The sequence below is a fragment of the Cellulomonas shaoxiangyii genome (assembly GCF_004798685.1).
In the GTDB taxonomy this organism is placed as follows: Bacteria; Actinomycetota; Actinomycetes; order Actinomycetales; family Cellulomonadaceae; genus Cellulomonas; species Cellulomonas shaoxiangyii.
Genome location: NZ_CP039291.1, coordinates 516,892 through 632,234 on the forward strand (window position 1 = coordinate 516,892; position 115,343 = coordinate 632,234).

Genomic DNA, 115,343 nt, shown 5'->3' on the forward strand with positions numbered 1-115,343 from the left:
TCGAGCTCGCGGTCCGGGACGACGGCGTCGGGGCCGCGGCCACGCGGCCCCCCGGGTCGGGGCCTGCGGGCGACGGGCAGGGCCTGCGCGGCATGGCCGAGCGCGTCGCGCTGCTCGGCGGGTCCCTCACGTCCGGCGCGGGCGACGGCGGCGGGTTCGCGGTGCACGCGCGCCTGCCGGCGAGGCTCACGTCGTGATCCGCGTCGTGCTGGTCGACGACCAGGAGCTGCTGCGCACCGGGCTGCGCGCGCTCGTCGAGCGCGACGGCGACGTCACGGTCGTCGGGGAGGCCGGCACGGGCCGGCAGGGGCTCGCCCGGGTGCGCGAGCTGCGTCCCGACGTCGTGCTCATGGACGTGCGCATGCCCGACCTGGACGGCCTCGAGGCGACCCGCCTGATCGTGTCCGACGCCGCGCTCGCGGGCGTCGCCGTCGTCGTGCTGACGACGTTCGACGAGGACGAGCTCGTGTTCGGGGCGATCCGTGCCGGCGCCGCCGGGTTCCTCCTCAAGGACGTCGCACCGGACGAGCTGCGGCAGGCCGTGCGCACCGTCGCGGCGGGGGAGTCGCTGCTCGACCCGACGGTGACGGGGCGCGTCCTGGCGGCCGTCGCGGCGACGCCACCCGCCGTCGACGACTCCCGCCTGGCCGCCCTGACCCTGCGCGAGCGGGATGTGCTGCGCGAGGTGGGCCGCGGCCGCTCGAACGACGAGGTCGCCGCGGTCCTGCACCTGAGCCCGGCGACGGCGCGCACGTACGTCAGCCGCCTGCTCACCCGCCTGCACGCGCGCGACCGCTCCCAGCTCGTGGTCCTCGCGTACGAGACGGGGCTCGTGCGACCGGGGGACCCGGGGTGACACCGCGTGCGGAGGGGGGGCGCCTCGTGTGACGGCGGACCGGTGCGACCGGCGGACGGGCGGCGTGCCCGGCGGGGGCGGTGTCCTCTGGCCGACGCGAGGGACTCAGAGCGTCATGCCGGTGCGTAGCGACCTGGTGTGCTCGGCGAGGCCCGGATGTCCGCGCCGTGGCCATCCGGGCAGGAGGGGGTTGTCGGAGTAGGTCGCGAGCAGGTTGTCGTCGACGCCCTCCCAGCGCGCGAGCAGCTCGGCACGGTGCGAAGGCGTGAGGACTGTCATCGCGTCGTCGGCGAGCAGCACCGTCGAAGCGACGACGGCGGTCGTGCGGTCCTGGTTCCACGCGTCGGTCAGGATGCGCTGGCCGCGCTCCCCGCCGTACAAGCGGTCCTCCACCGTCGACGAGGTGAGGTACCAGTAGGACGCGCAGGCCAGGTCGCCGGCGTCCTTGTACTCCCCGTACCTGCTCCGGGCGGCCCAGGAGGCCAGCTTGAGCGCCGTGTAGCCGGGGACGGTCGGCAGACGGATCGCCAGGTGGCCCTCCTGCCGGTGCAGCACGTCGCGGCACAGCGCGCCCACGAGCATGAGGTGGCCGGCGACCTGAGGGGCGCGCTCGATCACGTCGGCCACGACGGGGGTGACGACGTCACGCAGGGTCGGGTCAGCGGGCGTGGCGGTCAAGGATCTCCTCGCGGACGGGGCGGGCTGCGAAGCGGTGCCGCGGATCGTCCGTCACGAGGAGGTCTGCGAGGCGCAGAGGCAGCAGTGCGTCGTACACGTCGGGCGCCCGGGGCGGCTCGGACCAGAACTTCCGGCGCACGACGATGTTGGGCCGGTCGCCGCGCGGGCTCCAGCGCGAGGCGACGACCGCGTGCATGTCGAGATGCTCGACGTAGAGGGTCGCGTCGCTGCCCCGGAGCTCGTCGGACGCCGCCTCCCCGGACCGGTACACCGACTGGCCCCTGGTGAGCCACGCCCCCAGCTCGGGCTCACCGCTGAAGCGGCCCAGCTCGAGCCTCGGGCCGAGCCCGTTGCCGAAGGTGCCTGCCCACTGGTCGAGCAGCTCGTCCACCCGGTTCAGGCCCTCCCTGCCGTGGCGCAGAAATCGGCGCGCCTCCAGGTCCGAGAGCACCTGCTGCGCGATGCCGACGGAGACGCCCGACCTCTCGGCCAGGGTCCGCACGCTCGCGGAGACGAGACCCGGCTGGTCGAGCAGGAGGCAGACGACCTGCGCGCGGCGGGGGCTCATCGGGTTCTGGACGACGAGATGGCCCGCCGTGGCGGAACGGCGGACCGGCCCCGGGGTCTGCGTGGTGCGGTCGCGGACGTCGACGAGCACGCCCGGTGCACGGACGTAGATGCGGCCGCTCGGGTCCGCGTACCAGTCGCCGCGCGTGCGTGCGACCGTGGCGCGCGCCGGAGACATGCGGTCGGCGAGCAGGAGTCGACCGCCCTGCGGCGAGTCGTCCCGCGGTCCGCGACGCTCGGTCAGCTGCCAGGGGCGCTCGAGGCGTATGTCGTCGATGCTCAGGACAGCGACGTCGCCCTCGAGCTCCAGCCCGATGCCGTGCCTGCGAAGGGCGGCACGGATGGCCGCCAGTCGCTCGTCCACGCCGTCGCGCTCGTCGCCCGACCCGGTTCCCGGCACGTGATGAACGTACATCAATGATGTACGTTCATCAATGCTGAACACGCTGATCAGCCCAGCGTCGCGGCCACCACGAGCAGGACCGGCACGCACAGCAGCGTCGTGACGAGCCCCGCGTCGCGCGCGAGCGCCTCGCCGTGGCGGTACTGCATCGCGTAGACGAGCACGTTCTGGGCGGTCGGCAGCGCCGCCATCGCCGTCACGGCGAGCAGCGCGCTGCCCGACAGCCCGAGCGCGGTGCCGAGGGCCCAGGCGAGCGCGGGCTGCACGACGCTGCGCAGCGCGACGGCGAGGGCCAGGTCGGCGCGCGGCGCGCTCGCGCCGGACGTGCGGGGGACGGCCAGCTGCATGCCGAAGGTCAGCAGCGCGAGCGGGGCCGCGGCCGCGCCGACCAGGCGGAACGGCTCGAAGACGACCTCGGGCAGGTCCCACGGGAGGGCCGCGAGGACGACCCCGGCGAGCGTGCCCAGGATGATCGGGTTGGTCAGCGTGCGGCGCACGACCGCGCGCACGCGCACGGCCCACGGCACGACCGCGGCGACGTCGGCCGCCCCGCGCCCGTCTGCCGCGGCCGGCCCGCCGGCCACGGCCTCGTCCGCGCGGCGCCGGGCCGCCGCGGCGCCGTCGAGGACGGTGAAGGCGGCGGGCGCGAGGACGAGGAGCTGGAAGAGCAGCGTCGGCACGACGACCACCGGGTCGTCGAGCAGGTACACCGCGAGCGGCAGGCCGATGTTCCCGGCGTTGACGTAGGAGGAGGCGAGCGTGCCGACCGTGACGTCGGCGGCGCCGCGGCGCAGCACGAGCCGCAGCACGAGCGCGGCGGCGAGGGCGACGAGCGCGGTGGACGCCCACGTGACCGCGGCGGTGCGGGACAGCAGCAGGCGCAGGTCGGCGTGGGCGAGGGTGCCGAGCAGCAGGGCGGGGGTCGCGACGGCGAAGACCACCCGCGCGAGCACGGGTGCGGCGCGCTCGCCCAGCACGCGGTACCGGCCGAGCAGCCAGCCGACCGCGACGACCGCGCCCATCGTGCCGAGGGCGGTGAGGACGGCGCCCATCAGCGCGCGCTCCCGGCCGGTCGTCCCACGGGGAGGATCCTGCCACGGCCTCCGCAGGACGGAAAGCGCTTGCCTCGCCCGCGTGCGGCATGGCACGATCGCCGTGCCGCCGACGACGGCGGGCCCGGCCGTGCGCCCCGCGCACCCGGGGCGCGTGCTCGCACGAGGGAAGGCAACGATGCCCGCAGTCGCACTGGTCACCGGAGGCAACCGCGGGATCGGCCTCGGCATCAGCCGCCGGCTCGTCGCCGACGGGTTCGCCGTCTCGATCCTCGCGACGCGCGAGGAGCCCACCGACGTCCTCGACGAGCTCCGCGAGACCGCGGGCGACCCGGCGCTCGTCCGGTACGTGCGCGGGTCCGTCGCCGACCTCGACGACCACCGCCGCTACGTCGGCGACGCCGTCGACGCGTGGGGCCGCCTCGACCTGCTCGTCAACAACGCCGGCGTCGCGCCCAGCGTGCGTGCCGACCTGCTCGACGCGACGGCCGAGTCGTTCGACCGCGTCCTCGGCATCAACCTGCGGGGCCTGTACTTCCTCACCCAGGAGTTCGCGCGCCGCGTCATCGAGCTGCGCGGCCCGCTCGACGCGCTGCCCGAGCCCCCGGCCGGTCCGGTCGCGACGGTCGTCAACGTCTCGTCCATCTCCGCGACGACCGTCTCGACCAACCGCGGCGACTACTGCATCTCCAAGGCCGGCGTCGGCATGGCCACCCAGCTGTGGGCGGCCCGGCTCGGTCCCGAGGGCGTCGTCGTGTACGAGGTGCGCCCGGGGGTCATCGCCACCGACATGACCGCCGGCGTGACCGGGAAGTACGACGCCCTCATCGCCGAGGGCCTCGCGCCCGTCAACCGCTGGGGCCGCCCGGCCGACGTCGCGGGGGCCGTGGCGATCCTCGCGTCGGGCCAGACGCCGTACTCGACGGGCGAGGTCTTCCACGTCGACGGTGGCATGCACATCCCGGTCCTCTGACCGCCCGACCCGAGACGAGAGCACCGATGAGCACCCCCGGCACCGGGCCCGCGCGCCCCGCCCCCCGGCACCACGAGCCCGAGACCCTCCGCATCGCCGGCCACGACGTCCCGGTCGTCACCGCGACGACCGTGGTCGTCGGCACCGGGTCGGCCGGGTACTGCGCCGCCGCGCGCCTGGTCCAGTTCGGCCACGACGACGTCGTGATGGTCGCGGACAAGATCGGCGCCGGCGCCTCGCGCAACGCCGGGTCCGACAAGCAGACGTACTACAAGCTCACGCTCTCCGGCGGCGACGGCGACTCGGTGCGCGAGATGGCCGAGACGCTGTTCAGCGGCGGCGCGATGGACGGCGACAACGCGCTCGCCGAGGCCGCGCTGTCCGCGCGCGGGTTCCTGCACCTGGTCGATCTCGGCGTGCCGTTCCCGCAGAACCGGTACGGCGAGTTCATCGGCTACAAGACCGACCACGACCCCCGCCGCCGGGCCACGTCCGTCGGCCCGTACACGAGCCGGTCGATGGTCGAGCACCTCGAGGCGAAGGTGCAGCGCGACGGCACGCGCGTGCTCGACGAGTGCCGCGTCGTGGACGTCGTCACGACCACCGGCCCCGACGGCACGCGCCGGGTCGCCGGCCTGCTCGTGCTGCGCACCGACGTCCCGCACGACGGTGACGCCAGCCCGTGGCTGCTGTTCCGCTGCTCGAACCTCGTCTACGCCACCGGCGGCCCGGCCGGCATGTACGCCACGCGCGTCTTCCCCCACGGCCAGTGGGGCGCGTCGGGCGCCGCCTACCGGGCGGGCGTGCACGGCAAGAACCTCACCGAGTGGCAGTTCGGGCTCGCGTCCACGAAGCCCCGGTGGAACGTGTCGGGCACGTACATGCAGGTCGTCCCGCGGTTCGTCTCGACCGACCAGGACGGCGGCGACGAGCGCGAGTTCCTCACCGAGGCGATCGGCGACTACGGGCGCCTCATGTCCCTGGTCTTCCTCAAGGGCTACCAGTGGCCGTTCGACATCCGGAAGGCGCGCGACGGGTCGTCGCTGGTCGACCTGCTCGTCTACCGCGAGACCGTGCTGCGCGGGCGACGGGTGTTCCTGGACTTCCGCCGCAACCCGGTGCAGGAGGAGTTCGACCCGTCGGCCCTCAGCCCGGAGGCGTACGCCTACCTCGAGCAGGCGGGCGTGCTGTTCGGCACCCCGATCGAGCGGCTGCGCCGCATGAACGAGCCCGCCTACCAGTTCTACCTGGACAAGAACCCGTACGTGGACCTCGAGAAGGACCTGCTCGAGGTCGACGTGTGCGCGCAGCACAACAACGGCGGCCTCGTCGTCGACGCGTGGTGGCAGTCGAACGTCACCGGGTTCTTCCCCGTCGGCGAGGCCGGCGGCGCGCACGGCGTGTACCGGCCGGGCGGGGCGGCGCTCAACAGCGGGCAGGTCGGCGCGACGCGGGCCGCCCAGTTCATCGCCGCGCGCCGCGACGAGGAGCCGCTGCCCGTGGCGGAGTTCGCGCAGGCCGCCGCGCCGGTGCTGGGCGCGGCGCTCGACCTGACGGCCGCCGCGACCGCCCGGGCGGCGTCCGGCGTCCCGGACAACACCGGCGACCTGCTGACCGACGTCCAGGAGCTGATGAGCGCGAAGGCGGGGCCGGTGCGCTCCGCGGCGTCGATCCAGGAGGCCCTCGCACAGGTGCACGACTGGCTGACCCGCTACGACGACCTCGTGACCGCGGACGGCACGTCGCGCCGCTCGGTCAACCGCACGTTCCTGGTCCGCGACATCCTCACCAGCGCCTACGTGTACCTGTCCGCGATGGCGGACTACGTCGCGCACGGCGGGCGCTCACGCGGGTCGGTGCTCTACTCCGACGCGTCCGGCGGGCTGCCGCGCGCCGGGTACGGGCCCGGTGCCGAGACCGAGCTCGACCTGCCCGACGTCTTCCGGTTCGCCCTCGACGGCGGCGTGCTCGACGACGTGGTGCAGGAGACGGCGTGGCTCGCGCCCGGCGAGGCTCCTCCCGGCGAGGCCCCGCCCGGCGACGACGACGGACCCGGGTGGGCCCCGGTCGTCGTCCGCGACGTGGCCGACCCCGCCGGCACGCCCGTCTTCCGGTGGCGCCCGCGCCGCCCGATCCCCGCGGACGACGACTTCTTCGAGAACGTGTGGCGCGAGTTCCGTGCGCACGGCAACGTCCACTGAGGCCGTCGTCCCGCTGCCCGACGCACGCGTCGAGGTGCGCGGGGCGGCGTGGTTCGAGCCGACGGCCGACGGCGTCCTGCCGCACCGGCTGCCGGCGTGGACGCGCGCGCAGTTCCCCGACGCGTTCGTCGCGATGTGCGACGAGCAGCCCGCGGGCGTCCGGCTGCGGCTGCGGACCGCCGCGCGCCGGCTCACGCTGCACGTGCGGACGTGGCGCGTCGCGACGCTCCCGCACGCCGAGCCCGCCCCTCCCGAGCGGTTCGAGGTGGTCGTCGACGGGCGCGTCGCCGGGTCCGCGGTGTGCACCGCCGCCGGCGTCCTGACGTTCGACCCCGGCACGGCGACCACGGCGGCCGGGCCGGCGCCGGTGGGCGCGGTGGCGTTCACGCTGCCCGACGGCGCGGGCACCCCCGCCGACGTCGAGGTGTGGCTGCCCTACCGCGAGCGGGTCGCGCTCGTCGCCGTCGTGGCCGACGCGCCCGTCCTGCCGCCCGCCGCCGTCGACGCCCCCCGCTGGGTGCACCACGGGTCCTCGATCAGCCAGGGCGCGAACGCCGACGTGCCGACCGGGACGTGGCCCGTCGTCGCCGCCCGCACGGCGGGGCTCGACCTGGTCAACCTCGGCCTGTCCGGCAACGCGGTGCTCGACCCGTTCGTCGCGCGTGCGATCCGGGACCAGCCCGCCGACGTGGTCTCCGTGAAGCTGGGCATCAACGTGGTGAACCACGACGCGATGCGCCGGCGCGCGTTCGGGCCCGCCGTGCACGGGTTCCTCGACACGGTCCGCGAGGGGCACCCGACGACGCCGCTGGTCGTGGTCTCGCCGGTGCTGTGCCCGCTGGTCGAGGACGTGCCCGGGCCGACGTCCATCGACCCGGACGCGCCCGACGTGCGGTTCCGGACCGCGGGCCGGGCGTCCGAGGTCGCCGAGGGCAAGCTGTCGCTGCGGGTGGTGCGCGAGGTGCTGGCGGCCGTCGTGGCCGCGCGGCGGGACGCGGGCGACGCCGCCCTCGCCTACGTCGACGGACGCACCCTGTACGGCGACGCCGACGCAGCCGAGCTCCCGACGGCGGACCTGCTGCACCCCGACGCGGCCGCGCAGCGCCGCATGGGCGAGCGCTTCGCGGCGGTCCTGCGCGCGCTCTGAGGCCCCGGCGCGCGGCGCGGCCGGCCCCGCACGCGGGCCCCGGACGCGACCGAGCGCGGGCGACGTGGTCGCCCGCGCTCGGTCGGGTGGGTCAGATGCCGGCGCCCTCGAGCGACGCGGTCAGGCCGCCCTCCTGCTGCACGACGAGGCACTGCACCACGTCGTCGCCCTGCTCGAAGCTCAGCTCGGTGGGCACGAGGTAGGAGTAGTACAGCGACGACTCCTCGAAGCTCTTGCCGATGAAGGTGGTGAACTGCTCCAGGCAGTACGCCTCGGCGATCTCCTCGACCGTGGGGAGCTGGTCCTCGGTGATGGTCGTCTCCGCGTAGATCTCGGAGTCGTGCGGCTCGTCGCACGGGACCGTCGGCAGGGAGGTGATCTCGGTGGAGCCCTCGTCCTGCATGTAGTTCAGGCAGTCGCCGATCTGGAGCGTGAAGACGTCCGCCTGCGCGGATGCCGTCACCTCACCACCCGGCTCGGCGCGCGGGGCGGGGGGCGGGGTCTCGGAGCAGCCGGCCAGGGCGGCGGCGGCGGCGAGGAGGGCGACGGGGAGCAGGGCACTGCGGCGGTTCGGGTTCACCAGTGAAGTCAACCCGACGCCGGCCGGTTCCGTCGGACGCGGGATTCGTGCGCCGCGGGCAAACCTGGACGTTTCCTGTGTGCCGTCGGTCACAGCCCGGACGCGCGCCCCGGCCGTGGCCGCCCGCGCCCCTCAGAGGTGCGGCAGGACGTGCCGGACGTGCCGCTCGGCCATCGTCGCGAGGGTGCGGTCGGCGGGCGTCGCCCACACGTCCTCGTGGAAGATCTCGACCTCCACGTCGCCCGTGTAGCCCGCGTCCCGCACCCACCGCGTGACCGTCGCGAAGTCGACGTACCCGTCGCCCACGTGGCCGCGGGAGTTCAGCGGCTCGGCCGCCAGCGGCAGCACCCAGTCGCACACCTGGTAGGACGCGATGCGGCCCTCGGCGCCCGCGCGGGCGACCTGCCGCGCCAGGTCCGGGTCCCACCACACGTGGTAGGTGTCGACGACGACGCCGACGACGTCCGGGTCGAACGGCGCCGCCAGGTCGAGGGCCTGGCCGAGCGTGGAGAGGACCGCGCGGTCGGCGGCGAACATGGGGTGCAGCGGCTCGAGCGCGAGCCGCACGCCGTGCTCGGCCGCGTAGGGCGCGAGCTCGGCGATGCGGTCCGCGACGCGCCGGCGCGTCGCGACGAGGTCGCGCGCGGGGTCCGCGGCGCCGGGGTCGGCCGACGGGTACGGACGCGCGCCCGCACCCGGAGCCGGGCACGCCGGCAGCCCGCCGACGACCATGATCAGCTCGTGCGTCCCGAGGGCCGCCGCCTCGCGGACCGCGAGCCGGTTGTCCTCGAGCGCGGCGCCCGCCGCGTCCGGGTCGGGCGTCGTGAGGAACCCGCCCCGGCACAGCGACGACACGCGCAGCCCGTGGTCCGCGACGACGCGGGCGGCCTGGTCGGCGCCGACCTCCTGCACGCGGTCGCGCCACACGCCGATCGCGGACAGTCCGGCCGCCGCGGCCGCGGCGGCCGCCTCGGCGAGCGTCAGGTGCTTGGTCGTCGCGGTGTTCAGCGACAGCCGCGCGAGGTCCGCGCGCCGCCCGTGCGCGGCCTGCGCGACGGGGGCCACCGCGACGGCGCGCGTGCTCACAGGGCGATCTCGGGCACGTCGAGGCGCCGGCCCTCGGCGGACGAGCGCAGGCCCAGCTCGGCGAGCTGCACGCCGCGCGCCGCCGACAGCAGGTCGAAGCGGTGGGGGCGGCCCAGCGCGACGTCGGCGAGGAACTCCTCCCACTGCGCCTTGAACCCGTTGTCGAGCTCGGCGTTCGCGGGGATGTCGATCCACTGGTCCCGGAACCGCTCGGTGGTCGGCAGGTCGGGGTTCCACACCGGCTTCGGCGTGGCCGAGCGGGGCTGCGCGACGCAGTGGAACAGGCCGGCCACGGCCGAGCCCTCCGTGCCGTCGACCTGGAACTCGACGAGCTCGTCCCGGTGCACCCGCACGGCCCACGACGAGTTGATCTGCGCGACCACGGGGTCGCCGCCCGGCGTCTCGAGCTGGAAGATCCCGTACGCCGCGTCGTCGGCGGTCGCCTCGTAGGCGTTGCCCTGCTCGTCCCAGCGCGTCGGGATGTGCGTCGCGGTCTGCGACGAGACCGTGCGCACGGTGCCGACGACACCCTCGAGCACGTAGTTCCAGTGGCAGTACATGTCGACGGTCATCCCGCCGCCGTCGGCCGTCCGGTAGTTCCAGGACGGGCGCTGCGCGCTCTGCACGTCGCCCTCCCACACCCAGTACCCGAACTCGCCGCGCAGCGACAGGATCCGGCCGAAGAAGCCCTCGTCCACGAGCCGGCGCAGCTTCACGAGCCCGGGCAGGTAGAGCTTGTCGTGCACGACGCCCGCCGTGACGCCGGTCGTCTCGCGCAGGCGGGCGAGCTCGACCGCCTCGGCCAGCGTCTCGGCCGTCGGCTTCTCGGTGTAGACGTGCTTGCCGGCCTTCATCGCCTCGGTGAGCGTGGCCGCGCGCAGGCTGGTCATCGACGCGTCGAAGACGATGTCGGTCGCCGGGTCGTGGATCGCGGCCTGCAGGTCGGTGGTCCAGTGCTCGACGCCGTGCTTCTCCGCGAGCTCGCGGACCTTGTCGGCGTTGCGGCCGACGAGGACGGGCTCGACCTGCACGCGCGTGCCGTCCGGCAGGGTGATGCCGCCCTGGTCGCGGATCGGCAGGATCGAGCGGACGAGGTGCTGGCGGTAGCCCATGCGGCCGGTGACGCCGTTCATGGCGATGCGCAGCGTGCGGGTGGTCATCGGGTCTCCCTGTGGTCGGGGCCGGCACCGTCGCCCGCCCGAGGAATGCGCTTTCCGGATGGTACCGGAGCGATGCCGCCCCGCGTCAAGGCCGGGCGGCTCCCGGAGGGCCCTGGCGTCAGCGGCGCAGGGTGCGCAGGGCCGCGACGGCGGCGGCCCGGAACCCGGGCGACGCGGCCACGTCCGCCGGCACCACCTGCCGCAGGGCCAGCACGCCGTCCACCGCCTCCTGCGGCGACCCGGCCGCGGCCCGCGCCAGCACCGGCGCGAGCGGGTCGTCGAGCGCGACCGTCCGGCCCGCGACCACGAGGTCGCCCGCCGCCGCCGCGCGCACGTACGCGACCCAGGCGGCGAACGCCGTCGCCGCGGCGTGCGGCACCGCCCCCGCCGCGAGCCGGTCCGCGACCGTGCCCAGCAGGCGCACGGGCAGCTTCTGCGACCCGTCCATCGCGACCTGCACCGTCGTGTGCCCGGTGGCGGGGTTGGCGAACCGGTGCAGCACCTCGTCGCGGTACGCCGCGAGGTCCGCGCCGTCCGGCGCGACCAGCGTCGGCAGGACGTCCTCGTCGATGAGCGCCCGGGCGACGGCCGCCAGGTCGGGGTCCGCGACGGCCTCGGCGATCGTCGCGTGCCCGCGCAGCGCGCCGAGGTACGCGAGGGTCGAGTGCGTCGCGTTGAGCACGCGCAGCTTGGCGCGCTCGTACGGCGCGACGTCGCCCGTGAGCGTCGCCCCCGCGCGCTCCCACGCCGGGCGCGGCCCCGCGAAGTCGTCCTCGACGACCCACTGGAAGAACGGCTCCCCGACGACGAGCCCCTCGTCGCGCAGCCCGAGCAGCCGCTCCACCTCGGCGTGGTGCGCGTCGGTCGTCGCGGGCACGATCCGGTCGACCATCGTCGACGGGAACCGCACGTCCTGCTCGACCCACGCGCGCACGGCGTCCGACCCCGGGACGGCGGCCAGCGCGTCCGCGACGAGCCCGGCGAGCACGGTCCCGTTGTCGGTCAGGTTGTCGCAGCACACCACCGTGAGCGGCGCGCCCGACGACGCGTGCCGCCGCACGAGCCCGCGCACGAGCATCCCCACGGGCGTCCGCGCGGGCCCGTCGACGGGTGCCGACAGCTCCCGGGCCGCGTCGGCGAGGTCCGCCGCCACCTCGTCCGCCGTCACGTCGAGGCCGCCGCCCGCCGCCCGGCGGTAGCCTTTCTCGGTCACGGTCAGCGTGACGACGTGCGTGGTCGGCGCCGCGAGCGCGGCGAGCACGCGGGCGGTGTCGCGGCCGGGGAACGCGACGTCCCGCACGGACCCCACGAGCCGCAGCGACGTCGCGTCGGCGCCCGCGGTCAGCACGCCGTACAGGCCGTCCTGCGGCACGAGCTGCTCGGCGACGCGCGGGCTGCGCTGCGTCACGCCGAGGACGCCCCAGCCCGTCTCGCCGGTCGCCGCCGCGGCGTCCTCCGTGCAGACCACCTGGTGCGCGCGCGTGAACGCGCCGAGCCCCAGGTGCACCTGCCCGACCGTGAGCGCGGCGGGGTCGACGGCCGGGCCGCGCACCGCGTCGGGGAGGGGGTGGGCGGCGCGCTCGCGCCAGGCCGGCAGGGACAGCCGGGGGTTCGTCATCGAAGGGCTCCGGTGGTGGGGGGGTGGTCTGTCGGGTCAGGCGGGTGCGGCGGGCGGTGGTGCGGTGGGCGGCGGCGCGGTGGACGCGCGCACGACCAGCTCGACGGGCAGCGCCACGCGTGCCGGCTCGTCGCCGCGCGGCGGGTCGAGGAGCAGGTCGACGGCCGTGCGCCCGAGCCGGGCGAGCGGCGCGGCCACGGTCGTGAGCGCGGGCGTCACCAGGGTCGCGACGGGCGCGTCGTCGAACCCGACGACCGAGACGTCGTCCGGGACGCGCACCCCGCGCGTGCGCAGGCGGTCGAGCAGCCCGAGCGCCATGAGGTCGTTGTGCGCGAGCACGGCCGTGGCCCCCGCGGCGAGCGCGAGGTCGGCCGCGGCGACGCCGCCGGCGAACACGGGTGCGTGCGCGCCGAGGTCGACGACGTCGAGCCCCGGCAGCCGCGGGCCCGGGTCGTCGGCGAGCCCCTCGCGCCGGCGCGCGTCGGACCACGACCCCGGCGGCCCGCCGGCGTACGCGATGCGGCGGTGCCCGAGCGCGTGCAGGTGGCGCACCGCCTGCCGCACGCCGTCGCGGTTGTCGATGACGACGGACGGCAGCCCGGCGGCCTCGCGGTTGACGAGCAGCAGGGGCCCGCCGTCGGCGGCGACGTCCGCGAGGTCGTCGGGCGACATGCGGGGCGAGCACAGCAGGACGCCGTCGGCCTGCGCGCCGAGGTGGGAGACCAGCTCCGCCTCGAGCAGGGGGTCCTCCTCGGCGTCGGCGACGACCACGGCGTGCCCGGCCGCGCGGGCGCGCGCCTGCACGGCCTTCGCCACGGCCGAGAAGAACGGGTTCTCGAGGTCCGGCACGACCAGGCAGAGGTGCCCGGAGCGGCCGGTGATGAGCTCGCGCGCGGCGCGGTTGGGCCGGTACCCGAGCTCGCGGGCGACGCGCCGGACGAGCTCGCGACGCTCGGGCGCGACGAGGTCGGGTGCGCTGAGCGCCCGGGACGCGGTCGCGGGGGAGACGCCGGCGGCGCGCGCGACGTCGCGCAAGGTGACGGCCATCCGTCCTCCTCGTCCGACGGGCCGGGTGGTGCCGGGCGGACGGGCGTCCGCGATGAAAGCGATTTCAGCACGCCCTACCGACCCTCCGCAACGACGTGGTCAGCGCTTGCGCCGATCCGGCGACCCCTGGCATGGTCGGACTGCAAACGCATTCATCGTCGGATGCGCCGCCCGCCGGGTGTGCCGTGGCACGCGGCCGGGCCAGCGGCGGCGGGCGCGCAGGGGCGCCCGCCGCCCACGACGTCCGGGAGGACCCATGAGCGACACCGCAGCACGCTGGACGCTGCACCCCGACCGAGCGCTGCCGGCCGACCCCGTGACCCGGGGCCTCGCCCGGCAGGTGCTCGAGGCGACGCGGGACCTGCCGATCGTGTCCATGCACGGCCACGTCGACGCGGGCGTGCTCGCGCGCGACGAGCCGTTCGGCGACCCGGCGTCGCTGCTCGTCGTCCCGGACCACTACCTCGTGCGCATGCTCGTCTCGCAGGGCGTCCCGCACGACGCGCTCGGCGTCCCGCGCCGGGACGGGCAGCCGGTCGAGACCGACCCGCGCGCGATCTGGCGGACGTTCGCCGCGCACTGGCACCTGTTCCGCGGCACGCCGACGCGGTTCTGGCTCGAGCACCAGCTGGTGGAGGTCCTCGGCGTCACGCAGAAGCTCTCCGCGGAGACGGCCGACGCGGCGTACGACACGATCGCCGAGCGCCTCGCCGACCCGGCGTTCCGCCCGCTGGCGCTGCTGGACGGCCTCGGCATCGAGATCATCGCCACGACCGACGCCGCCACCGCGACGCTCGCGGACCACGCGGACCTCGCCGCGCGCGGCTGGGGCGAGCGGGTCGTGCCGACGTTCCGTCCCGACGCCCTGCTGCACGTGGACCGGCCGGGCTGGCGGGACGACGTCGCGCTCCTCGGCGAGCGTGCCGGCGTCGAGATCGGGTCGTACGGCGACTACGTGCGGGCGCTGGAGGCCCGCCGGTGGGCGTTCGTCGAGGCGGGGGCCCGCGCCACGGACCACGGCCACCTGCGCGCCGACACGACGCCGCTCGACCCCGCCGACGCGCAGGCCGTGTTCGCGGCGGCGCTGCGCGGCGAGGTCACGGCCGGCGAGGCCCAGGCGTTCAGCGCGCACATGCTCTTCGAGATGGCCCGCATGTCGACGCAGGACGGGCTCGTCATGCAGCTGCACCCGGGTGCGCTGCGCGACCACGACCCGCGCGTGGCGCTCGAGCGCGGCCCGGACGTCGGCTACGACATCCCCGTCGCGACGGAGTACGTGCGCTCGCTCGCGCCGCTGCTGGAGGCCTTCGGGCACCACCCGGACCTGCGCCTGATCCTGTTCACGCTCGACGAGGACACGTTCAGCCGCGAGCTCGCGCCGCTCGCGGGCGTGTACCCGGCCGTGCGCCTCGGTGCGCCGTGGTGGTTCCTCGACAGCCCGGACGGCATGCGCCGGTACCGGGAGGCCGTCACGGACACGGCCGGCTTCTACAACACCACCGGGTTCGTCGACGACACCCGCGCGTTCCTGTCGATCCCGGCGCGACACGACCTGGCTCGCCGGATCGACGCGGGCTACCTGGCGCGACTCGTCGCGGAGCACCGGCTGGACCTCGACGAGGCCGTGCAGACGGCCGTGGACCTCGCGTACCGCCTGCCGCGGGCGGCGTACCCTCCCGTCGCAGCAAGCGTTTTCCCCAGCAGTTCCGACCCCGCCGCAGCCCCTCAGGAGGTCCACCCGTGACCGGCACCGTCAGCGCCCCCGCCACCGACGCGGGCCCCACCGTCCTGGAGCGCCTCGCCGCGCACCGCCTCGTCCCCGTCGTCGTCCTGGACGACGCGAAGGACGCGGACGGCCTCGGCAGCGCCCTCGTCGCCGGCGGCCTGCCCGTCGCCGAGGTCACGTTCCGCACCGCCGCGGCCGCGGACGCGATCCGCGCGCTGCGCGACCGCGGCGACGTGCTCGTCGGGGCCGGCACGGTCCTGACGCCCGACCAGGTCGACGCGGCCGTCGCGGCCGGCGCCGACTACGTCGTCTCGCCCGGCACCAGCCGCGCGGTCGTCGAGCGCTGCGCCGAGCACGGTGTCCTCGCGCTGCCCGGCGCCGTCACCGCGACGGAGGTGCAGGCCGCGCTCGAGCTCGGCGTGACCACGGTGAAGTTCTTCCCCGCCGGCACGTCCGGCGGGTCGAAGGCGATCGCCGCGCTCGCCGCGCCCTTCGGCGGCGTGCGCTTCGTCCCGACCGGCGGCATCGGCCCGGCGAACCTCGACGAGTACCTCGCGCTGGGGTGCGTCGCGGCCGTCGGCGGCTCGTGGATGGTCCCGCGCGACCTCGTCCGCGCCGGCGACCTGGAAGCGGTGCGCAACCTCGTCGCCGACGCCGTCGCGCTGGCCACCGACCTGCGCCCCGCCGTCTGACCGGCGTCCCGCGCCGCCCCCCGTTCCCCCCGACGCCTCAGGAGCCGACCATGCCCGACGTGACGATCCGCCCCGCCGCCGAGACCCGCTACGACGCGGTGAGCCTCGGCGAGGTCATGCTGCGCCTCGACCCGGGGGAGGGGCGCATCCGCACGACGCGCACCTTCCGCGCGTGGGAGGGCGGCGGCGAGTACAACGTGGCGCGTGGTCTGCGCCGCGCGTTCGGGCTGCGCGCCGCGATCGTGACCGCGCTCGCGGACAACGAGGTCGGGCGGCTGGTCGAGGACCTCGTGCTCCAGGGCGGGCTCGACACGTCGTTCGTCCGGTGGGTGCCGTACGACGGCGTGGGCCGCGCGGTGCGCAACGGCCTCAACTTCACCGAGCGCGGCTTCGGTGTGCGCGGCGCCGTGGGCGTGTCCGACCGCGGGCACACCGCGGCGTCGCAGCTCGCGCCCGGCGACGTCGACTGGGAGCACCTGTTCGGCGAGCTCGGGGTGCGCTGGTTCCACACGGGCGGCATCTTCGCGGCGCTGTCGGACTCCGCGGCGGAGACCGTCATCGAGGCCGTCACGGTCGCGCACCGGCACGGCACGGTCGTCTCCTACGACCTCAACTACCGGCCGTCGCTGTGGAAGGCCGTGGGCGGGCAGGCGCGCGCGCAGGAGGTCAACCGGGAGATCGCCCCGCACATCGACGTAATGATCGGCAACGAGGAGGACTTCACCGCCTCGCTCGGGTTCGAGGTCGAGGGCGTCGACGAGAACCTGTCCGACCTCGAGGTGGACCAGTTCGCCGCGATGATCGAGAAGGTCGCCGCGGCGTACCCGAACTTCCAGGTCATCGCGACGACCATGCGCACGGTCCGCAGCGCGACGGTCAACGACTGGGGCGCCCTGGCGTGGTCGCGCGCGTCGGGACTGGTGCAGGCCACGCACCGCCCGGGCCTGGAGATCCTCGACCGCGTCGGCGGCGGCGACTCGTTCGCGTCCGGCCTCGCCTTCGGCCTGCTCGACGGCCAGGACCTGCAGACCGCCGTCGAGTACGGCGCGGCGCACGGCGCGCTGGCCATGACGACGCCGGGGGACACGACCATGGCGACGAAGGCGGAGGTGCTCAAGCTCGCCGGTGGCGGCAGCGCCCGCGTCGACCGCTGAGCCGTCCGCTGGGCCGTCCGCGGTGCGGGGCCGTCCGGGTGCAGGCCGTCTCGCCGTCGCGCGCGTCCCGGCGCGTCGGGGTCACGCTGCCCTAGCCTGACGCCCATGGCCTCGAGCGTGACCCTCAGCGACGTGGCGCGTGAGGCCGGCGTCTCGCTGGCCACCGCGTCGCGCGCGATCAACGGCAGCGCCAACCGCACGGTCCGTCCGGACCTGCGCGAGCGCGTGCTCGAGGCGGCCGAGCGGCTCCGCTACACCCCGGACGCGAACGCGCAGGCGATGGCCCGCGGGCGGACGACGTCGCTGGGCCTCGTGGTGCACGACATCGCCGACCCGTTCTTCTCCTCGATCGCCGCCGGGGTCACGCAGGCGGCGGACCGCGCGGCGCTGCAGGTCACGCTCGCGAGCACGCAGCACCAGCCGGCCCGCGAGGTCGAGCTCGTCCGGCTGCTGCAGCGTCAGCGGGCCCGCGCGATCGTGATCGCGGGCGGCCGGCACGACGACGACGCGGGGAACGCCGCCATGCGCGACGCCCTCGCGGACTTCCGCGGCGCCGGCGGCGCCGTCGCCCTCGTCGGGCAGCCGGTGCTCGGCGTCGACACGGTCGCGGTCGACAACGCGGCCGGCGCCGACGCGCTCGCGCGGGCCCTGCACGCACGCGGCTACCGGCACGCGGGCGTGCTCGGCGGCCCCGAGGACCACCTCACGGCACGCGAGCGGCGCGAGGCGTTCACCGCGGCGTTCGCCGAGCTCGGCGCTCCCGTGCAGCCCGCGCACGTGGTCACGGGCGAGTTCACGCACGAGGGCGGCGAGGCCGCGATGCGCGAGCTGCTGAGCGCGGGAGGCGACGTCGACGTGGTGTTCGCCGTGAACGACGTGATGGCGCTCGGTGCCCTCGCGGCCGCCCGCGACCTCGGGGTCCGGGTGCCCGAGGACGTCGCGCTCGCCGGGTTCGACGACATCCTCACGCTGCGTGACGTCGTGCCGCCGCTGACCACGGTGCGCGTGCCCCTCGTCGACGTCGGCGTCCTCGCGACCGAGCTGGCCCTCGAGGAGCACACGGGCGCGGCCCGCGTGCGGACGGTCGCCACCGAGGTCGTGCTGCGCGCGTCCACCCCCGACCGCACGGTCTGACGCGACACCGCCGCGCGACCCGGCCGCCGGGCGGTGGCCGACGCGGGGGCACGTGGGCCACCTGCCGCGCGCCGGGCGGCTGCGCACCCCGCCGATACCGCTCCTGCCGCGGCGGCGGGTCGCCCGGGGGTAGGGGCCCTTCTGACGGGCGTACGCACGGTGTGCGTACGCCCGTGGACGTGATGCCCGCACCGGGCGGACACGCCGCCGCAGCACGCTGGTGCGGCACACCTCGTACGTGCAGCGGGGCATGCGCCGGTCGCCTACGGGCGCCCGGCACGGCGCCCGGCGTCGGGCGCGCTGTCGGACGGGGCGAGCACCCTCGCGTCGGCCGGTCCGCTGCGGGACGATGCCCGGATGCCTCTCGTCGTCGCCCGCGCCGGCCGGGCACGCCGGCGTCCCGCTCCGGCGGCCGCGGTCGCGGCCGCGGTCCTGGCCGGGACGCTGACGGCGTGCGGGCCGCCCGCACCGACGCCGTCGACCACCACCCCCGCACCCACCGCCACCGACGCCGGGCCGCTGCCCGACGACGTCGCCCGCGCGCTCGCGGTCGAGGTCGCGCAGGCGCGCACGGACCGCGTGGCGCGCGTCGTCGAGCTGCGGGTGCGCAACGCCGGTCCGGTGGACGTCACCGTCGTGGAGGGCCGGCTCACGACCGCCACGACCGCCGCCCCGGCCGTCACGGAGAAGGAGCGCGAGATCCGTGGCGGGTCCACGCGAGCGATGCGGGCAGCGCTGGCCGCGCCCACCTGCCCGGCCGTCGCGACGGGCACCGCCGGGCCGGACCCGGCGCCCGTGGTCGAGCTCGACGTCGTCGACGCCGAGGGCCGCGCGGGCACCGTGCGGGTGGTGCCGACCGACGAGACGGACGACCTGCGGCGCGTGCACGGGGAGGACTGCGCCGCGGCGGCCGTCGCGGCGGGGCTGCGGCTGGGTCTCGACGACGCGCTCGTCACCCGCGAGGAGGACGGGCGGCCCGTCGCGGACCTCGTGCTGCGGGTCGAGCCCGTGGCCGGCGGCCCGCACGTGCGGCTGGTGCAGGTCGGCGGGACGACGCTGCTGCGCCCGGCCGCCGCGCTCGGGCCCTGGGTCGTCGACGTCGACTCGGCGCACCCGCCCGCCGACGGGCGCGTCGTCCTGCCCGTCGTCCCCGCCCGCTGCGACGTGCACGCGATCGCGGAGGACAAGCGCGGCACCGTGCTGGGGGTGCGGGCCGTGGTGGACGGCGTGGAGCAGCCCGAGCTCTACGTCGCCGCCTCCGCGCAGCTGCGCGGTGCCCTGCACGAGTTCGTGCGTGCGGCGTGCGGCGTGCCCGACGACGCCCGCACGTGAGGGGTGGCGGTCAGCGCGCGCCGACGGCCGCCCGGACCGCGCGCCCCGCCAGCAGGTCCTCGACGCCGAGCAGGTGCGTGGCCATCCGCAGCCGGGCCCGGTCCGGGTCGCGGGCGGTGACGGCGGCGAGGATCGCCTCGTGCTCCGCGGCGACGCGCTCGCCCGCCACGTCGTGCAGCTCCTCCCACGCGCGGCGGCGCGCGTGCGTGCCGGCCAGGCCGTCGATGAGGGCGGCGAGCACCGAGTTCCCCGACCCGTCGGCCACGGCCCGGTGGAACGTGAGGTCGGCGCGCACGAGCGCCTGGGGGTCGGGGGCCGCGTCGACCAGCGTCCGCGTCGTGTCGTCGAGCGCCGCGCGCGCCCGCGCGATCTGCGGGTCCGTCATCCGCAGGGCCGCGAGCCCGGCGGCCTCGGTCTCGAGCATGCGCCGTACCGCCTGCAGCTCGGTGCGGTCGCCGGGGACGTCGGCCACGAACTGGAGCGGGGTCAGCAGCGTCGCGGGGTTGAGGTCGGTGACGTAGGTGCCGTCGCCGTGCCGCGCCTCGAGGATGCCGAGCACGACGAGCGCCCGGACCCCCTCCCGCAACGAGCCGCGGCTGACGCCGAGCTCGACGGCGAGCTCCTTCTCGGCCGGCAGCCGGTCGCCCGGGCGCAGACCGCCGTCGAGGATCAGCCGCTGGATGTCCTCGACGACACCCTGGGTGCGTGACACGTGCCCGTCCTCGTCCGCTGTGACGCGCCGACCTGGAGGGTCGGCCCGGTCGATGCTAGCCCGCGACCAGCACGGGGATGCCGTAGACCTCGACGGCGGTCCGCCCCAGGACGCGTGCGCGTCCCACGTCGTCGAGCCCGTCGAGCGTGGCGCGGACGGCCCGCCAGGCGTCCTCCCAGGACGCCTGACCGCGCAGCGCGCTCGGCCAGTCGCTGCCGGCCATGAGGCGGTCGGGGCCGAACGCGGCCAGGGCGTGGTCGACGGCCGGTCGCACGTCGTCCGCGGTCCAGCCGGGCCCGGCGACGCGGCCGAGGCCCGCGAGCTTCGCGACGACGTTCGGCACCTGCGCGACCTCGTCGAGCGCGGCAGTCCACCGGCTCCACGTCGCGGTGTCGCCCGCGCGGAGCGCCCCGAGGGGTGGCCCCCCGAGGTGGTCGACGACCACCGTCAGCTTGGGGTGCCGCTCGGCGACCGTGGCCACGTGGCGGAGGAGCTCGGGCGTCGTCGCGGGCAGGTCGAGGACGAGGCGGCGCTCGGTGAGCATGTGCAGGCCGTCGTCGACGACGTCCCGGACCAGCCACCGGGCGTCGGGCTCGCGGTCGATGTGGTGGCTCACGCCCACGAGGGGCTCGGCGCGCCAGTGGTCGAGCTGGGTCGCGGCCTCGTCGGGGCGGTCGAGGGGGACCCACCCGACGACGCCCACGACGTCCGGGGACGACAGCGCCTGGAAGAGGAGGTTCTCCGAGTCGGCCCGGTTGTCGGCGGACTGCACGAGCACCACGCCGTCCACGTGGTGCTCGTGCAGCGCTCCGCCCACGTCGGCGACGCGGTACGCCCGGTGCAGGAGGGAGGGGTCCTGCGCCATCCACGGGTAGTGGACCGTCTCGGGGTCCCACACCTGCAGATGTGCGTCCACGACGTCGTAGGGCATGGTCCGACCGTAGCCGGTGCTCCGATGTCTGGAACGTCCCGGGTGCCCGATCCTCATCCAATCCTCATCCGCGAGGCGTCAGGTGGACGAGACATCCGATGACTCAGGACGTGGTCAGCGTCCGACGGCGTACCCCTGCATCCCGCGCGGGTTCGCCGCCGCCTCGAGCAGGCCGTCCGCCCGGACCCCCGCGGCGCTGATGCGCCCGAGCGACCACGCGCCCGCGTCCTGCAGCGCGTGCCCGCGGGCCGCGAGCGCGGCGAGGACCGGGGCGCCCAGCCGCGACTCCGCGGAGAGCCCGCGCGGCGTGTGCGTGCGCGGGTGGAACGAGCCGTGCACGTGCGTGGAGTGCCACGACGCGCCGTCGATCGCCGCCTGCAGGTCCGCCCCGCCGACGAGGTGGCGCAGCAGGAACGGGACCGTCCACTGGTCCTGCTGGTCGCCGCCCGGGGTCCCGAACGCGAAGCCGCTCCCGTCGCCGCCCAGCACGAGGGCCGGGCTCAGCGTGGTACGGGGGCGCGTGCCCGGGACCAGGCTCGACGCGAGCCCCTGCTGGAGCCAGAACATCTGCGCGCGCGTCGGCAGCGCGAACCCCAGGCCGGGCACGACGGGGCTGGACTGCAGCCACCCGCCCGAGGGCGTCGCCGACACGCGGTTGCCCCACCGGTCCACGACGTCGACGTGGCACGTGTCGCCGGGGGACAGGCCCAGGGCCGACACCGTCGGCTCGCCCAGCCCGCCCGCGGCCGCGCCGCCCGCACCCCGGCCGGCCTCGACCTCGGCGCGCGCCTCGACGAGCGCGCGGGGCAGGACGGGCTCGCGCCCGTCGGGGCTGCCCGGCCGGTAGCCGCCGTCGGCGTCGGCGCCCACGAGCCGGGCCCGCTCGGCCGCGTACGCCGCGGACAGCAACGCGTCGAGCGGCACGTCGGCCGAGTCCCCGTACCAGGCGTCCCGGTCGGCGAACGCGAGCTTCGCGGCCTCGGTGGCGAGGTGCACGAGCTCGGTGGCCGCCTCGACGGCGACCTCGCCGCGCGCCTCGGCGGCCACGACGTCGCGCACCAGCCCGTCGACGCCGAGCGCGTCGAGCAGCCGCAGCTGCTGCAGCAGCACGGGGCCCTGACCCCACGCGGCCGTCTTGTGCACCTCGACCCCCGCGAACGGCACGGACACCGTCGGCTCCTCGGTGGCCCGCCACGCGGCGAGGTCGTCGCCGCGCAGGAGCCCCGTGTGGGAGGAGCCGGTGGCGTCCATGACGGGCGTGCCCGCCACGAACGTGTCGACGGCCTCGGCGACGAAGCCCTCGTAGAACGCCCGCCGCGCCGCCTCGACCTGCGCCTCACGGTCGGGGCCGGCGGACTCCGCCTCCGCGACCAGCCGCTCGAACGTCGCGGCGAGCGCGGGGTTGGCGAACCGGCTGCCCGCCGCGGGCGCGTGCCCGCCGGCCAGGTACACCTCGGCGCTCGTCGGCCAGTGCGCCGCGAACATGTCCGCGACCGTCGCGACCGTCCGGGCCGCGGCCGGGACGAGCGGGTAGCCGTCGCGCGCGTACCCGATCGCGGGGGCGAGCACCTCCGCGAGCGTCATCGTCCCGTAGCGCGCCAGCAGGTCCAGCCACGCGCCGAACGCGCCGGGCACGACCGCGGCGAGGTGCCCGGTGCCCGGGACGACGTCCACCCCGAGCGCCGCGAACGCCAGCGGCGTCGCCAGGGCGGGTGCGGTGCCCTGCCCGACGACCACGAACGTGCCTCCGTCCGCGGCCCGGTGGCCGATGATCGGCACGTCCCCGCCGGGGCCGTTCAGGTGCGGCTCGACGACCGAGAGCGTGAAGCCGGCCGCCACCGCGGCGTCGAACGCGTTGCCGCCCGCCTCGAGCGTGCGCATCCCGACCGCGCTGGCGAGCCAGTGCGTCGAGCCGACCATGCCGAAGGTGCCCGTCAGGACGGGTCGCGTGGTGAACACCGGACGATCCTGCGCCGTCCCGGTGGCCTGGACAACACGCGGCGCCCCGCGGGTCGCCGAGGACGCGCCGGGAGCCCGGCGTCAGACGCCGTCGAGCGGCTTCTGCAGGAGGGTGGCGCTGAACAGCGGGAAGTCACGCCGCCCGACGACCGCGAAGCCGTACCGCTCGTAGTACCGGCGCAGCACCGGGTTCGTGTCGCGGCAGTCGAGCCGGAACAGGCCGACGCCCGCCGCGCGCCCGCGCTCGGCCGCCCAGTCCAGCAGCGTGCGCCCGAGCCCGGTGCCGCGCCGGGACCGGGCGGTCATGAGCCCGTGCACGTACACCGCCGGGGTGTCGTCGGCGCCCCAGAACTCGGGGTCCGCCCACAGCAGCCGCAGCGTCCCGACGACCTCGCCCGGCGCGCCACGCACGACGTGCCACTCGCCCGCGGCCAGCTGCGCCTCGACGCGGGCGCGGGGCAGCGACCCGCGCGGCCACTGCACGACGCCGGCCGTCTCCATCCACTCCTCGAGCGAGGTGCGCAGGGCGAGGATCGCGCCGACGTCGTCGGGCCGTGCGGGCTCGACGACGACCCCGGCGCCCGGGCCCCTCACGTGCGCCCCGCTCATGCCCCGCCCGGGAACCCGAGCACCCGCCAGGCCTCGTACGTCGCGACGGCGGCGGCGTTCGACAGGTTCATCGACCGGCGGCCGGGCAGCATCGGGATGCGCACGCGGTCGGTGACGCGGGGGTGGTCGACGACCTCGTCCGGCAGGCCGTCGGGCTCGGGGCCGAAGAGCAGCACGTCGCCGTCGCGCCAGTCGACGTCGGTGTACCAGCGGTCCGACCGCGTGGTGAACGCCAGCACGCGGGCGTCCGGCAACGCGTCGAGCAGGGCGGCCAGGTCCGGGTGGACGACCACGTGCGCGAGGTCGTGGTAGTCCAGCCCGGCCCGGCGCAGGCGCGCCTCCGACAGGTCGAAGCCGAGCGGCTCGACCAGGTGGAGGGTCGCGCCCGTGCCGGCGCACATGCGGATCGCGTTGCCCGTGTTGCCGGGGATCCGGGGCTCGAAGAGGGCGACGTGCAGCACGTCCCGCATCCTCCCACCGCGGCGGGGCGCCGACGCCGTGCGTGCGTCAGGCGGGCGGGTAGCCCTGCTGCTTGAGCAGCCGCGCGAGGTGGGCGGTGTTCGCGGCGAGCGTGCGCGTGGTCGTCGTGACCTTCTCCGGCGTCTCGTCGAGGTCCTGGTAGTCGGTCGAGCCCATCGCCTCGCCGACCCAGTACGTGATCGCGGCCGCGGGGATCGTGAAGCCCACGTCGTTCAGCGCCTGGAACACCTCGGCGCTCACGTGGTGCGCACCGTCCTCGTTGCCGACGACCGCGACCGCCGCCACCTTGCCGTACGTCAGCAGGCGGCCCTCGTCGTCCTCCTCGGACAGCTCGGCGTCGAGCCGCTCGAGCGCCCGCTTCGTCACGCTCGACGGCTGGCCCATCCAGATCGGCGTCGCGATCACGAGGATGTCGGCGGCCAGCATCTTCTCCCGGATCGCGGGCCACGCGTCGCCCTCGCCCATGTCCTTCTGCACGCCCGGACGCACGTCGTGGTCCACGACCCGGACGACCTCGCCCGTGACGCCGTGCGCGCCGAGCGCGGCGAGCACCTGGCGGCCCAGCAGCTCGGAGCTCGACGGGGCCGGGGACGGGGTCAGCGTGCCGACGAGGACGAGTGCGGTCAGGTCGGGCGTCGTGGTCTCGGTCGTCATGCCCCCACCTTGCGACGGCCGGGTGCGCCGCGCGACCGCGGACCCGGACCCGCCCCGCCGGTACCGACGCCGGCGCCGGGTGCGCTGCTAGCGTGCCCGGCGGCCGGGGGGCGTGACGGGGCGTGCGACGGGGGACGGATGAACGACGCGGTGGGCCGGGCGGGCGACGACGCGACGGGGCTGGACGAGACGGGGCTGGACGAGACGGGGCTGGACGGGAGCGAGGGCGACGCCCGTCCCGGCGGGCTGGAGCTGCGCCTGGACGCGCCGGCACGCACGTGGACCGACGCGTTCCCGGTCGGCAACGGGCGCGTCGGGGCGATGGTCTTCGGCGGCACGTCGTCCGAGCGCGTCCAGGTGAACGACGACACCTGCTGGTCGGGAGCGCCGGTGGCGCACCCGATCGCTCCGCTCGCGGGGCCCGGCGGGCCGGCGAGCGAGCTGGCCGCTGCCCGCGGGGCGCTCGCGGACGGCGACGTGCGCGCGGCCGAGGGCCACGTCGCCCGGCTGCAGAGCGGGTACACGCAGGCGAACCAGCCGCTCGTCGACCTCCTGCTCACGCAGCGCTCCGCCGGCGAGCCGCGGGAGTACCGGCGCACGCTCGACCTCGCCGACGCGCGCGCGACGAGCGTGTGGACGGCCGCCGACGGCGCGGCCTGTCGGCAGGACGTGCTGGTCAGCCACCCCGACGGCGTGCTGCTGCTCGACCGCCGCACGGACGGGTCCACGGGCGACGTCGACGTCGCGCTGACGTCCCCGCACCCGTGGCTGCGGCCGCCGGCGGCGCTGCGCACGGCCGCACCGGCGGACGCACCCGGTGCCGCCACGCCCGACGCGGCCGCCGTGCCGGCCGGCGTCGCGGTCCTCACCGCGCTGGTGCGGATGCCCGCGCGCGTCCTCCCGGACTACCTGAACGACGCGCACGCGGTGTCCTACGACGGCCCCGGCGTGCTGGCGGCCGTCGCGGTCGCCGTCGTGCCGGACGGGCCGGCCGGCGCGTCCGCGGACGACGGCACCGTGCACGTGGCCGGGGCCTCCCGGGTCCGGGTGGTCCTCGCGACCGCCACGGACCACGTCGTCGGCGACGCCCACCTGCACGGCGACGCCGACCGCGTCGTCGCGGAGGCCGTCGCGGTGCTCACGTCCGCGCTCGCGGACCTCGACGGCGTGCCCGACAGGCACGTCACGGACCACCGGGCGCTCATGGGCCGCGTCGACCTCGGCCTCGCGGCCACGCCGCCCGACGCGCCCCTCGACGCGCGCCTCGTCGCGCACGCGCGCGGCGCCGCCGACCCGCACCTCGCGGTGCTCGCGTTCCAGCTGGGCCGGTACCTCACGGTCGCCGGCTCGCGCCCCGGCACGCTGCCGCTGCACCTGCAGGGCGTCTGGAACCCGCACGTGACGCCGCCGTGGAACGCGAACTACACGATCAACATCAACACCGAGATGAACTACTGGCCGACGCTCGTCGGCGACCTCGCGGAGTGCCACGAGCCGCTGCTCGCGTGGCTCGACCGCCTGGCCGCGGCGGGGGAGCGCACCGCGCGCGAGCTCTACGGTGCGCGCGGCTGGGTCGCGCACCACAACAGCGACCCCTGGTGCTTCACCGGCCCCGTCGGCGCGGGGCGGGACAGCGCGAGCTGGTCGACGTGGCCGTTCGGCGGGGTGTGGCTCGCACGGCACGTCGTCGACCACCACGACTGGACCGGCGACGACGACGCCCTGCGGCGGCACTGGCCGGTGGTGCGCGGCGCGGCGCTCTTCCTGCTCGACTGGCTCGTGCCGCAGCCCGACGGCTCGCTGGGCACCGCGCCCTCGACGAGCCCGGAGAACCAGTACCTGCTGCCCGACGGGTCCGTCGCGAGCGTCGGGACGTCCACGACCTCCGACCTCGCGATGGCGCGCGACCTGCTCGGGCACGTCCGCCGCCTCGCGCCCGCCGCGGGCGAGGACGAGGCGCTGGTCGCGGCCGTCGACGCGGCACTCGACCGCCTCCCCGCCGAGCGCGTCGCACCCGACGGCCGCCTCGCGGAGTGGTCCACCGACGTCCCCGACGCCGAGCCGGAGCACCGGCACCAGTCGCACCTGTACGGGGTCTTCCCCGGTACGTCGATCGACCCGGACCAGGCGCCGGACCTCGCGGCGGCGGCCCGCCGGACGCTCGACGCCCGCGGCCCCGACTCGACGGGCTGGTCGCTCGCGTGGCGGCTCGCGCTGCGGGCGCGGCTGCGCGACCCGGGCGGCGTGACCGACCTGGTGCACGCCTTCCTGCACCCGGTCGACGCCGACCTCGCCGCCGCGGTCACCACCGGCGGCACCGACGCCGACGGTGCGGCGCCCCGCCACGTCGGGGGCGTCTACCGGTCGCTGCTGTGCGCGCACCCGCCGTTCCAGATCGACGGCAACCTCGGGTTCACGGCCGGCGTCGCCGAGGCGCTCGTGCAGGCGCACCGCGTCGACGCGGACGGCGTCCGGGAGGTGCACCTGCTCCCCGCGCTGCCGGACGCGTGGCCCGACGGGCACGTGCGCGGCCTGCGCCTGCGCGGCGGCCTGCGCCTCGCGGAGCTGGTGTGGCGCGACGGCCGGGTCACCCGGGCGGTCCTGTCCGCCGCCCGCCCGGCCGTCGTGGTCGTCCGCGCGGGCGCGGACGCACCGGGCACGCGCCTCGACCTCCCGGCGGCAACCCCGGTCCGCGTCACCCCCTGACCACCCACCCGCCCCACCCACCCGCCCCCCACCCGGGTGACGGCCCCGCCGAGGGCAACCTCGTGCGCGCACCTCGGGCGCCAGGCGCACACCAGGTTGCCCTCGGCGGGGGCGTCGGGGGGGGGGTGCGGGTGCCCGGGTGCGGCCGGCGAGCGGCGGTCAGCCCGCCCGGTGCGGGGCGGTCGACTCGCGCACGACCAGCTCGGTCGCGAGGTCGATCCGCAGGTTCGCGGGGCGCTCGCCGGCGGCGAGGCTGAGCAGCATCTGGGTCGCGGTGGCCGCCATCTCGCGCAGCGGCTGGCGCACCGTCGTGAGCGACGGGCCGAGCCACTGGGCGAGCGGGAGGTCGTCGTAGCCGACCACGGAGAGGTCCTCGGGGATGCTCAGCCCGAGCTCGCGCGCGGCGCGCATGACGCCCAGGGACTGGTAGTCGGACCCGGCGAAGATCGCGGTCGGCCGGTCGGGGCGGGACAGCAGGTCGATGCCGTGCGTGTACCCGCCGAGCACGTGGAAGTCGCCCCACCGCACGAGCGCGGGGTCGGGCCGGATGCCGGCCTCCTCGAGCCCGCTGCGGTAGCCGTCGACGCGCGCGCGGCTGCACAGCACGTCGGCGGGCCCGGCGATGACGCCGATCCGCCGGTGCCCGAGCGAGAGCAGGTGCCGCGTGGCGATGAGCCCGCCGTTCCAGTTGTTGGACCCGACGGTCGGCACGCCGGCGGGCGGCTCGCCCCAGGTGTCGACGACGACGAACGGGATGGAGCGCGACTCGAGCTGGTGGCGCTGCGTGGCGTCGAGCGACGACAGCACGAGCAGCACGCCGAGGGGCCGGCGGGCGAGGACGTCGTCGATGAGGTCCTGCTGCGGCCGGTGCGAGCCGCCGAGCTCGGACAGCACGACGCCGACGCGGCGCGCGGACGCGGCGTCCTCGACGCCCTTGATGACCTCCTGCGCCCACGCGTTGTCCAGCTCGTGGAACACCAGGTCGATGAGCGAGGGGTCGGTCGACGTGCGGGCCCGCCGCCGCCGGTAGCTGTGCTCCTCGAGGATCGCCTCGACGCGGGCGCGGGTCGTGGGTGCGACGTCGGCGCGCCCGTTGAGGACCTTGGAGACGGTGGGGACGGAGACGCCGGCCAGGGCCGCGACGTCCGCGATGGTCACCGCGCGCACGTCGCCCGTCGGTCCGGTGGGTACCGTCACCGCGCCCCCTTGGGTCTGGGTCCCGCGCCGCCGTCGCGCAAGTTTCGGTTGCGACCGTAGCACCTGGGTGACGCGCCGGGGAGCGGTGTCCCGGCGGTCGCGTCAGGTCTCGGTTCGGTCACCGGGGTTGACGCGTGTGCAAACGCTTGCCTACGGTGGCGGACACAGCGTTTCGGGCAACATGCCGAAAGTTTCCGATACCACAAGGATGTGGGGACGCCGATGTCGGCACAGCAGGAGGACGTCCGTCCGGTCGCGCCGCGCGGCGCGACGACGGACCCGGCCGGGACGCTCGCGCCGACGCTCGCGCCCGGCGTGGCCGAGCGCCGGCAGGCCCGCGTGCAGGACCTCCTCACCTCGATGACGGCGGAGGAGAAGGTCGCCCAGCTCGTCGGCCTGTGGGTGGGCGCGGACGCGTCCGGCGGCGGCGTCGCACCGCACCAGGCCGACATGACGGGCACGGTCCCCGCCTTCGCCGACGTCGTGGCGCACGGCCTCGGCCAGCTCACCCGCCCGTACGGCACCGCCCCCGTCGACCCCACGGTGGCCGCCCGCTCGCTCGCCGCGAGCCAGCGCGAGGTCGTCGCCGCGAGCCGGTTCGGCATCCCGGCCCAGGTGCACGAGGAGTGCCTCACCGGCTTCGCCGCCTGGCAGGCCACGACGTACCCGACGCCGCTCGCCTGGGGGGCGTCGTTCGACCCCGACCTCGTCGAGGAGATGGCCGGCCGGATCGGTGCCACGATGCGCGCGGCGGGCGTCCACCAGGGCCTCGCCCCGGTCCTCGACGTCACGCGCGACTACCGCTGGGGCCGCACCGAGGAGACGATCGGCGAGGACCCGTACCTCGTCGGCGTCGTCGGCGCCGCGTACGTGCGGGGCCTGGAGCGCGCCGGGATCGTCGCGACGCTCAAGCACTTCGCGGGCTACTCCGCCTCGCGCGCCGGCCGCAACCTCGCACCGGTGTCGATGGGCCCCGCCGAGCTGGCCGACGTGATCCTGCCGCCGTTCGAGACGGCGCTGCGGCACGGCGGCGCGCGGTCCGTCATGCACTCCTACGCCGAGATCGACGGCGTCCCGTCCGCCGCCGACGAGTGGCTGCTCACCGACCTGCTGCGCGGGCGGTGGGGCTTCGACGGCGTCGTCGTCGCCGACTACTTCGGCATCGCGTTCCTGCAGTCGCTGCACGGGGTCGCGGGTTCGCGCGGCGAGGCCGCGCACCTGGCCCTGCGCGCCGGCGTGGACGTCGAGCTGCCGTCGGTCGACGCGTACGGCGCCCCGCTGCTCGCGGCGCTGCGCGACGGCACGGTCCCCGCCGAGCTCGTCGACCGCGCCCTGCGCCGGGTCCTGGAGCAGAAGGCCGAGCTCGGCCTGCTGGACGAGGACTGGGACCCGGAGCCCGCCGACGACGTGCTCACCCTTGACGACCCGGTCGGCCGCGACGTCGCGCTGCGCCTGGCGCGCGAGTCCGTGGTGCTCCTGGACAACGCCGGCGGCGTCCTGCCGCTGGCCCCCGACGCCCGCGTCGCCGTCGTCGGCCCGCTCGCCGACGACCCGATGGCGATGCTCGGCTGCTACACCTTCCCCGCGCACGTCGGCGCGCGGCACCCCGACGTGCCGATGGGCGTCGACGTGGCGAGCGTCGTCGCGTCGCTGCGCGGCCTGCGCGGGGACGTGCCGACCGCGCGCGGCTGCGACGTCGAGTCCGACGACCGCTCCGGGTTCGACGAGGCCGTCGCGGTCGCCCGGGCCGCCGACGTCGTCGTCGTGGCCGTCGGCGACCGGGCGGGCCTGTTCGGGCGCGGGACGTCCGGCGAGGGCTGCGACGCCACCGACCTGCACCTGCCCGGGCAGCAGGGCGACCTGGTCCGCGCCGTGCTGGCGACCGGCACGCCGGTCGTCCTGCTCCTGCTCACGGGCCGCCCGTACGCGGTCGGCGACCTCGCCGCGGGCGCGGCCGCCGTCGTGCAGGCGTTCTTCCCCGGTCAGCTCGGGGGGCAGGCCGTCGCGGAGGTCCTCACCGGCGAGGTCGCGCCCTCGGGACGCCTGCCGGTCAGCATGCCCCGCGACGCCTCCGGCCAGCCCGGCACGTACCTGTCGCAGCCGCTCGGCCGGCGCTCCGGCGTCTCCGACGTCGACCCGACGCCGCTGTACCCGTTCGGCCACGGCCTGACGTACACGACGTTCACGTGGTCGGACGCCCGCGCGCCCGACGGCGAGGTGTGGCCCGTGGACGGCGAGACCCGGGTGGCGGTCGACGTCGCGAACGACGGCGAGCGCGCCGGCACCGAGGTCGTCCAGCTCTACCTGCACGACCCGGTGGCGTCGATGGTGCGCCCCGTCGTCCGCCTCGTCGGGCACGCCCGGGTCGACCTGGCGCCGGGGGAGCGCGCGACCGTCGAGCTGACGGTGCACGCCGACCTCGCGTCGTTCACGCGTCGCGACGGCAGCCGGGTCGTGGAACCCGGGGACGTCGAGCTGCGGCTCGCCCGCTCGAGCGCCGACGCCGAGCACGCGGTCCGCCTGCGCATGGACGGCCCTGTCCGGACGGTCGGCGACGACCGTCACCTGCTGAGCACGGCACGCGTGCTCGTGTCCCCCGCAGAGAGGCGGTGAGCACATGACCGTCAACGACCCCCTCCCCGTGGGGAGCGCGTCGGCGGCCTCGTCCCTGGTGACGGGCGCGAGCCCGGCCGCCGCCGCGACCGGCGTCGCGGCGGCCACCGGTGCCACGACGCCCGGTGGCCCGAACGGCCGCGCCGAGCGAGCCGCACGGCGCCGGCTGGGCGGCAGCGTCCCGCTCGGCAAGGCGCTGCGCCGCGACTGGCAGCTGTACTCGCTGCTGATCCTGCCGCTGGTGTTCTTCGCGATCTTCCGGTACGGGCCGATGCTCGGCAACGTCATCGCGTTCCGCCGGTTCCGCCCGGGCGGGTCGATCTTCGGCGAGGAATGGGTGGGCCTGCACTACGTGCGGATGTTCATCCAGGACCCGACGTTCTGGAACGTCTTCCAGAACACCCTGATCCTGGGCGTCCTGAGCCTCGTGCTCATCTTCCCGCTGCCGATCGTGCTCGCGCTCATGCTCAACGAGCTGCGCTCGCGCCGGTTCAAGCGCATCATCCAGACGATCTCCTACCTGCCGCACTTCATGTCGGTCGTCATCGTCGCGGGGCTGGTGTTCCAGCTCACGGCGGTGCGCGGCACGATCAACCAGCTCATCACGGCGTTCGGCAGCGCCCCGATCAGCTTCATGCAGCTGCCGGAGTGGTTCCGGACCGTCTACGTGGGCTCGGAGATCTGGCAGACGGTCGGGTGGGGCACGATCCTCTACCTCGCCGCCCTGTCGACGATCGACCCCCAGCTGTACGAGGCCGCGCGCATCGACGGCGCGAACCGGTGGCGCCAGACCTGGCACGTCACCCTGCCCGGCATCCGCCCGACGATGGTCGTGCTGCTGATCCTCAACATCGGGTCGTTCATGGCGGTCGGGTTCGAGAAGATCCTGCTCCTGTACAACCCCTTGCTGTACCCGACGGCGGACGTCATCGCCACCTACCTGTACCGGGTCGGGATCGGGTCCAGCCAGTTCTCCTACGCGACGGCCATCGGCCTGTTCGAGGCGCTCATCGGCCTCACCCTCGTCCTGTCCGCCAACGCGATCTCGCGCCGAGTGGTGGGAGCGTCCCTGTGGTGACCGCCGACGACGTCACGCACCTCGACGAGCGGCTGTCGAAGCCGACCGTCCGCGCCGTGAAGGACACCCGCGGCTACCGGGCCTTCCGCGTCATCAACGCCACGCTCCTGGTGATCATCGCGGGCGTGACGCTGTACCCGTTCCTCAACCTGGTCGCGCAGGCGTTCAGCTCCGAGGCGTACATCAACGCCGGCCAGGTGAACCTGTGGCCCAAGGGGTTCAACCTCACGACGTTCGACCTGGTGATGAGCGACCGCATGTTCTGGCGCAACTACCAGAACACCGTGTACTACACGGTCGTCGCGACCCTCGTGGCGATGGTGCTGACGACGACGTTCGCGTACGCGATCTCCAAGCACCACATCAAGGGCCGCAAGTTCTTCATCGGCATCGCGGTGTTCACGATGTTCTTCAACGGCGGGCTCATCCCGAACTACGTGCTCGTCAACGAGCTCGGGCTGCGCAACTCCGTGTGGGCGATCGCGCTGCCCAACGCGATCAGCGTGTTCAACCTGCTCGTCATGAAGTCGTTCTTCGAGAGCTTCTCCACCGAGCTCGAGGAGGCCGCCGAGATCGACGGGCTGGGCACCTACGGAAAGCTGTGGCGCATCGTCCTGCCGCTGAGCAAGGCGGTGATCGCGACGATGGTGCTGTTCTACGCGGTCTCGTTCTGGAACTCGTGGTTCGCCGCGTTCCTCTACATGGACCACCGCGAGCTGTACCCGGTCACGGTCTACCTGCGCAACCTCATCGCCGGCGCGACCAGCGTCGACGGTGCCGCAGGGTCGGCGGAGGCCACGCAGATCGCCGCGAACGTCAAGGCCGTGACGATGCTGCTCACGGTCCTGCCGATCGTGTGCCTCTACCCCTTCGTGCAGAGGTACTTCGTGTCGGGCGTGATGCTCGGCTCGGTCAAGCAGTGAGGCATTCGTCAGGCACTTCCCCGCGGTCCGCCCGGCCCGCGGTGCACTTCGGATGCGAGACGACGACGTTCCATTCGGAAGGAGAACGATGAGGACCACGAAGAGGCGGCCGCTGGCGGCCGTCGCGACGGCGGCGACGCTGGCCCTGGCCCTGGCGGCCTGCTCGGGCGGCTCGGACGAGGGCGAGGGCGGGGGCGAGACGGCCGAGGCCAGCGAGCTCGGCCAGGTCGGCGCGATGGAGGACTACGGGGTCGGCACGACGTTCGCGGCCACCGAGCCGGTGTCGTTCGGGCTCATGTACCGCGACCACCCGAACTACCCGCTCAAGGACGACTGGGACATCCTCACCAAGCTCGAGGAGAACCAGAACGTCACGTTCGAGATCCAGACCGCCCCGCTGTCCGACTGGCAGCAGGCGCAGTCGATCGCGATCGGCGCGGGCAACGCCCCGGACATCGTCTCCGTGACGTACCCGGGCCAGGAGGTGTCCTTCGTCGCCGGCGGCGCGATCCTGCCGGTCAGCGACTACGTCGAGCACATGCCCAACTTCCAGGACAAGGTCGAGAAGTGGGGCCTGGAGGAGGACCTCGACGGGATGCGCCAGGAGGACGGGAAGTACTACGTCCTGCCGGGCCTGCGCGAGTCGGTGCGGCCGTCCTACACCTACGCGGTGCGCAAGGACGTCTGGGAGCAGCTCGGCCTCAGCCTGGAGCCCGAGACGTTCGAGGACTTCGCGGCCGACCTGGAGAAGGTCAAGGCCGCCTACCCCGGCACCTTCCCGCTGTCCGACCGCTGGTCCGCCAACGGCCCGCTCGAGGCCAGCCTCAACGTCGCGGCGCCGAACTTCGGCACGGCCGCCGGCTGGGGCTACGGCGAGGGCACCTGGTGGGACGAGGACGCCGAGGAGTTCGTGTACACGGGCGCCATGGACGAGTACCGCGACCTGCTCGAGTACTACCACGGGCTCGTGGCGGACGGCCTCATGGACCCGGAGAGCCTCACGCAGGAGGACGACCAGGCCGTCCAGAAGATGGCGTCGGGCCAGACGTTCGCGCAGCTGACGAACGACCAGGAGATCCTCAAGGTCCGCACCGCCATGGCCGAGGTCGGCACGGCGGGCGAGGTCGTCATGATCCGGGTGCCCGCAGGCCCGGCCGGTGACATCCAGGCCGGTGAGCGCCTGATCAGCGGGGTGATGCTGTCGTCGTCGGCGGCCGAGGAGGACGACTTCCTCGCGATGCTCCAGTTCCTCGACTGGCTGTTCTACTCCGACGAGGGCCTCGAGTTCGCCAAGTGGGGCGTCGAGGGCGAGACGTACACGAAGGACGGCGACACGCGGACGCTGAACCCGGAGATCGACCAGAACGGGCTCAACCCCGGTGCGCCGAAGGCGCTCAACGTGGACTTCGGCTACCACAACGGCGTGTGGATGCTCGAGCACGGCTCCAGCGACGAGCTGGACCGCTCGATGCTCCGCCCCGAGGTCGTCGACTTCGTCGAGGCGATGTCCGACAAGGAGCCCGCCCCGGTCCCGCCGCCGGCGCCGCTCGACGAGCTCGAGCGCGAGCAGGTCACGCTCTGGCAGACGGGTCTGCGCGACCACGTCCTGCAGAACACGGCCGCGTTCATCCTCGGCCAGCGCCCGCTGTCCGAGTGGGACGCGTACGTCGCCGAGCTCGAGGGCAAGAACATGCAGCAGTACCTGGACGTCGTGAACGGCGCCCAGCAGCGGTTCGCCGAGAAGAACGGCTGACCCGACCGGACGACACGGCGACCCGGTCCTGCGCACGCAGGGCCGGGTCGCCGCGTTCCCCCGGTACGTTCCACGAAGAACCCGCTCTCCAGCACCACCCCCGAGAAGAAGGACCGTCCCCCCGTGCGCACCGTCGTCCCCGCCCTGCCCTCCGGCCCGCTCCCCGACGCCTGGCGCGCCTGCGTCGGCACCGGACGCATGAACCTCGCCCTGCGTGCCGACTACCGCGACTCCCTGGCCCAGGTGCAGCGCGACATCGGCTTCCGCCACATCCGCGGCCACGGCCTGGTCTCGGACGACATGGGCCTGCTGCGCACCGACGAGGTCGACGGCCGCACGCACAGCCGCTACTCGTTCAGCTACGTGGACCAGGTGCACGACTTCTTCCTCTCGGTCGGCATCCGCCCGTTCCTCGAGCTCGGGTTCATGCCGTCGCAGCTCGCGTCGGGCGACCAGACCGTGTTCTGGTGGAAGGGCAACGTCACGCCGCCGCGCGACCACGGCGAGTGGGCCGCGCTGGTGCAGGCGCTGCTGCGCCACCAGATCGACCGGTACGGCATCGACGAGGTGCGCCGCTGGCCCATCGAGGTGTGGAACGAGCCGAACCTCGCGGGGTTCTGGAAGGACGCCGACCAGGAGGCGTACTTCCGCCTCTACGAGGAGACCGCGCGCGCGGTCAAGGACGTCGACGCGGAGCTGCAGGTCGGCGGCCCGGCCATCTGCGGCGGCTCCGACGACGAGTGGTGGGCGCCGTTCGCCGACTTCGTGACCCGGCGTGACGTGCCGATCGACTTCGTCAGCCGGCACGCGTACGCGACCGGGCCGGCGCAGCACGTCCCGTTCGGGACCTACCAGACGCTGATGCCGCCGCAGGACCTGCTCGAGCAGTTCGACGCGCCGCGGCGGTACCTGCAGGACACGCGCCTGGCGGGCCTGCCGGTGCACATCACCGAGTTCAACACCTCGTACCGCCCGGACAACCCGATCCACGACACGGCCTACAACGCGGCCTACCTGGCCCCCGTCCTCGCGGGCGGCGGCGACGTCGTCGACTCCTTCTCGTACTGGACGTTCTGCGACGTGTTCGAGGAGACGAACATCCCGACGTCGTTCTTCCACGGCGGGTTCGGCATGCTGACGCACCGGCAGGTCGCCAAGCCGACGTACCACCTGTACGCGTTCATGGCGCGGATGGGCCGCGACGTCCTCGCGCGCGGCGAGGACCACCTCGTGTGCGTCGACCCGGACGGCCGCGTGACGGTGCTCGCGTGGCAGCCGGTCGGCGGCACGGACGGCGCCGAGGCGCCGGCGTCGCACCGGCTCGAGCTGTCGGTGCCGGTGCCGGCCGGCACGCCCGCCGCGTTCGTGCGCCGCGAGCGCGTCAACGAGCACGACGGCAACGCGTTCGCCGCGTGGCGCGAGCTCGGCCGTCCGATGTACCCGACGGCGCGCGAGCTGGACCTGATGCGCGCGTGCGCGACGCCCGCGACCGAGCACGCGCACGCGTCCGTGCACGACGGCCGGGTCGACCTCGACCTGGACCTCGCCCGTCACGAGGTCACGTTCGTCGAGGTGCTGCCCGTGACGCCGACGCACCACGAGGGCCTCGACGACCGCCGCATCCTCGGCGTGGACGACGACCGGCTCGTGGCACGGCACGAGCGGCTGCGAGCATGACGGCCATGACCCACGACGGTGTGCGACGCGGTGCCCCCGACGACGAGATCGGTGCCGGCCCGCTGTCGCGGGGTGCGGCGGTGGTGTGGTGGGTGCTCGTGGTGAGCGCGCTCACCGTGCTCACGGGCGGGCTGCCGCTCGCCGTCGTCCCGCTGCTGGCGGTCGACGCGAGCAACGCGCCGCTCGTCGCGCTCGCGTTCGTCCCGCTGGGCCCGGCGCTCGCCGCCGCGGTGTTCACGTGGCGCCGGTTCGTCGCGGACCGGGACCTGAGCCCGGGCCGGCACTTCTGGCGCGGGTACCGGCTCAACGTCCTCGACGTGCTGCGCTGGTGGGTCCCGACGCTCGCGGCGCTCGCCGTGATCTCGATCGGCGCCGGCAACCTCGACTCCGCGGGCGTGCCCGCGGGGTACGGCGTCGTGCTGCTCGTCGTGGCCGTGGCGGTGGCGCTGTGGGCCGTCAACGCGCTGGTGCTGTCCGCGACGCTGAGCCTGCGCACGCGGGACGTCGCGCGCCTCGCCGCGTACTACCTGGCGGCGCGCCCGCTCGTGACGCTCGGCGCGCTCTCGCTGCTCGTGCTGTGCGCCGGTGTCGTCTGGCTCTGGTCCGACTGGGTGCTCGTCGGCCTGCTCGGGCTGCTCGCGCTCGCCCTCACGCGCAACGCCGGCCCCGTGCTGACCGACGCGGCGGCCCGCTTCACCCGTCCCGCCGACCACGCATGAGGTCCGCCGCATGACCCCGGACGGCCCCGGTCTGCCGCTCTCCGACCACCTGCGCTACGGCGGTGACTACAACCCCGAGCAGTGGCCGGAGCACGTGTGGGACGCGGACCACGCGGCGTTCACCGCGGCCCGCATCTCGACGCTGACCGTCGGGGTCTTCGCGTGGGCGCACCTGCAGCCGGCGGAGGACCGCTACGACTTCTCCCGGCTGGACGCGATCGTCTCGCGCGTGGCCGCGGAGGGCCGGCAGGTGGTCCTCGCGACGCCGAGCGGCGCGATGCCGCCGTGGCTCGCGCGGGCGTACCCGGAGGCGTGCCGCGTCGACTTCGAGGGACACGAGAAGCGGTACGGAGGGCGGCACAACCACTGCCCGTCCTCGCCCGCGTTCCGGCGGCTGTCGGTCGCGATGGCCGACCGGCTCGCGGAGCGGTACGCCGACCACCCCGCGGTCGTCGCGTGGCACGTCGGCAACGAGTACGGGGGTGCGTGCTACTGCGACCGCTGCGCGGCGGGGTTCCGGGTCTGGCTGCGCGGGCGCTACGGCACGCTGGACCGCCTGAACGCGGCGTGGAGCACGGTGTTCTGGTCGCACCTGTACGGCGACTGGGAGGAGGTCGTGCCGCCGAACGCGCTGTCCGAGCACTGGCGCGGCCCGAACCATACGGCCTTCCACGGCGCGACGCTCGACTACCGGCGCTTCATGTCCGACGCGCTGCTCGGCGGGTTCGTCGCGGAGAAGGCCGCGATCCGCGCGCACGACGCCGCGACGCCCGTCACGACGAACCTCATGGGCTTCTTCCAGCCCGTCGACTACCACCGCTGGGCGCCGCACCTCGACTTCGCGTCGTGGGACAACTACCCGCCCGCGGACGACCCGCTGCGCACGGCCGCCCGCATGGCCGCGACGCACGCCGCGATGCGCGGGCTCAAGGGGGGGCAGCCGTTCTGGGTCATGGAGCAGACGCCGTCGACGACCGCGTCGCGCGACGTCAACCCCGTGAAGCGCCCGGGCGTGCTGGCGCTGTGGACGTGGCAGTCGGTCGCGCACGGCGCCGACGCGACGCTGTACTTCCAGATGCGCCAGTCCCGCGGCGCGTGCGAGAAGTACCACGGCGCCGTGCTCGACCACTCGGGCCGCACGGACACGCGCGTGTTCCGGGAGGTCACGGAGCTGGGCGGCGCGCTCGCCGTCACGGGGGACGCGCTGCTCGGCGCCCGCACGCCGGCGCGCGTGGCACTGCTGCTCGACTGGGACTCGTGGTGGGCGGTCGAGATGACCGACGGCTACAACCGGCACGTCGGCTACCTCGCCACGTTCCTGCGCTACCACCGGGCGCTGTGGCACGCGAACGTCCCCGTCGACGTCGTGCCGGTGACCGCGGACCTGTCCGGGTACGACGTGGTGGTCGCGCCGCTGCTGCACATGCTCAAGGGCGACGTGGCCGACCGGCTCGGCGCGCACGTCGAACGCGGCGGGTCCCTCGTCACGACGTTCTACGGGGGCCGGGTCGACGAGGACACCAGCGCCTTCCTCGGTGAGCCGCCGCTGGACGCGCTGCTGGGCGTGCGCGTCGAGGAGACCGACTCGGCCGTGCCCGGCGCGGCGAACCCCGTGACGCTGCACCTGCCCGGCGGCGACGTCGTGCACGCCGCGGAGCTCGTCTTCGAGCTGCTCGTGCCGCACCCCGGCACCGAGGTGGTCGGCACGTACGGCGCCGACTTCTACGCCGGCACCCCCGCCGTCACGCGGGCGACGCGCGGCGAGGGGCAGGCGTGGCACGTCGGCACGGGTCTGGACGACGACGGCGTCGCGGCGGTGCTGCGCGCGGTGCTCGACCGGCACGGGCTGGTCGGCCCGCACGCCGCCGACGCGGGCGTCGAGGTCGCGGACCGGCTCGCGCCCGACGGCACCTGCTACCGCTTCCTGCTGCACCACGGCGACGGCCTGCGCACGATCACGCTCGAGGTGGGCGGCACCGACCTGCTCACGGGCCGCGAGGTCGCCGTGGGGGAGGAGCTGACCCTCGCGCCGGCGCAGGTGATGGTCCTGCGGCAGGGCACCGCCTGCTGAGCCGGTGCGCCGGTGCGCCGGTGCGCGGGACCTTCGTCCCGTAGCCTTTCCCGATCGAGGGGAGTACTTCCCCGCACCGACCCGGTCAGTACGGCGCACCATGCGACCTCGGGCGGTGGCCCGCCGCACGGCGGGTGAAGGAGACCTCGGAGCCACACCACACGTGTAGGAGACTCCGTTGACCCCACTTGTCGCCGCCGCCGACCCCGCGTCCGGCTCGGCCATCAGCACCGTCGCCACGCCCCTGATGTGGGGCCTGACCCTCGCGGGCGTCATCGCGCTGCTCGCGCTCGACTTCCTCGTCACGCGCAGGCCGCACGAGGTCTCGATGAAGGAGGCGGCCGGCTGGTCGGCCTTCTACATCGCGCTGCCGCTCGCGTTCGGCGGCTGGATCTGGTCGCAGTACGGCCAGCAGACCGGCGTCGAGTACCTCACCGGCTACCTCGTCGAGAAGTCGTTGTCGGTGGACAACCTGTTCGTCTTCATGCTGCTGCTCACCGCGTTCGCGGTGCCGGCGGTCCTGCAGCAGCGCGTCCTGCTGTGGGGGATCATCGGCGCGCTCGTGCTGCGCGGCATCTTCATCGCGCTCGGTGCGGCGTTCCTCGCGAACTTCGCGGTCGCGTTCCTCGTCTTCGGGATCATCCTGCTCGCCACGGGCGTGAAGATCCTGCGGGACCAGGTCACGGGCGCCGGCCACGACGTCGACGTCGCGACCATGCGCTCGGTCCGGCTCATCCGCCGCTTCATGCCGGTCACGGACGACTACCGCGGCACGCGCATGTCGGTCGTCGAGAACGGCCGGCGGATGCTCACGCCGTTCGCCGTCGTCGTGGTCGCGGTGTTCGCGACCGACATCGTCTTCGCCGTCGACTCCGTGCCGGCCGTCTACGGCATCACCGGCGACCCCTACCTCGTGTTCGCCACGAACGCCTTCGCCCTGCTCGGTCTGCGCGCCCTGTACTTCGTGCTGCAGGGGGCCCTGTCCAAGCTCGTGCACCTCGGCTACGGCCTCGCCGCGATCCTCGGGTTCATCGGCGTCAAGCTCGTCCTGCACTGGGCGCACGGCGTCTGGCCCGGCGTCCCGACCATCCCGACGGTCTGGTCGCTCGTCGTCATCGTCGCGATCCTCGGGGTCGTCACGGCGACGAGCCTGTACGCGACGCGCGGCGAGGACGGCGACGCCGAGGGCTCCGCCCACGTCGCCGAGCCGGGCGCGCAGCACCACCGCTGACGGCACCCAGCACCGGCCCGCCCGGCCCCGGCACCCGCCGGCGGCCGGGCGCGGTCGTCCCCGGCGCGCGCGGAGCCGCCGGGAACTCGACGCGCCTGCGTGTCGTTCACGCCTCGGAACGTCCCCCTGACCTGGAGAGAGATGGACGGCGACAGTCAGTACCCCCCGGACCGGTGCGAGACCGCGACGGGGGGTGAGTGGTGATGTGGGTGCTCTCGCTCCTGCTGGGTCTGCTGGTCGTGCTGGCGATCACGGCGGTGACGGGCTACTTCGTGGCCCAGGAGTTCGCGTACATGGCGGTGGACCGGTCCCGGCTGAACGCGCGGGCGGCCGACGGCGACGCGGGCGCCCGGCGCGCGCTGACGGTGACGCGCCGCACGTCGTTCATGCTGTCGGGCGCGCAGCTCGGCATCACGGTGACGGGCCTGCTCGTCGGCTACGTGGCCGAGCCGCTGATCGGTGAGTCCCTGGGCGAGGCCCTCGGCGGCGTCGGGGTCCCCACGGGTGTGGGCATCGCGGTGGGGACGGTCCTCGCCCTGCTGCTGTCGACGCTGATCCAGATGCTGTTCGGCGAGCTGTTCCCGAAGAACCTCGCGATCGCCCGGCCCGAGCCCGTGGCGGTGGCGCTCGCCACGTCGACCACGCTGTACCTGAAGGTGCTCGGCTGGCTGATCCGCGTGTTCGACTCGGCGTCCAACGCGCTGCTGCGCGTGCTGCGGATCGAGCCGGTGCACGACGTGGAGCACTCGGCGACCGCGCGCGACCTGGGCCACATCGTCGCGGAGTCGGCGGAGACGGGGGACCTGCCGCGCGAGCTGTCGATGCTGCTCGACCGGATCCTCGACTTCCCGGAGCAGGACGTCGAGCACGCGATGATCCCGCGGTCGCGTGTCGACGTGGTCCGCACGGGCGAGACCGTCGCGCAGGTGCGGACCCGGATGAGCGAGGGGCACTCCCGCTACCCCGTGCTCGGCGACGACGACGAGGTGCGCGGCGTCGTGCACCTGCAGGACGTGCTCGCCGCCGAAGGCCCGCAGGACGCCCTGGTCGACACCCTGATGCGCCCCGCCCAGCTCCTGCCGACGTCGATGAGCCTGCCCGACGCGCTGCGCCGGCTGGCCGGCGCCCGCAACCAGCTCGCGTGCGTGCTCGACGAGTACGGCGGCCTGGCCGGCGTGCTCACGTTCGAGGACCTCGCCGAGGAGCTGGTCGGGGAGATCACGGACGAGCACGACCCGTCCGACGCGTCCGCCGCGGTCGTGGAGGACGACGGGTCCTGGACCATGGCCGGCGACGTGCACGTCGACGAGGTCGAGCGGGCCGTGGGCCGCGACCTGCCCCGCGGGGACTACGAGACGATCGGCGGGCTCACGACCGCCGTGCACGGTGCGCTGCCGGACGCCGGCACGAGCGTCGTCGTGCTGCTGCCGGGCGACCCGGGCGACCTCGCGCACGCGGGCGCGCCGGACCCGGTGTGGATGCGGGTCGAGGTGCTCGGGCTCGAGCGGCACGTGCCCGCCCTGGTCCGCGTCACCGTGCCCGCCGCACCGCCGCCCACCGGGGCGGAGCGCGCGACCGCCATCGCCTACGAGCAGGAGGACCACCGATGAGCGACCCGCTGACGGTCGTCCTGACGACCGTGGCCCTGATCGCGCTGAGCGCGTTCTTCGTGGCGATCGAGTTCGCGGCGCTCGCCGCCAAGGGGTACCGGCTGGAGGAGCGGGCGCCGCACAGCCGGTCGGCGCGCGCCGCGCTGCGCAGCTCGCGGGAGCTGACCGTCCTGCTGGCCGGCTCGCAGCTGGGCATCACCGCCTGCACGCTGGCCCTCGGTGCCGTCACCAAGCCGGCCGTGCACCACTGGCTCACGCCGGTGTTCGAGGACTGGGGTGCGGCGCTGTGGCTGGCCGACGCGGCCGGCTTCGTGCTCGCGCTCGTGATCGTGACGTTCCTGCACCTGGTCGTCGGCGAGATGGCGCCGAAGTCGTGGGCCATCGCCCACCCGGAGACGTCGGCGATCATGCTGGCCACGCCCATGCGGGCGTTCATGTGGCTGACCCGCCCGCTGCTGCACGTGCTCAACGAGGCGGCGAACTGGTGCCTGCGCAGGGTGGGCGTCGAGCCGACCGACCAGCTCGCGACGGGCCAGAACCCGGACGACCTGCGGCACCTGGTGGAGCACTCCGCCAACGTGGGCGCACTGGACGAGTCGTACTCGCGCCAGATCCGCGGCGCCCTGGAGCTGCAGACGCTGACCGTGCGGGACCTGGTCACCGCCGAGCAACCGCCCACGGCCGTGCCGGCCGACGCCACGATGGCCGACGTGCGGGCGGTCAGCCGCACCTCGGGGCACCTGCGGGTGCTGGTCGGCCCGGCCGACCGGCCGGACGGGGTCGCGCACGTGCGCGACACGTTGTCCCACACCGACGACGCCCCCGTCGCGCCGCTCGTGCGGCCGGTGCTGCGCCTCGCGGCGGACGCACCGGTCGCGGCGGCGCTGACGGAGATGCGGGAGCGGCGCCAGCACCTCGCGGTGGTGCACGACGCGGCGGGCCAGGTGGTCGGCGTCGTCACGCTGGCCGACGTGCTGGCGCGGCTGTTCCCGGCGACGCCCGCCGACGCAGGCCTGCGCGGGACCGTCGGCGCGCCTGGGTAGCCTGACGGGCGCCGCCCCACCCCGGGCGGCGCCCGCCCCCACGTGAGGACGCCAGCGATGCCGAGCCTGCAGCCGTACCGTGCCGACGACGCCCGATACGACGCGATGACCTACCGCCGCACCGGCCGCTCCGGCCTCGACCTGCCCGCGCTGTCGCTGGGCCTGTGGCACAACTTCGGCGACCAGACGCCGTTCGAGACGCAGCGCGCGGTGCTGCGCCGGGCGTTCGACCTCGGCATCACGCACCTGGACCTCGCGAACAACTACGGCCCGCTGCCGGGCGCCGCCGAGGAGAACTTCGGCCGGCACCTCACGCGCGACCTGCGCCCGTACCGCGACGAGCTCGTCATCTCGACGAAGGCCGGCTACGACATGTGGTCGGGCCCGTACCAGGACGGCGGCTCCCGCAAGTACCTGCTGTCCTCGCTCGACGCGTCCCTCGCCCGCACGGGCCTGGAGTACGTCGACGTCTTCTACCACCACCGCCCGGACCCGACGACGCCCCTCGAGGAGACGATGGGCGCGCTGCACCACGCGGTGACCAGCGGCAAGGCGCTGTACGTCGGCGTCTCGAACTACACGCCGGCGCAGACGCGCGAGGCGCACGCGATCCTCGCGGGGATGGGCACGCGGCTGCTCATCCACCAGCCGAGCTACTCGATGTTCAACCGGCACGTCGAGCTGGTCGGCGAGGGGCAGACGGAGTCGCTGCTCGACGCGGTCGGCGACCTGGGCGTCGGCATGATCGTGTTCTCCCCGCTCGCGCAGGGGCTGCTCACGGGCAAGTACCTCGGCGGCGAGGCGCCCGCGGGGTCGCGCGCGGCGGGCGCCAGCCCGTTCCTGTCCTCGCGGTCGCTGTCCGAGACGTACCTGGCGCGGGCGCGCGCGCTGGACGAGATCGCGTCCGGGCGCGGGCAGTCGCTCGCGCAGCTCGCGCTGTCGTGGGTGCTGCGGGACGAGCGTGTGACGTCCGCGCTGATCGGCGCGAGCTCCGTCGCGCAGCTCGAGGACAACGTGCAGGCGCTGGCCGCCGCGCCGCTGACCGCGGACGAGATCGCGGCGATCGACGAGCACGCGGTCGACGGCACGGGTCGCTGACGCCCGGGTGGCCCCCCGCGTGCAGCGTTGCGGACCTCAGGTGTCCGCAACGCTGCACGCGGTGAGGGTGCGTCAGTAGATCGGCCGGCCCGACGCGTCCGGGACGCCGGACGTGCGGAACACGTACGTGCGCACCTGGTCGCGCCACTCCGTGGCCGACCGCAGCTGCTCGGCCAGGCGCTCGGTGACGCGCGCGTGCAGTCCGTCGTCGACGAGCCCGGCGACCTCGGCCCACGCGGCGACCGTCCGCTCGACCTCGTCGACGGCGTCGGCGCGCGAGTCGTACACGTGCTGCGCGACCGTCGTGCCCGAGCGCAGTCGGTGCTCCCACGGCACGTGGTGGAAGAACAGCAGCAGCTCGTCGGGGCAGGTGGCGGCGTCCTCGTAGACGTCCCGCCACGGCGCCTCGTACTGGCCCGTGTACCCGGTGCCGGTCGCGCGGGTGCGGTCGACGCCGATGCCGTCGCGGTCGGCGAAGTGGTAGGTGCCCCACGGGCTGTACTCGTACCCGTCGACGGACGGGCCGTAGTGGCTGCCGGGCGTCACCATGAAGCCGACGCCGAGCGGCGCCGTGTACGCCTCGTAGGTCCGCCACGAGCCGTCCATGAGCCGGTGCAGCGTCGTGCGCACGCGCGGATCGGCGTCGGGGAACGTGAGGCCGATCCACTCGTCGAGGACCTCGACCGGGTCCGCCTCCGGGTTCCACGCCAGGCGCGCGAACGCGTAGAGGTTCGCCTGCGCGAGCGGGTGGCCGGTCCAGAACGCGTCGTCGCCGACGTTGGAGACCGCGACGATGCCGCCGGCGCGCAGGTCGGCGACCTCCGGGCCGTGGACCGTGCCGTCCGGCCCGCCCGGCAGCCCCGTCACGATGTCCGCGACCGTCCGGCCGGCGTCCTCCGTGAGCGGGAAGCGCAGGATCTCGCTCCACCACGGCCCCAGGTAGCACACGTGCTTCTGGTGCCCGGTGTACTCCTGCGTCACCTGCAGCTCGACGGCCACGCGCGTGCGCGGGAGCGCACCGATGACCGGGGAGACGGCCTCGCGCGTCTGGAAGTCGATCGGCCCGTGCTTCACCTGCACGACGACGTTGTCGTCGAACCGCCCGTCGAGCGGGTGGAAGTGGTCGTACGCCGCACGGGCGCGGTCGGTCGACCGGTCGCGCCAGTCCTGCGTGTGGTTGTAGACGAACGCCCGCCAGAACACCGTGCCGCCGTGCGGGGCCACCGCGCGGGCCAGCAGGTTCGCGCCGTCGGCGTGGTCGCGCCCGTACGCGAACGGCCCCGGCTGCCCCTCGGAGTCCGCCTTGACGACGAACCCGCCGAAGTCGGGGACCGTCGCCCACACGCGCTCGGCCGCCTCGGCCCACCAGCGCTGCACGTCCGGGTCGAGCGGGTCGGCGGTCGGCAGCCCGCCGAGGCGCATGGGCGCGGCGAACGACACGGACAGGAAGGTGCGGATCCCGTGCGGCCGGAACAGGTCGGCCAGGCGCGCGACGTCCGCGAGCCCGTCCGTGAGCAGGCGCGCCTCGGTGCGGCCGACGTTGACGTTGTTGAGCGAGACCGCGTTGACGCCGACCGAGCCCAGCAGCCGCGCGTACGCACCGACGCGGGTGAGGTCGTCGCGCACGCGGCCCGCCTCGAACCACAGCGACCCGCCGGCGTAGCCGCGCTCGACCTGGCCCATGACGGGGTGGACGTCGACGTTGTCCCAGTGGTCGAGCATGCGCAGCGAGGAGACGGGCAGATCGAGCACGTGGTCCGTGCCCGGTGCCCACGCGCGCTCGCCCTCGCGGACGAGTGCGTGCAGGCCGTACAGCAGCCCGCGGTGCCCACCGGCCACGACCCAGGCCCGGCCGTCCCGGCGGCCCAGCACGAACGACTCCTCGCCGAGGGGCGCGCTCGCGTCCCCGTCCGGCGCGCCGCCGCTCGCCGGGCCGACGAGGTGCGCGTTCGGGTCGGCGGTGGGCTGCCCGGAGCGCGTCGAGGTCCCGCCGACGTGGGGCGCCCGCACGGCGACCACCAGCGTGACGTCGTGCTCCGCGACGGCGTCCGCCTCGACCGGTGCGCCCGCGGTGCTCACGGTGAGCGACCCGCCGAACAGCCCGGTCGCCCGCCGCAGCTCCGCGACGACCGTGTCGCCGACCGGCCCGGCGTCCGGACCGAGCGCGACGAGCACGCGCCGCGACCCGAGGGGCCGGAACGCGGCGTCGGGCAGCCAGGCGTCGTGCCAGCCGCGCTCCGGCCACGGGACGTCCTGCCACGGCACGCCCTGCCCTGCGAGGTCCTGCGTCGCGCCGCTCACCAGTCGTGCACCGTCCCGTCCTTGAGCCGGTTGAACGGCAGGTACGCCGTCTCGTACGGGAAGCGCGCGGCCGCGTCGTCGTCGTGCACGACGCCCAGGCCCGGCTCGTCCCCGGGGTGCAGGTACCCGTCGGTGAACGTGAACGACGTGCGGAACACCTCGTGCGTCGTCGCCGAGTGCTGCATGTACTCCTGGATCCCGAAGTTGTGGATCGCGAGCCCCAGGTGCAGCGCCGCGGCCATGCCGACGGGGGAGATGTCGGTCGGCCCGTGGAACCCGGACTTGATCTGGTACTGGGCGGCGAAGTCGACGATCCGGCGCAGCGACGTGATGCCGCCGGCGTGCGTGACCGACGAGCGCACGTAGTCGATGAGCTGCTCGCGGATGATCGTCTGGTAGTCCCACACGGTGTTGAAGATCTCGCCGATCGCGAGCGGAGTGACCGTGTGCTGGCGGACCAGCCGCAGCGCCTCCTGGTTCTCCGCCGGCGTGCAGTCCTCGAGCCAGAACAGGTCGTACGGCTCGAGGTCCTTGCCGAGGCGGGCGGCCTGGATGGGCGTCATGCGGTGGTGGCCGTCGTGCAGCAGCGGCAGGTCGGGGCCGAACTCGCCCCGCACGGCCTCGAAGACGCCGGGCAGGTGGCGCATGTACGCGCGGGTGTCCCAGTCCTCCTCGGCCGGCAGCGGCGCGCGCTGTGCGGGCTCGTAGTCGTACCGGCCGGACGTCGACGGCTGCGCGGCGACCCCGTACACGGCCGTGATGCCGGGCACGGACGTCTGCACGCGGATCGAGCGGAACCCCTCGTCGAGGTGCCGGCGGATCGAGTCGAACAGCTCGGGGACGTCGCGGCCGGACGCGTGCCCGTACGCCATCAGGCCGCTGCGGCTCGCGCCGCCGAGCAGCTGGTACAGCGGCATGCCGGCGATCCGCGCCTTGATGTCCCACAGGGCCATGTCGACGGCCGCGATCGCGGCCATGGTGACCGGGCCGCGGCGCCAGTACGCGCTGCGGTAGAGGAACTGCCACGTGTCCTCGATCCGGTGCGCGTCCCTGCCGATGAGCAGGGGGACCACGTGGTCCGTCAGGTAGCTCGCGACGGACAGCTCGCGGCCGTTGAGCGTGGCGTCGCCGAGGCCGACGACGCCGTCCTCGGTGACCACGCGCAGGGTCACGAAGTTGCGGCCGGGGCTGGAGACCAGCACCTCGGCGGTGCGGATCGCGGTGGACATCGGTGTCTCCCTTCGCCCGCACGTCGTCGGCGGGCCCGGGTGAGCGTAGGCAGGGCTGCCGTACCGTGGCAATCGTGTGCCATGATTTGCCAGCGGATGTGCCAGGTCAGGCCTCCGGGTGTCCACGACCCGCCGGCGAACGGAGAACCGCGTGAGCAGGCAGCCCACGTTGCGCGACGTCGCGGAGAAGGCCGGCGTCGCGGTCTCGACCGCCTCGCGCGCCCTCACCCGCCCCGGACGCATCAGCGCCCACACCACCGAGCGCGTGCGCGCGGCCGCCGACGCCCTCGGCTACACGCCGAGCGCCTCCGCGCGGGCCCTGTCCTCCGGCCGCACGACGACGGTCGCGCTCGTCGTGCCCGACGTGACCAACCCGTTCTACTTCGGCCTCGTCCGCGGCACGGGGGCCCGCCTGCGCGAGGGCGGGTACGTGCAGGTCCTCGTGGACACCGAGGAGTCCGCCGAGGCAGAGGCGCGCGCGCTCGTCGGCCTGCGCGGGACGGTCGACGGCGCGGTCCTCGCGGCCTCGCGCCTCACCGACGCCCGGCTCGCCGAGCTCGCGGCCGACCTGCCCATCGTCGCCGTGAACCGGACGAGCCCGTCGCTCGCCGCCCCGTCCGTCCTCATCGACACCCCGAGCGGCCTGGTGCAGGCGCTCGAGCACCTCGCGTCCCTCGGCCACCGCCGCGTCGCCTACGCGTCCGGGCCGCGGACGTCCTGGTCCGACCGGCGCCGGCAGGCGGCCCTGCACCCCGCGGCCGAACGGCTCGGGCTCGACGTCACCGTCCTCGGCCCGTACGCGCCCGTGCGCACGGCCGGGCCGGCGGCCGCCGACGCGGCCGTCCAGGCCGGGGTCACCGCGGTCGTCGCGTTCAACGACCTGCTCGCCTTCGGCATCCTCGAGCGGCTCGACGCGCGCGGGGTGGACGTGCCGGCCCAGCTGAGCGTCGTCGGGTGCGACGACGTGTTCGGCGCCGACCTCGTGCGCCCCGCCCTCACCACGGTCGCGTCCCCGATGGAGCGGGCCGGCCGGCTCGCCGCGGACCTGCTCATCTCGCGGCTGGAGGGCACCGGGCCGTCGACGGGCTTCGGCACCGAGCCGGCGGTCCTCCCCACGCACCTGGTCATCCGCGCCTCGACGGGCCCCGCGCCCGCCTGACGCGCGGACGGCCCGGGACGGCCGGGACGTCGCACCGGCACCGCCGCGGGGCGGGGGACGCCGGCCCCGCGGTCAGGCCGGGTCGCCGCCCAGCTCCGCGAGCGTCGCCAGCACCCCGTCCGCGTAGCGGTCGAGCTTCGCCGCGCCGACGCCGCCGATCGTGCCGAGCTCCGCCCGGGTCGTCGGCCGCCGGGTCGCGATCTCGCGCAGCGTCGCGTCGTGGAACACCACGTACGCGGGCACGCCCTGCTCCTTGGCCGCGGCCGCGCGCCACGTCCGCAGCGCCTCGAAGGCCGACGCGTCGCCGCCCGTCAGGTCCGCCGCGGCCGCCGACCGGCCGCCGCTGCGGCGCTCGCGGGTCGCCCGGCCCGTCCGCTCCGGCTCGCGCCGCAGCCGGACCTCGCGCTCGCCGCGCAGCACGTCCGCCGACGCCGGCGTGATCCGCAGCGTCCCGTAGCCCTGCGTGTCCACGGCCAGCAGCTCCGCCGCGAGCAGCTGACGCACGACCCCGCGCCACTCGCCGTCCGACAGGTCCGCGCCGAGGCCGAACGTCGACAGCTGCTCGTGCCCGAGCTGGCGCACGCGGGGCGTCTCCTTGCCGCGCAGGATGTCCACCACGTGCCCGACGCCGTACCGCTGCCCGCGCTGGTCGAGACGCACCACGGTCGACAGCAGCTTCTGCGCGGGCACCGTGCCGTCCCACGACTCCGGCGGCTCGAGGCACGTGTCGCAGTTGCCGCACGGCCCGTCCGACGGCTGCCCGAAGTACGCCAGGAGCTGCACGCGCCGGCAGTCGACCGTCTCGCACAGCGCGAGCATCGCGTCGAGGTGCTGCGTGAGGCGCCGGCGGTGCTCCGCGTCGCCCTCCGAGCCGTCGATCATCTTGCGCTGCTGCACCACGTCGGCCAGGCCGTAGGCCAGCCACGCCGTCGACGGCAGCCCGTCGCGGCCCGCACGCCCGGTCTCCTGGTAGTACCCCTCGACGGACTTCGGCAGGTCGAGGTGCGCGACGAACCGCACGTCCGGCTTGTCGATGCCCATGCCGAACGCGATGGTCGCGACCATCACGAGGCCGTCCTCGCGCAGGAACCGGGACTGGTTCTCCGCCCGCACCCGGCGGTCGAGCCCCGCGTGGTAGGGCAGCGCCGCGACACCGTTGCGGACCAGCCACTCGGCCGTCTGCTCCACGGACGCACGCGAGAGGCAGTACACGATGCCGGAGTCGCCGTCGTGCTCCGCGCGCAGCAGCTGCAGGAGCTGGCGGCGCGGGTCGTCCTTGCCGACGATCCGGTAGCGGATGTTCGGCCGGTCGAAGCTCGCGACGAACTGGCGCGCGTCCTCGAGCTGGAGGCGCTGGCAGATCTCGCGGTGCGTCGCCGGGGTGGCCGTCGCGGTGAGGGCCACGCGCGGCACGTCGGGCCAGCGCTCGTGCAGCACCGACAGCTGCAGGTAGTCCGGGCGGAAGTCGTGCCCCCACTGCGACACGCAGTGGGCCTCGTCGATCGCGAACAGCGCGACGTGCCCGCGCTCGAGCAGCGCGAGCGTCTCCGGCACGCGCAGCCGCTCGGGCGCGAGGTAGAGCAGGTCGAGCTCGCCCGCCAGGAAGGCGTCCTCGACGGCCCGCCGCTGGTCCCGCTCCTGCGTCGAGTTGAGGAACCCCGCGCGCACACCGAGCGCCGACAGCGCGTCCACCTGGTCCTGCATGAGCGCGATGAGCGGGGAGACGACGACGCCCGTGCCCTCCCGCACGAGTGCGGGCACCTGGTAGCACAGCGACTTGCCGCCGCCGGTCGGCATGAGGACGACCGCGTCCTCGCCCGCGACCACCGCGTCGACGATCTCGGCCTGGTCGCCGCGGAACGCGTCGTACCCCCACACGCGGTGCAGCACCTCGAGGGGCGTGCCGTGCGACGGTGCCGGCACGCCCGGCGCGCGAGCCGGTGCCGCCGTCGCGGTCCTCGCCGCGGTGCGGGTCGTGGTGCGCGTCGTGGTGCGCGCCGCGCCGGACGCCGCCGGCTCGGCCCAGGGGTCGGCGGGGGGCTCCCAGGCGTCGGCGGGCGGCTCGACGTCCCACCACGGCGGCTCGTCACCGCCGTCGGCCCAGGCCGGCGGCGCGTCGGGGGAGGTCGGGTCCGGCAGCACCCGACCACCCTACGAGGCGCCGCCGGCCCGCGGGGGCCCCCGCCCGCGCCTGTGGAGCGACCGGCCGGACGCCCGACGGCCCGCGCGGGCACCGGCCGGTTCCGTAGGGTGGCGCCCATGGGAACCGCACTGGTCACCGGAGCGAGCGCCGGCCTCGGCCTGGAGTTCGCGTGGCAGCTCGCGACCGCGCGTCACGACGTCGTGCTCGTCGCGCGGGACGAGGCTCGCCTGACGCGCCTCGCCCGCCAGCTCGAGGCGGCCGCCGGCGTGCGGACCGAGGTGCTCGTCGCCGACCTGACGGACCGGGCGGACGTCGAGCGCGTCGCCGACCGCCTGCGCGCGAGCGAGCACCCCGTGGGGCTGCTCGTGAACAACGCCGGGTTCGGCATCCACCAGCCGTTCGTCGGCGGGGACGTCCACCGCGAGGAGGAGGGCCTCGACGTGATGGTCCGCGCGGTCCTGGTGCTCTCGCACGCGGCCGCCGGTGCGATGGTCGCGCGGGGCCGCGGCGCGATCCTCAACGTCGGCTCGGTCGCGGCGCTGCTGGCCTCGGGCACGTACTCCGCGCACAAGGCGTGGGTGCGCAGCTTCACGGAGGGCCTCGCGGTCGAGCTGCGCGGCACGGGCGTGACCGCGACCGTCGTGTGCCCCGGCTTCACGCACACCGAGTTCCACGCTCGCGGGGAGATCGACACGGGCGCGTACCCCGAGGTCGCCTGGCTGGACCCCGAGGACGTGGTCGCGACCGCGCTGGCGGACGTGCGCCGCGGCGTCGTGATCTCCACTCCGAGCGTGCGCTACAAGGCGGCGTCGGCGCTCGCGCGGGCGCTGCCCCGGTCGGCCGTGCGCGCGTTCGGCCGGTACCGGCGGTCGGTCGAGGCGCCCGAGGCGCCGGCGCCCGCCGAGGCCGACGACCACGACTGAGCGGACGTCGACCCGACCCCAGCCCCGCGCGGCGACGGTCCGCGTCGTGCCACCCCGGCAGCCCTCGGCGGCCGCCGCGGCGTGGCTAGTCTGTCGGCCGTGACCTCCGACCTGACGCCCACCCCGCGCGAGCAGCTGCGCGACCTCATCGTCGAGCTCGCCGTGGTGCGCGGCACGGTGACGCTGTCGTCCGGCCGCCAGGCCGACTACTACGTCGACCTGCGCCGCGTGACGCTGCACCACCGCGCGGCCCCGCTGATCGGGCACCTGATGCTCGACATGCTGGAGGAGGCGGGGCTCGGCACCGCCGAGGTCGACGCGGTCGGCGGACTCACGCTCGGGGCCGATCCGGTCGCCACCGCACTCCTGCACGCGGCCGCGTCGCGTGGGCAGGACCTCGACGCGTTCGTCGTCCGCAAGGAGGCCAAGGCGCACGGCATGCAGCGGCGCATCGAGGGCCCGGACGTCGCGGGTCGGCGGGTCGTGGTCGTCGAGGACACGTCGACGACGGGCGGTTCCCCCATCGCCGCGGTCGAGGCCGTGCGCGAGGCCGGCGGCCAGGTGCTGGGCGTCGCGACGATCGTCGACCGGGGCACGGGTGCCCGCGAGGCGATCGAGGCGCTGGGCGTGCCGTACCACCCGCTGTTCGGGCTCGCGGACCTCGGCCTCGCCTGATGGTCGCGCCGTGACGCGCCGCCGCTGATGGAGGCGGCGGTCGTCCTCCTGCTCCTCCTGCCCCTGGTGGTCGCGGGCGCGTGGTGGCTGGCGAAGAAGCGGCGCGAGCAGCTCGACACGTGGGCACGAGCGACGGGGTGGCAGCACGTCCGCCACGACCCCGGGTACGGGCTCGCCCGCCTGCACCACAACCAGCCGTTCGAGCAGGGGCACGGCCGCCGCGTCTCCGAGGTGCTGACCGGCCGCTGGCAGGGGCTTCCGGCCGTCTCCTACACCTACGAGTGGTCGACCGGCGCGGGCAAGGAGCGCAGGACGTATTACGCGCACGTCGTCGCCCTCGCGCTGCCCGCGTACCTGCCGGTGCTCGAGCTCACGGGCGAGGGCGTCGGCGCGCGGATCGCCAAGGCGCTCGGCGCGCGCGACCTGCAGACCGAGTCGGTCGCGTTCAACGACGCCTACCGCGTGGCCGCGGGCGACGAGCGGGTGGGGCACGCGATCCTGCACCCGCGCCTCATGGAGCGGCTGTTGCAGCCGGACGCCCTGCGCACCGACTGGCGCATCGAGGGCACCTGGATCGCGTCCTGGGCGCCGGGGCGCACCGACACCGCGCGCATCGCGCCCCGCCTCGGGGTCCTGCACGCGGTCGTCCGCGGCGTCCCGCGGCACGTCTGGCAGGAGCACGGGTACGACCCGCTGCGCCACCCGGGGGTCCCCGGGGCGTGCTGACGGCCACGTCGGACCGGCGGCCCCGTCCCGCTCGGTACTATCGCGGCACGTCCTGTCCCTTCCTCGGAGGCCCTCCCGTGACCGGTGGCACCATCGCCCTGCTCGTCGTCGTCGCGATCGTCGTGATCGCGCTGCTCTGGGCAGTCGCGCAGTACAACGGCTTCGTCCGCCTGCGCAACCTCGTGCAGGAGGCGTGGCGGCAGATCGACGTCGAGCTGCACCGCCGGCACGACCTCATCCCGAACCTCCTCGAGTCCGTGAAGGGCTACGCCGCCCACGAGCGCGGCGTCTTCGACGAGGTGACGCGTGCGCGTGCCGCCGCGGCGGCGCCCGGCGCGGGCCCGGCCGAGCGGGCGCGGCAGGAGGAGGCGCTCAACGGTGCGCTCGGCCGGCTGTTCGCGGTCGCCGAGGCGTACCCGGCGCTGCGCGCCAGCGAGAACTTCCAGCAGCTGCAGGACGAGCTCACCAACACCGAGGACCGCATCGCCTCCGGGCGCCGGTTCTACAACGCGAACGTCCGCGCCCTGAACACGAAGGTGGAGACGTTCCCGGCGAACGTCATCGCCAAGATGTTCGGCTTCACGCGCGCCGAGTACTTCGAGGCCGAGGACCCGCAGGTCCGGCGGGCGCCCAGCGTCAGCTTCTGACCGCCCGGCCCGACGACGGCCCGCCCGGTGCCCACGGCACCCGGCGGGCCGTCGTGCGTCCGGCCCGGTGCGTCGCGGCTCAGACCAGGTCGATCAGGTCGGCCACGGAGTCGAGGACGGCCGTCGGGCGGAACGGGAAGCGCTCGACATCGGTGGCGCGCGTCGAGCCGGTGAGCACCAGGTAGGTGCGCAGGCCGGCCTCGATGCCGGCGACGACGTCGGTGTCCATGCGGTCGCCGACCATGACGGTCGTCTCGGAGTGCGCGTCGATCCGGTTGAGCGCCGAGCGGATCATCATGGGGTTCGGCTTGCCCACGAAGTAGGGCTTGCGGCCGGTCGCGGCGCTGATCATCGCGGCGACGGCGCCCGTGGCCGGCACGTCGCCCTCGGCGCTCGGTCCGGTGACGTCGGGGTTCGTCGCGATGAACCGCGCGCCGCCCTGGATGAGCCGGATGGCCTGGGTGATCGCCTCGAACGAGTACGTCCGGGTCTCACCGAGCACGACGAAGTCCGGCTGCGCTGCGGTGAGCGTGTACCCGGCCTCGTGCAGCGCGGTGGTCAGCCCGGCCTCGCCGATGACGTGCGCGGACCCGCCGGGCATCTGGTCGGTGAGGAACTGCGCCGTCGCCAGGGCCGAGGTCCAGATGGCCTTCTCCGGCACGTCGATGCCGGTGGCGGCGAGGCGCGCGCACAGGTCGCGCGGCGTGAAGATCGAGTTGTTCGTGAGGACGAGGAACGGCCGCCCCGCGGTCTGCAGGGCGCCCACGAAGTCGGCGGCCCCCGGGAGCGCCGTCCCCTCGTGCACGAGCACGCCGTCCATGTCGGACAGCCAGGAGCGGATCTCACGGGTCATGCGCCTACTCCTCCGGGGTGCGGCCTGCCGGCTGCTGCGGGGCGTCGCCGACGGGGCCGGCGACGGCGGGGGTGCTCGACCGCCCGAACGCCTCGCGCTCGACGGCCGCGCGCTCGGCGGCCTCGTCGTACGCCGGGTCGCGGCCGCCGACGGTCTCGCCCACGGCCTCCTTGCGGCGTGCGCGCCACAGCTCGACGCCGACGGGGATCACCGAGACCAGCACGATGAGGATCAGCAGGGCCTCGATGTTGTCCTTGATGAACGCGAAGTTGCCCAGCCAGTAGCCGAGCAGCGTGACCCCCACGCCCCACAGCAGCGCGCCGACCACGTTGTACGACACGAACGTCCGGTACCTCATGCGGCCGACGCCCGCGGCGACGGGCGCGTACGTGCGCACGAACGGCACGAAGCGCGCCACGATGATCGTGCGGCCGCCGTAGCGGTCGAAGTACGCGTAGGTCTGGTCGATGTACTTCTGCTTGAAGAAGCGCGAGTCGGGCCGGCTGAAGACCTTGGGCCCGAGGCGGCGTCCGATGACGTACGCGACCTGGTCGCCGAGGAACGCGGCGAGGAACAGCAGCAGGCAGAGCACCCCGATGTTGAGCTGCAGCGAGTCCTGCGCGACGAGCGCGCCCGCCGTGAACAGCAGGGAGTCGCCCGGCAGGAACGGGAAGAGCAGCCCGGTCTCGATGAAGACGACCGCGACGATCCCGATGAGGGCCGCGGTCCCGAACGACTCGATGAGGTTCTCCGGCTGGAGGAACTCGGGCCCGAGCGCGGGCACGGGTCCGCCGGCGAGGAGGGCCACGTCGGGGGAGAGGGCGGCGGCGAGCACCGTCGTCGTCAGCATGCCCCCAGGGTACGGGGCGCGGCCCTGCCGCCGGCGCCCGCTTCGTCACGGACCGCGCCTGCCGCCGCACGAGGGCCGACACGCCCGTTTGACACCTGTTCGCTCCTACTTGTCCGGGCGTTATAACGATGTAATGATCACCGGGTCGGCGACGGAGCCACGGGGTCCGGGAGGGCCGTGCGGCTCGTCGCCCGCGACGGACCGAGATGTCTCACGAAGGAGTGAGGACATGGGCCTTCGACGACCCCTTCGTCATCCCGTCCCGCCGACGCCCGTCCCGCGGGCACCCGCGACCGGGTGGCCGCCGGGCCCGGGCGGTGGCGTGACGCGCCGCCAGATGCTCCTCGGCTCGCTCGCCGCCGCGGGCGGCGTCGCGACGATCGGTGCCCTCGGTGGCTGCAGCCCCGCGACCGTCGCCGCGGGCGGCGCCCGCCCGCTGTCCTACTGGCACCTGCTCAGCGGCGGCGACGGCGTCGTCATGGCCGGCCTGGTCGAGGAGGCGAACGCGTCCGACAACGGCTACGAGGCCACGCAGACCGTGCTGGCCTGGGGGGCGCCGTACTACACCAAGCTCGCCATGGCGAGCGTCGGCGGGCGGGCGCCCGACGTCGCGGTGATGCACGCGTCCCGCGTCGCCGGGTACGCACCCGGCGGCCTGCTCGACCCGTGGGACCTCGACCTGCTCGCCGACGTCGGCGTGCAGGAGGGCGACTTCCTCGAGCGCGTCTGGGAGAAGGGCACGCTCGACGGCAACGTGTACTCGATCGCCCTCGACTCGCACCCGTTCGTGCTCATGTACAACACGGACGTCGCCGAGCAGGCGGGGGCGCTCGGCGACGACGGGCGGCTGGTCCCGGTCGAGGACCCCGAGACGTTCCTCGAGGTGGCCCGGGCCATGCAGGGCGTCACCGGCGGGCACGGCGTCTCGTACGGGTACCTCGGCGACGGCGCCCAGATGTGGCGGCTCTTCTACACGTTCTTCAAGCAGCACGGCGGGGAGATGGACCTGTCCGGCGACCGCGTGCAGGTCGACACCGACGCGGCCGTGGCGTCCCTCGAGTACATCCAGCGGATGCTCGACGGCACGGTCTGCACGCCCAACGGCGACTACGGCACCGCGGTGTCGGAGTTCGTGACGGGCGGGAGCGGCATGTTCCTCACGGGCGTGTGGGAGCTGCCGACGGTGAAGGCCGCGGGCATCGCGTTCGACGCCCAGCCGATCCCGACGCTCTTCGGCACCCCCGCGGCCTACGCCGACTCGCACGCGCTCACGCTGCCGCACCAGAACGACCCCGACCCCGAGCAGCGGCGGGCGGCGTACCAGTTCGTCGCCGACCTCCTGCAGAACTCGCTGCCGTGGGCGGAGGCCGGGCACATCCCCGCGTTCCAGCCGGTCGTGGACAGCGCCGAGTACGCCGAGCTGACCCCGCAGGTGAACTACGCACCCGCCGCGGAGATCCTCAACTACGACCCGGAGGCGTGGTTCACCGGGTCCGGGTCGGACTTCCAGGCGTACTTCCTGGAGACGGTCCAGAACGTCTACCTGGAGGGCGCGGACCCCGCCGAGGGGTTCGACGCCTTCGTCCGGCGCGTCGACGTCCAGCTCGCCAAGCCGAACCCGGTCTGACCCCCGGTCCCCGATCCGACGAAGGAGTCCGATCGTGTCCTCCGCAACCCTCGGCGTCCGGACGGGCCGCGCCCGCACGGGCACGGCCGCACCGGAACGCGACGTCGCCGCCGCGCGACGCTCCCGCGACACCCGCATCGGCTGGGCGTTCGTCGCACCGTTCGGCGTCCTGTTCGCGATGTTCCTGCTCTGGCCCCTCCTGCACGGCCTCTGGCTGAGCTTCACCGGCGAGAGCATCACCGGCGCCGGCGGCGCGTTCCTCGGCCTCGACAACTACGCCGAGGCGCTGTCGGACCCGATCATGTGGCGCGCCATGCTCAACACGGTGTGGTTCACGGTGCTGTCGACCGTGCCGCTCGTGCTGGTCGGGCTCGTCATGGCGCTGCTCGTCTTCCAGGGCCTGCCCGGGCAGTGGCTGTGGCGGCTGTCGTTCTTCATGCCGTTCCTGCTGGCGTCCACCGTGGCGGCGCAGTTCTGGATCTGGATGTACAACCCGCAGCTCGGGCTCGTGAACGCGCTGCTCGGCGTGGTGGGGATCGAGGGGCAGGCGTGGCTGCAGGACACGCGCTTCGCGATGGCCGCCGTGGTCGTCGAGACGCTGTGGTGGACCGTCGGCTTCAACTTCCTGCTGTACCTGACGGCCCTGCAGAACATCCCCGAGCAGCAGTACGAGGCGTCCGCGCTCGACGGCGCCGGTCGCTGGCGCCAGCTGTGGGCCATCACGCTGCCGCAGCTCGGCCCGACCACCGTGCTCATCGTCCTGCTGCAGGTCCTGGCCTCGCTGAAGGTCTTCGACCAGATCTACATCATGACCCAGGGGGGCCCGGGCGGCGTGACGCGGCCCGTCGTCCAGCACATCTTCGAGTCCGGGTTCACGGGCTACCGGTTCGGCTACGCGTCCGCGATCGCGTACGTCTTCTTCGCGGTCATCGTCATCATCGCCGTCGCGCAGCTGCGGTTCACGACGCGGAGGGACCACGCATGACCACCACCGTCGCACCCCAGCCCACCGCGGCCACCGGCCCCGGTCCGCGTCCCCGTCGCGCCGGGCGGCTCACGCAGGGCGCGAACCTGCGCGTCGGCGAGCGGTTCGCGAGCCCCGGCCGCGTCGTCGCGATCGTGGCCCTCGTCGTCATGGCCGTCGGCTGGCTGCTGCCGTTCGTCTGGGCCGTGGTCACGTCGTTCAAGTCCGAGGCGTCCGCCGCGGCGACGCCCGTCACGCTGCTGCCGCCCGACGGGTTCACGACCGACGCCTACGGGAACGTCCTGCGGGAGGGCAACGTCCCGCTGTGGACGTGGAACAGCCTCGTCACCGCCGTCGCGATCACGGTCATCACCATCGCGGTGTCGGCGCTGGCCGCCTACGCGCTGGCACGCATCGACTTCGCGGGCCGCCGGTGGCTGTTCTGGCTGATCATCGCGTCGATCATCGTGCCGCCGCCCGTGCTGATCGTGCCGCTGTTCTACGAGATGCTCGCGCTGAACCTGGTCGACACGTACTGGGCGATCATCCTGCCGCAGCTCGTGCACCCGGCCATGGTGTTCATCCTCAAGAAGTTCTTCGAGCAGGTCCCGCTCGAGCTCGAGGACGCGGCCCGCATCGACGGCGCCGGCCGGCTGCGCGTGTTCTGGTCGGTCGTGCTGCCGCTGTCGCGGCCCATCCTCGCGGCCGTCGCGATCTTCGTGTTCATCGGCGCCTGGAACAACTTCCTGTGGCCGTTCATCATCACGTCCGACGCGTCGCTGATGACGCTGCCCGTCGGCCTGCAGACCGTGAAGAGCGCGTACGGCCTGCAGTACGCGCAGACCATGGCGGCCGCCGTGCTCGCGGCGCTGCCGCTGATCATCGTCTTCCTCTTCTTCCAGCGGCAGATCATCCGCGGGTTCTCCACGACCGGCTTCGGCGGTCAGTGACCCCCGCACCTCACCGCACACCGCACCGCCGCGCCACCGCATCGCCGCGCCACCGCATCGCCCGAGGAGCCCCATGACCCGCGCCCGCATCACGCTCGACCGCGACTTCACCGCCGGGCCGGTGCCCCGCCGCCTCTTCGGCTCGTTCGTCGAGCACATGGGCCGGTGCGTCTACACCGGGATCTTCGAGCCGGGGCACCCCGCGGCCGACGAGCGGGGCTTCCGCTCCGACGTGCTCGACCTCGTCCGCGAGCTCGGCCCGTCGGTGGTGCGGTACCCCGGCGGGAACTTCGTCTCGGGCTACGCCTGGGAGGACGGCGTCGGTCCCCGCGAGCAGCGGCCCGTGCGGCTCGACGGCGCGTGGCACACCGTCGAGACCAACGCGTTCGGGCTCCACGAGTTCGTCGACTGGGCGCGGGCCGCCGGCGTCGAGGTCATGGAGGCCGTCAACCTCGGCACGCGCGGCGTCGAGGCGGCACGGGCGCTCGTCGAGTACGCCAACCACCCCGGCGGCACGGCGTGGTCCGACCTGCGGCGCAGGAACGGGCACGAGGAGCCGTTCGACATCCGCCTGTGGTGCCTCGGCAACGAGATGGACGGCCCGTGGCAGATGGGCCAGAAGACCGCCGAGGAGTACGGCCGGATCGCCACCGAGGCGGCCAAGGCGATGCGCCTCGTGGACCCGACGATCGAGCTCGTCGCGTGCGGCTCGTCGAACTCGGGCATGCCCACGTTCGGGGCCTGGGAGCACACCGTCCTGCGGCACGCCTACGAGTACGTCGACTACGTCTCGGCGCACGCCTACTACCAGGAGGTGGAGGGGGACCACGGGTCGTTCCTGGCCTCGGCGGTGGACACGGACCACTTCGTCGAGTCCGTCGTCGCGACCGCCGACGCGGTGCGCGCCGCCGGCAAGCACCGCAAGCGCATCAACCTCTCCTTCGACGAGTGGAACGTCTGGTACCAGACCGGCCGGGAGACGCCCGACCAGCCGCACGTCATCGGGCGCGACGCCGTCTGGCGCGAGCACCCGCGGATCATCGAGGACGAGTACGGCGTCACCGACGCGGTGGTCGTGGGCACGCTGCTCAACTCGCTGCTGCGCCACGGGGACCGGGTCAAGGTCGCCAACCAGGCGCAGCTGGTCAACGTCATCGCACCGATCCGCGCCGAAGCGGGCGGGCCGGCCTGGCGGCAGACGATCTTCTGGCCCTTCGCCCGCACGGCCGCGCTCGCGCGGGGCGAGATCCTGCGGCCCGCCGTGCGGTCCGACCGGTACGAGGCCGCGCGGTTCGGCGACGTGGACCTCGTGGACGTCGCCGCGACGTGGGACGAGGAGAACGGGCGCGTCGCGCTGTTCCTCGCGCACCGAGGGCTCGACGAGCCCGCCGACGTGGACCTCACGCTGCGCGGCTGGTCGCTCGGGCGGGTGGTGCGGTCCGAGGTGCTCGACGTGCCCGAGGGCGGCGACCGGTGGACGGCCAACACGCAGGACCGCCCGGACGCCGTCGGTCTGCGCGGGCTCGACGACGTGCGCGTCGACGGTGCCGGCGTCGCGCTGCGGCTGCCGCCGCTCTCGTGGGCGGTCGTCGAGCTGGAGGCGACGCCGGCCTGAGCGGCGGCGGACCAGCCCGCGGGCATCCGTCGGGTCCGGCGGCGGTCCGCGCGCAACCGTCCGCTGCGGGCGCCGCGCGTACCCGCCCGCGCCCGCGCGCACCCGTCGGCCGCGCCTCGTGCGCACCCGTCGCCGCCGGCGGGCCCGGGATGATGGCCGCGTGACGGTGGACGGGACGGACGGGACGGTGGCGGGCCCGGCGGTGGGGGCGTCTGCGGGGATGCTGCCGACGGAAGGTGCGTCGGCTGGTGCGGAGCCGGGTGGGGACGTGCCGGCTGGTGCGCAGCCGGGCGGCGGTCGGGAGGTGGGCGTCGGCCCGTGGCCCGGCGGCCCGGCGGCGTGGCCGCGCGTCGCCGGCCCCGGCTCGGCGCTCGACCCCCGCTACGACCCCGAGCTGCTCGCGCACGGCGACCGCCGCAACGTCGTCGACCGGTACCGCTACTGGACGGTCGAGGCGGTCGTCGCGGACCTCGACACGCGCCGCCACCCGTTCCACGTGGCGATCGAGAACTGGGCGCACGACCTCAACATCGGCTCGGTGGTCCGCACCGCGAACGCCTTCAACGCCGCGGGCGTGCACGTGGTCGGGCGGCGGCGCTGGAACCGCCGCGGCGCCATGGTCACGGACCGCTACCTGCACGTGCACCACCACCCGGACGCGGCGGCGCTGGCGACATGGGCGGCCGGTGCGGGACCGGACGGCGGGCGGCTGCCCGTGGTGGGGCTCGACAACGTGCCCGGGTCGGTGCCGATCGAGGGGTACGAGCTGCCGCGTGCGTGCGTCCTGCTGCTGGGCCAGGAGTCGACGGGCCTGACCCCGCAGGCGCAGGCGGTCTGCGACGTCGTCCTGCACATCACCCAGCACGGCAGCACCCGCTCCCTGAACGCGGGCGCCGCGGCCGCCATCGCCATGCACACCTGGGCCCTCCACCACGCCCACCCCTGACCCCCTGACCCCCCTGACCCCCCACGCCGCGCCCCCCGGCCGGTTCACGGGCCACGAGTGCAACCTGGGAGTCGGTACTGGCGCCCCATGCGATCACCACGTTGCCCTGGTCGAGTGGTTCTGCCCAGGTTGTCGGTGTGCGTGCGGCGGCGGGCAGCCGGACGGCGGCGCGGCCCGCCCTCAGGTGGTGTCGGAGTGGGGGTGTCCACAGGAGGGCGCGGCGTCTGGGCCCGGCGCGGCGTCCTGCGGTTTGGTCGGGCCATGGCGCGCGCTCTTCCCGTACCCGCCGACCTGTGTGCCCTCGCGGCGTCGCAGGAGGGCCTCCTCTCGACGCGGCAGTGCGAGGCCGCCGGTGTCGGACCGGCACGGCGGTCCCGGCTCGTGCGCGCGCGACGGTGGGCCCGCGTCATCACGGGCGTCTACGACGTGGTCCCCGCACGTCCACGCGCGCCGGACGCGTCGCGGCGGAGGGCCGCCTGGATCGGCGTGCTGGCCTACGGGCCCGACGCCGTGGCGGTCGGCGCGTCGGCGCTCGCGCTGCACGGCGTCAACGGCCTGCCCGCCCTGGTCGTGCCAGAGGTCGCCCTGCCAGCGCGCCGGTACGCACCCGGCCGAGGGGACGTGCGTGTGCGCCGCTTCGCCACGAGCGCCGTCGTGCTCGGCCACGCGCGCGTGGCTCCCTTGCCCCTGGCCCTCGTGCAGGCGCTGCCCGAGATGTCCCGGGACCACGCGGTGGCGGTGCTCGACGACGTGCTGCACCACCGACGCCTCACGGGTCCGGAGCTCGAGTCGGTGCGCGCCCGGACGACCGGTCGGCGTGGCGCCGCGCGGCTGCACGGGTGCTGGGCCCTCGTCGACCCGCGAGCGGAGTCACCGCTGGAGACGTTCGCGCGGCTCCGCTGCGTCGACGGCGGGGTACCGCCCGACGCGGTCCAGCTCGTCGTGCGCGCCCCCGACGGCGGGTTCGTCGGCAGGTGCGACCTCGCCTGGCGGCGTGCCGACGGCCGCTGGCTGCTCGGTGAGGTCGACGGCAGGGAGTTCCACGACGTCCCGCACGCGCTCCACCACGACCGTCGTCGACAGAACGCCCTGGTGGCACTGGGTCACACGGTCCTGAGGTTCACCGCCGCGGACGTCGCAACAGGCGCCATCGCGACGACGATCCGCACCACGCTCGCCGCCCCGAACCCCTGACGCCCGCGCGCCGGTCCCAGCACCGCCCTGCCTCCGCCCCTGCGCCACGCCCCGCCCTCGCCCTCCACACGGACGCCGGGCCCCGCCGCGCCTCCGCCGCGGGCCCTCCCGCCCGCCCTCGCGAGACGAGGGCAACCGGGTGTGCGCATGCGCGTCCCATGCGGGGCACGAGGTTGCCCTCGTCGGCTCTGGGGCAGAGGCCGGGGGCGCCGGGCGGGAGGGGGACGGGATCGGTAGGTGGGCCGCAGGGGCGTGCGGTGCGGGCGGGGCGCGCGGTGGGTGTGGGACGGGAAGCGGGCGGTGAGGCCGGGAGCCGGCGAGCAGGGCGGGCGGGGCGGACGTCCCGGACGGGCGGGCGGGCGGAGTGGCAGACTCCAGGGGTACGCATCCGTCTACGTGCAGGAGATGCCGCGATGCCCATCGCAACCCCCGAGGTCTACGCCGAGATGATCGACCGGGCGAAGGCTGGCAAGTTCGCCTACCCCGCCGTGAACATCACGTCGTCCCAGACCGTCACCGCCGCGATCCAGGGCTTCGCGGAGGCCGAGTCGGACGGCATCATCCAGGTCTCCGTCGGCGGCGCCGAGTACGCGTCCGGCTCGACGATCAAGAACCGCGTCAGCGGCACGCTCGCGCTCGCGGCCTACGCGACCGAGGTCGCCAAGAACTACGGCGTGACGATCGCGCTGCACACCGACCACTGCGTCAAGAAGAACCTCGACTCGTGGGTCCGCCCGCTGCTCGAGCTCGAGGCGGAGCAGGTCAAGCGGGGTGAGAACCCGACGTTCCAGTCGCACATGTTCGACGGCTCGGACATCCCGCTGGACGAGAACCTCGTCATCGCGGCGGAGCTGCTCGAGATGTCGCAGGCCGCGCGCACGATCCTCGAGATCGAGGTCGGCGTCGTGGGCGGCGAGGAGGACGGCCACGAGGCCGAGATCAACGAGAAGCTCTACACGACGGCCGAGGACGGCCTCGCGACCGTCCGCGCGCTCGGCGCCGGTGAGAAGGGCCGCTACCTGACGGCCCTCACGTTCGGCAACGTGCACGGCGTGTACAAGCCGGGTGCGGTCAAGCTGCGCCCGTCGATCCTCCTCGACATCCAGAAGGCCGTCGGCGCGGAGATCGGCAAGGAGAACCCGTTCGACCTCGTGTTCCACGGCGGTTCGGGCTCGACGGCGGCCGAGATCTCGGAGGCCGTCGACAACGGCGTCATCAAGATGAACATCGACACCGACACGCAGTACGCGTTCACGCGTCCGGTCGTCGGCCACATGTTCACCAACTACGACGGCGTGCTGAAGATCGACGGCGAGGTCGGCAACAAGAAGGCCTACGACCCGCGCGCCTGGGGCAAGCTCGCCGAGGCCGGCATGGCGGCGCGCGTCGTCGAGGCGTGCCAGCAGCTGCGCTCGGCGGGGCACAAGCTGTCCTGACCCCGCCGCCGCGGGTCCCCGCGGCGAGCACGACGACGGCCCCGGACCTGCTCGGCAGGTCCGGGGCCGTCGTCGTCCGTCCGGGTGCGGCCCGGACGGGTGAGGCTCACGGGGTGGCGGAGTCGACCGGCTCGAACGGCTCGGCGCTGTCGTCGTCGTCGACGACGTCGAGCAGCTCGCCGATGCGGGTCACCTCGAGGAGGAACCGCACCGTCGGTGGGACGCGCAGCAGTCGGACCCGGTGCTCGCTGCGGATCGACAGGCGCGCCAGGAACGCGACGCCCGACGAGTCCATGAACGTCACGTGGTGCGCGTCGACCTCGATCGGGAGCCCGCGCTGCTCCGCCTCGGCGGTCGCCTCCTGGAGCTCGGGGCCCAGGTCCGCGTCCACCTCGCCCGACAGGACGATGCGGGTGCGGTCGGTCCCGACGATGACGTGCACGGCACCCGGCTCACCCGCAGCCGGCCCTCCGCCCGACTCCGTCGTGTGCGTGGGCTCGCCCTGGTCGGGACTGTTACCGTCTCGCACGATGCTCCTTCCGGCGCAGGGGGGAGGGGCCCGCCGTGTGGTCGAGCTTGTCCCTCCGCTCGGCACGCTAGACGATCGGAGGTGGTGGTGGTCAACTCCCACGCCCCCGAGTGGCCGCTCGCCACCCCGTCCGACGCCCCCGCCGGGGTGGCCGCAGAGCTGCTGGCCGAGGCCCTGCGCGCCACGCTCGTGCCGACGGCGCTGCTCACGGCCTCGGCGGAGGCCGTCCGGGTGGCCTGGGTCAACGACGCCCTGGTCGCCGCCAGCGGGTACGCCCCGAACCGCGTCGCGGCGCTCGACGTGCTGACCGACCGCCGCGTCCGGCCCGCGGACGTCCCCGCGGCACGCGCCGCCTTCGCGGCGGGCGTGCCGTTCGCGCAGCGGGTCGTCCTGCGCCGCCCCGACGGCGCGTACGTGCAGTGCATGGCGCACGTGTCGCCGGTCGGTGTGGCGGGCCTGGGCGTGGGCGCCTGGGTCGTCGCGCTGCAGGACCTGACGTCGCAGCTGACCGAGCACGCGGAGCACACCGCGGTGGTCGAGGCCGAGCGGCGCGAGCGCCGGAGCGTGACGCTGATCGCGCGCGTCTCGGACCTGCTCATGGATGTCGACGAGCCGCAGGGCCTGCGGGAGATCGCGTCGCTGCTGACGGCGGAGGTCGTCGGGTGGGCGGGCTTCTACCTGCACGACCGGGGGCTGTGGGCGGCCGACGGCCTGGACCCGCGCCGCCCGGGGGGTGCACCGCGGCCCGACGCGCAGAGCCGGCGCCTGCCGACGTCCGGCCCGCGCGACCCGGTGGGCCGCCTGCTCGGCGGCCGGCTCGACGACGCGGTCGAGCTGGACCTGGCGGCGGCGCAGCCGGACGGGACGTACGCGGAGTGGCTCGCGACGCACGCGGGTCCTGGGCCGGGCGACGCCGTGGTCGGCCGCGACGGGCGCCGGGCGGTCGGTCCGCCCGACCGGCGGGTCGTGGTGCTGCCCGTGCCGGGGCGACGCCGGACGCTGGGTCTGCTCGTCGTGCAGCCGCGCGGCGGCGGCGGCCTGGCCGCGCTCGACGCGTCGACGGTGCAGGTCCTCGAGCTCGTCGCGCGCCGGGTCGGGCTGTCGATCGACAACGTGCGCCTCTACGACCGCGAGCACCGCCTCGCCGAGACCCTGCAGCGGGCGATGCTGCCGGAGCAGGGCGAGGTCGACGGCGTCGACGTGTGGACGTACTACTCGCCCAGCGCGGACGACGCCCAGGTCGGCGGCGACTGGTACGACGTGCAGCAGATCGGGCCGGACACGGTCGGCGTGGTCGTCGGCGACGTCGTCGGGCACGACGTGGAGGCCGCGGCGGCGATGGGACAGCTGCGCTCGGTGGTCCGCTCGTACTCGGTCGACATCACGACGCCCGGGCCGGTCCTGGAGCGGGTGGACCAGCTCTTCGGGAGCCTGCGGATCCCGCGGGCCGCCAGCCTCGTGCTGTCGACGTTGGACCGCGAGCCGGAGGGCCGCTGGTCGCTGCGGTACGCGCGCGCCGGCCACCTGCCGGTCCTGCACGTGCGCGACGGCCACGCGACCCAGCTGCGCGACGCCGGCGGCCCGCTGATCGGGTTCGGCTCGGGGGAGCGCGCGACGGCGCAGGTGCTCCTCGAGCCGGGCGACGTGCTCGTCTACTACACCGACGGGCTCGTGGAGCGGCGCGACCGCAGCCTGCGCGACGGCCTGACGGTGCTCGAGACGGTCGCCGCGGGCATCACCGCGCGCGACGCCCCCGGGATCGGCGAGGACCTGGTGTCCCGGCTCGCGGACCACCCGGAGGACGACGTGGCGGTCGTCGTCGTGCGCGTCCCGGACCCGGACGACCACCTGCGCGGCACGACGAGCCCCCGGCGGCGGCGCTGGACGCTGCCGAGCGAGCCGGCGTCGATCGCCCGTGCGCGGCACGCGGTGGTGCGCACGTGCGAGGCGTGGGACGTCGCCGACCCGTCGAACGCCGAGCTGGTCGTGAGCGAGCTGGTCGCGAACGCCGTCCTGCACGGCTGGGGCCACGTGGCGCTGCAGCTGCACGACACGGGCGACGGCCTGCGCATCGAGGTGGAGGACTCGAACCCGACGCCGCCCGTCACGACCGACGGGCACCCGGGGCGGGTCGGCGGGTTCGGCATGCAGATCGTCGAGCGGTTGTCCGACTGGGGCTGGCGGCAGTCGCGCGGCGGCAAGGTGGTGTGGGCGAAGGTCCGCCCGGGGGCGCTGCCCCGATCGGCGTACGACGACGACTGAGGCGCGTCCTGCGCGTCCGCGTCAGGCGGGGGCGTCGGCGGTGTCCGGCGGCGACGCACCGTCGGCCGGCTCGCAGGCGTGCACCGCGTCGACGCGGAACAGGTCGAGCGCGCCGCAGATCTCCAGCACGAACAGGTCGCGCTCGGCCGCGCCCCGCAGCACCGTCGCGCCGCCTCGGCGGCGGCCCGCGTCGGCGAGCGAGATGAGGAACGCGGCGCCCGTGGAGTCCATGAACGTGACGTGGCACATGTCGATGACCAGGAGCTGACGGCGCAGGCCGACGACCCGCGCGGTCACCTCGGGGAACTGGTCGCGCTCCGCGAGGTCGAGGTCGCCCGCGATGACGAGGGTCGTGGTCGTGGACGACGTCGAGATCTCGATCATGGTGCTCCGGTGCGACGGTGCCGATCGTGAGGGGGGCCGCGGTCACGGCGTGCTGGTCGGCCGTTCGACTCTAGCGGCGGTCCCCAGGGTGCGCACGCGTCGTGGCGGTTCCGGTGCCGGGGGTCGCCGTCGCCGCGGAGCACGGGCACGGGGGGCCGTGCACACTGACGCCATGGCTCACGAGAACCTCCTGGACGGTCCCACCCCGACGCTCCTGCCCGCCGACGGCCCGGACGGTGCCGCGCTCATGGCCCTCGCGACCGGCGCCGACGCCCGCGACGCCGCGCGCCTCGTCCCCGCGTCCTCGCTGGCGTGGGCGCTGCTCGCGGAGCGGTCCGACGACCCGGTCGAGGCGTACGCGTACGCCCGCACCGGCTACCACCGCGGCCTGGACGCGCTGCGTCGCGCCGGCTGGCGCGGGCAGGGTCCGATCCCCGCGGCGCACGCGCCGAACCAGGGGTTCCTGCGGGCGCTGCTGGCGCTCGCCGACGCGGCGGACGCGATCGGCGAGGTCGACGAGGCCGAGCGCTGCCGCCGCTTCCTCACCGACTCCGGCACGTCGGCGGACGAGGTGCGGGCGCTGCGCTGACGCACCGCCGGCGGGCGGGCCCGCGGCGCTCGGGGGACGGCTCCGTCGCCGCGGCGCCCTGCTCCGGTACCCTTCCCGGTGGCCGCGGGTCACTGCCGCCCGCGCCCGGGTCACCCGCGCCGCGAGCCCGCTCGCGCCCGTCTGCGGGCCGAGCCGCATCGCAGGCAGCAGGAAGTGGTGATCTGCATGCCCGCCGTCGTGGTGCTCGGCGCCCAGTGGGGCGACGAGGGGAAGGGCAAGGCGACCGACCAGCTCGGGGACCGCACCGACTACGTCGTGAAGTTCAACGGCGGTAACAACGCCGGGCACACGGTCGTCATCGAGGGCGAGAAGTACGCGCTGCACCTCCTCCCGTCGGGGATCCTCACGCCGGGCGTCGTCCCGGTGATCGCCAACGGCGTCGTCGTCGACATCGAGGTGCTGTTCGAGGAGATCGAGGCGCTCGAGGCGCGCGGCGTGGACACCTCGCGGCTGCTGGTGTCGTCGGCCGCGCACGTCATCGCGCCGTACCACCGCACGATGGACAAGGTCACCGAGCGGTTCCTCGGCAAGCGGCGCATCGGCACCACGGGCCGGGGCATCGGCCCGACGTACGCGGACAAGATCAACCGCGTCGGCATCCGTGTGCAGGACCTGTTCGACGAGAAGATCCTGCGGCAGAAGGTCGAGGGCGCCCTCGACCAGAAGAACCACCTGCTGGTGAAGATCTACAACCGCCGCGCGATCACGGTGGACGAGACCGTCGAGGAGCTGCTGCGCCACGCCGAGCGCCTGCGCCCGATGGTCGCCGACACGCCCACCGTGCTGAACCGCGCGCTGGACGCCGGCAAGACGCTCGTCTTCGAGGCCGGCCAGGCCACGATGCTGGACGTCGACCACGGCACGTACCCGTTCGTCACGTCGTCGGCGTGCACCGCCGGGGGCGCCTGCACCGGCTCGGGGGTGGGACCGACGCGCATCGACCGCGTCGTCGCTGTCGCGAAGGCGTACACGACGCGCGTGGGCGAGGGGCCGTTCCCGACGGAGCTGCTCGACGCGGACGGCGAGTGGCTGCGGCAGACCGGTGGCGAGTTCGGCACGACGACGGGGCGTCCGCGCCGCACCGGCTGGTACGACGCCGTCGTGGTCCGGTACGCCTCGCTCGTGAACGGCCTCACCGACCTGGTCGTGACGAAGCTCGACGTGCTGACCGGCCGCGAGCGGATCCCCGTGTGCGTCGCGTACGACGTCGACGGCCGCCGCGTCGAGGACATGCCGGTCGACCAGAGCGACTTCCACCACGCGAAGCCGGTCTACGAGTACCTCGACGGCTGGACCGAGGACATCTCCGGCGCCCGCGACATGGACGACCTGCCGCGCAACGCGCAGCGGTACCTGCAGTTCCTGGAGGACGTCTCGGGCACGCGCATCTCGTCGGTGGGCGTCGGCCCGGGGCGTGAGGCGACGATCATCCGGCACGAGCTGCTCGGCTGAGGCACGTGACGGGCGGCGGTGCCGCCCGTCACGGACGCCCGTCCAGCGGGCCGACCCCTCACCGGCCGGTACGCTCGGCGCCCGTGGAGATCCTCGTCGTCGGCACCGGTGCCCGTGAGCACGCCCTCGTCCGCGCGCTGTCGCTGGACCCGGAGGTCACCGCGCTGCACGCGGCGCCGGGCAACCCGGGGATGACGCCGCACGCCCAGCTGCACGACGTCGACGCGCTCGACGGCGCGGCGGTCGCCGCGCTCGCGACGTCGCTGGGCGTGGGCCTCGTCGTCGTGGGGCCCGAGGCGCCGCTCGTCGCGGGCGTCGCGGACGCGGTCCGCGACGCCGGGGTGCCGGTCTTCGGGCCGTCCCGCGCGGCCGCGCGGCTCGAGGGGTCGAAGGCGTTCGCCAAGGAGGTCATGGCCGCGGCCGGTGTGCCGACCGCCGAGCCGCGCGTCGCGACGACCGTCGAGGAGGTCGCGGCGGCGCTCGACGCGTTCGGCGCGCCGTACGTCGTCAAGGACGACGGGCTCGCCGCCGGCAAGGGCGTGGTCGTCACGGACGACCGGGACGCGGCCCTCGCCCACGCGCAGGCGTGCCTCGCCAAGGACGGGGGCACCGTGGTCGTCGAGGAGTACCTCGACGGGCCCGAGGTGTCGCTGTTCGTGCTGTCGGACGGCACCGACGTGGTCCCGCTCGTGCCCGCCCAGGACTTCAAGCGCGCGTTCGACGGCGACGCCGGCCCCAACACCGGCGGCATGGGCGCGTACTCGCCGCTGCCGTGGGCGCCGGACGACCTGGTCGAGGAGGTCGTCGCGACCGTGGCGCGCCCGACCGTCGCGGAGATGGCGCGGCGCGGGACGCCGTTCGTCGGCGTCCTGTACTGCGGCCTCGCGCTGACGAGCCGCGGCGTGCGGGTCGTCGAGTTCAACGCGCGCTTCGGCGACCCGGAGACGCAGGTCGTGCTGGCCCGGCTGGGCACGCCGCTCGCGGGCGTGCTGCACGCGGCGGCGACCGGCGGGCTCGGGGCGCTGCCGCGGCTGCACTGGCGGGCCGACGCCGCCGTCGCGGTGGTCGTCGCCTCCGAGGGGTACCCCGAGAGCCCCCGCACGGGTGACCCGATCACGGGCGTGGACGCCGCCGAGACCGTCCCCGGCGTGCACGTCCTGCACGCCGGCACGGCGGTCCGCACGACGGAGGCGTCCGACGAGAACCCGCTGAACCTGCCGCTGCTGGTCTCCGCCGGCGGGCGCGTGCTGTCGGTCGTCGGCGTGGGGGAGACCCTCGCCGCCGCGCGCCGCGCGGCGTACGTGGCGGTCGACAGCATCAACCTCGGTGGCGCGCACCACCGGACGGACATCGCGCTCGAGGCGGCCGAGGCGGCGGCGCAGGGCTGACGGCACGCCCCGGCGACGGCCGGGCGCCCGGTGCGCCCGGCGCCCGGCGCCCGCCCGTCAGTCCGCGACGCCCAGCAGCGAGCGCGTGATCCGCTCCGAGTCGCCCGTCATCTCGGCCACGGCGTCGGCGAGGTCCTCGTCGCGCACCGCCCGCCCGGCCTCCGCCGCGAGCAGCACCGCCCGGCGGATGGCCTCCTTGACGAACGACGCCGTCATGCCCGCCGTCGCGTCCGCCGCCGCGTCGAGCGCCGCGTCGGTGAACGGCAGCCCCTGCCCGTAGAGGGCGAACAGCCGGCGCCGCGCGCGGTCGTCCGGCAGCGGGATCTCGACGGCCAGGTCGACCCGCCCCGGCCGCTGCGCGAGCGCGGGCTCGAGCACGTCCGCGCGGTTGGTGGTGAGCAGGAAGGTGACGTCCGCGTCGGCGGCCAGGCCGTCGAGGGCGTCGAGGACCTCGAACAGCACGGGCGAGCTGCTGTGCATCGCCCGCTCCTCCGCGACGAGGTCGCAGTCCTCGAGCACCACGATCGACGGCTGCAGCGCGCGCGCCGTCTCGGCCGCGACGCCGATGAGCTGCAGCGCCGGGCCCGACAGCAGGATGACGGTCGTCCCGGGGCTCGCGCCGACCAGGTACCGGACGGTGTGCGTCTTGCCGGTGCCGGGCGGTCCGTAGAGCAGGACGCCGCGCTTGAGGTGCTGCCCCGCCGCCCGCAGCGCGTCGCGGTGCTGCGCGACGCCGAGCACCTGCCGCTCCACGCGGTCCAGCGTGCCGTGGGGCAGCACGACGTCCTCGCGCGGGACGACGGGTCGCCGCACGTGCACGACGCCCGACTCGCCGGGGTCGAACGGCGACGCCGCGAACGTCACCACCTGCCCGCGCAGCGCGCTGCGGGCGTCCATCTCGTGGCGCACGCGCGTGAGCACCTCCGTCGCCGTGCCCTCGTCGGGGCACAGCACCTCCACCAGCGGCGATCCCTGGTGCCGCATGCTCGCGCGGCGCTGCAGCAGCGCGACCGGCACGCCGTCGACCGCGAACAGGTGCATGCCGAACGCGACGGTCTGCCGCGTCGTGTCGGGTCCGGTGGCGGCCCGGTGGTAGTCGACGGGGCCGACGGGGAAGTGCGCCGGCCAGGAGCCGGCGTTCTGCAGCATCTCGGACAGGGACTGGTGCGTGCGCTGGTCCCCTCCGCCGATGCCGAGGAGCCGGCCGCCGCCCGCCGCCTCGACGACGGCCGCCACGGCGATGTCGACGTCGACGCGCCGGAGCACCGCCAGCTCCGCCGTGTGCACGGCCAGCCCGCGCGGCTCGGTGCCGAGGTGCGCGGCGAGGACGGGCAGGAGCGGCTCGACCCCGCCCGTGCGCTCGCCCTCCCGGTGCGCCGCCGCGGCACCGAGCGCCTGGTGGGCGGCGAGGAACGCGTCGAGCTGGTCATCGGTGATCTGCGGCGCCATGGCGGCCTCCCGTCGTCGGTGCGCCACACCGTAGGGGGTGGCGCCGACGTGCGGAGGGGATCGCGGGACGTGCTTCGATGGCGCCCGGCACACCGCAGCACCGTGAGGACACCATGACGACCGACCGCCCCCTGCTCCTGCGCCGCGCCCGCCGGGTCGGGGGCGACGGCCTCGTCGACGTGCTGCTCCGCGGCGGGCGCGTCGCGGCGCTGGGACCGGCGGGCAGCCTGGGTGACGACACGGTGCGGGGCGCGGAGCCGGTCGACCTCGACGGCCGGCGCGTCCTGCCCGGGCTGTGGGACGCGCACGCGCACCTGACGCAGTGGGCGCTCGCGCGGGCGCGGCTCGACGTGGCGGGGGCGACGTCGGCGGCGCACGCGGCCCGCCTCGTGGCGGACCGCTTCGCGACGGCGCCGCCGGGGCCGGACGGCCTCCTGGTGGGGCAGGGGTTCCGGGACGGGCTGTGGCCGGACGCGCCGACGGCGGACCTGCTCGACGCGGTCGCGGGGGAGGTGCCCGTCGTGCTCGTCTCCGGCGACCTGCACTGCGCGTGGGCGTCGACCGCCGGTCTGCGCCACCTCGGCGTGCCGCACCGCGCGAGCGGGCTGGTGCGCGAGGCCGAGTGGCTGGACCGCATGGCCGCGCTCGACCGCGTCGGCGACGCCGCGACCGATGCGCTGGTGACGGACGCCCTGCGCGACGCCGCCGCGCGCGGCGTGGTCGGCGTCGTCGACCTCGAGATCGCCGACAACCGCGCGGTGTGGCGCCGGCGCTCGGCACCCGACCTGCCGGTGCGCGTGCGCGCCGCGGTGTGGGAGCAGCACCTCGACGCCGTGCTGGCCGAGGGCCTGCGCACCGGGGACGCGCTCGACGCGACGGGGCTGGTCACGCAGGGGCCGCTCAAGGTCATCACCGACGGCGCGCTGAACACCCGCACCGCGTGGTGCCACGACCCCTACCCGGGACTGCGCGGGCCCGACGCGCACGGCGTCCTGACCGTGCCGCCCGACCGGCTGGTCCCGCTCATGGCGCGCGCCGCGGAGCACGGGCTGACGTGCGCGATCCACGCGATCGGCGACGCGGCGAACGGCGTCGCGCTCGACGCGTTCGCGGCCAGCGGCGCCCGCGGGTCCGTCGAGCACGTGCAGCTCGTGACGGCCGACGACGTGCAGCGCTTCGCCGCGCTGGGCGTAATGGCGAGCGTGCAGCCCGAGCACGCCATGGACGACCGGGACGTCGCCGACCGGTACTGGCACGGCCGCACCGCCCGCGCGTTCGCCTACGCGGCGCTGCACGCGGCGGGCGTGCGCCTGGCACTCGGCTCCGACGCGCCCGTCGCGCCGCTCGACCCGTGGGCCGCCGTCGACGCGGCCGTGACCCGCCGGCGCGACGGCCGCCCGGCGTGGCACCCGGAGCAGCGGCTCGACCTCGACGTCGCGCTCGCCGCGTCCGTGGACGGCGTGCCGCCGGACCTGCGGGTCGGTGGTCCGGCGGACGTGGTCGTGCTCGACGACGACCCGGCGGCGCTGCTCGCGTCCGTCGGGTCGGTGCGGGGGACCCGCGTGGCCGGCACGCTGGTCGGCGGACGCTGGACGCACCGGGCGCTCTGACGGCCCGGACGTGCGCCCGCCGCCGACCGCCGCACGGCACACTGTGCGCGTGAGCGACGCGACCTCGACCCCCGACCTGCCCGGCTGGCGGCACGTCTACTCCGGGAAGGTGCGCGACCTGTACGAGCCGGACGACACCACCGCGGGGATCGCGCTGCGCGACCTGCACGGCGACGTGGTGCTCGTCGTCGCGAGCGACCGCGTCTCCGCGTACGACCACGTGCTGAGCCCGGGCGTCCCCGGCAAGGGCGTCGTGCTCACGCAGCTCAGCCTGTGGTGGTTCGAGCAGCTCGCCGACCTCGTGCCGAACCACGTCGTGACCACCGACGTCCCGGACCCCGTCGCCGGCCGGGCGATGGTGTGCCGGCGCCTCGAGATGTTCCCCGTGGAGTGCGTCGCGCGGGGGTACCTCACCGGGTCGGGGCTCGCGGAGTACCAGGGGAACGGCGAGGTCACGGGCATCCCGCTGCCCGCGGGGCTCGTGGACGGCTCGCGCCTGCCCGAGCCGGTCTTCACGCCGGCGACGAAGGCCGCGGTCGGCGAGCACGACGAGAACGTGCGGTTCTCGGCGGTCGTGGACCTCGTGGGGCCGGAGACGGCGGAGACGCTGCGCGACCTGACGCTGGCGGTCTACGCGCGGGCCGAGGAGGTCGCGCGCGGGCGCGGCGTGATCCTGGCCGACACGAAGCTCGAGTTCGGCACGGACCCGGCGACGGGCGCCGTCACGCTCGGCGACGAGGTGCTCACGCCCGACTCGTCGCGGTTCTGGCCGGCCGACGAGTGGGAGCCGGGGCGCGCACAGGCGAGCTTCGACAAGCAGTTCGTCCGCGACTGGCTGACGTCGCCGGCGTCGGGCTGGGACCGCGCGTCCGACGCCCCGCCGCCCGCGCTGCCCGCGGAGGTCGTGGAGCGGACGCGCGTGCGGTACCTGGACGCGTACGAGCGGCTCACGGGCCGCACGCTCGCGCTCTGAGGGCCGCGCTCAGCGCCGCCGCTCGTCCGGCGGCTCAGCGCAGGACCACGTCGGCGGCGGAGCGCAGCGGGCGCCACGCGGGCGCGTCGGCCTGCGGGCCGGTGCGGGCCAGCACGTCGGCGGCCGGCAGCGGTCCCAGGTCGAGGCCGGTGAGGTCGGCGACGTCCCCGACGGGCACCTGGGACGTGCGGAACGGGCCGAGCGGCGGCGGGTCGCCGGCGGCCTGCGCGGCGGCGGTCGCGGCGCCGAGCGCGCCGTCGTCCAGCAGCGGCGACTGGTCGAGCACGAACGCCGTCGCGGCCAGCCGGTCGCCGGCGTCGAGCGACCAGGCCACGACCTTCCAGTAGCGGCGCGGGAGGGCGATCCCGCGGTACACCGGGTCGTCGTCCGCGAGCACGGGCCCGGTCAGGACCGTCAGGCGCAGGCGCTGCGCGGCGGCGTGCCCGAGCACGTGGTCCTCCAGCCCGAGCCACAGCTCCGCGCCCTGGTTGAAGCCCGCGGCCTGCGGCGCGGCGTTCGGGTAGGCGAACGTCTCGCGGTTCGCGCGGGCGGCGACGCCCGGGGCGCCCCACACGGGGTCGCGGCGGCGCACCAGGTGACCCCGGTCGAGGTCGTTGCGCGCGTACAGCTCCGGCCCGCACTGCTCCGTGGCGGGCACGCGCGGGTCGAGGAACCAGTCGTCATCCCGGGGGACGTCGCGCAGCGCGGTGCCGTCGACGTTCACGGCCGTGGCCGCGGCGAGGCGGCGCACGGGGTCCAGGAGCACCGTGAAGTGCGTCGACGGGAGGTCCCGGAGCGGACGCCCGGCCGCCGGGAGCGGCACGCGCGGGCCCAGGAAGTCGGGGTCGTAGCCGGTCGGGTCGTCCGCGGGGGTCGCCGCCATGCGGGCCACGGTAGTGAGGGGCGCCGACACCGGCAGGGGGCCGGCGGCACGGGTCTGGTGCGATAGCTCGTGAGGCGATATATATCGTCCGTGCGCATCACCGAGCAGAGCTACCTGGTGCTCCTCGCGCTCGCCGAGGAGCCGCGGCACGGCTACGCCATCGTGCAGGCCGTCCGGGACCTGTCCGACGGCGAGGTCCGGCTCGGCGCCGGGACGCTGTACGGCGTCCTCGACCGGCTCGTCGCCGCGGGCTGGGCGGAGGCGTCCGGTGAGGAGGTCGTCGACGGCCGGCTGCGGCGGTACTACCGGCTCACGGGCGCAGGACGCGAGGCCGTCGCCGCGTACACCGACCGGCTGGCCGCCCTCGCGCGGCGGGCCCGCCGGGTGGTCGGCCCCGCGGCGCGGCCGGCGTCGGGCGGTGCCTGGTGAGCGGGCTGCACGACGAGGGTGCCCTCGGCGTCGACCTGCGCTTCGCCCGGTCGGCGCGCCGCTGGCTCGCCGCCTACCCGCGCGACTGGCGCGACGCGCGCACCGGCGAGATGACGTCGCTGCTGGCGGACCTCGCGCCTCCCGGCGCCCACCGTGTCGGCGTGCGTGCGGGGATGCCGCTGCTGTGGTCCGGCCTGGCGACGCGGCGGCGCGCGCGGCCGCCGCTGCACGTGGTCCTGGGGTACCGGCTGTTCAACCGTCCGGTGCCGGCGAGGTACCGGCCGTGGGTGCGTGCGGATCTCGAGGCGCCGTGGCGGCCGCTGCGCGAGCTGCCGTGGTCCTTGACCGGGCTCGCGCCGCTGCTCGCGTTCATGGGCGCGGGCCTGGACTCGGGCGCCGAGGCGGTCGCCCTGGTGGCCTACGTGCTCGCGCTGGCGGCGGCCGAGTGCGGTCGCGACTCACGCCACCGGCGCATGCTCGCCGAGCGGCACCTGCTGCCTGGTGTCGGTGAGGACGTAGGAGCGGGCGGTGTGCGCCGGGCGGTCGTGCTCCGCGACCGTGTGCGGGCGCTGCCGGCGGCCGGTGCGGCGGTGCGCGCGGTCGCCGTGCTCGGCACGGGTTCGGGTGGCCTGCTGGCGGTCGTCGCCGCGCAGGGTGACCTGGAGGTGGGCACCGCCGTCGCCGCCGGGGTTGCCCTGGCCGTGGGCGGCGCCCTCGCGCTCGGCACGCGCCACCGGCGCTGGCTGCTGGACGACCCGCCGGAGCAGCCCGGACGGCGCGTCGTGGCGGCGACGCCCGGGGCGCTGCTCGCCGGTCCCCTCGCCGCCGCGGCGGCCGTCGCGTTGGCCGTCGCGCTGTACCTCGGCGCTGACGCGCACGGGGCGGCTGCGACGGTCCTGCTCGCGGGCGCGCTCGTCGCCGCGCCGGTCGTCGTGGTCACGCGGCGGTGGCTGACCGCCCACCGGCAGCTCGTCGCGGTCGACGTCGTGCGCGCGCTCGCGGACGGGCTGCCCCCGGCCCTCGACCTGCCCCGGCCGGGGCTCCTCCTGGTGGAGGCCCCCTCCGCCCCGTCGGCACGGCCTGCACCGTCACCCTGAGCGCGTCTCCCTGGACGGGCACCTCGCCCCCGCGTGCCGGGTCGTAGGATCAGGCCCGACCCCCTTTCGTCGCGAACCAGGGAGCACCCGTGGGACGAGTCGTCGTCGACGTGATGCCGAAGCCGGAGATCCTCGACCCGCAGGGCAAGGCGGTGGCCGGCGCGCTGCCGCGCCTGGGCTTCGCGCAGTTCACGTCCGTGCGTCAGGGCAAGCGGTTCGAGCTCGAGGTGGACGGGCCGGTGACGCCCGAGGTCCTGGAGGCCGCCGCGGCCGCCGCCGAGCAGGTGCTGTCCAACCCGGTCATCGAGGACGTCGTGCGCGTCGCCGACATCGAGGCCGACGCGGCCGGCACGGTCGCGAGCCAGGGTCTGGCCTGATGAGCCGGATCGGCGTCGTCACCTTCCCCGGGACGCTGGACGACCGCGACGCGGCCCGCGCCGTGCGCCTCGCCGGCGGCGAGCCCGTCGCGCTGTGGCACGCGGACGCCGACCTCAAGGACGTCGACGCGGTCGTGCTCCCCGGCGGCTTCTCCTACGGCGACTACCTGCGCGCCGGGGCGATCAGCCGGTTCGCGCCCGTGATGGGCGAGGTCGTCGAGGCCGCGGGCAAGGGCCTGCCCGTGCTGGGCATCTGCAACGGGTTCCAGGTCCTCACCGAGGCGCACCTGCTGCCCGGCTCGATGATCAAGAACGAGAGCCTGCACTTCCTCTGCCGCGAGCAGGTGCTGCAGGTCGAGAACAGCGACACCGCGTGGACGCGCGAGTTCGAGCAGGGGGAGAGCATCACCATCCCGCTGAAGAACCAGGACGGGCAGTACGTCGCCGACGAGCGCACCCTCGACGAGCTCGAGGGCGAGGGGCGTGTCGTGTTCCGCTACCAGGGCGAGAACCCGAACGGCTCGCGCCGCGACATCGCGGGCATCTCCAACGCCGCGGGCAACGTCGTGGGCCTCATGCCGCACCCCGAGCACGCCGTCGAGCCCGGTTTCGGCCCCGACACCGCGCAGGGTCCGCGCAGCGGCACCGACGGGCTCCGCTTCTTCACGTCGGTCCTGCGCGCGCTCGTCGGCTGACCCGCGTGGCCGGGGGCGACGTCACGGACGTGCGCGTCGAGGCCGTCCCGTGGGAGGACCCCGACGCCCGCCGGCTCCGGGACGCCCAGCAGGCGGAGCTGCACGAGCGGTACGGCGCGCCCGACATCGGGCACGACATGACCGCCGACGGCATCGTCACGATGCTCGTGCTGCGCGTCGGGGGCGAGGCGGTCGCGTGCGGTGCTCTGCGGGACGCGTCGGCCGAGCTCGGCGCGGGCACCGGCGAGCTCAAGCGCATGTACGTCCGCCCCGCCTGGCGCGGGCGCGGGCTGTCGCGGCGGGTGCTCACGGAGCTGGAGGCGGCCGCCCGGGCACGCGGCGTCACCCGGCTCGTCCTGGAGACGGGCGTGCTCCAGCCGGAGGCCATCGGGCTCTACCTGTCGGCCGGGTACGCGCCGGTCCCGCGTTACGGCGAGTACGCCGACGAGGCCGACTCGCGCTGCTTCTCCCGGGACCTGGACGGTGGTCCCGCGGCCCCCGGTGCGAGCCCCGAAGCGCCGAGGGGCCCGCGCGGCGAGGCGCCGGCGCGCCCCGTGGTGATCGCGCCCGTGGCGTGGGACGACGCCGCCGCGGTCGCCGTGCGCCGCGCGATGGTCGCGGAGCTCGCCCCCGCGCAGCCGGTGCCCGACGGCGGGTACGCCCGGTTCGGCACCGCATCCGGTGCGGGTGCGCCCGCCACGTTCCTGGCACGCGTCGACGACGAGCCCGTGGGGTGCGTCACGGTCCGGCGCGCGCCCGCGCCGTGGCCGGACGGGTGGGCCGAGGTGCAGCGGCTGTACGTATCGCCGACCGGCCGGCGTGCCGGTGTGGCCCGGCGGCTCCTGGCCGCGGCCGAGGACGCCGCCCGCGGGCTCGGCTGCACCACGGCGGTGGTCGACGCGGGCATCCACCAGCAGGCGGTGATCGCGCTGTACCGGTCGCTGGGCTACCGGCCGGTGCGCCCGGCGGTCGACGCGTCCGCCCGCCCCGACGTCCTCTGGTTCGCGCGGCCGCTCGGACACCCGCCGCGCTGACACAGCCCGCACTGACACCCGCCGCGCTGACACCCGGCCGCCGAGTCCCCGCCGCCCCGACGCCCGCTAGGGACGCGCCGCCTCGGCTGCGACCGCGAACGCCCGGTGTGCCTGCTCGCCGAGCTCGTGCTCAGCGAGCAGCGCGCTCGCGGCGGCGAGGTCGGGAGCCGCGTCCGCGCCGGTGCGCACCTTGAGCTCCGCACGGTAGAGCAGCGCCTCGAACACCTCGATCGGCGGGGCGTCGGCGAACCGGATGAGCCCCGCGTCGAGCACCGCGATCGCCTGGGCGTCGTCGCCGCGCGCGTCGCCCTGCCGTGCGGCGACGTCGATCATCCGGCCCAGGCCGGACCGTCGCTCCGTCACGTCGTCCTCGGACGAGCCGGCTCGGTAGAAGCGGAGCCAGTTGCCACCGACGTCCACGATCGAGAACCCGGTCGCGGTGCCGGCCTTGCGCCGCGGTGGGAGCAGGCGCGGGATGCCGGTGACCGGGACCTTGCCGTACAGCGCCCGCAGCCCGGCCTTGAACGCGGCGTGGCGCTCGCCGGGCTCTGCGACGGTGATGATGGCGCTGCCGTACGAGGTCGCCGGGTCGAAGCCGTCCATGGCGAACAGGTGGATCGCTATGTCGTCCAGCTCCACGACCGCGCACGGGTTGGGACGGCGCTGCTGGAAGCTGACGGTGAACCCGAGCGCGACGTAGAACGCGAGTGCGTCATCCAGGTCCGCGCACGGCAGCACGGGGTAGGTGCGCTCGCCGGCCATCCCGTCCCCCTTCCCGCCGCCTGAGCGGCTCGGTGGTGGCGCAGAGGGCGTATCCAGCCGATCGGGACGATTCGGGTCATCAGGCTATCCGCGCCGGGCGAGTCGCACCCTCGCGCGTCTCGACGGCGGCGCCCGGCGCGTGCGCCCCGCGTGCGGCGTCGGGGCGGACCGGGCAGCCTGCGGGCATGACGGTCCGCATCGGCACGTCCGGGTGGTCCTACGACCACTGGGACGGCGTCCTCTACCGGCCCGGGCTGCCGGCGGCGCAGCGGCTCGCCCGCTACGTCGAGGCCTTCGACACCGTCGAGCTCAACGCGAGCTTCTACCGCTGGCCGCGCGAGCGGGCGTTCGCGAGCTGGCGAGAGCGCCTGCCTGACGGGTTCACGATGTCGGTGAAGGCGCCCCGGGGCCTGACCCACGCCCGCCGGCTGTACGGGCCGGAGGTGTGGTCCGAGCGCATCGCCCGCTGCTGGCACGAGCTGCGCGGTCACCGCGAGGCGCTGCTCGTCCAGCTGCGCCCGGACGCCGAGCGGGACGACGCGCGTCTGGACTGGTTCCTCGGCACGCTGCCCGACTGGGTGCAGGTCGCCGTCGAGCTGCGGCACCCCTCGTGGCAGACCGACGCCGTGTTCGACCTGCTCGCCCGGCGCGGCGCGGCGTACTGCGTGGTGTCCGGCGCCCGCATCCCGTGCGTGCTGCGCGCCACGTCCCGGCTCGTGTACGTGCGCCTGCACGGGCCCGACCACGACCACCTGTACGCCGGCTCCTACTCCGACGACGACCTGCGCTGGTGGGCCGACCGCATCGGCGAGTGGGACGCCGCCGGGCACGACGTCGTCGCGTACTTCAACAACGACGGCGGTGGGAACGCGGTGCGCGACGCCTGGCGGCTGCGCTCCTTCCTCGGTGGCTGAGGGGCCGGTCACCGCCGTGCGGCGCGCCCCGAGAGGTGGCCCGACGACGTGCGGCCGTACGGGCTGGGGCCGAGCGCGCGAGGGGTGGTCAGGGCCCTGTCCTGGCGGCTACCCTCGGCGCATGTCCTCGTCCCGGGTGTGTTGTCGCTGAGCTGACGACCCCGCGCGCCCGTGGCCGACCGGCCCTGGCTGTGCACCCGGTACGACCTGAGGACCTCCTCCCGTGGCTCAGCCCGTTCTCGCCCGTCCCCGCACGCCGGACACCGCCGCCCCGACCGGGCAGCCGCACGGCGGCGCCCCCGCCGCGACCTCCTCGACCCGATCCGTGCACCGCGTCGGGGTCGCCGGCCTCGACGCCGCCCCCGGGGCCGTCGAGTTCCTGCTCGACGCGGAGTCCCTGACCGAGACCACCGTGGCCCTGGCCGCCGCCCGTGCGGACGTGATCCGGCTCGTGCACAGCGCGGTGCTCCCGACACCCGCAGCGGTGCGCGCGCTCGTCGACGTGCTCGCCGCCGAGATCGCCGCGGTCGGGCGCGACCGCACCGAGGTGCGCGTCGTGCTGCAGGTCGAGGCGGTCGTGGCCCGCGACGAGGCCGACGCGGCTCGCCGCCGGGAGGCGGTGACCTACGCCGAGGCGTTCTCGGGGGCGGTCTGGGCCTCCTCGGTCACGTGGCTGGTGGCGCCCGTCGAGCGCCTCGTGGCGGACGCGCACGCGCTCGCGGCCCGCGCGCAGGTCGACGCGGTGGAGCTCGCGCTGGTCGGGGCCTCGGCCGCCCTCGCGCCGGCCGTCGCCGCGGCCGCGGCCTGACGCGGCCCGGGCGGCCGGCGCCGCGGCGGGGAGCGCCCGCCGGGTGGGACGCCCTCGGTGCGGGTGCAGCCCGGCCCGCCCCTGCCTAGCGTGGCGGGACGGGCGCCGCGGGGGCGCCGCGGCGACGGGAGGCACCCATGGCGCACGAGGCGCAGCACCTGGACCGCGAGGAGGGTGTCGCGAAGGTCGCGGAGCTCATCAAGGACGTGCGGATCGCGATGCTGACGACGATCGACCCGTCCGGTGCGCTGGTGAGCCGCCCGATGGCGGTGCAGGAGGTCGAGTTCGACGGCGACCTGTGGTTCTTCACCGAGCTCGACAGCCACAAGGCGGACGAGGTGCGCGGCGGCGGACCGGCGAACGCGGCGTTCGCCGGCTCGACGCACTGGGTGTCCGTCTCCGGCACGGCGGAGGTCGTGCGCGACCAGGCGAAGATCGAGGAGCTGTGGGGCGCGGCCGCGCAGGCCTGGTTCCCGGACGGCCCGGCGTCGCCCGGCGTCGCCCTCATCAAGCTCGAGGCCGAGAGCGCGGAGTACTGGGACAGCCCCGGGGGCCGCCTCGCGACGGTCCTCAGCCTCGCGAAGGCGAGGGTCACGGGCGAGCGGTACGACGGCGGCGACAACGTCGAGGTCGACCTCAGCTGATCGCCCACCGGTCAGGCCGGTGCGCCGACCAGTCCGTGCCGCACGGCCAGCGCCCGCCCGGTCAGCGACGTGTCGGCGTCGACCAGCGCTGCCGGCGGACCGCTGAACACGACCGTCCCGCCCTCCGACCCGGCGCCCGGGCCCATGTCGAGCACGTGGTCGGCCCGCGAGACCACGTCGAGGTTGTGCTCGATGACGACCACGGTGGACCCGGCGTCGACGAACCGGTCGAGCAGGGCGATGAGCCGGTCGACGTCCGCCATGTGCAGGCCGCTCGTGGGCTCGTCGAGCACGTACAGGTCGGCGGGGGAGCCGAGCTCGATGGCGAGCTTGAGGCGCTGGCGCTCACCGCCGGACAGCGTCGAGAGCGGCTGCCCGAGCGTGAGGTAGCCGATGCCGACGGCGTCGAGCGCGGACAGGATCGCCGCGATCGGCTTCTCGGCGCGCTCGGTGAAGAACTCCCGGGCGTCGGCGACGGACATCTCCAGCACGTCGGCGATGGACCGCCCGCGCAGGGTCAGGCCGAGCACCTCCTCGGTGAACCGGCGCCCGCCGCACGTCTCGCACGGGCTCTTCATCGGCTCGAGCGTGCCCAGGTCCGTGTAGATGATGCCGAGGCCGTTGCACGCCGGGCACGCGCCCTCGGAGTTCGCGCTGAACAGCGCCGGCTTGACGCCGTTGGCCTTGGCGAACGCCTTGCGGACGTGGTCGGCCATGCCCGTGTACGTCGCGGGGTTGGACCGCCGTGACCCCCGCGTCGTCGCCTGGTCGACGACGACGGCGTCCGGGTGCTGGCGGGGCAGGACGCCCCGCACGAGCGAGCTCTTGCCGGACCCGGCGACGCCGGTGACCGCCACCAGCACGCCGGTCGGGATCTCGACCGTGACGTCGTGCAGGTTGTGCAGCGTCGCGTGCTCGACCCGCAGCGAGCCGGTCGGCGTGCGCGGCTCCGTCTTGAGCGGCTGGTGGCGCGCCATGTGCTCACCCGTCACGGTGCCGGACGCCAGCAGGCCCTCGACGTCGCCCTCGTAGACGACGCGGCCGCCCGCGGCGCCGGCCCCGGGGCCGACGTCGACCACGTGGTCCGCGATCTCGATGACCTCGGGCTTGTGCTCGACGACGAGCACCGTGTTGCCCTTGTCGGCCAGGGCCCGCAGCAGCTCGTTCATGCGGTGCACGTCGTGCGGGTGCAGGCCGGTGCTGGGCTCGTCGAAGACGTACGTGACGTCCGTGAGGGCGGAGCCGAGGTGGCGGACCATCTTCACGCGCTGCGACTCCCCGCCGGACAGGGTGGTGCTCTCGCGCGAGAGGCTGAGGTAGCCGAGCCCGATGCGCACGAGCGCGTCGAGCCGGTCGGCGATGTCGTCGAGCAGCGGGCGGTACTCCGGGGCGTCGAGGCCGCGGACCCACCGCGCCAGCTCGCTGACCTGCATCGACGTGCACTCGGCGATGGACCGGCCGGCGACCAGGCTGCCGAGCGCGGCGGCGCTCAGGCGGGCGCCGCCGCAGTCCGGGCAGGCGCCGCGCGTCGAGATCCGCTCGACCGCCGTGCGCACGTGCCCCTGCAGCTGCTCGGGGTTCTTGGCCAGGTACGAGCGGCGGAGCTTGCTGATGAGGCCCTCGTACGTGAAGGACGCGCCGCCGACGTCGATCTTCGGGGCCTTGCCGTCCGGCCCGTGCAGCAGGATCCGGCGCTGCTCGGGGGTGTACGTGCCGACCTTCGCGTCGGGGTCGAAGAAGCCCGACATCACGAAGATCTTCCAGTACCACCCGCCGGCCTGGTAGTTCGGGAAGTCGATGGCGCCCTCGTTGAGGCTGAGGTGCGGCCGGACGAGCGCGTCCTCGTCGATCGCCGCGACGGAGCCGACGCCCTCGCACGCGGGGCACCAGCCGCGGGGGTCGTTGAACGAGAACGCCGTCGGCGTGCCGAGCGAGGGCGTGCCGAGCCGGGCCCACAGGCGGCGCAGCATGGCGTACGCGTCGGTCACCGTGCCGACCGTCGAGCGCGCGTTGCCGCCCATCGGCTCCTGGTCGACGACGATCGACGCGGTGAGCCCCGTGAGGGAGTCGGCGTCGGGCTGCGCGCTCTGCGGCAGGAAGTTCTGCACGAACGCGCTGTGCGTCTCGTTGAGCAGGCGCTGCGACTCCGCGGCGATCGTGTCGAAGGCGATCGAGGACTTGCCGGAGCCGGAGACCCCCGTGAACACGGTGAGCCGGCGCTTGGGGACGTCGAGGTCGACGTCCTGCAGGTTGTTCTCGCGAGCACCGCGGATGGCGATGACGTCGGGCACGGCTGCTCCTCGGGTGGCGGTGGGCGGCACGGCGGTACCGACCCGTGCGTGGCCCCCGACTCATCGGGTGCACGGGCCGGCGGACGCGGCGTCGAGCGTACGGTCGACGTGCTGTCGACGTGCACCCTGGTTTTCGCGGAGCTGTCGAGATGCAAGATGGTTTGGCTAGACGGCGTCCATAGTCTGACCACTCAGTCGCGCGGCCCCCCCGACGACGACGAGGACGCCAGCACGCCCAGGGCTCGCTTGATTGGTATCGGTCGCGAGCGTGACTACCCGGTTCGAAGCGGATAGCGCTCAAGCACTTCCACGATGTCGTCCGACCACCAGGCGAGCGTCACCTCGTCTGCGGTCGCGCTGATGGGTAGCAGCTCCCTCAGGATCGCCACGTCGGTCTCGGGGAGTGCCTCGCCTATGGACAGGTGAGGCACGACCTCGTCGAACATCCCGCCGTACGGCGGCCACTGCGGAAAGGCCGCGGAGAAGATCTCCGTGAGCCGGGTGAACGGCGCGCCAGGGTCGGGCACCAGGTAGGTGAGTCCGCCGGCGAAGCGGCCGACCGCGGAGAGCTTGAAGCCAAATGCTCGGACGGGAGCCAGGAGCTCGCGGATGGTGCCGACGAGGGTTTCATCGACGTCGGACCGATCGACGAACGGTCCGAGCAACGTGACGTGGGGGCACACGGGCGCGACCTCGAGCCGCGCAGCGATCGACTCCAGCGCTGGAACGGGAACCTGGATCACCGTGTGCCCCATGCCCACCAGTCTGCCCATGAAGGCGCGGATGGACCGACGCAGCTTGCGGGCGGACCTGTCCGGACGGCTGGGCCGTCAACGCACGACGCCTGACGCCGGTCAATCTGTCCTGCATTTCGACACCAGAATGGGCCGATGGACTTGAGCCCCGGCGAACACGCCGTGTACCACCGCAGCCGCCTGGCCTTCGGCGCGGCCACAGCAGCGGGTCTGCCGGGACGCTTCGAGGCGTTCGAGCTCGGGGGCCTACGGGCGCTGCTGACCAACTCGCCTGGGTTGGGGTTCCTGAACTCGGTGACCGGGGCGAACGCGCGGACGGTTGCAGCTCTTCGGGAGGTCGTTGCAGTCTTCACGGCCGCCGGTGCTCCGCTACCCGCGGTGGTGGGTACCTCAGGCGATCTCCCCTCGGCTGAGCGGCTGAGCGATCTTCGTGCGGCCCCCGGCCCTGTCCGACCGATCGCGGTGCTCGATCCGAGAAGCCGTGACGAACGTGTCGCCCCGAGCGACCACCTGCAGGTGCGACCGGCGGTGGGCGAGGACCTGGCGACCTTCTTCGAGGTGCTCTCCGCCGGCTACGCGGCACCGGTCGACGTTGACCGGTTCCTCGTCGCCGAACACTCGGACCCGAAGGTGCTGCGTTTCATGGCCTGGAAGGAAGACCGGCCCGTGGCAGCGGCGGCGATGTCACTGCACGACGACGTGGCGGTTCTGGGAGGAGCGGCGACCCTGCCGACCCACAGAAGCTGCGGGGCGCAGACCGCACTGCTGCACAGCCGCCTCGACGCAGCAGCAGCCGCCGGTGCCCGCGGCGCTGTGGCGACTGCGGCCCCGGGCTCTCCCAGCGTCCGCAACCTGGCCCGCAATGGCTTCACCGTGCACCTACGCCGCAGTTGGCTCCTCGCTCCCGCCGAGGTGTGAGCTCCGGGACAGTTCGACCGACCGCGTCCGCGGAGGGGTGGCTGGTCAGAGTTGGACGCTCAGAGCTGGTCAATCTGTCTTGCATCTCGACACGTGCAGGTGCAGGGTCGCCCCCGTAGCGGTCACGGGGTGGCCGCGACCAGGCGCCCGGCTCCCGGGCCGATGTGCCCGCCTCAGGCGCGCAGCGTGCCCAGGCCCCGCTCGAGGTCGTCGCGGAGGTCCTCGACGTCCTCGAGGCCGATCGACAGCCGCACGGTCGACTCGGCGATCCCGACCGCCGCGCGACCGGCGGCACCGAGCTTGCGGTGCGTCGTCGTCGCCGGGTGCGTGACGATCGACTTCGCGTCGCCGAGGTTGTTGGAGATGTCGATGACCTGCAGCGCGTCGAGCACGCCGAACGTCGTCTTCTTCGCGAGGTCCGGCGTCGCGCCCTCGGGCACGGCGAGGTCGAACGTCACCACGGTGCCGCCGCCGGTCTGCTGCGCGCGCGCCAGGTCGTGCTGCGGGTGCGAGGGCAGGAACGGGTAGCGCACGCGGGCGACGCCGGGGTGCCGCTCGAGCCACGTCGCGAGCGTCAGCGCGGACGCCGCCTGGTGCCGCACGCGCACGCTCAGCGTCTCGAGGCCCTTGAGCAGCACCCACGCGTTGAAGGCCGACAGCGACGGGCCGGTGTTGCGAACCAGCGTCTGCACGGGTCCGTGCACGAACTCGGCGGAACCGAGGATCGCGCCGCCGAGCACGCGCCCCTGCCCGTCGATGTGCTTGGTCGCGGAGTACACGACGACGTCCGCGCCGTGCTCGAGCGGCCGGGAGAACACCGGGGTCGCGAAGACGTTGTCGACGACGACCGTCGCGCCGGCCGCGTGCGCGAGGCGGCTCACCGTCGCGATGTCGACCAGGTCCTGCATCGGATTGGACGGCGTCTCGAAGAAGACGACGTCGGCCGGTGCCGCGAGCGCCTCCTCCCACTGCGCGGGCACGTGCCCGTCGACGTAGTCGGTGCGCACGCCCCACTTCGCGAGGATCTCCTCGAAGACCACGAGGGACGAGCCGAACAGCGCCCGGGACGCCACGACGCGCGACCCGGACCGCACGAGGGCGGCCAGCGTGGTGAAGACCGCGGACATGCCGGTCGCGGTCGCGTAGCAGGCCTCGGCCCCCTCGAGCAGCCGCAGGCGCTCCTCGAACGTCGAGACCGTCGGGTTGCCGTACCGCGAGTAGAGGAACCGGTCGACCTCGCCCGCGAAGCCCGCCTCGGCGTCGGCCGCCGACGGGTACGCGTACCCCTGCGTCAGGAACACGGCCTCGGACAGCTCGCCGAACTCGCTGCGGACGAGCCCGCCGCGCACCGCCAGGGTGTCGGGCCGCAGCGCGGTGCGGTCGGTGCGGCGGTCGTCCCAGTCGCCGGGACCGGGCACGCGGCGCGTGCTCACGGCTGCACCCACGGCAGGCCGGCGGCGCGCCAGCCCTCGTGGCCGCGGTGGCCGTCCGGGCCCGTCGCGCCCTCGAACCCCTCGAGCACGTTGTACGCCGGGCCGTACCCGGCGGCCGTGGCGGCCTGCGCGGCGCCGATCGAGCGCTGGCCGGACCGGCAGAGGAACACGACCGGCCGGCCGTCCCCGGGCGTGACGCCCGTGGCCGCGAGCTGGTCGAGGAACCGCGGGTTCGGGCGGCCCGACGGGTACGACACCCACTCGACCAGCGCCGCCTGGCGGCCGACCGTGCGCAGGTCGGGCACGCCGACGTAGCGCCACTCGGCGTCGGTGCGGACGTCGACGAGCACGGCGTCGGGGTCCTGGCTCAGGAGCTCCCACGCCTCGGTCGGCGTGAGGTCGCCGGCGTAGCCGTCGGCGGGACGTGGCTGCACGGTCATGCGTCCTCCATCGGTCCTGGCGGTAGCACCCTCGTCCGGGCCCGTGCGGGTCCCGCGGGTTGCTGCGGCGTCGTCGAGCCAGATCTCTCGGCCGCTCTGGATGGTCGCCGGCGATGCTACGGCAGGCGCGCGGGCGCCGGTCGGCCCGTCTCACCGACGTCGCGTCACGTCACGTCGGTGACCGCCGGCCGCCAGCGCAGCCCGGGGAACCGGGCGAAGTCGCGGTCCTGCGACACCCACGTGGCGCCGTGCTCGACCGCGACGGCGGCGTGCTGGGCGTCCGCCACGAGGTTCCCGCGCGCGTCCGCGTCGCGGCACAGCCGGGTGACCAGGTCCCAGTGGCGCGCGCCCGGCGCGACGCGGACGACGTCCGGGTGGCTGCGCAGCGCCTCCACCTGGGTGAGCGCCTCGGCGAGCGGGGTGGGCCGGGCGAAGACCCGCGGATGGGTCAGGACGCGCACCGTCCCCCCGAGCACCGCGTCGGTCACGCCGAGGGTCTCCGGGCCCGCCACGGCCTCCTCCAGCCAGGCACGCAGGGCGTCGTGGCGCGGGGCGTCCGCGCGGAACGCGCCCACGAGCACGTTCACGTCCGGCAGGATCACCGGCCCTCCAGCACGTCCACGAGCGCGGCGGAGTCGTCGAGGTCGACGCCGGGCGCGAGCCCGCCCGATCCGCACGGCGTCACCACGAACGGGGTGCGGGCGCCGGCCTGCTCCGCGCGGTACCGGGCCAACGCGTCACGCAGCGCCTCCTCGACCACCGAGGTCACCGTGCGGCCGGTCGCCGCCGCGGTCGTCCGCACCTCGCGGTAGAGGTCGTCCGGCAGGTTCAGCGTCGTGCGCATACGCGAAGCATATCCGCACATTGCGCTTTCATATCACCGCCTTGCTACAGCATGGATACGCTCAGCGACTTCGTGAGCTCGCGGCCTGACACCACGCTGCGCAAGGTCATCAAGACCTCATCGACAACGCCTGGCGACCAGATCGCCGACCGCCCACCCGCTACTAGATCGACAGCACGACCGGGAAGCGCCCGGCAGGGACCACCGCGCCGGCTCACTGGACGACCAACACGACGTCGCGCCTGCCGCCAGCGCCAGCTCGCCCGGGGGCTCTCGGCCGCTCAGCTCACCCCGGCCGCACCCACCAGGGCGAAACCACCCGCCCGCCCTCTCAAAACCGCGGCGCAGAGTCCTCCCGACGCCACATCCCGTCCTGCAGCCGTAACCACCCGGCGTCAGCCATGTCGACGACCATCGCGCTGGCGACACCTCCGGGCAGGTCCGGGTTGTCGAGCATCGACAACGGCCCGCTTCCGAACAGGTGCAGCGCCGTGTACGCCAGGTACGTTCCGGCCTCGTGCTGCTCCACCGGATACCGAGCGAGCCACCGCCAGATCGGGTGCTCTCGCCCCCACGCAGGCATGTCGAAGTGCACACGCCGCCACTGCTCGGTCGGACGCGGACCGGGCGGCAGCAGGGTCGGTACCGGTGGTCGCGGCGGGGGAGGAGCGGTCGGTCGCGGCCGCGTCATGCGCTCCGCCAGCTGTCGATCCGCTCGGCGCTGCGCCCGCGTGTCCGCATCGGCCTGCGCACGTCGCCGCTCGTCCTCCAAGCGCGCGCGCTCGGCCTCCTCCTCCGCGCGGCGCAGCGCTTCCGCCGCGCGCCGCTCCTGCAGCCGCTCACGCGCCTGATCCAAGCTCGGCGTCCACACCCCGCCCGCCTCCATCCGGCACGCAGGCAGCGCGTTCCACGAGTCGTCGATTTCCACCCCGTCGACCTCGACACCGACGCGCACCCCCTGCACGTCGCGCCCGATCCGCAGGGTGACGCCTTCACGTGCACGCTGCGTGCTCGCGGCGCCATCCGCCGCCGGCCCGAACAGCCACGTGACCTGATCGACCGCGCCGCGGTACCGGTCATCTCGGTCGCGCCACGCCGTGCTGCCAAGGTCCGTTAGCTGCACCTCAAGGGTGTGCTCGACCCCGTTCACCACAACGTGCAGGTCCGCGCGCCCTGCGCCGTCCAACGTGTGCTCGATCGTCGGCACGTAGCCCTGCCCCTGCAGCCACGCCATGAGCTCGCGCTGGTACGCCAGATGCGCGTACGCGCCACCCACGTCCCGCCCGGAACTGAGTAGCGCGCATGGCGAGGCTCCGCGCTTGTGCCGGAAGTAGGGCCCTCGTACCGGCCCTGCCGGCAGCTCCAGTTGCTGGCCGCAGCCTCCTGCCTGGGTCGTGCACCAGAACTGGTGATCAATCCGGAGCCGCAGCGCGTCCTCGCGCTCCGCCGGCGCCACGACGTGCGCCGTCCCGTCGGCACCATCGGTCACCGCATGCCGCAGTTCGTCCAAGGCCATGCCGGTCGTCTACCTGTAGGCGCCGACACATCGACCAGCCGCCCGGGCGGTTTCTCCCGGTACGCGAAGCCGCGCGTCGCGTCTTGTCACCCGGTCAGCGCAGTGCGGCGTGCCGCCGAGCCCGGTTCCGGCGGCGTAGCGCTCGAGCGCTGGATCGCCACTCCGGTGGGCCTCCGACCGGCGGCGCGGGGCGTCGCTGCGGCCCCCCGCTGTGCCGGCGGTCCTCGAGCGCCCGGCGTCGACGTCGAGAACGCCCTTCACGCCTCGTGCGGCGACGCGCCGCGCCGCGGGCCGGTGCCGATGAGGGCGCCTCAACGGCGGCAGATGCCTGCAGCCGGGAGCCAGACCGTCTTGGCCTGCCACCACGGCTAGAGAACTGCTACTGGTCCCGCACGTCCGGCGGCGGTGACATCATCGATGACAACGTTCGTCTCCTTCTCCCCTGGCAAGGTGAGCGTGAGCGTCCGCGATGGCGAGGGCTTCGAGGTCAACGGGTGTGGCCTGTGGCTGGCGCCATCTCACGTGCGCTGACTGCCAGGCGGCGACGGTCGCGCGTGGACCAGGGGACTAGTTCGGCTACGACAACTGCCGAGCGGCGGCCGAAGAGATCGTCGCCGGCCACCCCGCCCCGGCACGTCAGACCCCAGGGCGCAAGGGGCCGAAACCACAGGCCGAATCCGGCGCGGTGGCCGGTCACGCACGACCCGATTTCGTTCGGTGCCCGACGAGCTGCCTTGACGGGGGATCACCTCTTCTCGGTGCGCCCGAGCTCGTAGTACCGCAGACCGCTCATCTTTGTCCCAAATGCTGACTCTTCGATGGACCGATCGATAGTTCGAACCGACGAGCCGCGCTCGACCATCGCCACCAGACGAGTACGTCGGGCCCGGACGTACGGCTCAGCGTCCAGGTCGAAGTACCCGCACAGGGCCCGGCTATACGCATCACTGATCGGCAGCAGCGGCAGCACGAGGGAACGTATCGCTTCGTCGACGTCGTCGCTGAGCCCCATGAGCAGCCAAGGCTTGGCGTGGGCAGCCCCGGAGAATAGTCCATAGAGCCACGGGTCATCCGGCACGTACTTCGCCGCTAGCTGGGTGATGTTGTTCCGTGTCGAGGCTGACTGGCCCGCGAACCAAACCCGACCGATGGCGTCCGTGACTTGCCCATGCTTGTCCGTCGCGCGCTCAACCCGGAACCCGTCTTGGGTCAAGACGCACTCGAGGTCTGCGCGCGCCTGCCGCTTCTCTTCAAGTTCGTCCACCACGCTGCTGCCAAACCGCTCGAGTAAGACAATCGATTCGTTGAGCACCGCCGGTAGAATGCTTGCAGCCCGGGCAATCCGAGTCTCGGACGACGCCTCGGCGTCGAGCAACCAGCAGGTCTGAAGCACCGCTTCCATGATGGCGCGGCTCACCGTCCATGCCGGCACCGGCAGCAGCTTCTGATGACGCAGCAGGAGTAAGAGCGTGTCCGCGTGGTCACGCACAGAGAAGCTCCAACGCTGTACGTGATCGCTCGCCCAAGATAACGCTGCCACCGCACCATCAATGCCCGCGGCACGCTGTTGGTCGACGGCCCACAGCCCGGACCCTGCGCCCTCCGCTGCCGCCGAAGCAGCGGCGAACAACTTCCCGTAGGCGTCGCGTTCTTGCAGGACCACCCTCTCGGCCAGCCGTGCCAACGGGGGACGCACGTCCTCAGCGATACCACCCATGCCGTGAGTATCGGGGAGTCGACGCCAACATCGGGCTGGTACGGCCCTAGCGCGCCGCCAGCCGTGAGTTGGCGCGCGCGTCCATCAGCGCCGCCGGCGGATGGCTCCGAAGGTCCGGTTGCAGGACGGACAACGCCAGCAGTCGCCGTCATCGACGATCGGGCCTGGTCGGGGCGGGTCTTCGGGGTCATGAGCGTTCCTCTCATCGTCGGTCTCGGCGCATGTGACCCATGTGTGGCAGCCGCGGGTGCTGCAGATATGAGCCATCGACCGGACGGCGCAAGAACGCGCGCGCCTCGTAACGGCCCCAGGAGGTCCGTCGCGGGGGAGTGATGTTGGGTGGCGCGTACCGCGTCGCAGACTCGACGCCCCTGGGCGGAGCGAGCTGGGTCACTCGTGTGCTCATGCGAGACGAGGGGTATTGGCGCCCCGTTTGGGGATTGCTCAACGGGACAGTCGCGATGGGCCGCTCGTGGACCACAGCGCCGCGCAGGACACTGTCCCCGAAAGACCCGCCCCCGAAAAGGCCCGGTCAGGGGGAGCTGTACCGGACAGCGAGGGCACGAGCGGACTGCTGATCGGCTATGCCCGGGTCTCGACGAGATCGCAGGATGCGACCGCCCAGCGGGACGCGCTTCGGAGCCTCGGCGTCGATGCCGACCGGATCTACGTCGACCACGGACTGACGGGCAGCAACGTCTCAAAACGAGAGACGATCCGTGCCCCCACGTTGACACCCGCCGGAGGGCGCGCGGATCCTCGTGCCAGGTCATGAGCGCCAGCGCGAAGCCCCGGCTCGCTGGCCGGCAACCCTCCTCCGCGGTGGGGTGCCCCGGGTGACGACCTGGCCGCGCGCCGTCCGGTGCCGGCAAGCGCGGGACCTCCCTTCCGGGTCCCCGGGTCCAGGAGGCTGCCATGACGACCGTCACCGAGCTCTTCGCGTGTGCCGACGAGGCGTCGGGCACCGCGTCCCCGTCCGCCGCGGCGGCGCCCCGCCCCGCCGTCGGCCGCGGTCCCCTGCTCCCCGTGGTGGGCGCGTCCACCACGGTCCCGCTGGTCGGCGGCACGAGCCGCACCTACGCCAACCTCGACTGCGCCGCGAGCGCGCCCGCGCTCGAGTCGGTCGCCGCGCGCGTCGCCGAGGTGCTGCCGCTGTACGCGTCGGTGCACCGCGGTGCGGGCTACCTCTCGCAGGTCTCCACCGCCCTGTTCGAGGCGTCGCGCCAGGCGGTCGCGCGGTTCGTCGGGGCGCGCGAGGACGACGTCTGCGTCGTCACGCGCAACACGACCGACAGCCTGAACCTGCTCGCGGGCGTCGTGCCCGACGGCGGGCGGGTGCTCGTCCTCGACGTCGAGCACCACGCCAACCTGCTGCCGTGGGTCCAGCGGTGCACCGGGACGCACGCGGGGGAGACCCGCACGGCCACCGTCCTGACGCTGCGGCCGACGGTCGCCGCGACCCTCGCCGCGCTGCGCGACGAGCTCGCCCGGCGTCCGTACGCGCTGCTCACGATCACGGGCGCGTCCAACGTGACGGGTGAGGCCCTGCCGCTGGAGGAGGTCGTCACGCTGGCGCACGCCGCCGGCACGCGCGTCGCGGTCGACGGCGCACAGCTCGTCCCGCACCGCGGCTTCTCGCTCGCCGCCACCGGCGTCGACTACGTCGCGTTCTCCGGCCACAAGACGTACGCGCCGTACGGCGCCGGCGCGCTCGTCGGGCGGCGCGACTGGCTCGACACCGGCACTCCGTACCTCGCCGGCGGCGGCGCGGTGCGCGACGTGCGCCCCGACCGGACGCTGTGGCAGCCCGCGCCCGCACGCCACGAGGCGGGCTCGCCCAACGTCATCGGCGCGATCGCGCTGGCGCAGGCCTGCGAGACGCTCGCCGAGCTGCCCACGGGTGCGCTCGAGGCGCACGAGCAGGAGCTGCGCGCGCGGCTCGTCGACGGGCTCACGGGCATCGAGGGCGTGCGCGTCGCCCGCATCTGGCCCGACTCGCCGGACCCGGTCGGCGTGGTCACGTTCACGGTCGCCGACCTCAACCCCGGGCTGGTCGCGGCGTACCTGTCCGCCGAGCACGGCATCGGCGTGCGCGACGGCCGCTTCTGCGCCCACCCCCTGCTCGCGCACCTCGGCGCCTCGCAGGGTGCGATCCGCGCGTCGATCGGCGTCGGGACCACCGCCGAGCACGTCGACCGGCTCGTCGCGGCCGTCGCCGCCCTGGTCGCCCGTGGTGCGCAGGCGGCGTACGAGGTCGTCGACGGCTGCTGGTCGGTCGTCGACGACACGCGCCCGCTCGTCGAGGTGCGCGGGCTGGACCACCTCGCCGCGACGGCGGCCGCCGCGTGCGGGCCCGCCGTCGACGACTGAGCGGGCACCGACGTCGCTGCCACCCGGCTGGTCGTCAGCGTGAGGGCTGCCGCCGGGCCGGTCGTCAGCGCGAGAGCCGCCGCCGCGCCCGGCGCAGCATCGCGGTGACGACCACCGGGTGCAGCAGCCGGACGGGCGCGAAGTAGACCCGCCCGCGCCACCCGTGCAGGCGCACGGTCGTTGTCACCCGCACCAGGCGTGCGTCGGCGTCCACCGCGACCCCGCAACGGAAGTCGAGGTGGACGTCGTCGTGCGCGACGAGCGCCTCGCCGCCGACCACCTCGTCGACGGCGAACGCGGCGCGCGGTGCGGGCGGGATGCGCAGCACCGGCACGAGCGCCTGCCGCAGCGCGAGGGCCGCGAGCACCCAGCGCGGCATCGTCGCGAGCGAGAAGATCTCGCGCGCCCACACCGCCGGGTCTGTCGGCGCGCCGGGCGGCAGCGTGACGATCACCGCGTCGGCGTGGTCAGGAGCGGGCACGTCCCGCAGGGCGATCGACCAGTGCGTCATGCGTCCTCCGTCGTCGGTGGTGCCGCCACGCTAGGGCCTGCCGCCTGAGACGCCGCCGAGTGCGCGGCGGCGCCCGTGGCACGCTGCCGCCGTGGAGCACGACCTCGTCCTGACCGGCCACGGCGTCCGCCTCGTCCCGCTGCGTGCCGAGCACGCGGCCGACCTCCTCGCCTGCACCGACGACGCGGTGTGGCGCGGGATGAGCTCGCCGACACCGCGCACGGTCGCGGACATGGCCCGCGTCGTCGCGACGGCGCTCGCCGCACCGGGCCGGTACGCCTTCGCGGTGCTCGAGGACGCCACCGGCGGCGTCGTCGGGTCGACCTCGTTCTACGACGTCGACCTCACCGCGGGCCGGCTCGAGGTCGGCCACACCTGGTACGCCCCGGCCGTGTGGGGTACGCACGTGAACCCGGCCTGCAAGCTGCTGCTGATGGCGCACGCGTTCGAGGGGTGGGGCGTCGCGCGCGTCGCGTACCGCGTCGACGAGCGCAACCACCGCTCGGTCGCGGCCGTGACGAAGCTCGGGGCCGTGCCCGAGGGGCGGCTGCGGGACCACCGCCTGCGCCCCGACGGCACGCGCGGTGCGTCGCTGTACTTCTCCGTCCTGGCCGACGAGTGGCCGGCCGTGCGGGGGCGCCTGCTCGCCCGGCTCGCCGGGGCCCACGTGCCGGACGACCGCACGCACCTGCTGCTCGTCGGCGGCCGCGCGGGCGTCGGCAAGACGACGGTCGCGTCGGCGGTGCACGACCTGCTCACGGCGCGGGACGTGCCGCACGCGGTCGTCGAGGGCGACGCGCTCGACCTGGCGCACCCGGCGCCGTGGGAGCACGGCGTCGCCGCCGCGAACCTCGCCGACGTGTGGCGCCGCTACCGCGCGCTCGGGCACCGGCGGCTGGTCGTCACCAACACGGTCAGCGTCCTCGAGGCCGACGTGCTCGCCGCGGCCGTCGGTGACCGGCCGCACGTGACGTCGGTGCTGCTCACGGCGGACGACGCGACCGCGCACGAGCGGCTCGGCCGCCGCGAGCACGGGGCGTCGCTGACCGCCCACGCGCAGCGGTCGGACGCCGCCGCGAGGCGGCTGGAGGCGCAGGCGGGCGCCGACGTGCACCGCGTGGCGACCGACGGCCGCACCCCGCAGGACGTCGCCGCGGAGGTGCTGCGCCTCGCGGGGTGGTGAGCGGGCCGGGCCGACGGTCCCCGGCGCCTGACGGCCGCCGACGCCGGCGATCCGGGAGCCGCGTGCGGCGACGTCAGCCGATGCGGATCCCGAGGTGCGCCGCGAGCAGCGGCGCGAGGTCGAGCAGCTGGTCCGACGTGACGGTCGCGCCCGCGAGGCCGCCGACGCCGTCGACCGCCTCCCGCAGCCGCGCGCCGCGCAGGTCGACGTCCGTGAGGCGGGCGTTGCCGACGTCGAGCCGTCGCACGTCGCAGTCGACGACCGTGAGCCGCTTGACGCGCGCGCCCGCCAGGTCGAGGTCCCCGACGGTGACGCGCTCCAGCCGCACCTCCTCGACCGTCGCGCCGCGCAGGTCGAGGTAGTCGATCTTCCCGCCCACGACGCGCACGCGGAGCCACTCGCCGCCGGACGCCGCGAGCGCGCCGAGCCGCACGTCGGTGAGCGTCGTGTCCCGCCACGACGAGGACCGGGCGCGGAGCTCGCCCGCCTGCACCGCCGTCCACGCGGTGTCGAGCAGACGCGCGCCGTCGAGGCGCAGGCCGTCCGCGCGGCAGTCGGTCAGGACGCACTCGAGGAAGCGGGCGCCCGACGCGTCGCGGCCGGACAGGTCGAGCCCGGCGAAGGTCAGGTCGTCGAGGTCGGCGTCGAGCAGCAGGTCGTCGGCGGTCGCGTCCACGGGTCGAGCGTGCCACGCGGCGCCGACAGCGGACGGTCCCGCGACCGGCGATCAGGCCATGGAGGTCAGGCCATGGACGCGAGCAGCGCGCGGCACGCCGCCTCGCACCGCCGGCACGCCTCCGCGCACACGCGGCAGTGCTCGTGCATGCCGACGTGCTGCTCGCACTCGGCGGCGCACTGCCCGCACGCGACGGCGCACGCCTCGAGCAGCGCGGCGACGACGCGCAGGTCGGGCTCGGTCTGCCGGCTGAGCACCGCCGCGGTGGCGGTGCAGACGTCGGCGCAGTCCGCGTCCGACCGGATGCACGCACGCAGGTCCGCGACGTGCTCCTCGCCCAGGCAGGCGTCGGCGCACGCGGTGCACGCCTGGGCGCACGCGAGGCACGCCTCGATGCACGCGACGAGCTCGTCGACGGGGGCGAACGGGTCGCCGGGGTAGGCCTCGACCATCTGCCGGGTGCTGCTCACGGTGCCTCCTCGCGGCCCGCCGTGGCCGGGTGCGGCGTCGGACGACGGGCGTCCCCGCCACCGTAGGGCGGTGCGCGGGCCGGGGCACAGGGTGAGCCCGCCCTGCCCGAGAACGGCCCGATTCGTCGGCGGCACCCCCGGGCGCCCCGCACGCGACCGCTCACACCGTCACGTCACCCCGGTCGCGCCGCCGAAACCGGAGTTCCTGACCACGTCGGGGCCGAGGATCTCCGGTTTCGTGACCTCACCCCCGGTCGCGTCGGCGAACCCGGAGTTGCTGATCACGGCGGGGCCGAGGTGGTCAGGAACTCCGGGTTCGAGCGGGGGATGGGGGAGGGAGGGTCAGGGGAGGGGGTGGATCGAGCCGAGGACGTGGGGCTTGCCCGTGCGGGCGTGCCATGCGGCGAGGTCGTAGCCGCCGCCGTCGGCGGGGCGCGTGCTGACCGCCACGGTTCCGGGCAGCAGGACCGGCTTCACGAACTCGACCGACCACACGAACGCGTCGCCGCGTGCCGCTCCCACGTCCGCGAGCAGCCGCGACGCCGTGTACATGCCGTGCGCGATCGCCCGCGGGAACCCGAACGGCCGGGCGGTGAGCGCGGACAGGTGGATCGGGTTGCGGTCGCCCGACACCGCGCCGTACCGGCGGCCCGTGTCCCCGTCGAGCCGCCACGTGCCCGTGGGGGCCGGCGGCGCGAACGCCGTCCGCTCGGCGGCGGGCTCGTCGACGGCGTCCGCGAGACGCAGCCCGGGTGCGAGGTACGTCGAGACGCCACGCCACGCGACGCCGTCCGCACGATCCGACGCCGCATCCGTCGCGACCTCCACGACGAGGTCCACCTGCGTCCCGCGCGGGTGCGGTCGCATCGCCTCGGCGTGGGCCCGGACGCGCAGCACGTCCCCGAGCACCAGCGGCCGCCGCTGCTCGACCCGGTTGGCCAGGTGCACCATCCCGAGCAGCGGGAGCGGGAAGTCGTCGCGGACCATGAGCGCCGTCGCGACCGGGAAGGCCAGCACGTGCACGTACCCGGCGGGCAGCGCGTCCGTGCCGGGCTCGCCGAGCAGCCGCTGGTAGGCCGTCAGGTGCGCCGCGTCGACGCGCACGCCGTCGACGGCGTCGACGACGTCCGGCAGGGGCCGCTGCACCCGCCGCGAGCCACCACCGCGCAGCGCCAGCCGTGCCGCCCCGGCCGCCCCGCGGCCGTACAGCCCGCCGAGCCCGGGGACGGCGGGCAGCACGACCTCGCGCGCGTCGCTCACCGGCCGACCATGTTCTGCCCGCACACGCGCAGCGTGCGGCCGACGATCCCGCCGGCGGCGGGCGACGCGAGGAACGCGATGGCCTCCGCGACGTCGACGGGCAGCCCGCCCTGCTGCAGCGAGTTGAGGCGGCGCGCGACCTGGCGCGTGACCGCCGGGATGCGCGCGGTCATCTCGGTCTCGATGAACCCGGGCGCCACCGCGTTGGCCGTGCCGCCGAACGCCGCCAGCAGGGGCGCGGTCGCGCGGACCATGCCGATGACGCCGCCCTTGCTCGCCGCGTAGTTCGTCTGCCCGCGGTTGCCCGCGATGCCCGACGTGGACGCGAGCGCGACGATCCGCGGCGCGTCCACGAAGTCGCCGGACGTCAGCAGCGCCTCGTTGATGCGCAGCTGCGCGGCGATGTTCACGGCCAGCACCGACGACCACTTGTCGTCGGACATGTTGGCCAGCAGCTTGTCGCGCGTGATGCCGGCGTTGTGCACGACGACGTCCAGCCGGCCGTGCCGGGCACGCGCGTGCTCGAGGATCCGCTCGCCGGCGTCGGCCGCGGTGACGTCGAGCTGCAGCGCGGTGCCCCGGACCCGGTTCGCCACCTGCGCGAGCTGCTCGCCGGCCGCGGGCACGTCGACCGCGACGACGGTGGCACCGTCCCGGGCCAGCACGTCGGCGATCGCCGCGCCGATGCCGCGTGCCGCGCCCGTGACGACCGCGACCTTGCCCGCCAGCGGCTGCTCCCAGTCGGCGGGCAGCTCGCCCGCGTCGGAGTCCACCTCGAGCAGCTGCCCGTCCACGAAGGCCGACCGGGCGGACAGGAAGAACCGCAGCCCCGCCACGACGCTCGCCGCCGTGACCGGTACGTCGGCCGCGACGACCAGCCCGTTGCCGGTCCCGCCCGCGCGCAGCTCCTTGGCGAGCGAGCGGAGGAACCCGTCGACGCCCTGCCGCGCGGCGGCGACCGCCGGCGCGTCCGTGTCGAGCGCGGGACGCGAGATCGTCACGACGCGTGCCCCGGGACGCAGGGTCTTGAGCGTCGACGCGGCGGCGAGGACCGGTGCCGTGAGGTCGTCGGGGTGCGCGACGTCGGTGAGCACGAGCACCACGGCGGCGTACCGCACGTCGGGCGTCGCGTGGCGGTGCACCTCGAGGTCCCAGCCGTCGAGCACGGAGGGCGTGTCGGCAGCGAGGGGCGCGGTGGGTCCGCCGGCCGGCGAGGAGAGGAGGGTCGCCACCGCGTCGGCGTCCGGGCCGGTGCCCAGCACGAGCACCGGTCCGTCCAGCAGCGGCTGCCCCGGCCGGTGCCGGCGCAGGCGTGCCGGGCGCGGCAGGCCGAGCTGCTGCGCGAGCTTCTTGGTGAGGCCGCTGTTGACGAGCTCGAGGTACGTGTCGGTCATCGCTGCTCCTGCGTGGGTCCGGCCGGGCGGACGAGCGCCACGGGCGTCGGGAGAAAGGGTGCCGGGCCGCACGCCCCGCGGGGGGGTGGGGGCGTACGACCCGGCGGTCAGGGGGCCTCGAGGATCGCGGTGAGGCCGAGCCCGCCCGCGGCGCACACGGACACGAGGGCGCGCACGGGGGAGTCGTCCCCGGCGGCGACCTGCGCGGCGCGCCGGCGGTGCAGCTCCTTGGCGATGGTGGCGACGATGCGTCCGCCCGTGGCGGCGAACGGGTGGCCCGCGGCGAGCGACGAGCCGTGCACGTTGAGCCGGTCGGTCTTCACCGTGCCGAACGCGCCGTCGAGCCCGAGGCGCTCGCGGCCGAACTCGTCGGACTCCCACGCGGCGAGGGTCGTGAGCACGGTCGACGCGAACGCCTCGTGGATCTCGACGTACTGGAAGTCGTCGAGCGTGAGCCCGTGCCGGGCGAGCAGGCGCGGCACGGCGAACACCGGCGCCATGAGCAGTCCGTCGACGCCGTGCACGAAGTCGACGGCGCCGGCCTCGGCGTCGACGACCGCGGCGAGCGGGGTGAGGTCGTGCTCGGCCGCCCACTGCGCGGAGCCGAGCAGCACCGTGGACGCGCCGTCGGTGAGCGGCGTGGAGTTGCCGGCCGTCATCGTCGCGGGCGTGTCGAGCCCGAGCCCGAACGTCGGTCGGAGCTTGGCGAGCTTCTCCATGGAGGTGTCCGCGCGCAGGTTGCCGTCGCGCGCGAGGCCGCGGTACGGCGTCACGAGGTCGTCGAAGAACCCGGCGTCCCACGCGGCGGCGAGGCGCTGGTGGCTGCGCAGCGCGACCTCGTCCTGCGCCTCGCGGGTGATGCCCCACTGCGCCGTCGTGAGGGCCTGGTGCTCGCCCATGGACAGGTGCGTGCGGGGCTCGGACGTCCGCGGCGTCGCGGGCGCGAGGTCCTTGGGGCGCAGGCGGGCGATGGCCGTCAGGCGCTGCTGCGGGGTCTTGGCGTGCGAGAGGTCGAGCAGGACGCGGCGCAGCCGGTCGCTCACGGCGATGGGCGCGTCGGACGTCGTGTCGACGCCCCCGGCGATCCCGGACTCGAGCTGGCCGAGGCGGATCTTGTTCGACAGGGAGACGACGGTCTCGAGGCCGGTGGCGCACGCCTGCTGCACGTCGTAGGCCGGCGTCGTCGGCGACAGCGCCGAGCCGAGCACGGCCTCGCGCGTGAGGTTGAAGTCGCGGCTGTGCTTGAGCACGGCGCCGGCGGCGACCTCGCCGATCCGCTCCCCCTGCAGGCCGTAGCGGGCGACGAGCCCGTCGAGGGCCACGGTGAGCATGTCCTGGTTCGACGCCTGTGCGTACGCGCCGCCGGCACGGGCGAACGGGATCCGGTTGCCGCCGAGGACGTACGCGGCGCGGGGGCCGGTCGTCGCGGTGGCGGCGGTGTCGGTGGTGCTCGGGTCGGGGGTGGAGGCTGCCATGTCGGGCGTTCCCTCTCGCATCGGCACTGATGACGAACTCGAGCCGGTGGTGCGACCGTCGCAGGCCCCGTGGGCGCCCTACCGCGTGCGGTGTGGCGCGTCGAGGGACGTCGGTCCCGGTGATGTCCGAAACCCACAGTACCTGATACCTTCGGTTGCGTGAGGTCCGTCACGCCCGGACCGTCGAGGACGACGGCCCCGCCCCCCGCTCGCGACGACGCGGCCCCCCGCCGCGCCCTGGCCGTGGCGCCCGTCCCGGCCACGGACGCCGGGGACGGCACCTCGGGTGGGCCCGCGGACGACGACCTCGACGGCGCACCCGCCGACGGGCGGTCCACGCGCTGGGCCGACCACCGCGAGGCCCGCCGCGCCGAGCTCCTCCGGGTCGCGCGCCGCACGGTGCACCACCGGGGCCCCGACGTGTCGATGGAGGAGATCGCGGCCGCCGCCGGCACGTCGAAGTCGATCGTGTACCGCTACTTCACCGACAAGACCGGCCTGCAGATCGCGGTCGCCGAGGCGGTCGTGCTGCAGATCCAGGGGGCGCTCGAGGGCGTCCTGCGGGTCGCGCCGACGCCGCGGGACGGCCTGCGGGCGATGGTGGCGGTCTACCTCGAGATGATCGAGTCGTCGCCGCACGTGTACGCCTTCGTGACGCGGGACGGCTCGGTCGAGTCCGGCGGGCCGCTCGGGCACTTCCTCGACTCGGTGACGGCGCTGGTCGCCGCACCCTTCGCCCGCGGGCTCACCGAGGACCGGGACGGGCGCCAGGTCGCCCGCCGCCCGGGCGACGCCGCGCCGGCCGCGGGGCCGGACGCCGCCACCCGCGCGCTGGCCGAGTCGTGGGCCGCCGGCGCCGTCGGCTTCGTGCGCGGCGCCGGGGAGTGGTGGCTCGCCCACCGCGACGACCCCGGCACCCCCGACCGCGAGGTGCTGACCGCCCAGGTCGCCGCGTGGCTGTGGGCCGGCCCGGTCGGCCTGCTCGCGCGCGACCGGCCGCCGCGCGACCGATCCACCCCCGATGCACCCGCACCCGACGCACCCGCACCCGACGCACCCGCACCCGACGCACCCGCACCCGACGCACCGACCGACGACGTACCGGCACCCGCCCACCAGGCACCGACCCGCCCGACCGGCAGCGACCACGCGGCCGGCACCCCGAGGGAGCAGCGATGACCACCACGACCGCCCGCCCCGCGGCCCGTCCCGCACCGTCCGGCGCCGCGAAGGACCAGCCCACCGACCGTGTGGACGTCGCCGCGCTCGAGAACCTGCTGCTCGGCCAGTACGCGCAGCTGCGCCGCGAGGCGCGCGCCGTCACCGCCGACCCCGACTTCCAGAAGATCGAGGGCATGCCGGCGGCGGAGCACCGCGAGCGCGTGCTGCACCAGCTGCGCCGCCTCGAGGCCGAGCACGACGTGCTGCGCTCGTTCCCTGCGCGGCACGGCGGTGCGGACGACCACGGCGGTTCGCTCGCACGGTTCGAGGAGCTCGTCGCCGGCGACCCGTCGCTGCAGATCAAGGCGGGCGTGCAGTGGGGGCTGTTCGCGTCCGCGATCCTGCACCTCGGCACCGAGTACCACCACGAGACGTTCCTGCCGGGCGCGATGCACCTGCAGGTGCCCGGCGCGTTCGCCATGACGGAGACGGGCCACGGCTCGGACGTCGCGTCGATCGGCACGACCGCCGAGTACGACGCCGAGGCGCAGGAGTTCGTGATCCACACGCCGTTCCGCGGGGCGTGGAAGGACTACCTCGGCAACGCGGCGCAGCACGGCACGGCCGCCGTGGTGTTCGCGCAGCTCGTCACCGCCGCACCGGGCGGACCGAAGGTCAACCACGGCGTGCACGCCTTCTACACGCCGATCCGCGACCCGCAGACGCACGAGTTCCTGCCCGGGATCGCCGGGGAGGACGACGGCGTCAAGGGCGGCCTGAACGGCATCGACAACGGGCGGCTGCACTTCGACCGCGTCCGCGTGCCGCGCACGAACCTGCTCAACCGGTACGGCGACGTCGCGCCCGACGGCACGTACTCGTCGCCGATCGCGAGCCCCGGTCGCCGGTTCTTCACGATGCTCGGCACGCTCGTGCAGGGCCGCGTCTCGCTCGACGGCGCGGCGGTCAACGCGAGCAAGATCGCGCTCGCCATCGCCGTGACGTACGGGAACCAGCGCCGGCAGTTCGCCGGCGGCGGGTCGGACGAGGTCACGCTCCTCGACTACGGGCAGCACCGCCGCCGCCTCCTGCCGCTCGTCGCGGAGGCGTACGCGGCGACGTTCGCGCACGAGGAGCTGCTCGCCGCGTTCGACGACGTCTTCTCGGGACGCGGGGACACGCCCGAGGCCCGCGAGGACCTCGAGACGCTCGCCGCGGCGCTCAAGCCGACGTCCACGTGGGGCGCGCTGCGCACGATCCAGACGGCGCGCGAGGCGTGCGGCGGGCAGGGGTTCCTGGCCGAGAACCGGCTCACCGGCCTGCGCGCCGACCTCGACGTGTACGTGACCTTCGAGGGCGACAACACGGTGCTCTACCAGCTCGTCGCGAAGCGCCTGCTCGGGGACTACGCCAAGTCGCTGACGGCGCTGCAGAGCGACCGCGGCGACATGGCGCGGTTCGTCGCGGAGCGCGTCGCCGACGCCGCGCTGCACCGCACGCCGCTCGTGCGTGCCGTGCAGGCGCTGGGGGACCTCGGGGACGCACGCCGGTCCGTCGGCCGGCTGCGCGACGAGGAGACGCAGCGCGACCTGCTCACGGACCGCGTGGAGACGATGGTCGCGCAGGTGGCCCAGGCCCTGGCGCCCGCGCGCACGATGAGCCCCGAGAAGGCGGCGGCGCTGTTCGACACGCACCAGCACGACCTGATCGAGGCCGCCGCGGCGCACGCCGAGCGCGTCCAGTGGGAGGCGTTCACGCGCGCGCTCGCGGGCGTCGAGGACCCCGCCACCCGGCAGGTCCTCACGTGGGTGCGCGACCTGTTCGGCCTCTCGCTGGTCGAGCGCAACCTCGCCTGGTACCTCATCAACGGGCGCCTGTCGGCCGGGCGTGCGCGCACCGTGACGTCGTACATCGACCGCCTGCTGGTCCGCCTGCGCCCGCACGCGCAGGACCTGGTCGACGCCTTCGGCTACCGGCAGGAGCACCTGCGTGCGCCCATCTCCTCGGGCGCTGAGCACGAGCGGCAGGAGCAGGCGCGGGCGCACTACCGCGCCCAGCGGGCGTCGGGCGCGGCGCCGATCCCGGAGAAGCACGTCCGGGGCTGACGGCCCGGCGACGGGTCAGGACGCCCGTTCCCACGGTTCGACGTCGCCCGGGACGACGACGAACAGCGGGTGCGGCGACGGCCGTCCGACGGCGGCGACCCAGCGGTGCCGGTCCGGGGAGCGCCCCGCCAGCTTGGTGAGCAGGTGGCGCCACTCGAGCTCGAGCTGCCCGGACGTGACCGGCAGGCGGGCCGTGCCGCGCGTGCGGGCGTCGTCGGGCAGGTGCACGCGCGCGGCGTCGTACCGGTAGCCGCGCCGGGTGGCCTCGTCGCGCAGCCCGTGCAGGTACGCGGCGACGGCGACGGCAGGCTCCGGCTGGGCGCGGAACCGGTCGAGCTGCGGGTGCCTCGTGTACCCCCGCGTGCGGCCCAGCAGCACGGCCTGCGCCAGCAGCGCCTCGCGCCAGCACGCGGTCAGGCCCTGCCGGTCGAGCAGCGCGGGGTGCAGCGACCACAGCCTCATCGGCCCGGCGTCACCGGACGTTGCCGAGCACGGCCGCGGCGACGTCGGCGGGCCGGTGCTCGGGCAGCCAGTGGTCGGCGTCGAGGTCGACCCGCAGGTACGGGCCGTCGACGTGGCGGGCGGTCGCGGCGACGGACGCGGGCGCGAAGAACGGGTCGCGGCGGGCCGCGACGTACGTCGTCGGGACCTCGACGCGGGCCGTGCCGCCACCGCTCGGGACCGGCAGGGCCCGGTACCAGGCGAGCGCGGCGGTGAGCGCGCCGGGCTCGCGCATGCGCGCGACGTAGCGCTCCGCGCGGTCCGGCTCGAGGCCCGCCGTGGTGAGCGACCGGCGCAGGCGCGCGCCGCCGTCGGCGAGCAGCAGCCGCTCGGGCACCCCCGGCAGCTGGAAGAAGCCGACGTAGGACGAGCGCACGGCCTGGCTGCCGCGCAGCAGCCCCGCGCGCATCGCCGCCGGGTGCGGTGTGCCGAGCGCGGTGAGGGACGCGGTCCGGTCGGGCACGCGCGCCGCGACGGCCCACGCGACGGCGCCGCCCCAGTCGTGCCCGACCACGTGCGCCTCGTCGACCCCCGCCGCGTCGAGCAGCGCGACGACGTCGGCGACGAGCTCGGGCACCGCGTACGGCCGGCGGCCGGGCGGCCGGGCACCCGGGGAGTAGCCGCGCTGGTCCGGGACCAGCACGCGCACACCGGCCCGCGTGAGCAGCGGGACCACGGCGTCGTAGGCGGAGGCGTCCTGCGGGAAGCCGTGCAGCAGCACCGCGACGGGCGCGTCGTGGCCCGGGTCGGCCGGCGGGTGGTCGCGCACGTCGAACCGGAGGCCGTCCCGGGTGAAGTGGTCCATCCCGGCAGCACAGCACCGCTCGGGACGGCGTGCCACCGGGTCAGCGGCGGGCGTTCCGGACGCCCCGGTCCGGGTGGGGCGAGGGGGCGCAGCATGAGAGTTCTCTCATCTCCCGCGTCGGGAGTGGCGAGTACGGACGAATCGGGTGAATCGCGACACCAGCGCCGACCTGCGCCGATGCAGCCGCGTCCGTGCGAGCGCCGCCCCGGCGCCGGTCGACGCGTGCGTGGGAGCGATCTCGCGACGCGGGCGACGCCTGCATGGCTCGAGCAGCTGCTGGCGAAAGGCTGGACGAGAGTGCGAGGGAACGCGGAGATTGCGCCGGACGACATCGTGATCTTCACTCGAGGCGCCGCGGAATGAGCGGCACGCATCTCGGCCGTCCCGCCGGGACGATCGTCCCGTCTCGCGTGGCTGTCGTCATGCCGGGGCAGGCCAGATCCTTGTGGTCCCTGTCGACGCACGGGGACAGATCCACGTGGGAACGGTCAACCCGTTGGCCGGTTCGGCGTCGAGAGCCGCGCAGGAGGCGAGACCGTCGCCAACGCTCCGGCACCGGGCGCACCTGACGACTTCTGGCCTGCTCGCGGCTCCGGCTCGCCCGCCGGGCGTTGTCGGAGATCCCGAAGGCGTCCCCCGCGAAGGTGGTGCCGGACACCGCGGCGGTGCAGAAGGCGAACACCGCGGTCTCCCAGGCCAGGAACGCGGCCACCGAGTCACGCCAGGTCGCGGCGCGCACGTCCAAGGAAGTCGACTCGCCCAAGAAGGCCAACCAGCAGGCCCGCAAGCAGGCCGAGAACCAGAAGAAGGAGTGCAACTCCTTCACGCCCGCCACCCGGGTGGTGCTGGCCGACGGGTCGACGAAGGCGATCTCGGACGTCCGGGTCGGCGACACGTCCGGGCCCTGTCTGCCGACGGCACCGCCACCGCCCGGCAGGTCGTGGCGACGATCACCGGCCGCGGCGCCAACGACCTGGTCGACCTCACCCTCGTCGGCTCCGGCGCCCGGCGGCTACCGTCGCGACGTGGTCCGGTGGGGGTGGGGTCGAGGCGTCCTCGTGGCGGGCGTCGCGGTGGGCGTCGCCGCGTGCGGGGTGGCGGCCGACGGCCCGGGCCCGAGCGTCTCGGTGGCGACGTCGCCGGCGGCCGTGCCGACCCCGGAGGTCCCGGCCGCGGGGGAGGTGCGGGACTCCGGCGTGCCGCTCGGGACGGCGGCCGGGGCGCTCCTGCCCGCGGCGGACGCGGTGCAGGTCGACGTGCCTGCGCCGGCGGAGGGGGCGAGCACCGTCACCGTGACGGGGCCGGCGGGCGTGCTCGCGTGGGCCGCGCCCCCGCGGGGAGGGACCGTCGAGTCGCAGGTGGACGGCTCGGTCGTGCTGCGCGACGCGGACGGTGCGGTCCTCGCGGCGCTCGCTGCGCCGACGGCCGCCGGCGCAGGACGCGCCTCCTGGCGCGTCGAGGGTGACGTGGTCGCGCTCGACGCCGGGTCCGGCGCCGCCTCGTTCGTGCTCGGGACCACGGCGCTGGTGTCCGCGACCTGGGGCGAGGCGGAGGGCGGGCGCTCCCTCGCCGTCGTGCCGGCCGGGTGGGTGCGGGGCGGCGCGCTGGCTGCGCAGGAGGCGCTCGCCGCCCAGCTCGCCGCCGCGGAGCCCGAGGCGGCGTCGGCCTCCATGCGGGCGCAGCTGTGGTGCCACGCGCTCGGCGCACCCGAGAAGGACGCGTGGAACCTCGAGCCGTGGCGGCCCGACGTCGACACGGTCACGATGCTCGCGACGCGCTGCAACCCCACGGACGCCGACGCCTGAGCCCCTGCGCGGCGTCGGTCCTCCGCCGTCGTGGGCCGTATCCGAGGAGCAGCCCCGCCCACCACCACGGCAGGGTCCGACGCCGCGGGGCGGGCGATGGGACGGACACGGCGTGGCCCGGGTCATGCGGGCGGGCGGTGTCGGACCGCACTACTAGCGTCCGCGGTGTGACGAGTCCTGGGCCCCGCACCGTGACCGCCGAGGAGCGGCGTGCCCGGCTCGGGCGCCGCCACGCGCTCGCGCCCGGGCACGCCGCCGCCGACCCGGTGGGCGCCGCGCGCGCCGTGGTCGCGCTGCATAGCACCGACCCGGCGTCGACCGTGCTCTCCGCGCTCGCGCGGGCCCCGGGCACCACGGCCGCCGACGTCGAGCGCGCCCTCTACGACGATCGCGACCTCCTCCGCGTGCTCGCGATGCGCCGCACGCTCTTCGCGGTGCCGCACGACCTCGCCGCGACGGCGCTGGCCGCCGCGGGTGACACGGTCGCCGCGCAGCAACGCCGGCTGCTGCACCAGCTGCTCGTCGCGTCGGGCGTCACGGACGCCCCCGAGCCGTGGGTCGCCCGGGCCGAGCGCGCCCTCCTCGACGCGCTCGCGTCCGCCGGCGAGGCCACCGCACCGGAGCTCGCCGCCGCCGACGCGCTGCTCGCGCAACGCGTCACGCTCGAGCGCGGCACGAGGTACGAGACGACCCAGAGCGTCGCCAGCCGGCTGCTCACCGTCCTCTCGGCCGAGGGGCGCGTGCTGCGCGGCCGGCAGGTCGGCGGGTGGGCCACGCCGCAGTTCCGCTGGACCACGCCGCAGCACTGGCGCGACCTCGGGCCCGCTCCCGCGACGGCCGACGCCGCGGCGGTGCTCGCCGAGCGGTGGCTGCGCGCGTACGGCCCGGCCCGTCCGGCGGACCTGCAGTGGTGGGCAGGGTGGACCGTCGCCCGCACGCGCGCCGCGCTGGCCGCGCTCGACACCGTGGACGTCGTGCTCGAGGACGGCGCGCCGGGTCTGCTGCTGGCGGACGACGCGGACGCCGTCGCGCCGCCCGACCCGTGGGTCGCGCTGCTGCCGGCGCTGGACCCGACCGCGATGGGCTGGAAGCACCGGGACCCGTTCCTCGGCGCCCACCGCGAGCAGGTGTACGACCGCAACGGCAACGCCGGTCCGACCGTCTGGGTGGACGGGCGGGTCGTCGGCGGCTGGGTGCAGCGCGCCGACGGCGAGGTGGTCGTCGAGCTGCTCGACGACGTCGGTCGCGAGGCCGCCGAGGCCGTGACGGAGCGGGCGGCGGCGCTCACGGCGTCGCTCGGCGACGTGCGCCTCGCCGCCCGGGCCCGGGGGTGGACGGCCGTCGAGCGTCGGCTGCGCGCCTGACGCCGGGTGCCGGTGTCCCACGGGCTGTCCCGGGCGCCGGCGGGATCACGTCCGGCGGCCACCCGATCGGGGACGAATCGATTCGGTAGGCCCCGGCGTGCCGTGCGCCCTGGCAACGCGCGCCCACGCGGCGCACCCTCGACTCCCGAGGCGGCGATCCGCTGCGCGAGCCCGCAGCGGAGCGGGACGCGGCGCCGCGCACACACGAGGAGACGCATGTCCCAGCGCACCAGGGCGGTCGCCCTGCTGGCCGCGGCACTGCTGGCGATGACGGGGATCGGTGCCGGCACCGCCACGTCCGCGCAGGCCGCAGCCGGCTGCAGGGTCGACTACGCCATCACGAACCAGTGGGGTGGCGGCTTCGGCGCCAACGTCACGATCACCAACGTCGGCGACCCGCTCACCGGCTGGACCGTCGGCTGGACGTTCGGCTCCGGCCAGCGGATCACGCAGGCGTGGAACGGCACGGCCACCCAGTCCGGCAGCACGGTCACCGTCAAGGACGCCGGCTGGAACGGCACGCTGCGCACCGGTGGCACCGCGAGCTTCGGCTTCAACGGCTCGTGGAGCGGCTCCAACCCCGTCCCGACGCAGTTCACCGTCAACGGCGTCGCCTGCACCGGCTCGGCCACGGCCACGCCGACCCCGACGCCCACGCGGACGCCGACCCCCACGCCCACCCCGACGCAGACGACGACCCCCCCGCCGCCCACCGGCACCACGCCCGTCGCGATCAACGGCCAGCTCCGCGTCTGCGGCGTCAACCTCTGCAACCAGTACGGCAACCCGATCCAGCTGCGCGGCATCAGCTCGCACGGCCTGCAGTGGTTCCCCGGCTGCTACAACACCGCCTCGCTGGACACGCTCGCGAACGACTGGAAGGCCGACGTCTTCCGCATCGCCATGTACGTCAACGAGGACGGCTACGTCACGAACCCGGCCGGGTTCACGTCCCGCGTCAACGGGCTCGTCGACGAGGCCGAGAAGCGCGGCATGTACGCCATCGTGGACTTCCACACCCTCACGCCCGGTGACCCGAACGTGAACCTCGAGAACGCCAAGACGTTCTTCCGCAACGTCGCCACGCGCAACGCCGCGAAGACGAACGTGATCTACGAGATCGCGAACGAGCCGAACGGCGTCTCGTGGGAGCAGATCCGCACCTACGCCAACCAGATCATCCCGATCATCCGCGCGGCGGACCCGGACGCGGTGATCCTGGTCGGCACGCGGGGCTGGTCCTCGCTCGGCGTCTCCAACGGCTCGACCTCCGCGGAGATCGTGGCCAACCCGCTGACGTTCTCCAACATCATGTACACGTTCCACTTCTACGCGGCGTCGCACCTCGACAACTACCGCGCGGAGGTCCGCAACGCCGCCGGCAAGATCCCGCTGTTCGTCTCCGAGTGGGGCACCACCAGCGCGACCGGCGGCGGCACGGTCGACCTCGCCAGCTCGACGGCGTGGCTCGACCTGCTCGACGAGCTCAAGATCAGCCACGTGAACTGGACGTACTCGGACGCGAACGAGAGCAGCGCCGCGTTCCGCCCGGGCACGTGCGCGGGCTCGAGCTACGGGACGTCGCAGCTGACGCAGTCCGGGCAGTTCGTCCGCAGCCGCATCATGACGGCGGACAACTTCCCGACGCGCTGACCGGCCCGGGCCGGCAGCACGTCACCGCCGCCCCGGTGGGCCCCGCGCCCGCCGGGGCGGCGGTGCGTGCGCGCCGCGCCCACGTGCCGGGACGGTGCGGTGGTCGGCCCACCCGGCGCCGGTACGCTGAGCGCGTCTGCCGACCCGCGGCGCGGGACCGGTGAGGGCGAGCCGCCCCCGGACCCGGGCCCCCACCGAGGGAACCGATGACCACCGCACCTGTGCGCCCCGCCGCCGCGCCCGCCCCGCAGCACGCGTCCGACACGGTCGAGAACGCCGCCGCGACCCCCGACCAGGCCCAGCCGTTCGCCGAGCTCGGCCTCAAGCCGGACGAGTACCAGCGCATCCGCGACATCCTCGGCCGGCGTCCCACGGCCGCCGAGCTCGCCATGTACTCCGTCATGTGGTCGGAGCACTGCTCGTACAAGTCGTCGAAGACGCACCTGCGCCAGTTCGGCGAGAAGACGACGCCGGCGATGCGGGAGCACCTGCTCGTCGGCATCGGCGAGAACGCCGGCGTCGTCGACATCGGCGACGGCTGGGCCGTCACGTTCAAGGTCGAGTCGCACAACCACCCGTCGTACGTCGAGCCGTACCAGGGCGCCGCGACGGGCGTCGGCGGCATCGTCCGCGACATCATCTCGATGGGCGCGCGGCCCGTCGCGGTCATGGACCAGCTGCGGTTCGGTGCGGTCGACCACCCCGACACGGCGCGCGTCGTGCACGGCGTCGTCTCCGGCGTCGGGGGGTACGGCAACAGCCTCGGCCTGCCGAACATCGGCGGCGAGCTCGTGTTCGACGCCTGCTACCAGGGCAACCCGCTCGTCAACGCGCTGTGCCTGGGCGTGCTGCGGCACGAGGACATCCACCTGGCCAACGCGTCGGGCGTCGGCAACAAGGTCGTCCTGTTCGGCGCGCGCACGGGCGGCGACGGCATCGGCGGGGCCTCGATCCTCGCGTCGGAGACGTTCGACGACACCAAGCCGAGCAAGCGCCCGAGCGTGCAGGTCGGCGACCCGTTCATGGAGAAGGTGCTCATCGAGTGCTGCCTCGAGCTGTACGCCGCCCGGGTGGTGGAGGGCATCCAGGACCTCGGCGCGGCCGGCATCTCGTGCGCGACGAGCGAGCTCGCCTCGAACGGTGACGGCGGCATGCACGTCGACCTCGAGAACGTGCTGCTGCGCGACCCGACGCTCACCGCCGGCGAGATCCTCATGTCGGAGTCGCAGGAGCGCATGATGGCCGTGGTCCGGCCGGAGAAGCTCGAGGAGTTCCTCGCGATCACGGGGAAGTGGGACGTCGAGACCGCCGTCATCGGCGAGGTCACCGGCACCGGCCGCCTGACGATCGACCACTTCGGGCAGCGCATCGTCGACGTCGACCCGAAGACCGTGGCGCACGAGGGGCCCGTCTACGACCGGCCGTACGCGCGCCCCGCGTGGCAGGACGCGCTCGTCGCCGACTCGCTCAGCACCCCCGAGGGGCAGCAGCGGTACGCGCGCCCGTCCACCCAGGCGGAGCTGCGCGAGACCGTGCTGCGCCTGCTCGGCTCGCCGAACCTCGCGTCCCCGGCGTGGGTCACCGACCAGTACGACCGGTTCGTGCAGGGCAACACCGCCCTCGCGCAGCCCGACGACGCGGGCGTGGTCCGCGTCGACGAGACGACGGGCCTCGGCGTCGCCCTGGCGACCGACGCGAACGGCCGGTTCGCCAAGCTCGACCCGTACACGGGTGCGCAGCTCGCGCTCGCGGAGGCGTACCGCAACGTCGCGACGTCGGGTGCCCGTCCGCTCGCCGTGACCGACTGCCTCAACTTCGGCAGCCCCGAGCACCCGGACTCGATGTGGCAGCTCGTCGAGGCGATCCGCGGCCTCGCCGACGCGTGCCGGACGCTCGAGGTGCCCGTCACCGGCGGCAACGTCTCGCTCTACAACGGCACGGGGGAGCCCGGTCAGCTCGACTCCTCGATCCACCCGACGCCGGTCGTCGGCGTGCTGGGCGTGCTCGACGACGTGGCCCACGCGGTCGCGTCGGGCTGGCGCGCACCCGGCCAGGCCGTCTACCTGCTCGGCACGACGCGCGGCGAGCTCGACGGGTCCGCGTGGGCCGACGTCGTGCACGACCACCTCGGCGGCACCCCGCCGCGCGTCGACCTCGACGCCGAGCGCCGGCTCGCGCAGGTGCTCGCCACGGCGGCCCGCGACGACCTGGTGGACGCGGCGCACGACCTGTCGGAGGGCGGCCTCGCGCAGGCCCTCGTGGAGTCGAGCCTGCGGTACGGCATGGGCGTGCAGGTCACCCTCGACGGCGTGTGCGCGCGCGACGGCGTCACGCCGTTCGAGGCGCTGTTCGCCGAGTCCACGGCACGCGCGCTCGTCGCCGTGCCGCGGTCGGAGGAGGTCCGCTTCGCCGACCTGTGCACCGCGCGCGGCGTGCCGGTGATCCGCCTGGGCGAGACCGCCGAGACGTGCGAGCCCGGCGCCGGCACGGTCGCGGGCGACCCCGAGCACGCGCACGAGGCCGCGGTCGAGATCGCGGGGCTGTTCACGCTGCCGCTGTCCGAGGGCCGTGAGGTCTGGGAGGGCACGCTGCCGCGCCTGTTCGGCTGACGCCGGCGTACGCGCGCAGGACCGCACCAGGGGTGGGCAGGGTCAGGTCGGTCACGAGGTCGTCCGGGTCAGGGCTGGTGGGCGGCGGCGGCGCGGGGACGGCGACATCGCCCCGCGACCGGCGCCCCCGCCCGACCGGCGCCCCCGCCCGACCGGCGCCCCCGCCCGACCGGCGCACCCGCCCGCCGCCACCTAGAGTCGGCGCGTGCCCGGCCGCCCCGTCCGTCTTGCCGCTGCGCCCGCCGACGCCGCCGAGGTCGCCGCGGGCCTGGAGTCCCTGCGTGCCGAGGTGGGGGTGGTCAGCGACTGGCCCGCCGACGCGCTCGCCGAGGCCGAGCACGCGGCCCGCACCGGCGCGGCACCGGGCGCCGAGGAGCGCGCGGAGCTGCACGCGCGCGCCGACCGCACCGACATCCCGTTCGTCACCGTCGACCCGGCCGGCTCCACGGACCTCGACCAGGCCGTGCACGTGGCGCCGCACGGTCGCGGCTGGCGCGTCCACTACGCGATCGCGGACGTCGCGTCGTTCGTGCGGCCCGGCGGCGCGCTGGACGCCGCGACGCAGGAGCGCGGCACCACGGTCTACGCGCCCGACGGTCGCGTGCCGCTGCACCCCGAGGTGCTCTCGGAGGGGGCGGCGAGCCTCCTGCCCGGGCAGGCGCGCCCCGCCGTGCTGTGGCGCGTCGACCTCGACGCCGACGGCGAGCCGGTGGACGTCCAGGTCGAGCGCGCCGTGGTCCGCAGCCGGGCGCAGCTGACGTACGAGGGCGTGCAGGAGGCGCTCGACGCCGGCACGGCCGACGACGTGCTCGCCGGCGTCCGGGCCGTCGGGCTGCTGCGCGAGGAGCGCGAGCGTGCCCGCGGCGGCGTCTCGCTCGACGTCCCGGAGCAGGAGGTCGTGCCCGACCCCGCCGGGGGCTGGTCGCTCCGGTTCCGCCGCACCCTGCCGGTCGAGGGGTGGAACGCCCAGATCTCCCTGCTCACGGGCGCCGTCGCGGCGCGCATCATGCTCGACGCCGGGGTCGGCGTGCTGCGCACCCTGCCGCCGGCGGACGCCCGCGACGTCGACCGGCTGCGCC

Annotated in this window: 99 protein-coding genes, 1 pseudogene and 2 riboswitches (2 of these 102 only partly in view); of the genes and pseudogenes, 59 read left to right on the plus strand and 41 right to left on the minus strand. The window is 75.0% G+C overall.

From position 1 onward, the window contains the following. Both E5225_RS02340 and E5225_RS02345 read left to right on the plus strand, forming a co-directional pair. Positions 1-197, plus strand: partial view of a sensor histidine kinase gene (locus E5225_RS02340; RefSeq protein ID WP_208012639.1) — the end only. Its footprint begins 973 nt before the window's first position; only the last 197 of its 1,170 coding nucleotides appear in the window; its start codon lies beyond the left edge, outside the window; the stop codon is at positions 195-197. After that, on the plus strand, positions 194-856 hold the full coding sequence (locus E5225_RS02345; RefSeq protein ID WP_135975317.1) for a response regulator transcription factor: 663 nt from the start codon (positions 194-196) through the stop codon (positions 854-856). Before E5225_RS02340 ends, E5225_RS02345 begins: the two co-directional genes overlap by 4 nt. 105 nt (positions 857-961) lie before the next feature. Here E5225_RS02345 and E5225_RS02350 read toward each other — a convergent pair whose 3' ends face one another. From E5225_RS02350 to E5225_RS02360, 3 genes are read right to left on the minus strand one after another with little or no spacing between them, the layout of a single operon-like run. Next, positions 962-1,534 (minus strand): hypothetical protein, encoded by a 573-nt coding sequence (locus tag E5225_RS02350; RefSeq protein WP_135975315.1) that lies wholly within the window; start codon positions 1,532-1,534, stop codon positions 962-964. Continuing rightward, complete coding sequence (locus tag E5225_RS02355; protein ID WP_136225283.1) at positions 1,515-2,546, minus strand: type IV toxin-antitoxin system AbiEi family antitoxin; 1,032 nt, start codon at positions 2,544-2,546, stop codon at positions 1,515-1,517. Before E5225_RS02355 ends, E5225_RS02350 begins: the two co-directional genes overlap by 20 nt. Before the next feature lie 5 nt (positions 2,547-2,551). Further along, positions 2,552-3,556 carry an AEC family transporter gene (locus E5225_RS02360; RefSeq protein WP_136225285.1) on the minus strand — a complete coding sequence of 335 codons (1,005 nt, stop codon included), beginning with the start codon at positions 3,554-3,556 and terminating at the stop codon, positions 2,552-2,554. Positions 3,557-3,734: 178 nt separating this feature from the next. Here E5225_RS02360 and E5225_RS02365 point away from each other — a divergent pair, with 178 nt between their 5' ends. The 3 genes from E5225_RS02365 to E5225_RS02375 are packed head-to-tail and all read left to right on the plus strand — an operon-like array spanning position 3,735 to position 7,877. Then, positions 3,735-4,529 carry a 3-ketoacyl-ACP reductase gene (locus E5225_RS02365; protein ID WP_135974175.1) on the plus strand — a complete coding sequence of 265 codons (795 nt, stop codon included), beginning with the start codon at positions 3,735-3,737 and terminating at the stop codon, positions 4,527-4,529. Between the two features lie 26 nt (positions 4,530-4,555). Then, positions 4,556-6,730, plus strand: a complete 2,175-nt coding sequence (locus tag E5225_RS02370) for an FAD-binding protein (RefSeq protein WP_135974174.1) — start codon at positions 4,556-4,558, stop codon at positions 6,728-6,730. After that, a complete protein-coding gene (locus E5225_RS02375) occupies positions 6,708-7,877 on the plus strand; it encodes an SGNH/GDSL hydrolase family protein (protein WP_208012574.1) in 1,170 nt (389 codons plus the stop codon). The genes E5225_RS02370 and E5225_RS02375 overlap by 23 nt, the downstream gene beginning before the upstream one ends. Before the next feature lie 91 nt (positions 7,878-7,968). On the opposite strand, the gene E5225_RS02380 is transcribed toward E5225_RS02375, so the two are convergent. The 5 genes from E5225_RS02380 to E5225_RS02400 all read right to left on the minus strand — a co-directional run bounded on the left by E5225_RS02380 (position 7,969) and on the right by E5225_RS02400 (position 13,368). Then, complete coding sequence (locus E5225_RS02380) at positions 7,969-8,457, minus strand: septum formation family protein (RefSeq protein ID WP_135974173.1); 489 nt, start codon at positions 8,455-8,457, stop codon at positions 7,969-7,971. Positions 8,458-8,589: 132 nt separating this feature from the next. Next, complete coding sequence (locus tag E5225_RS02385; protein WP_208012573.1) at positions 8,590-9,543, minus strand: sugar phosphate isomerase/epimerase family protein; 954 nt, start codon at positions 9,541-9,543, stop codon at positions 8,590-8,592. Further along, positions 9,540-10,703: a Gfo/Idh/MocA family protein gene (locus E5225_RS02390; RefSeq protein ID WP_135974172.1), complete on the minus strand. Its 1,164-nt coding sequence runs from the start codon at positions 10,701-10,703 to the stop codon at positions 9,540-9,542. The genes E5225_RS02385 and E5225_RS02390 overlap by 4 nt, the downstream gene beginning before the upstream one ends. 118 nt (positions 10,704-10,821) lie before the next feature. Then, positions 10,822-12,321: a mannitol dehydrogenase family protein gene (locus E5225_RS02395; protein ID WP_135974171.1), complete on the minus strand. Its 1,500-nt coding sequence runs from the start codon at positions 12,319-12,321 to the stop codon at positions 10,822-10,824. A gap of 36 nt (positions 12,322-12,357) precedes the next feature. Next, a complete protein-coding gene (locus E5225_RS02400; protein WP_135974170.1) occupies positions 12,358-13,368 on the minus strand; it encodes a LacI family DNA-binding transcriptional regulator in 1,011 nt (336 codons plus the stop codon). A 256-nt stretch (positions 13,369-13,624) separates the two neighbouring features. Between E5225_RS02400 and uxaC the strand changes: the two genes are divergently transcribed. The 5 genes from uxaC (at position 13,625) to E5225_RS02425 (ending at position 19,406) form a co-directional block, all read left to right on the plus strand. Beyond that, the gene (uxaC, locus tag E5225_RS02405) at positions 13,625-15,112 is read left to right on the plus strand and encodes a glucuronate isomerase (protein WP_135974169.1); all 1,488 of its coding nucleotides are present in this window, start codon (positions 13,625-13,627) and stop codon (positions 15,110-15,112) included. Then, a complete protein-coding gene (gene eda / locus E5225_RS02410; protein ID WP_135974168.1) occupies positions 15,109-15,786 on the plus strand; it encodes a bifunctional 4-hydroxy-2-oxoglutarate aldolase/2-dehydro-3-deoxy-phosphogluconate aldolase in 678 nt (225 codons plus the stop codon). Before uxaC ends, eda begins: the two co-directional genes overlap by 4 nt. 50 nt (positions 15,787-15,836) lie before the next feature. Continuing rightward, on the plus strand, positions 15,837-16,940 hold the full coding sequence (locus E5225_RS02415) for a sugar kinase (RefSeq protein ID WP_135974167.1): 1,104 nt from the start codon (positions 15,837-15,839) through the stop codon (positions 16,938-16,940). Positions 16,941-17,045: 105 nt separating this feature from the next. Then, the gene (locus E5225_RS02420; protein ID WP_135974166.1) at positions 17,046-18,074 is read left to right on the plus strand and encodes a LacI family DNA-binding transcriptional regulator; all 1,029 of its coding nucleotides are present in this window, start codon (positions 17,046-17,048) and stop codon (positions 18,072-18,074) included. 357 nt (positions 18,075-18,431) lie between these two features. After that, on the plus strand, positions 18,432-19,406 hold the full coding sequence (locus E5225_RS02425) for a hypothetical protein (protein WP_135974165.1): 975 nt from the start codon (positions 18,432-18,434) through the stop codon (positions 19,404-19,406). A 10-nt stretch (positions 19,407-19,416) separates the two neighbouring features. On the opposite strand, the gene E5225_RS02430 is transcribed toward E5225_RS02425, so the two are convergent. From E5225_RS02430 to E5225_RS02455, 6 genes are all read right to left on the minus strand, one after another. Further along, on the minus strand, positions 19,417-20,118 hold the full coding sequence (locus tag E5225_RS02430) for a FadR/GntR family transcriptional regulator (protein ID WP_135974164.1): 702 nt from the start codon (positions 20,116-20,118) through the stop codon (positions 19,417-19,419). Between the two features lie 55 nt (positions 20,119-20,173). Next, positions 20,174-21,049, minus strand: a complete 876-nt coding sequence (locus E5225_RS02435) for an amidohydrolase family protein (protein ID WP_135974163.1) — start codon at positions 21,047-21,049, stop codon at positions 20,174-20,176. A gap of 114 nt (positions 21,050-21,163) precedes the next feature. Beyond that, positions 21,164-22,969 carry a gamma-glutamyltransferase family protein gene (locus E5225_RS02440; protein WP_135974176.1) on the minus strand — a complete coding sequence of 602 codons (1,806 nt, stop codon included), beginning with the start codon at positions 22,967-22,969 and terminating at the stop codon, positions 21,164-21,166. 120 nt (positions 22,970-23,089) lie between these two features. Next, positions 23,090-23,602 (minus strand): GNAT family N-acetyltransferase, encoded by a 513-nt coding sequence (locus tag E5225_RS02445; protein ID WP_243738319.1) that lies wholly within the window; start codon positions 23,600-23,602, stop codon positions 23,090-23,092. An 11-nt stretch (positions 23,603-23,613) separates the two neighbouring features. Next, positions 23,614-24,087: a tRNA (cytidine(34)-2'-O)-methyltransferase gene (locus tag E5225_RS02450; RefSeq protein ID WP_135974161.1), complete on the minus strand. Its 474-nt coding sequence runs from the start codon at positions 24,085-24,087 to the stop codon at positions 23,614-23,616. A gap of 37 nt (positions 24,088-24,124) precedes the next feature. Continuing rightward, entirely contained in the window at positions 24,125-24,751 is a 627-nt protein-coding gene (locus tag E5225_RS02455) for a flavodoxin family protein (RefSeq protein WP_135974160.1), read from the minus strand. A 138-nt stretch (positions 24,752-24,889) separates the two neighbouring features. Between E5225_RS02455 and E5225_RS02460 the strand changes: the two genes are divergently transcribed. Beyond that, positions 24,890-27,457, plus strand: coding sequence for a glycosyl hydrolase family 95 catalytic domain-containing protein (locus tag E5225_RS02460; protein WP_135974159.1), 2,568 nt, complete (start codon positions 24,890-24,892; stop codon positions 27,455-27,457). 159 nt (positions 27,458-27,616) lie between these two features. Here E5225_RS02460 and E5225_RS02465 read toward each other — a convergent pair whose 3' ends face one another. Further along, positions 27,617-28,654 carry a LacI family DNA-binding transcriptional regulator gene (locus E5225_RS02465; RefSeq protein ID WP_136225287.1) on the minus strand — a complete coding sequence of 346 codons (1,038 nt, stop codon included), beginning with the start codon at positions 28,652-28,654 and terminating at the stop codon, positions 27,617-27,619. Positions 28,655-28,876: 222 nt separating this feature from the next. Here E5225_RS02465 and E5225_RS02470 point away from each other — a divergent pair, with 222 nt between their 5' ends. The 11 genes from E5225_RS02470 (at position 28,877) to E5225_RS02520 (ending at position 44,470) form a co-directional block, all read left to right on the plus strand. Next, the gene (locus E5225_RS02470; RefSeq protein ID WP_135973176.1) at positions 28,877-31,267 is read left to right on the plus strand and encodes a beta-xylosidase/alpha-l-arabinosidase; all 2,391 of its coding nucleotides are present in this window, start codon (positions 28,877-28,879) and stop codon (positions 31,265-31,267) included. A 4-nt stretch (positions 31,268-31,271) separates the two neighbouring features. Continuing rightward, entirely contained in the window at positions 31,272-32,345 is a 1,074-nt protein-coding gene (locus E5225_RS02475; RefSeq protein WP_243738182.1) for an ABC transporter permease, read from the plus strand. Then, the gene (locus tag E5225_RS02480; RefSeq protein ID WP_243738181.1) at positions 32,342-33,268 is read left to right on the plus strand and encodes a carbohydrate ABC transporter permease; all 927 of its coding nucleotides are present in this window, start codon (positions 32,342-32,344) and stop codon (positions 33,266-33,268) included. The genes E5225_RS02475 and E5225_RS02480 overlap by 4 nt, the downstream gene beginning before the upstream one ends. Before the next feature lie 88 nt (positions 33,269-33,356). Beyond that, positions 33,357-35,021 carry an ABC transporter substrate-binding protein gene (locus tag E5225_RS02485; protein WP_135973175.1) on the plus strand — a complete coding sequence of 555 codons (1,665 nt, stop codon included), beginning with the start codon at positions 33,357-33,359 and terminating at the stop codon, positions 35,019-35,021. 123 nt (positions 35,022-35,144) lie between these two features. After that, positions 35,145-36,698, plus strand: coding sequence for a GH39 family glycosyl hydrolase (locus E5225_RS02490; RefSeq protein ID WP_135973174.1), 1,554 nt, complete (start codon positions 35,145-35,147; stop codon positions 36,696-36,698). A gap of 5 nt (positions 36,699-36,703) precedes the next feature. Beyond that, a complete protein-coding gene (locus tag E5225_RS02495; RefSeq protein ID WP_135973173.1) occupies positions 36,704-37,417 on the plus strand; it encodes a DUF624 domain-containing protein in 714 nt (237 codons plus the stop codon). Between the two features lie 10 nt (positions 37,418-37,427). Continuing rightward, positions 37,428-39,488 carry a beta-galactosidase gene (locus E5225_RS02500; protein ID WP_135973172.1) on the plus strand — a complete coding sequence of 687 codons (2,061 nt, stop codon included), beginning with the start codon at positions 37,428-37,430 and terminating at the stop codon, positions 39,486-39,488. Between the two features lie 178 nt (positions 39,489-39,666). Next, entirely contained in the window at positions 39,667-40,719 is a 1,053-nt protein-coding gene (locus tag E5225_RS02505; protein ID WP_243738180.1) for a TerC family protein, read from the plus strand. 203 nt (positions 40,720-40,922) lie between these two features. Next, positions 40,923-42,329, plus strand: a complete 1,407-nt coding sequence (locus E5225_RS02510; RefSeq protein ID WP_208012517.1) for a hemolysin family protein — start codon at positions 40,923-40,925, stop codon at positions 42,327-42,329. After that, entirely contained in the window at positions 42,326-43,372 is a 1,047-nt protein-coding gene (locus E5225_RS02515) for a hemolysin family protein (RefSeq protein ID WP_135973170.1), read from the plus strand. The genes E5225_RS02510 and E5225_RS02515 overlap by 4 nt, the downstream gene beginning before the upstream one ends. Positions 43,373-43,429: 57 nt before the next feature. Next, positions 43,430-44,470, plus strand: coding sequence for an aldo/keto reductase (locus E5225_RS02520; RefSeq protein WP_135973169.1), 1,041 nt, complete (start codon positions 43,430-43,432; stop codon positions 44,468-44,470). A 72-nt stretch (positions 44,471-44,542) separates the two neighbouring features. Here E5225_RS02520 and E5225_RS02525 read toward each other — a convergent pair whose 3' ends face one another. Both E5225_RS02525 and manD read right to left on the minus strand, forming a co-directional pair. Beyond that, positions 44,543-46,771, minus strand: coding sequence for an alpha-glucuronidase (locus tag E5225_RS02525; RefSeq protein ID WP_243738179.1), 2,229 nt, complete (start codon positions 46,769-46,771; stop codon positions 44,543-44,545). Then, on the minus strand, positions 46,768-48,000 hold the full coding sequence (gene manD / locus E5225_RS02530) for a D-mannonate dehydratase ManD (protein ID WP_135973168.1): 1,233 nt from the start codon (positions 47,998-48,000) through the stop codon (positions 46,768-46,770). Before manD ends, E5225_RS02525 begins: the two co-directional genes overlap by 4 nt. Positions 48,001-48,151: 151 nt before the next feature. On the opposite strand from manD, the gene E5225_RS02535 reads away from it, so the two are divergent. After that, entirely contained in the window at positions 48,152-49,159 is a 1,008-nt protein-coding gene (locus tag E5225_RS02535) for a LacI family DNA-binding transcriptional regulator (RefSeq protein ID WP_135973167.1), read from the plus strand. Between the two features lie 72 nt (positions 49,160-49,231). On the opposite strand, the gene recQ is transcribed toward E5225_RS02535, so the two are convergent. Then, positions 49,232-51,301 carry a DNA helicase RecQ gene (gene recQ, locus E5225_RS02540; protein WP_208012516.1) on the minus strand — a complete coding sequence of 690 codons (2,070 nt, stop codon included), beginning with the start codon at positions 51,299-51,301 and terminating at the stop codon, positions 49,232-49,234. A gap of 117 nt (positions 51,302-51,418) precedes the next feature. On the opposite strand from recQ, the gene E5225_RS02545 reads away from it, so the two are divergent. The 4 genes from E5225_RS02545 to E5225_RS02560 all read left to right on the plus strand — a co-directional run bounded on the left by E5225_RS02545 (position 51,419) and on the right by E5225_RS02560 (position 54,273). Continuing rightward, positions 51,419-52,225, plus strand: coding sequence for an SDR family NAD(P)-dependent oxidoreductase (locus E5225_RS02545; RefSeq protein ID WP_135973166.1), 807 nt, complete (start codon positions 51,419-51,421; stop codon positions 52,223-52,225). Between the two features lie 99 nt (positions 52,226-52,324). Then, entirely contained in the window at positions 52,325-52,900 is a 576-nt protein-coding gene (gene pyrE / locus E5225_RS02550) for an orotate phosphoribosyltransferase (protein ID WP_135973165.1), read from the plus strand. 27 nt (positions 52,901-52,927) lie between these two features. Next, entirely contained in the window at positions 52,928-53,626 is a 699-nt protein-coding gene (locus E5225_RS02555) for a hypothetical protein (protein ID WP_135973164.1), read from the plus strand. Between the two features lie 77 nt (positions 53,627-53,703). Continuing rightward, positions 53,704-54,273, plus strand: coding sequence for a LemA family protein (locus E5225_RS02560; protein WP_135973163.1), 570 nt, complete (start codon positions 53,704-53,706; stop codon positions 54,271-54,273). Between the two features lie 79 nt (positions 54,274-54,352). Here the strand turns inward: E5225_RS02560 and E5225_RS02565 are convergent, their stop codons facing one another. Then, positions 54,353-55,126, minus strand: a complete 774-nt coding sequence (locus E5225_RS02565) for an HAD-IIA family hydrolase (protein WP_135973162.1) — start codon at positions 55,124-55,126, stop codon at positions 54,353-54,355. Positions 55,127-55,130: 4 nt separating this feature from the next. After that, on the minus strand, positions 55,131-55,976 hold the full coding sequence (locus tag E5225_RS02570; protein WP_135973161.1) for a VTT domain-containing protein: 846 nt from the start codon (positions 55,974-55,976) through the stop codon (positions 55,131-55,133). 337 nt (positions 55,977-56,313) lie between these two features. Between E5225_RS02570 and E5225_RS02575 the strand changes: the two genes are divergently transcribed. The 7 genes from E5225_RS02575 (at position 56,314) to fbaA (ending at position 64,708) form a co-directional block, all read left to right on the plus strand. Further along, positions 56,314-57,603 (plus strand): extracellular solute-binding protein, encoded by a 1,290-nt coding sequence (locus E5225_RS02575; protein ID WP_243738183.1) that lies wholly within the window; start codon positions 56,314-56,316, stop codon positions 57,601-57,603. Between the two features lie 34 nt (positions 57,604-57,637). Next, on the plus strand, positions 57,638-58,588 hold the full coding sequence (locus E5225_RS02580) for a carbohydrate ABC transporter permease (protein WP_135973159.1): 951 nt from the start codon (positions 57,638-57,640) through the stop codon (positions 58,586-58,588). After that, positions 58,585-59,517: a carbohydrate ABC transporter permease gene (locus E5225_RS02585; RefSeq protein ID WP_135973158.1), complete on the plus strand. Its 933-nt coding sequence runs from the start codon at positions 58,585-58,587 to the stop codon at positions 59,515-59,517. The genes E5225_RS02580 and E5225_RS02585 overlap by 4 nt, the downstream gene beginning before the upstream one ends. 73 nt (positions 59,518-59,590) lie before the next feature. After that, positions 59,591-61,132, plus strand: coding sequence for an arabinosylfuranosidase ArfA (gene arfA, locus E5225_RS02590; RefSeq protein ID WP_135973157.1), 1,542 nt, complete (start codon positions 59,591-59,593; stop codon positions 61,130-61,132). Between the two features lie 220 nt (positions 61,133-61,352). Continuing rightward, positions 61,353-62,078 (plus strand): TrmH family RNA methyltransferase, encoded by a 726-nt coding sequence (locus E5225_RS02595; RefSeq protein WP_135973181.1) that lies wholly within the window; start codon positions 61,353-61,355, stop codon positions 62,076-62,078. Positions 62,079-62,339: 261 nt separating this feature from the next. After that, positions 62,340-63,272, plus strand: coding sequence for a hypothetical protein (locus tag E5225_RS02600; RefSeq protein ID WP_135973156.1), 933 nt, complete (start codon positions 62,340-62,342; stop codon positions 63,270-63,272). Between the two features lie 413 nt (positions 63,273-63,685). Next, positions 63,686-64,708, plus strand: coding sequence for a class II fructose-bisphosphate aldolase (fbaA, locus tag E5225_RS02605; RefSeq protein WP_135973155.1), 1,023 nt, complete (start codon positions 63,686-63,688; stop codon positions 64,706-64,708). A gap of 106 nt (positions 64,709-64,814) precedes the next feature. Here the strand turns inward: fbaA and E5225_RS02610 are convergent, their stop codons facing one another. Beyond that, positions 64,815-65,237 carry an STAS domain-containing protein gene (locus tag E5225_RS02610; protein ID WP_243738177.1) on the minus strand — a complete coding sequence of 141 codons (423 nt, stop codon included), beginning with the start codon at positions 65,235-65,237 and terminating at the stop codon, positions 64,815-64,817. A gap of 84 nt (positions 65,238-65,321) precedes the next feature. Between E5225_RS02610 and E5225_RS02615 the strand changes: the two genes are divergently transcribed. After that, positions 65,322-67,499 carry an ATP-binding SpoIIE family protein phosphatase gene (locus E5225_RS02615; protein ID WP_341765629.1) on the plus strand — a complete coding sequence of 726 codons (2,178 nt, stop codon included), beginning with the start codon at positions 65,322-65,324 and terminating at the stop codon, positions 67,497-67,499. Between the two features lie 21 nt (positions 67,500-67,520). Here E5225_RS02615 and E5225_RS02620 read toward each other — a convergent pair whose 3' ends face one another. Beyond that, positions 67,521-67,883 carry an STAS domain-containing protein gene (locus tag E5225_RS02620; RefSeq protein ID WP_135973153.1) on the minus strand — a complete coding sequence of 121 codons (363 nt, stop codon included), beginning with the start codon at positions 67,881-67,883 and terminating at the stop codon, positions 67,521-67,523. Between the two features lie 172 nt (positions 67,884-68,055). Between E5225_RS02620 and E5225_RS02625 the strand changes: the two genes are divergently transcribed. The 3 genes from E5225_RS02625 (at position 68,056) to purD (ending at position 71,333) form a co-directional block, all read left to right on the plus strand. Further along, a complete protein-coding gene (locus E5225_RS02625) occupies positions 68,056-68,472 on the plus strand; it encodes a DUF3151 domain-containing protein (protein WP_135973152.1) in 417 nt (138 codons plus the stop codon). 186 nt (positions 68,473-68,658) lie between these two features. After that, a complete protein-coding gene (locus E5225_RS02630) occupies positions 68,659-69,945 on the plus strand; it encodes an adenylosuccinate synthase (protein ID WP_135973151.1) in 1,287 nt (428 codons plus the stop codon). 83 nt (positions 69,946-70,028) lie between these two features. Continuing rightward, positions 70,029-71,333, plus strand: a complete 1,305-nt coding sequence (purD, locus tag E5225_RS02635) for a phosphoribosylamine--glycine ligase (protein WP_135973150.1) — start codon at positions 70,029-70,031, stop codon at positions 71,331-71,333. A 57-nt stretch (positions 71,334-71,390) separates the two neighbouring features. Here purD and E5225_RS02640 read toward each other — a convergent pair whose 3' ends face one another. After that, complete coding sequence (locus E5225_RS02640; protein ID WP_135973149.1) at positions 71,391-72,782, minus strand: AAA family ATPase; 1,392 nt, start codon at positions 72,780-72,782, stop codon at positions 71,391-71,393. A 113-nt stretch (positions 72,783-72,895) separates the two neighbouring features. On the opposite strand from E5225_RS02640, the gene E5225_RS02645 reads away from it, so the two are divergent. Beyond that, positions 72,896-74,392: an amidohydrolase gene (locus E5225_RS02645; protein ID WP_135973148.1), complete on the plus strand. Its 1,497-nt coding sequence runs from the start codon at positions 72,896-72,898 to the stop codon at positions 74,390-74,392. Positions 74,393-74,435: 43 nt separating this feature from the next. Beyond that, positions 74,436-75,365, plus strand: coding sequence for a phosphoribosylaminoimidazolesuccinocarboxamide synthase (locus tag E5225_RS02650; RefSeq protein ID WP_424945130.1), 930 nt, complete (start codon positions 74,436-74,438; stop codon positions 75,363-75,365). Between the two features lie 34 nt (positions 75,366-75,399). Here E5225_RS02650 and E5225_RS02655 read toward each other — a convergent pair whose 3' ends face one another. After that, a complete protein-coding gene (locus tag E5225_RS02655) occupies positions 75,400-76,248 on the minus strand; it encodes a DNA/RNA non-specific endonuclease (RefSeq protein WP_135973146.1) in 849 nt (282 codons plus the stop codon). A 90-nt stretch (positions 76,249-76,338) separates the two neighbouring features. Here E5225_RS02655 and E5225_RS02660 point away from each other — a divergent pair, with 90 nt between their 5' ends. From E5225_RS02660 to E5225_RS02680, 5 genes are all read left to right on the plus strand, one after another. Beyond that, positions 76,339-76,677, plus strand: coding sequence for a PadR family transcriptional regulator (locus E5225_RS02660; protein WP_243738176.1), 339 nt, complete (start codon positions 76,339-76,341; stop codon positions 76,675-76,677). Then, the gene (locus E5225_RS02665; protein ID WP_135973145.1) at positions 76,674-77,774 is read left to right on the plus strand and encodes a hypothetical protein; all 1,101 of its coding nucleotides are present in this window, start codon (positions 76,674-76,676) and stop codon (positions 77,772-77,774) included. The genes E5225_RS02660 and E5225_RS02665 overlap by 4 nt, the downstream gene beginning before the upstream one ends. Before the next feature lie 89 nt (positions 77,775-77,863). Next, positions 77,864-78,151, plus strand: coding sequence for a phosphoribosylformylglycinamidine synthase subunit PurS (gene purS / locus E5225_RS02670; protein WP_135973144.1), 288 nt, complete (start codon positions 77,864-77,866; stop codon positions 78,149-78,151). Continuing rightward, a complete protein-coding gene (gene purQ / locus E5225_RS02675; RefSeq protein ID WP_135973143.1) occupies positions 78,151-78,846 on the plus strand; it encodes a phosphoribosylformylglycinamidine synthase subunit PurQ in 696 nt (231 codons plus the stop codon). Before purS ends, purQ begins: the two co-directional genes overlap by 1 nt. 5 nt (positions 78,847-78,851) lie before the next feature. Next, complete coding sequence (locus tag E5225_RS02680) at positions 78,852-79,880, plus strand: GNAT family N-acetyltransferase (protein WP_208012515.1); 1,029 nt, start codon at positions 78,852-78,854, stop codon at positions 79,878-79,880. A 66-nt stretch (positions 79,881-79,946) separates the two neighbouring features. On the opposite strand, the gene E5225_RS02685 is transcribed toward E5225_RS02680, so the two are convergent. Beyond that, the gene (locus E5225_RS02685; protein WP_135973142.1) at positions 79,947-80,642 is read right to left on the minus strand and encodes a VOC family protein; all 696 of its coding nucleotides are present in this window, start codon (positions 80,640-80,642) and stop codon (positions 79,947-79,949) included. 185 nt (positions 80,643-80,827) lie between these two features. Here E5225_RS02685 and E5225_RS02690 point away from each other — a divergent pair, with 185 nt between their 5' ends. From E5225_RS02690 to E5225_RS02700, 3 genes are all read left to right on the plus strand, one after another. Then, positions 80,828-81,556 carry a DUF72 domain-containing protein gene (locus tag E5225_RS02690; protein ID WP_135973141.1) on the plus strand — a complete coding sequence of 243 codons (729 nt, stop codon included), beginning with the start codon at positions 80,828-80,830 and terminating at the stop codon, positions 81,554-81,556. 223 nt (positions 81,557-81,779) lie between these two features. Further along, on the plus strand, positions 81,780-82,364 hold the full coding sequence (locus tag E5225_RS02695; protein WP_135973140.1) for an LLM class oxidoreductase: 585 nt from the start codon (positions 81,780-81,782) through the stop codon (positions 82,362-82,364). A gap of 137 nt (positions 82,365-82,501) precedes the next feature. Then, positions 82,502-83,008, plus strand: coding sequence for a pyridoxamine 5'-phosphate oxidase family protein (locus E5225_RS02700; protein WP_424945128.1), 507 nt, complete (start codon positions 82,502-82,504; stop codon positions 83,006-83,008). A gap of 11 nt (positions 83,009-83,019) precedes the next feature. Here E5225_RS02700 and E5225_RS02705 read toward each other — a convergent pair whose 3' ends face one another. Together E5225_RS02705 and E5225_RS02710 are read right to left on the minus strand one after the other, a co-directional pair. Continuing rightward, positions 83,020-85,299 carry an ATP-binding cassette domain-containing protein gene (locus E5225_RS02705; protein WP_135972952.1) on the minus strand — a complete coding sequence of 760 codons (2,280 nt, stop codon included), beginning with the start codon at positions 85,297-85,299 and terminating at the stop codon, positions 83,020-83,022. A 272-nt stretch (positions 85,300-85,571) separates the two neighbouring features. Continuing rightward, complete coding sequence (locus E5225_RS02710) at positions 85,572-86,054, minus strand: 2'-5' RNA ligase family protein (protein WP_135972953.1); 483 nt, start codon at positions 86,052-86,054, stop codon at positions 85,572-85,574. A 135-nt stretch (positions 86,055-86,189) separates the two neighbouring features. Between E5225_RS02710 and E5225_RS02715 the strand changes: the two genes are divergently transcribed. Then, positions 86,190-86,972: a GNAT family N-acetyltransferase gene (locus E5225_RS02715; protein ID WP_135972954.1), complete on the plus strand. Its 783-nt coding sequence runs from the start codon at positions 86,190-86,192 to the stop codon at positions 86,970-86,972. 173 nt (positions 86,973-87,145) lie between these two features. On the opposite strand, the gene E5225_RS02720 is transcribed toward E5225_RS02715, so the two are convergent. The 6 genes from E5225_RS02720 to E5225_RS02745 form a co-directional block, all read right to left on the minus strand. Then, entirely contained in the window at positions 87,146-88,405 is a 1,260-nt protein-coding gene (locus tag E5225_RS02720; RefSeq protein ID WP_208012499.1) for an O-succinylhomoserine sulfhydrylase, read from the minus strand. Continuing rightward, positions 88,402-88,845, minus strand: a complete 444-nt coding sequence (locus E5225_RS02725; protein WP_135972956.1) for a rhodanese-like domain-containing protein — start codon at positions 88,843-88,845, stop codon at positions 88,402-88,404. Before E5225_RS02725 ends, E5225_RS02720 begins: the two co-directional genes overlap by 4 nt. A 4-nt stretch (positions 88,846-88,849) precedes the next feature. After that, positions 88,850-88,952, minus strand: a riboswitch (SAM riboswitch). 57 nt (positions 88,953-89,009) lie between these two features. Further along, positions 89,010-89,447 (minus strand): type II toxin-antitoxin system VapC family toxin, encoded by a 438-nt coding sequence (locus E5225_RS02730; RefSeq protein ID WP_135972957.1) that lies wholly within the window; start codon positions 89,445-89,447, stop codon positions 89,010-89,012. Next, positions 89,444-89,689 carry a ribbon-helix-helix protein, CopG family gene (locus E5225_RS02735; RefSeq protein WP_135972958.1) on the minus strand — a complete coding sequence of 82 codons (246 nt, stop codon included), beginning with the start codon at positions 89,687-89,689 and terminating at the stop codon, positions 89,444-89,446. Before E5225_RS02735 ends, E5225_RS02730 begins: the two co-directional genes overlap by 4 nt. A gap of 331 nt (positions 89,690-90,020) precedes the next feature. Next, complete coding sequence (locus E5225_RS02740; RefSeq protein ID WP_135972959.1) at positions 90,021-91,205, minus strand: competence protein CoiA family protein; 1,185 nt, start codon at positions 91,203-91,205, stop codon at positions 90,021-90,023. A gap of 745 nt (positions 91,206-91,950) precedes the next feature. Further along, positions 91,951-92,922: a hypothetical protein gene (locus E5225_RS02745; protein ID WP_135972960.1), complete on the minus strand. Its 972-nt coding sequence runs from the start codon at positions 92,920-92,922 to the stop codon at positions 91,951-91,953. Between the two features lie 571 nt (positions 92,923-93,493). Between E5225_RS02745 and E5225_RS02750 the strand changes: the two are divergent. Together E5225_RS02750 and E5225_RS02755 are read left to right on the plus strand one after the other, a co-directional pair. Further along, positions 93,494-93,643, plus strand: a pseudogene (locus E5225_RS02750) (recombinase family protein); the annotation flags it as partial. A 46-nt stretch (positions 93,644-93,689) separates the two neighbouring features. Further along, a riboswitch (SAM riboswitch) is annotated at positions 93,690-93,803 on the plus strand. A 34-nt stretch (positions 93,804-93,837) separates the two neighbouring features. Next, complete coding sequence (locus E5225_RS02755) at positions 93,838-95,292, plus strand: aminotransferase class V-fold PLP-dependent enzyme (protein WP_135972961.1); 1,455 nt, start codon at positions 93,838-93,840, stop codon at positions 95,290-95,292. A 64-nt stretch (positions 95,293-95,356) separates the two neighbouring features. Here the strand turns inward: E5225_RS02755 and E5225_RS02760 are convergent, their stop codons facing one another. Continuing rightward, positions 95,357-95,803: a DUF2867 domain-containing protein gene (locus tag E5225_RS02760; RefSeq protein WP_135972962.1), complete on the minus strand. Its 447-nt coding sequence runs from the start codon at positions 95,801-95,803 to the stop codon at positions 95,357-95,359. Positions 95,804-95,894: 91 nt separating this feature from the next. On the opposite strand from E5225_RS02760, the gene E5225_RS18190 reads away from it, so the two are divergent. Then, entirely contained in the window at positions 95,895-96,986 is a 1,092-nt protein-coding gene (locus E5225_RS18190) for a GNAT family N-acetyltransferase (protein ID WP_135972963.1), read from the plus strand. Positions 96,987-97,059: 73 nt separating this feature from the next. Here E5225_RS18190 and E5225_RS02770 read toward each other — a convergent pair whose 3' ends face one another. The 5 genes from E5225_RS02770 to E5225_RS02790 form a co-directional block, all read right to left on the minus strand. Next, positions 97,060-97,662 carry a pentapeptide repeat-containing protein gene (locus tag E5225_RS02770; RefSeq protein ID WP_135972964.1) on the minus strand — a complete coding sequence of 201 codons (603 nt, stop codon included), beginning with the start codon at positions 97,660-97,662 and terminating at the stop codon, positions 97,060-97,062. Between the two features lie 65 nt (positions 97,663-97,727). Next, positions 97,728-98,114 (minus strand): four-helix bundle copper-binding protein, encoded by a 387-nt coding sequence (locus tag E5225_RS02775; RefSeq protein ID WP_208012505.1) that lies wholly within the window; start codon positions 98,112-98,114, stop codon positions 97,728-97,730. A 360-nt stretch (positions 98,115-98,474) separates the two neighbouring features. Beyond that, the gene (locus E5225_RS02780; protein WP_135972966.1) at positions 98,475-99,392 is read right to left on the minus strand and encodes a MaoC/PaaZ C-terminal domain-containing protein; all 918 of its coding nucleotides are present in this window, start codon (positions 99,390-99,392) and stop codon (positions 98,475-98,477) included. After that, complete coding sequence (locus tag E5225_RS02785; RefSeq protein WP_135972967.1) at positions 99,389-100,786, minus strand: 3-oxoacyl-ACP reductase; 1,398 nt, start codon at positions 100,784-100,786, stop codon at positions 99,389-99,391. Before E5225_RS02785 ends, E5225_RS02780 begins: the two co-directional genes overlap by 4 nt. A gap of 107 nt (positions 100,787-100,893) precedes the next feature. Beyond that, a complete protein-coding gene (locus E5225_RS02790; RefSeq protein WP_135972968.1) occupies positions 100,894-102,261 on the minus strand; it encodes an acetyl-CoA C-acetyltransferase in 1,368 nt (455 codons plus the stop codon). Positions 102,262-102,420: 159 nt separating this feature from the next. Between E5225_RS02790 and E5225_RS02795 the strand changes: the two genes are divergently transcribed. Beyond that, positions 102,421-103,440 carry a TetR/AcrR family transcriptional regulator gene (locus E5225_RS02795; protein ID WP_243738164.1) on the plus strand — a complete coding sequence of 340 codons (1,020 nt, stop codon included), beginning with the start codon at positions 102,421-102,423 and terminating at the stop codon, positions 103,438-103,440. Then, positions 103,437-105,527, plus strand: a complete 2,091-nt coding sequence (locus tag E5225_RS02800) for an acyl-CoA dehydrogenase family protein (RefSeq protein WP_135972969.1) — start codon at positions 103,437-103,439, stop codon at positions 105,525-105,527. The genes E5225_RS02795 and E5225_RS02800 overlap by 4 nt, the downstream gene beginning before the upstream one ends. Positions 105,528-105,542: 15 nt before the next feature. On the opposite strand, the gene E5225_RS02805 is transcribed toward E5225_RS02800, so the two are convergent. Further along, positions 105,543-105,989, minus strand: a complete 447-nt coding sequence (locus E5225_RS02805) for a pyrimidine dimer DNA glycosylase/endonuclease V (RefSeq protein WP_135972970.1) — start codon at positions 105,987-105,989, stop codon at positions 105,543-105,545. A 10-nt stretch (positions 105,990-105,999) separates the two neighbouring features. After that, complete coding sequence (locus tag E5225_RS02810) at positions 106,000-106,833, minus strand: alpha/beta fold hydrolase (RefSeq protein ID WP_135972971.1); 834 nt, start codon at positions 106,831-106,833, stop codon at positions 106,000-106,002. 647 nt (positions 106,834-107,480) lie between these two features. Between E5225_RS02810 and E5225_RS17695 the strand changes: the two genes are divergently transcribed. From E5225_RS17695 to E5225_RS02835, 5 genes are all read left to right on the plus strand, one after another. Next, positions 107,481-108,638, plus strand: a complete 1,158-nt coding sequence (locus tag E5225_RS17695; RefSeq protein ID WP_135972972.1) for a DUF2599 domain-containing protein — start codon at positions 107,481-107,483, stop codon at positions 108,636-108,638. A gap of 167 nt (positions 108,639-108,805) precedes the next feature. After that, positions 108,806-110,002: a winged helix DNA-binding domain-containing protein gene (locus E5225_RS02820; protein WP_208012500.1), complete on the plus strand. Its 1,197-nt coding sequence runs from the start codon at positions 108,806-108,808 to the stop codon at positions 110,000-110,002. A gap of 216 nt (positions 110,003-110,218) precedes the next feature. Further along, entirely contained in the window at positions 110,219-111,655 is a 1,437-nt protein-coding gene (locus E5225_RS02825; protein ID WP_208012501.1) for a cellulase family glycosylhydrolase, read from the plus strand. A gap of 206 nt (positions 111,656-111,861) precedes the next feature. Further along, positions 111,862-114,264, plus strand: a complete 2,403-nt coding sequence (gene purL / locus E5225_RS02830) for a phosphoribosylformylglycinamidine synthase subunit PurL (protein WP_135972973.1) — start codon at positions 111,862-111,864, stop codon at positions 114,262-114,264. 205 nt (positions 114,265-114,469) lie between these two features. Further along, positions 114,470-115,343: the 5' portion of an RNB domain-containing ribonuclease gene (locus E5225_RS02835; RefSeq protein WP_135972974.1), read on the plus strand. It continues 662 nt past the right edge of the window; the window shows 874 of its 1,536 coding nt (coding positions 1-874); it begins with the start codon at positions 114,470-114,472; its stop codon lies off the right edge, out of view.

Coding starts and splice junctions, on each gene's coding strand:
- E5225_RS02360 (WP_136225285.1), bottom strand. CDS start 3,556: ATGGGCGCCGTCCTCACCGCCCTCGGCACGATGGGCGCGGTCGTCGCG.
- E5225_RS02365 (WP_135974175.1), top strand. CDS start 3,735: ATGCCCGCAGTCGCACTGGTCACCGGAGGCAACCGCGGGATCGGCCTC.
- E5225_RS02370 (WP_135974174.1), top strand. CDS start 4,556: ATGAGCACCCCCGGCACCGGGCCCGCGCGCCCCGCCCCCCGGCACCAC.
- E5225_RS02390 (WP_135974172.1), bottom strand. CDS start 10,703: ATGACCACCCGCACGCTGCGCATCGCCATGAACGGCGTCACCGGCCGC.
- E5225_RS02395 (WP_135974171.1), bottom strand. CDS start 12,321: ATGACGAACCCCCGGCTGTCCCTGCCGGCCTGGCGCGAGCGCGCCGCC.
- E5225_RS02400 (WP_135974170.1), bottom strand. CDS start 13,368: ATGGCCGTCACCTTGCGCGACGTCGCGCGCGCCGCCGGCGTCTCCCCC.
- uxaC (WP_135974169.1), top strand. CDS start 13,625: ATGAGCGACACCGCAGCACGCTGGACGCTGCACCCCGACCGAGCGCTG.
- E5225_RS02415 (WP_135974167.1), top strand. CDS start 15,837: ATGCCCGACGTGACGATCCGCCCCGCCGCCGAGACCCGCTACGACGCG.
- E5225_RS02420 (WP_135974166.1), top strand. CDS start 17,046: ATGGCCTCGAGCGTGACCCTCAGCGACGTGGCGCGTGAGGCCGGCGTC.
- E5225_RS02425 (WP_135974165.1), top strand. CDS start 18,432: ATGCCTCTCGTCGTCGCCCGCGCCGGCCGGGCACGCCGGCGTCCCGCT.
- E5225_RS02435 (WP_135974163.1), bottom strand. CDS start 21,049: ATGCCCTACGACGTCGTGGACGCACATCTGCAGGTGTGGGACCCCGAG.
- E5225_RS02440 (WP_135974176.1), bottom strand. CDS start 22,969: ATGGTCGGCTCGACGCACTGGCTCGCCAGCGCGGTCGGGATGCGCACG.
- E5225_RS02450 (WP_135974161.1), bottom strand. CDS start 24,087: ATGCGGGACGTGCTGCACGTCGCCCTCTTCGAGCCCCGGATCCCCGGC.
- E5225_RS02455 (WP_135974160.1), bottom strand. CDS start 24,751: ATGACGACCGAGACCACGACGCCCGACCTGACCGCACTCGTCCTCGTC.
- E5225_RS02460 (WP_135974159.1), top strand. CDS start 24,890: ATGAACGACGCGGTGGGCCGGGCGGGCGACGACGCGACGGGGCTGGAC.
- E5225_RS02470 (WP_135973176.1), top strand. CDS start 28,877: ATGTCGGCACAGCAGGAGGACGTCCGTCCGGTCGCGCCGCGCGGCGCG.
- E5225_RS02475 (WP_243738182.1), top strand. CDS start 31,272: ATGACCGTCAACGACCCCCTCCCCGTGGGGAGCGCGTCGGCGGCCTCG.
- E5225_RS02485 (WP_135973175.1), top strand. CDS start 33,357: ATGAGGACCACGAAGAGGCGGCCGCTGGCGGCCGTCGCGACGGCGGCG.
- E5225_RS02495 (WP_135973173.1), top strand. CDS start 36,704: ATGACCCACGACGGTGTGCGACGCGGTGCCCCCGACGACGAGATCGGT.
- E5225_RS02500 (WP_135973172.1), top strand. CDS start 37,428: ATGACCCCGGACGGCCCCGGTCTGCCGCTCTCCGACCACCTGCGCTAC.
- E5225_RS02510 (WP_208012517.1), top strand. CDS start 40,923: ATGTGGGTGCTCTCGCTCCTGCTGGGTCTGCTGGTCGTGCTGGCGATC.
- E5225_RS02515 (WP_135973170.1), top strand. CDS start 42,326: ATGAGCGACCCGCTGACGGTCGTCCTGACGACCGTGGCCCTGATCGCG.
- E5225_RS02520 (WP_135973169.1), top strand. CDS start 43,430: ATGCCGAGCCTGCAGCCGTACCGTGCCGACGACGCCCGATACGACGCG.
- manD (WP_135973168.1), bottom strand. CDS start 48,000: ATGTCCACCGCGATCCGCACCGCCGAGGTGCTGGTCTCCAGCCCCGGC.
- E5225_RS02545 (WP_135973166.1), top strand. CDS start 51,419: ATGGGAACCGCACTGGTCACCGGAGCGAGCGCCGGCCTCGGCCTGGAG.
- E5225_RS02555 (WP_135973164.1), top strand. CDS start 52,928: ATGGAGGCGGCGGTCGTCCTCCTGCTCCTCCTGCCCCTGGTGGTCGCG.
- E5225_RS02565 (WP_135973162.1), bottom strand. CDS start 55,126: ATGACCCGTGAGATCCGCTCCTGGCTGTCCGACATGGACGGCGTGCTC.
- E5225_RS02570 (WP_135973161.1), bottom strand. CDS start 55,976: ATGCTGACGACGACGGTGCTCGCCGCCGCCCTCTCCCCCGACGTGGCC.
- E5225_RS02575 (WP_243738183.1), top strand. CDS start 56,314: ATGCTCCTCGGCTCGCTCGCCGCCGCGGGCGGCGTCGCGACGATCGGT.
- E5225_RS02585 (WP_135973158.1), top strand. CDS start 58,585: ATGACCACCACCGTCGCACCCCAGCCCACCGCGGCCACCGGCCCCGGT.
- arfA (WP_135973157.1), top strand. CDS start 59,591: ATGACCCGCGCCCGCATCACGCTCGACCGCGACTTCACCGCCGGGCCG.
- E5225_RS02595 (WP_135973181.1), top strand. CDS start 61,353: ATGCTGCCGACGGAAGGTGCGTCGGCTGGTGCGGAGCCGGGTGGGGAC.
- E5225_RS02600 (WP_135973156.1), top strand. CDS start 62,340: ATGGCGCGCGCTCTTCCCGTACCCGCCGACCTGTGTGCCCTCGCGGCG.
- fbaA (WP_135973155.1), top strand. CDS start 63,686: ATGCCCATCGCAACCCCCGAGGTCTACGCCGAGATGATCGACCGGGCG.
- E5225_RS02620 (WP_135973153.1), bottom strand. CDS start 67,883: ATGATCGAGATCTCGACGTCGTCCACGACCACGACCCTCGTCATCGCG.
- E5225_RS02625 (WP_135973152.1), top strand. CDS start 68,056: ATGGCTCACGAGAACCTCCTGGACGGTCCCACCCCGACGCTCCTGCCC.
- E5225_RS02630 (WP_135973151.1), top strand. CDS start 68,659: ATGCCCGCCGTCGTGGTGCTCGGCGCCCAGTGGGGCGACGAGGGGAAG.
- E5225_RS02640 (WP_135973149.1), bottom strand. CDS start 72,782: ATGGCGCCGCAGATCACCGATGACCAGCTCGACGCGTTCCTCGCCGCC.
- E5225_RS02645 (WP_135973148.1), top strand. CDS start 72,896: ATGACGACCGACCGCCCCCTGCTCCTGCGCCGCGCCCGCCGGGTCGGG.
- E5225_RS02655 (WP_135973146.1), bottom strand. CDS start 76,248: ATGGCGGCGACCCCCGCGGACGACCCGACCGGCTACGACCCCGACTTC.
- purQ (WP_135973143.1), top strand. CDS start 78,151: ATGAGCCGGATCGGCGTCGTCACCTTCCCCGGGACGCTGGACGACCGC.
- E5225_RS02685 (WP_135973142.1), bottom strand. CDS start 80,642: ATGGCCGGCGAGCGCACCTACCCCGTGCTGCCGTGCGCGGACCTGGAT.
- E5225_RS02690 (WP_135973141.1), top strand. CDS start 80,828: ATGACGGTCCGCATCGGCACGTCCGGGTGGTCCTACGACCACTGGGAC.
- E5225_RS02700 (WP_424945128.1), top strand. CDS start 82,502: ATGGCGCACGAGGCGCAGCACCTGGACCGCGAGGAGGGTGTCGCGAAG.
- E5225_RS02710 (WP_135972953.1), bottom strand. CDS start 86,054: ATGGGGCACACGGTGATCCAGGTTCCCGTTCCAGCGCTGGAGTCGATC.
- E5225_RS02715 (WP_135972954.1), top strand. CDS start 86,190: ATGGACTTGAGCCCCGGCGAACACGCCGTGTACCACCGCAGCCGCCTG.
- E5225_RS02725 (WP_135972956.1), bottom strand. CDS start 88,845: ATGACCGTGCAGCCACGTCCCGCCGACGGCTACGCCGGCGACCTCACG.
- E5225_RS02735 (WP_135972958.1), bottom strand. CDS start 89,689: ATGCGCACGACGCTGAACCTGCCGGACGACCTCTACCGCGAGGTGCGG.
- E5225_RS02740 (WP_135972959.1), bottom strand. CDS start 91,205: ATGGCCTTGGACGAACTGCGGCATGCGGTGACCGATGGTGCCGACGGG.
- E5225_RS02745 (WP_135972960.1), bottom strand. CDS start 92,922: ATGGGTGGTATCGCTGAGGACGTGCGTCCCCCGTTGGCACGGCTGGCC.
- E5225_RS02755 (WP_135972961.1), top strand. CDS start 93,838: ATGACGACCGTCACCGAGCTCTTCGCGTGTGCCGACGAGGCGTCGGGC.
- E5225_RS02760 (WP_135972962.1), bottom strand. CDS start 95,803: ATGACGCACTGGTCGATCGCCCTGCGGGACGTGCCCGCTCCTGACCAC.
- E5225_RS02775 (WP_208012505.1), bottom strand. CDS start 98,114: ATGGTCGAGGCCTACCCCGGCGACCCGTTCGCCCCCGTCGACGAGCTC.
- E5225_RS02785 (WP_135972967.1), bottom strand. CDS start 100,786: ATGACCGACACGTACCTCGAGCTCGTCAACAGCGGCCTCACCAAGAAG.
- E5225_RS02790 (WP_135972968.1), bottom strand. CDS start 102,261: ATGGCAGCCTCCACCCCCGACCCGAGCACCACCGACACCGCCGCCACC.
- E5225_RS02800 (WP_135972969.1), top strand. CDS start 103,437: ATGACCACCACGACCGCCCGCCCCGCGGCCCGTCCCGCACCGTCCGGC.
- E5225_RS02805 (WP_135972970.1), bottom strand. CDS start 105,989: ATGAGGCTGTGGTCGCTGCACCCCGCGCTGCTCGACCGGCAGGGCCTG.
- E5225_RS02810 (WP_135972971.1), bottom strand. CDS start 106,833: ATGGACCACTTCACCCGGGACGGCCTCCGGTTCGACGTGCGCGACCAC.
- E5225_RS02825 (WP_208012501.1), top strand. CDS start 110,219: ATGTCCCAGCGCACCAGGGCGGTCGCCCTGCTGGCCGCGGCACTGCTG.
- purL (WP_135972973.1), top strand. CDS start 111,862: ATGACCACCGCACCTGTGCGCCCCGCCGCCGCGCCCGCCCCGCAGCAC.